Here is a 113,713-nt window from a genome sequence, read left to right as displayed (position 1 = left end):
GGGGGGGGGGGGGGGGGGGGGGGGGGGGGGGGGGGGGGGGGGGGGGGGGGGGGGGGGGGGGGCGGGGGGGGGGGGGGGGGGGGGGGGGGGGGGGGGGGGGGGGGGGGGGGGGGGGGGGGGGGGGGGGGGGGGGGGGGGGGGGGGGGGGGGGGGGGGGGGGGGGGGGGGGGGGGGGGGGGGGGGGGCGTGTCCGGGCGGGGGGGGGGGGGGGGGGGGGGGGGGGGGCGCCCCCCCCCCGCGGCCCCGTGCGCGCGGATGTAGGCGGGGCAGTCTTCCGCGCGCAGCGGCCGCGAGTAATAGTAGCCCTGGATCTGGTCGCACTCCGCCTTGCGCAAGGCCGCGACCTGGTCGGCCGTCTCCACCCCTTCGGCCACCACCACCAGGTGCAGGCGGTGGGCCATCGCCACGATGGCCTGCACGATGGCCAGCGATTCCGCGCTCTGGGTCATGTCGATGATGAAGGACTTGTCGATCTTGAGCTTGTCGATGGGCAGGCGCTTGAGATAGGAAAAGCTCGAGTAGCCGGTGCCGAAGTCGTCGATGCTGAGAGTGACGCCCAGCTCGCGCAGCCTGCGCATGATGGAGGCGCTGGCGACCGGATCGGTCATCGACACCGACTCGGTCAGCTCCAGTTCCAGCGTGCCCGGATCGACGGTGGAGGCGCCCAGCAGCTCGCCGACCAGCGCCACCACCTCGGTCTGCAGGAACTGGCGGGCCGACAGGTTCACCGCCACCGGAATCCCCGGCAGGCCTTCCTCGCGCCAGGCGGCCAGCTGGGCCACTGCGGTGCGCAGCGCCCACTCGCCGATCGGTACGATCAGGCCGGTTTCCTCGGCGATGGGAATGAATTCGTCGGGCCTGATCAGGCCGTATTCCGGATGCTGCCAGCAGACCAGGGCTTCGAAGCCGGCGATCGGGCCGCTTGCTGCGCTCGCGCCGCCGCCGTTGCGGATATCGATCTTGGGCTGGTATTGCAGGAACAGTTCGCCGTGCTCCGCCGCGCGGCGCAGGTGGCTTTCCAGGGTCAGGCGGCGGCCCAGTTCGTGCCGCAGGTCGCTGGAGAACTGGTGCACCACGCCGCCTCCGAGGGACTTCGCATGGCGCATCGCCAGCGCCGCGCTGGTGAGCAGGGCGTCGGCGTCGTCGCCGTTGTCGGGATAGCGCGCGTAGCCGATGCTGCAGGTGATCGCGATTTCGTTATCGCCGGAGACGATCTGGCGGTTGACCGCCTTGAGCAGACGGTCCAGCAAGGCGCGCGCCTCGTTGTCGTCGCCGGCGTCGCCCAGCAGCACGATGAACTCGTCGCTGCCGGCGCGCGCCAGCATGTCGCCGTCGCGCAGCTTGTCCTGCAGGCTGCGGGTGATCGCCACCAGGGCCTCGTCGCCGGCGCGGTGGCCGAGCAGCTCGTTGAGGCGCTTGAAACGGTCCAGGTTGATGGAGGCGACGATGGCGTGCTCGCCGCGTTCGCGCCAGCCGGCGATGCCGGTCTGGATCGCGCGCACCAGGGCAGGGCGGTTGGCCAGGCCGGTCAGCATGTCGTGGTTCAGCAGGTAGGCCACCTGGCCGGCGGCGGGCAGGCGCAGCGCGCCCGGCTCGACATCGAGCTCGCGCTGCAGTTCCTGGGCCGCCATCGCCAGCTGGCGGTGGTAGATCTGCTGTTCGACCAGGCGCGCCATGTCGCGCAGGTCGTCCAGCTCCTGGGAACTGAGGGTGCGCGGCCTGGTGTCCATGATGCACAGGGTGCCGAGCTTCATGCGATCCACGGAATGCAGCTGGACGCCCGCATAGAAGCGGATGCCGGGCCCGCCCGTCACCAGCGGGTTGTCGGAGAAGCGGGGATCGTTGGCGGCGTCGGGCACCACCAGCGGTTCGTCGGTGAGGATGGCGTGGCCGCAAAACGAGACGTCGCGCCCGGTCTCGCGCAGTTCGGTGCCGGTGCGCGACTTGAACCACTGGGTGTCCTTGCCGACCAGGGAAACCACGGCCATCGGCGCCATCAGGAGGCGCGCGGTCAGGCGGGTGATCCGGTCGAAGGCCTCCTCGGGGCCGGTCCCGAGCAGCTTGGTGGCGTACAGCGAAGCGATGCGGTGGGCTTCTTCCGGCGGAATACGCGGTTTTTCCATAAGGCATGTTCCAGGCCGCCCCTCATCTGGGCAATGGAACTATTACGCCAGATGTAAGCACTATTTGCAAACGGCATCCTGCCGTGCGCGCCCATGCGGCTTGCTTAAGTGGCTGCCTGCGCCGCCGCCTGCTCGCCCGCTTCCTTCTTCGGAACCTGCTTGGGCAGCACGACGCGGAAACGCGTGCCCTTGCCGACTTCGCTGCTCAGGTCGATCCGGCCGCCGTGCTTCTGCACGATGCCGTAGGACAGGGACAATCCGAGCCCGGTTCCCTGGCCCACCGGCTTGGTGGTGAAGAAGGGCTCGAAAATCCGGCTCAGGTTGTCCGGCGGGATGCCCTTGCCGGTGTCCTCGATCTCGACCCATACCCAGGTGTCGTCGTGCCCGGTGCGCAGGGTGATGTGGCCGGCGCTCTCGATCGCGTGCGCGGCATTGACCAGGAGGTTCATGAACACCTGGTTCAGCTGCTGCGGATAGCATTCGATCTGCGGAATATTCGCATATTCCTTGGTGACCTCGGCCTTGTACTTGATCTCGTTCCAGACCACATTGAGGGTGCTGTTCAAGCCGCCTTCGAGGTCGGCGAACTGCAGGTCGCCGCCGTCCACGTGCGAGAAATCCTTCATGTCCTGGACGATGCGCTTGACCCGGCCCAGGCCGTCGAGCGACTCGCTCAGCAGGCTGTCGAGGTCTTCGCGCAGGTAGTCGGCGTCGACCTCGACCTTCAGCTGCTGGATGGCGTCGCGGTCCTGCTGGCTCAGGCGCGATTCGTAGCCTTCGTAGGCGTCGAGCAGGCGCAGCAGCGAGTGGGCGTAGCGCTGCAGGCTGCCCAGGTTGGAATTGACGAAGCCGATCGGGTTGTTGATCTCGTGGGCGACGCCGGCCGCCAGCACGCCGATCGACGCCATCTTCTCAGACTGCAGCAGCTGGCTCTGGGCCACGCCGAGCTTCTTGATCAGTTCCGCCTGGCGCGCCCTTTCGGTTTCGAGGCCGGCATTGGCCTCCTGCAGGTCGCGGGTGCGTTCCTGGACCTTCGATTCGAGCAGGTCGTGCGACTCGCGCAGCGCTTCCTCGGCGCGCTGGCGGGCCGTGACGTCGGTATAGCCGAACACCCGTCCCACCACGCGCTCGCCCAGGTACTGGGGACGCGAGCGGCATTCGAAGTAGCGCCCGTCCTTCAGGCGCAGCACGTCGTCGGTCTCGTCCAGTTCCGCCACCTGCTGCAGGCGCTGGCTGCAGGCCTCGCCGTCCTCGACCTGCCCGGCGATGTGGGCGATGATCGCCGTGTCGTCGTTGGCCTGGAGGAGGGCGCCCGGGATGCCCCACATCTCGCTGAACTGGCGGTTCATGCTGGTGATCCTGCCGTGCCAGTCCAGCACCAGGATGCCGCTGCCGGTCGATTCGAGGGTGGCGCGCAACTGCGCCAAGGTGCGGTCCAGCAGCTCCTCGACCTGGCGCTCGTGGCGGGTGTCGCGCGCCTGGACCAGCAGCAGCGCCGCGCCCTCGTGCTGGATAGCGCGCACCGATTTCATGACCGTCACGATGCTCCCGTCGGCGCAGCGGTATTCGCCCTGCTGCGCCGCGATGTCCTGGCAGCTGCCGCCGCGCACGTCCTCCCAGTAGAAGACGTCCTGCAGCGAGCTTTCGATGTCGGTGATGCTCATGGCGCGCAGCTGCTCGCTGGAATAGCCGAGGGTCTGCTCGACCACGCGATTGACGAGCTCGATATGCAGGTCGCTCGGATCGACCAGCATCATCATGTGGGGGCTGTGATCCAGCATCAGTTGCTGCAGGCTGTTCATCAGAGTGCCCCGTGCTGGCCTTGCTTGCCGGCGTCAAAGTAATAGCTCACCCGCTTGCGCGGGCTCAGATAGTGGAAGATGTCCTTGGGCACCTGGGCCGGGCGGATCGACTTCACGATGTTCAGGTCGGTCTCGCGGTCCAGGTCGATCAGGATCGCGTCTTCCTCGGCCACCCCGGCCTCGTACACGGTCAGCACCGGCTTGGTCGGACGCGCCGTGTTGACGGTGGCGACCATGCCGATCACGCCATTGGACAGCTGCACGATGGTGCCCGGCGGGTAGACGCCGAGGCAGCGGATGAACACCTGCAGCAGCTTCGGGTCGAAGCGGCCGCGGATCTTGGCGAACATCAGCGACAGGGCTTCATGCGGCGTCAGCGCCTGCGCGATGTTGACCGGGTTGCACAGCTCGTCGTAGCAGTTGGCGATCGAGACGATGCGGCTCAGGACCCCGATAGCCTCGCCGGCCAGGCCGCGCGGATAGCCGCTGCCGTCGAACAGCTCGTGGTGGTCGTGGACGATGGCCATGGCCGCCGCGGGCAGGCCCAGCTTCTGCGCGATCTCGGCGCCGGACTGGCAATGGGTTTCGAACAAGGCTTGCTCGGCGCGGCTGAGCGGGTCGAGCTTGTTCAAGACCTTGTCGGGAATGTTCTTGTGGCCGACGTCGTGGAACAGGGCGCCGATGCCCAGCAGGTTGGCCAAATCCGGCGGCAGCTTGATGTCGCGCGCGATCATCATCGAAAGCAGGGTGACGTTCAGCGAGTGCACATAGACTTCTTCGCCGCCTTGCTTGTCGCCCATGATGTGGATGGCGAGCTCGGAAACGTTGAGCATGGAATCCGTGATCTGGCCGACCAGCTGGTTGGCCATGCGCATGGTTTCCTGCGGTTGCGCGAACAGGTTGCGGTCGATGTCGCGGATGGTCTTGGCTGCATTGACGAAGGCGTGCTCGACACGGGCGGCGTCGTCGCGCTGCTGGCGGATCCGCTCCATCATCGCGCGCTTGGCCGCCATGACCGGGCTTTCAGACGGATTCAAGGGCGCGGCGGGACAGGCGGCAGGCCCGGCGGACGCGGCGGAAGTAGCGGAGGCCGGCGCCGGGCCGACATCGCTGAGCGCCGGGTCGTAACGGACCGTCGTCAGGCCGAGGCTGCGCAGCGTGACGAGCTGGTCTTCCGACTTGATCTTGAATTTGCCGAAGGCAAAAGGATGCTGGAACCATTTGAGGTCGAGGTGGATGAACAGCCCGACCTGGACCTGATCGATGGAGATGGATTGCAGTTCTGCCATGGCGATACCAGTGCACTAGAGGACGATGCGGCCTGTAAGGCACAGGCCGTGTTAAAAAACGCTTCGCTTTACGTCACAATAGCGATGGCTGGAATTGCGGTCAAGAAACAATTGTTTCTCAAGGGAATCCGGTTGGGCGAACGCAACAGGCGCGTCCAGTCGCTCAGGTATAGGCGGCCAGCAGGGCGGCGGTATCGCCCGCACCCATGCGGCGCGCCGCTTCCACCAGGCCGATTCCACCGGCATCCAGCACGCGCGGATCGGCCCCGCGTTCGAGCAGGAGCCTGGCGATCTCCACCCGGTTGAACATGGCGGCGAACATCAATGCGGTCTTGCCGTTCGGGCCCGCATGGTCGGCGCGCGCGCCATGGTCGAGCAGCAGGGCGGCCACCGCCAGGTCGCCCTTGAAGGCCGCGCCATGCAAGGGCGCCTGGCCGGCGTCGTTCATCAGCTCCGGGTCGGCGCCGTGTTCGAGCAGGACCCGGGCCGCATCGACGTGGCCATGATAGCAAGCCAGCATCAGCAGGCTGTCGCCGCGCTCGTTGCGCAGGTTCGGCGGCAGGCCCTGGGCCAGCAGCGCGCCCAGGGCGCCAGCCTCGCCGCTGCGTGCGGACTGGAATACCTGGCGCACCCAGGCCAGGGTGGCTTCATCCAGCTCGGAGGGATCGGGCTTGGGCTGCATCGTGGTCTCGGCGTGCTCGCATGCCCGATTAAAGCATATCCGGCGCGCTCACGCCGCCTGGCGCGCCGCGGCCTGTTCCAGGTATTCGGCGACCCAGGCCGCCAGGCCGACCAGGGGCAGGGCCATGCCCGCCAGCAGGGCCGCATGCCAGCCGTGGCGCGCATACAGCCAGCCTCCCACGCCCGAACCGAGGGCGCCGCCCAGGAAGAACAGCGCGAAGTACAGGCCATTGAGGCGGCTGCGCAGTTCGGCGCCGAGCGTGAACAGGGCGCGCTGGCCCAGCACTAGGTTGGCGGCGACCGCGGCGTCGAGCACGATCGCCGCCACGGCCAGCAGCCCGAGGGCCAGCCAGTGCGCCTGCGGCGCCAGCAGCGGCAGCGCGAAGCTGGCGGCGCCGAGGGCCAGGGCGGCGGCGGTGGCCGGCAAGGTATGGCCGGCGTCGGCCAGGCGCCCGGCGATGGGCGAGGCCACGGCGCCCGCCATGCCGACCAGGGCGAATATGGCGATGCCGGTCTGCGACAGGCCGAAGGCCGGGCCGGCCAGGGCCAGCGGCGCCACGGTCCAGAACAGGCTGAAGGCGCCGAACAGGCCGGCGTGGTACAGGGCGCGGCGGCGCAGCAGCGGCGTGGCGCGCAGCACCGTCCACAGCGAAGCGATCAGGGCACGGTAAGGCAAGGCCGCATCGGGACGGCGCTGCGGAAGGCGCAGGCGCAGCACGGCGGCGAGCAGCCACACCAGCAGCGCGGCGAGCACGAACACCGCCTGCCAGCCGGCGCGGTCCGCCAGCAGGCTCGCCGCGGGGCGCGCGACCATGATCCCGAGCAGCAGGCCGCTGACCACCTGGCCGACGATGCGCCCGCGCCTGGCCTCGGGCGCCAGGTGGGCGGCGAAGGGCACCAGCACCTGCGCCACCACGGCGCCCAGGCCGATACCCAGTGCCGCCAGCAGGAATTGCGCGGCGCCGGAGGCCGTGGCGGCCAGCAGCAGGGCCGCGCCGGTGGCGGCCAGGCCGGTGACGATCAGGCGCCGGTTTTCCAGCAGGTCGCCCAGCGGGACGACGAACAGCAGGCCCAGGGTGTAGCCGACCTGGGTCAGGGTCACCACCAGGCCGGCGGCGGCCGGCGGCATGCCGATGGCGGCGCCGATGGGGCCGACCAGGAGCTGGGCGTAATACAGGTTGGCGACGATGATGCCGGCCGCCGCGGCCAGCAGCATGACCATGCCGCGCGAGGGATTGTTCTGCATGTTGTACTCCAGAGGGGGGGACGAGATAAGCCATTGTAGAGAGGCATGACTCAAAGATAATCTGGGCATAATGCGCTTATACATGTCACTTTTTCTGAACAATCATGGACAAGGTCAAGGCGATGCAAGCCTTCGTACGAATCGTCGAGGCGAACAGCTTTTCCAAGGCGGCGGAAACCCTGGACCTGCCGCGCGCGGCCCTGAGCGCCTCGATCAAGAACCTCGAAGCCTATCTGGGCGCCCAGCTGCTGCAGCGGACCACCCGGCGCCTGTCGCTGACGCCCGAGGGTGAACGCTACTACCAGCAGTGCGCCGGGATCCTGGCCGCCATCGAGACGGCCGAGGCCGGCTTCCTGGGCGCGTCGAGTAGGCCGCTGCACGGCAAGCTGCGCATCGATTTGCCGGGCAGCCTGGGCCGCGCCATCGTCCTGCCGCGCATCGCGCAATTCCGGGAGGCTTATCCGGACCTCGCGCTCACCATCAGCCTGAGCGACCGCCTGGTCGACCTGACCCAGGAAGGCATCGACTGCGCTGTCCGGGTCGGGGTGCTGCAGGATTCGGCGCTGGTGGCGCGGCCGCTGGGCAGCATGCGCTTCCTGGTGGCGGCTTCGCCGGCCTACCTGGCGCGCCGGGGTGTCCCGGCCAGCATCGGCGAGCTGGCCGGGCACGAGGGCATCGTGCATTTCTCGGGGCGCACCGGGCGCGCCTTTGACTGGGAGCTGGAGACGGAGCACGGCCCCGTCAAGCTCGAGCTGGGCGGCGGCCTGGCCGTCAACGACGCAGAGGCCAATCTGTGCTGCGCCCTACAGGGACTGGGGCTGGCCCAGCTCGGCCGCTACCAGGCGCGCCGCCATCTGGAGAGCGGCGAGCTGGTCGAAGTGCTGCCCGGGGTGGAACCGACGCCGATGCCGGTCTCGCTGCTGTATCCACGCGGGCGCATGGCCAGCCCCCGCCTGCAGGCCTTTGCGCAGTGGCTGGAGACGGTGTTCGCGGGCGAGCCGGACCTGGCGCTGAGAGATCATCGAAAATTTCGATGATAGGGCCGCAAATTATCCGTTTTTCAGGGCGGCTGAGGGCGCGCATAATGACTCCATCGCATCGAACAACGCAGAGCAAAGGATGGGAAAGCAAAAGTCCTGAGCATCGACGGGTTCGATGATTCCCAATCACGAAAGGAGCATCCCATGTTGAACGTACGTAAAAGCAATGAACGCGGCGCCGCAAGCTTCGGCTGGCTGAAATCCCGTCACACCTTCTCCTTCGGCCACTACTACGACCCGAAGCACATGGGCTTCGGTCCGCTGCGGGTGATCAACGAGGACAATGTGGCGCCGGGCCGCGGCTTCGACTCGCACGGCCACCGCGACATGGAAATCATCTCCTATGTGCTGGACGGCGCGCTGGAGCACAAGGACAGCATGGGCAACGGTTCGGTGCTGCGCTACGGCGACGTGCAGCGCATGAGCGCCGGCAGCGGCGTCGTGCACAGCGAGTACAACCACTCGAAGACGGAAGGCGTGCACTTCCTGCAGATCTGGATCGAGCCGAACACCGCCGGCGAAGCTCCGGGCTACGAGGAAAAGCACTTCGACGCCGCCTCCAAGACCGGCCGCCTGCGCCTGATCGCCTCGAACGACGGCCGCGAAGGCTCGGTGTCGATGCGCCAGGACGCCTCGATCTACGCCGCGATCCTCAATGGCGACGATGCGCTGACCCACCAGCTGGCGGCGGGCCGCCAGGCCTACGTCCACGTGATCCGCGGCAGCATCACCGTGAACGGCGTCGCGCTGAACGGCGGCGATGCGCTGAAGGTGACTGAAGAGTCGCAGGTGAGCCTGGAAAAGGCCGACGCCGCCGAAGTGCTGGTGTTCGACCTGCCGCAATAAAAACTTTTATGCCGCCCCGCCGGGGGCGGCCAACGACACCAGGGAGCAAGCCATGCAAGTGACAGCCGCACGCGGGACCGGAAAGATGCAGCACGTGATCCAGATCGGGAAGCACCAGCTGCTAACCGACATCCCCGAAGCCATCGGGGGCGAGGACACCGGCCCGGAACCGCACGACATCCTGGCCGCCGCGCTGGCCGCCTGTACCGCGCTGACCGTCAAGCTCTACGCCGCCCGCAAGGGCATGGCGCTGGAAGACATCCGGGTGCGCATCGACCACGGGCAGAAGGACGGCGCCTACGAGTTCAACCGCCATATCGAATACGTCGGCGCACTGGGCGAGGAAGAGAAGCAGCGCCTGACCGATATCGCCAACAAGTGCCCGGTGCACAAGACCCTCTCGGGCACGATCCGCATCAATACGGAAGCGGTGTAGGCATTCAGGCGAGACCGTTGAGCGTGGCGCCGCAAGGCTCCGCGATCATGCGGGCGAAGGGCGAGCTGGCGCGCACCCGGTCGATCCACCACCTGAGCGCGGCGCCGTCCTCGCCGCTGCGCCAGGCCAGGTAGAAAGTCTCGTCGGCCTTGGGCTCGACGACCTGCTTCTCGACCAGCAGTCCCTGGTCGATGGCGGGCCGGGCCCAGGCCTCGGGCAGGAAGCCGAAGCCGAGGCCGCGCACCTGGAATTCGTACTTGGTGATCATGTCCGGCACGGCCAGGGTGTCCTGGCCGAACAGCAGGCCGACGGTGCGGGCGCCCAGCAGGCGCGCCGAATCGGAGACGGAAATGGCGCGATGGGGCAGCAGGTCGGCCTTGTCCAGCGGGCGGTCGGCGCCGGCCAGCGGATGGCAGGGCGCAACGGCGAACACGAAGCGGCTGGTGCCGATCGGTTCGAGGGTGTAGCCGCCGCCGGACGGACCTTCGCCGGCGGCGCCGACCAGCAAGTCGACGCGGCGGTCGAGCAGGGCGTCCCAGGTGCCCGACAGCGATTCGCGGACGATGCGCAGGCGGGTCTGGTCGGCGGCCTCGTAGAAGGCGCGGATGTCGGGTTCCAGCCCGGCGGCGGAGAGCATGGAATCCATGCCCAGCGCGATCTCGGTCTCCCAGCCCGAGGCCACGCGCCGCACCCGGGATTCGAGGTCGGCGGCGGCGCGCAGCAGGTAGCGGCCTTCCTTGAGCAGTTCGCGGCCGGCCGGCGTCAGGGCCACCTTGGGGCCGAAGCGGTCGAACAGGCGCACGCCCAGGTCGTCCTCGAGCTTGGACACGGTGTAGGAGATGGTCGAGGGCACGCGGAACAGTTCCTTGGCCGCGCTGGCGAAGGAGCCCTTGCGGGCGATGGTTTCGATGATCTGGAGGGCGTCGAGGCTGAGCTTGAGCAATTGGCGGTCCGGTCGTAGGCGTGCCGCCATGGTAGCGGCTTGGGGTAGTGTTTGTATAGCAAGCCGCGAAAAGAGCAATCTGATTCTATCGGCGGACTTCGCGTCTGGCGATACTCACGGAGATCGGCGCCCGCCAGCGGCGCCGCCAACAGAAGGAGCGGACGATGTACCTGATTTCATTAGGCGCCGGCATCCTGGCCGGGATCCTGTACGGCTTTCTCAACGTGCGCTCGCCGGCGCCGCCGGCCATCGCCCTGGTGGGCCTGCTCGGGATGCTGATCGGCGAGCAGGTGGTGCCCGTGGCCAAGCGCCTGATCGACGGCGCACCGCTGAGCGCGGCCTGGTTCGCCGAGGAGTGCCAGCCCAAGATCACGGGCCTGGCGTCGAAAGAAAAAGCAGCACCGGGCGACGAGCCCGCACAACACGGTTAAGCGGTAATTTCAACGTTCACACAAGGAGAGACATCATGACCAATCCAAAACTCGAAGTCCTGACCCCGGAAAACTCGCAGCTGATCATCATCGACCACCAGCCGCAGATGGCATTCGGCGTGCAGTCGATCGACCGCCAGACCCTGAAGAACAACGTCGTCGGCCTGGCCAAGGCAGCGAAGGTCTTCGACATCCCGACCATCATCACCACCGTCGAAACCGATTCCTTCTCGGGCAAGACCTATCCGGAGATCCTGGATGTCTTCCCGAACCACCAGATCCTCGAGCGCACCTCGATGAACTCCTGGGACGACCAGAAGGTGCGCGACGCGCTGAAGGCGAACGGCCGCAAGAAGGTCATCGTGGCCGGCCTGTGGACCGAAGTCTGCAACACCACCTTCGCCCTGTGCGCCATGCTGGAAGGCGACTACGAGATCTACATGGTTGCCGACGCCTCGGGCGGCACCTCGAAGGACGCCCACGACTTCGCGATGCAGCGCATGGTGCAGGCCGGCGCGGTCCCGGTCACCTGGCAGCAGGTGCTGCTGGAGTGGCAGCGCGACTGGGCCCACCGCGACACCTATGACGCCGTGATCAAGATCGTCACCGAGCACTCGGGCGCCTACGGCATGGGCGTCGACTACGCCTACACCATGGTGCACAAGGCCGCGGCCCGCAACAAGGGCGAGAACGAAGTGCTGGCGCCGGTGCCTGCCCGATAACAGCGCGGCGAACGCCCACGGTGCGCGACATCCCGTCGCGCACCGCTCGTTTCAACCTGCCGGGCCGCCAGCGCCGGGCAACACGCAAAGGTGAAGACCATGCAAACCAATGATTCCCAGGCGCAGGCGCCGGCCCTCATTCTCTTCAACGGCCGCTTCCACACGGCCGACCGCGGCCGGCCCCAGGCCAGCGCGGTCGCCATCCGCGACGGCCGCTTCCTGGCCGTCGGCGATACGGAGGAGGTGATGCGCCACCGCAGCGAAGGCAGCCAGGTCATCGACCTGAACGGCCGCACCGTCATCCCCGGCCTGAACGATTCGCACCTGCACCTGATTCGCGGCGGCCTGAACTACAACCTGGAGCTGCGCTGGGAAGGCGTGCCCTCGCTGGCCGATGCGCTGCGCATGCTGAAAGACCAGGCCGCGCGCACCCCGCATCCGCAGTGGGTGCGCGTGGTGGGCGGCTGGAGCGAGTTCCAGTTCGCCGAGCGCCGCATGCCGACCCTGGACGAGATCAACGCCGCCGCGCCCGACACGCCGGTCTTCATCCTGCACCTCTACGACCGCGCGCTGCTCAACCGCGCGGCCCTGCGCGCCGTCGGCTATACCAAGGACACGCCGAACCCGCCGGGCGGCGAGATCCAGCGTGACGCCTCCGGCAACCCGACCGGCATGCTGATCGCGCGCCCGAACGCGATGATTCTGTACGCAACCTTGGCCAAGGGGCCGAGCCTGCCGCGCGAGCTGCAGGTGAACTCCACCCGCCAGTTCATGCGCGAGCTGAACCGCCTGGGACTGACCAGCGCGATCGATGCCGGCGGCGGCTTCCAGAATTACCCCGAGGACTACGCGGTCGTCGAGGAACTCGAGCGCGCCAACCAGCTGACCATCCGCATCGCCTACAACCTGTTTACCCAGAACAAGGGCAAGGAACTGGAAGACTTCCAGCGCTGGACGGACATGGTGAAGCCGGGGCAGGGCAGCGACTACTACCGCCACAACGGCGCCGGCGAGATGCTGGTGTTCTCAGCGGCCGACTTCGAGGACTTCCTGGAGCCGCGCCCCGACCTGGCGGCGGGCATGGAGGACGAACTGGAAAAGGTGGTGCGCCACCTGGTCGCGAACCGCTGGCCCTTCCGCCTGCACGCCACCTACGATGAATCGATCTCGCGCATGCTCGACGTGTTCGAGAAGGTCAACCGCGACCTTCCCTTCGACGGCCTGCACTGGATGTTCGACCACTGCGAGACCATCACGCCGCGCAACATCGAGCGCGTGAAAGCGCTGGGCGGCGGCATCGCGATCCAGCACCGCATGGCCTTCCAGGGCGAGTACTTCGTCGACCGTTATGGCGCAGAGGCGGCGCGCGCCACGCCGCCGGTCAAGCACATGCTGGAAACCGGCGTACCGGTCGGCGCCGGCACCGACGCCACCCGCGTGGCCAGCTACAACCCCTGGACCGCGCTGTACTGGCTGGTCTCGGGACGCACCGTCGGCGGCCTGCCGCTGTACGGCAGCGCCGGCCACCTGCCGCGCAGCGTGGCACTGGAACTCTGGACCACGGGCAGCGCCTGGTTCTCGAATGAGCAAGGCAAGAAGGGCAAGATCCAGGAAGGCATGCTGGCCGACCTGGCGGTGCTCTCGGCGGATTTCTTCAGCGTCGAGGAAGAAGCCATCAAGTCCATCGAATCGGTGCTGACCGTGGTGGGCGGCCAGATCGTCTACGGCGCGGCCGAGTTCACGTCGCTGGGGCCGCCGCCGCTGCCGGTGCTGCCGGAATGGTCGCCGGTGCAAAAGGTGCCCGGCCACTACAGGAAAGCCGCGCCGGTCGCGCAGAGCCTGGCCCACCAGTGCCGCGGGGCCTGCGGGGTGCACGCGCACGAGCATGACCGGGCCCGGCGCTCGAACATGCCGGTGTCCGACTTCGGCGGCTTCTGGGGCGCGCTGGGCTGCAGCTGCTTCGCGTTCTGAGATGAAGACGCCCACTTTCCAGCGCCTGCAGGGCGCAAGCATGGGCCTGATGGCCGGCTATGTCGACACGCTCGGCTTCATCGCCCTGTTCGGCCTGTTCACGGCCCATGTCACGGGCAACTTCGTGCTGATCGCGGTGTCGCTGGCCGAGCCTTCGCAGACGCCTTCGCTGCTCAAGCTGCTGGCCTTCCCGGCATTTATCCTGGGCGTGGCGGCGGCGCGCCTGCTGGTCGCCAACTGCGAACGGCGCGGCGTGCCCGCGGTCAAGCCCAGCTATACCTTGCAATTGGTGCTGCTGCTGGGCTTTATGGTGTGCGGCATGCTGGCCGAGCCGGTGGGCAAGAGCGCCGGGCCACTGGCGATGGCGGCCGGCCTGCTGGGCACCATGGCAATGGGCGCGCACAGCGCGGCCAGCAAGCTGCTGCTCACCAGCCTGGCGCCGACCTCGATGATGACGGGCAACGTCACCCAGCTCGTGATCGACGGCGTCGACTGGCTGCGCGGCGCGGGCGATGCCGCTACAAAAGCGCGCTGCGGCAAGTTCTTCTGGCCGGTGGCGGCCTTTGCGGTCGGCTGCGCGATGGCGGCCTTCGCCTATCTGGCGGTCGGGTTTGTAGCGCTGGCGGTGCCGGTTGCGATACTATGTTTGCATCTCTGGCTCCCCGACCATGGCGAACAATGAACAAGAACAGGCTGGAAGCCTTCAGCGACGGCGTGATCGCCATCATCATCACGATAATGGTGCTCGAACTCAAGCCGCCGCACTCGACCGACCTGAGCGACGTGGCCGAGGTGCTGCCGGGCTGGCTGCGCTATGCGCTGAGTTTCGTCTACGTCGGCATCTACTGGGTCAACCACCATGCCTTGCTGGAGCGGGTGGCGCGGGTCGACGCGGGCGCCCTGTGGGCCAACCTGCACCTGCTGTTCTGGATGTCCCTGATTCCCTTCGTCACGGCGTGGGCGGGCGAGCACCCGATGGCCTCCGGACCGGTGGCCCTCTACGGTGTGGTGCTGCTGCTGTGCTCCATCGCCTTCATGATTCTGTCGTGGACGCTCAGGGCCAGCCATGCCATGTCCTGGCAGAGCGGCAAGAACCGCGTGTCGATCGTGCTGTATGCGCTGGCGGTGCTGCTGTCGCTGGTGTACGCGCCGCTGGGCGCGGTGATCCATGTGCTGCTGGCCATCGTCTGGCTGGTGCCTGGCCGCAAGGACCGGGGCGGAGGCCATGTTGAAGCGTGACGGCGCACCGATCCGCGTCCTGATCGCGGACGACCACCCGCTGATGCGCGAAGGGATCGCCGCCGTGATCGGGAGCCAGCCCGACATGGAGGTGGCCGGGGAGGCCGGGGACGGCGAGGAGGCGGTCGCCGCATACCGCCGGCTGCGCCCCGACGTGACCCTGGTCGACCTGCAGATGCCCAAGATGAACGGCATGGAGACCATCCATGCCATCCGCGCCGAGTTTCCGACGGCCTGCCTGGCGATTCTCACCACGTTCCGCGGCGACGCTCGCGCGATGCAGGCGATCAAGGCCGGCGCCCAGGGCTACCTGCTCAAGAGCGCCCTGCGCAAGGAACTGAGCGACGCGGTGCGCCAGCTGGCGGCTGGCCACCGCTATATTCCGCCGCAGGTAGCGGCGGAGCTTGCGCAGCACCTGGGCCAGGAGCCGCTTACCGTGCGCGAGCTGCAGGTGCTGGAATTGAGCGCGCGTGGCCAGGCCAACAAGCAGATCGGCGCCGGCCTGGGCCTGTCGGAAGACACGGTCAAGGGCCATATGCGCAGCATCATGGACAAGCTGGGCGCCAGCAACCGCACCCACGCAGTAACCATCGGCATCGAACGGGGCTTTTTGGAGGTGTAGTACCCACACTTTCGTGGGGGCTGCTCCTGCCACCAACTTGTCTTTTCGCTTAGGCCGCCGCGTTGCAACATTGTGTCCTGAACACACCGTTCAGACACGATGGAGAAATGACGTGCACACTGCGTTCCCGAACCCGGCCGCCAGGCCGATTGCGCTGCCTGCCAGGCCGCGGACAGGCGGCCTGCCGGACTGGCAGCTCAGGCGGATCATCGCTTATATCGACGCCAACCTGGGCGCGACCTTGCGTACCGGCACCCTGGCCGCGACCCTGGGATTGAGCGTGAGCCACTTCACCCGCGCTTTCAAGCACAGCGTCGGTGTCCCGCCGCGGGTGTATGTGATGCGCCGGCGCCTGGCCGCGGCCTGCGCCGCGATGCTGGCTTCGCGCGAGCCGCTCACCGCGATCGCCCACGCCCATGGATTTTGCGACCAGTCGCATTTCACCCGTACCTTCCACGAAGTGATCGGCGTGTCGCCGCATGCCTGGCGCCGGCGCCAGGAATCTGCCCTGGAAGCGGCCTAGCGAACAGAGCGGTGTTGGCGCCTGGGATAAGGTGGGGCCTGTCGAGATGATCAGGAGCGCCCAGCGATGTTCGACTTCATCACCAAATTCCTCGAGACCAGCGGCTACCTGGGCGTGTTCGCCCTGATGGCCCTCGAGAACGTGTTCCCGCCGATCCCTTCCGAGCTGATCATGCCTTTCGCCGGCTTCGTGGCGGCGCGCGGCGACCTCAACGTGGTCGGGGTGCTCCTGGCCGGCACGGCCGGCTCGATCGCCGGGGCCTTGCCCTGGTATTACGCGGCCAAGATCTATGGCAAGGAAAGGCTGGAGAACTTCGCGGACAAGCACGCCCGCTGGATGACCGTCACCCACGGCGAAATCGACCATGCGCTGGAAGCCTTCGAGCGGCATGGGCGCAAGGTAGTGCTGTTCGGGCGCCTGATTCCCGCCATCCGCACCCTGATTTCGGTGCCGGCCGGCCTGGCATGCATGCCCTTGGGCCAATTCCTGCTGTTTTCGACCATCGGCTCCCTGATCTGGACCGGGATCCTCACCGGCGCCGGCTACCTCCTGGAAAGCCACTACGAGCGCGTGGCCGATTATGTCGATCCGGTCTCGAAAGCGATCCTGATCGGGCTGGTGCTCTGGTATGTGTACCGTGTTATCACCTGGAAACCCGCGAAAGCCTGAGCCGGCGCCGCGTACCCGGCGCGGGGCTTTGCGCGGATTGGCTACAATCGGCTTGTCCGTAAGCAGAAGTCAGTAGATGAAGAGCCAGTTGTTGGAAGATATCGGCGACAGCCAGCCGGCGCCGCCCCGAAAGCGCAGCAGTGCGGCGCCGCCACCGCAGGCCGCACCCGATCCCGCCGTGCGTCCGCGCGTCTGGCGCAGCAGGCATCCCGCTCCAGTCGCCGAGCCCGCGCCTGAGTTTCACCCTCCGCCTCCAGCGGAAGCCCCCACGGAGCCGCATTTCTTCGAGCCGCCGCCGGGCACCCCATCCTTTGCCAGCCAGCAACCGGATCTGAGCATCCAGTTTCCTGACGAGCCGGTCCACTGGATGGATCGCTGGGGCCGCAAATTCTTTGGCTGGACCATTGCGGCCGCCCTTGTGGCGGGCGTATTGGGGACCGGATGGTGGATCTACGGCGACACGCAGGTTGAATCGACGCTGGCGATGGTTGCGGATCAGACGCCGACGGCTGCGCCGGCAGCGCCGCCAGCGGCCGATCCGACAGCGCCTGCCGTCGAGCCCGCACCGGCCACCGCCACCACGGACCTGGCCGTACCCGAACCGGCCCCGGCAGCGCCCGCACCCATCGAAACGCGCGAGCCCTCGACACCGGACGCTGCGACGGTCGCCGCCGCCGCGGCGGCGCCGATCGTTGCCGCCGCGCCCAAGCCGAAGAAGAAAGCGGCCGCTCCGGCCGTACGGCGGAACGCCGGGAAACGCACGCCTGTCCGGACCGTCGCGCGCCGCGAACCGCCGCCGGCACGCGTTGTTCTACCGCCGCCGCCCCCGCGCCCGGAACCGGAACCGGCCGGCGACGCGCTGGCCGAAACCCTGCGCCAGTGCCGCGCGGCCGGGTATCACGCGACCCTGTGCATCAAGCGCGGCTGCACCGCCACCAAGTTCGGCCTGGCCTGCCGCGGCTGACAGAAGCGGCGTTCAGTGCCAATCTTTATCCGGTTGCATATTAAGCCGGTGCGCCGCATCGATCACGTCCTGCAGTTCCACCGGGTCGCTGAACGGATCCTCATCCAGGCTGGTGACCCGGTTCAGCTCCTTCTGCCAGCGGCGTAGTTCGGCCACGTACTCCTGGTGCGGCACGCGCTTGAGGTCGCCGTCCTCCTCGACCAGGTCGCATATGCCGTTGTGTACCCATTCGCCGGTATGCCAGTCCGGCATGTCGACCCCGGGGAACAGGCAGATTCCCTGCAGGTCCATGCCGCGGTGCACGGCCGCCAGCGATTCTCCCATGACGTCCCTGAGCCAGCTGTCGCGGCCCTGGCCGAGACCGCTGGTTTCGCCGATGATCATCGGCCGGCGATAGCGTTCCCACACGGTCTGCAGCATGTCGCACAGCGGCGCGATGCGGTCGTCGCCGGGCGGCAGCGGCGCGTGCGGCCCGTGCTCCCGGTATTCCATCTGCCCGAAGGAATAGTTGTTCACCCCGACGATGTCCAGGATCCCGGGCGAGCCGCCGAATTCGGGATGCTCGCGGCCGCAGATGATGTCCCAGGCCAGGAAGGTGTCCACATAAGTCTCGTGGCGCGCGGCTTCCTCCTGGTCCGGCCGGTCGCGCGGCGCCACCACCTGCACCAGGGGATCGACGTGCACCATGCGCGCTTCGGGATCGACTTCGCGGATCGCCTTGACGCCCGCGATCGCCGCCCGGCACAGCGCCTCCAGCAGGCGCATCCTGTCCTCGCGGGTGCAATGGTAGGGCGCGGCCCAGCCCCATTCGCCAGCGCAGTAGGAGAAGAAGGTGATCTCGTTGATCGGCGTGAAGAAGTGCGGTCCGCGCACTTTCGGAATCACGTACTCGGCCGCGGCGCGGCAGTAGGCGGCGAAGCGGGTCACGAATTCGTCCGAGAATGGGTCGAGGTCGTCCGGATAGCCGTAATGGCAGAGGTCCCAGATCGGGATGACGCGCGAGGCGTTCATGGCCTCGATGAAGCGGTCGATGGGCGAGAAGTCGTAGCCGCCGTCCTTGTCCACCATCGGCCAGGGAATGCCTTCGCGGGCCACGGCGATGCCCAGGCTGCTCAGGAACTGGTAATCCTCGGCGGCATGCCTGTCGTGCCCCGTTTCCGCCACCAGGTTGCGCCGCACCCGATTGCCCCAGAGGAAACTGGAGCATTCGAAGCCGGACAAAAAGAATGTCGGAAAAATCCCTGGACGCTGTGCCATGCCACTCTCCTTTTCGCGCTCCGCCTGTGCGGCCGAGGTCGTAGGATGCCACGACATGCCCGGGCCGAGCGCGAGATAGGAGGAAGGCGCGCGGCTAGCGCTGGCTGGGCTCCTCTTCGCGCCAGGCGATGCGGTTGCGGCCCGCCTGCTTGGCCCGGTAGAGCTGGGCGTCGGCCGCCTCGAACAGGTCCGCCTGCAACTCGCTGCTGTCCGGCGCCAGGGTGGCGCCGCCCACGCTGACCGTCAGCACCGGCGCCACGGCCGAGGCTTCGTGGGCGATGTCGAGGCCGGCGACGGCCTCGCACAGCGCTTCCACCACCTGGCGCGCCTGGACTGCGTCGGTCTCCGGCATCAGCAGCACCAGTTCCTCGCCGCCGTAGCGCGCCGCCAGGTCGGCCGGGCGGCGCATGGCCGTCCCCGCGACCCGCGCCACCGAGCGCAGCGCCCGGTCTCCGGCCGGATGGCCGTAGCGGTCGTTGAACTGCTTGAAGGCGTCGATGTCGAGCAGGGCCAGCGACAGCGGCCGCCCGGTGCGCCGCGCGCGCTGCCACTCGAGGGCGTACATCTCGTCGAAGCGGCGGCGGTTGGCCAGCTCGGTCAGGCCGTCGATATTGGCCAGCCGTTCGAGCATCCTGCGCTGGCGCACCACCTGCAGGTGCAGGGCCACGCGCGCCATCACGACGGTGGGGTTGAAGGGCTTCACGATGTAGTCCGAGGCGCCCATCTTGAGGCCGTTGGCCTCGTCCTCGGGACGGTCCAGGCCGGAGATGAAGATCACCGCGATGTGTTCGGTCTGCGGGTCCGCGCGCAGCTGGCGCAGCACCTCGTAGCCGTCCATGTCGGGCATCATCACGTCGAGCAGGATCAGGTCGGGCGCATGGCGCGCCGCCCGTTCCAGGGTCTGAGCGCCGTTCTTGGCCAGCAGCACCGTATATTCCGGCTTGAGCAGGTCGCCCAGCACCTCGCGGTTGATGGCGTCGTCGTCCGCCACCAGGACCTTTTGCGTCTCCACGATATTCACGCCACGCCCTCCAGGCTCACATCCAGATCGAGCGCCAGCGCGCCCAGGGGCGCGAGCGCGGCGCCGTACTCGATGTCCTCGACCGCGCGCCGCACCGGGGCCAGGGCGCCGGCGTGCGTGGTGCCCGCCAGCAGGCTCTCGAGCTCGGACAGCGCGTCTTCGGCGCGCGCGTCGTCGTCGGCCAGGTAGGATTGCAGGCGCTGGATCACCTGGGCCACCGCGTGCGGATCGGCCTGGCGCGGCAGCGCGGCCGCGGCCAGCTGGGCCAGGCCCGCCAGCACCGTCTCCGCGCTTGCCACCAGCGCCGGCACCTGAACCGCCAGCCGCTCGAACTGGCCGGCGCGCAGGTCTTGCTCGAGCCGGTTGGCCGCAGCCGACAGCTCGAATGCGCCCACGTAGGCCCCGCTGGACTTGAGGTTATGGGCCAGCGACTGCAGGCGCGCGTGGTCGCCGCCGCTCAGCGCTTCGCGCAGGATGCGCGGCGCGCCCGCGTACTCGCGCACAAAGCTGCCGGCGCGCTTTTCCAGGCGGCTGCGCTGGCCGCTCACGTTGTCCAGCGCCTGGCGCCAGTCGATGCCCGGCACCGGCGGCAGGGCGCCGACCGGCTCGGAAACCGCGGGATGCGCGGCCGCGGGCGGCAGGGTGCGGCCCTGCAGGCGGGCCGGGTCGATCCACTTGAGCAGGGTGCAGAACAGCAGGTCGGGATCGATCGGCTTGGTGACGTGGTCGTTCATGCCGGCCGCCAGGCTGCGCGCGCGGTCGCTCGGCAGCGCGTGGGCCGTCATCGCGACGATCGGCAGTTCGGCCAGGCGCGGGTTGCGGCGGATCTCGCGCGCCGCGCTCAGGCCGTCCAGTTCGGGCATCTGGATATCCATCAGCACCAGGTCGTAGTCGCCTTCCTCGGCCATGCGCACCGCCTGGACGCCGTCGAAGGCCACATCCACCGACATGCGCGCGGCGGCCATGAAGTCGAGCGCGACCTCGCGGTTGTTGGCGTTGTCCTCGGCCAGCAGGATGCGGGCGCCGTCCAGGCGCGGAATATCGGGCAGGGCGGGCATGCCCGGCAGCGCCGCCGGCGCGCTCAGCGCGGCCGCGTCGGTGGACGGATGCAAGACCTGCAGCAGGCTGTGGTAGAGCAAGGCCGGGCCGACCGGCTTGTGCAGGAAGCCGTCCAGCGGCAGTTCGCCTTCCTGCTGCAGCACCGACTCGCGGGTGCAGGCGCTGACCATCAGGATCGCCGGCGGCGCGGCGTCGCGCGCGCAGCGGCGGATGCGGCGGATGGTCTCCATGCCGTCCAGTTCGGGCATGAGGTAATCCATCAGCACCACCTGGTAGGGCTGGCCGTCGCTCTGGGCGCGCTCCAGCGCCACCAGGCATTGCTCGCCCGAGGGCGCGGCGTCTGCGCGCACGCCCAGGCCATGCAGCATCTCGACCAGGGCTTCGCGCGCGGTGCCGCTGTCGTCGACCACCAGGGCGCGCACGTCCTGCAAGGTGGCCTGGCGCACCGCGGCGGTGCTGGTGTGGCCGGCGGGGATCCCCAGCGGAACGGTGAAGCGGAAGCAGCTGCCCACGTTCGGGCTCGAGGTGACCGAGATCGCGCCGCCCATCAGTTCCACCAGCTGGCGCGAGATCGACAGGCCCAGGCCGGTGCCGCCGTACTTGCGGGTGATCGAGCTGTCGGCCTGGGTGAAGGACTGGAACAGCAGGCCGAGCTGCTCGGGCGTCATGCCGATGCCGGTATCGCTCACCGAGAAGGCCAGCACCACGCTGCCGTCGCGGGTCTCGTCGACATCGACGGAGACCACGATTTCGCCCCGTTCGGTGAACTTGACGGCGTTGCCGGTCAGGTTGATCAAGACCTGGCCGAGGCGCAGCGGGTCGCCCACCAGGCGGGTCGGCACCCGGGCGCCGACCCGGAAGATCAGCTCCAGGCCCTTGGCATCGGTCTTCAGCCCGGTCAGGCTGGACAGGTGGTCGAGCATCTCGTCGAGCTCGAAGGGCACCGATTCGATAGTCAGCTTGCCGGCCTCGATCTTGGAGATGTCGAGGATGTCGTTGATGATGCCCAGCAGGTGCTCGCTCGAGCCCAGGATCTTTGACAGGTAGTTGCGCAGCTTGGCGCTCGGCTCGGCCATCAGGGCCAGGCGGCTCATGCCGATGATGGCGTTCATCGGGGTGCGGATTTCGTGGCTCATGTTGGCCAGGAATTCCGATTTCATGCGCGCGCCCGCTTCGGCGCGCAGCATTGCGGTCTGCATGGCCTTGGTGCGCAGGCCGAGGATGCGCATGAATACCAGCATGTCGAAGGTGCTGCCGAATTCGAGCGCGTGCATGGTCCAGAAGTTGGCCGGCAGCTCGCCCTTGATCATCAGGGCCGAGATCAGGGCCGCCGCGAAGCTGACCGCCCAGCCGACCAGGAAGTAGGTGCCGACCGCGTCGCCGGCGCGCGCGCGCCGAAAGGCGCCCGGGAGGCCGAGCAGCATCGGCATGATGCCGAGGGTGCCGATGATGGCCACCAGGTAGTGGTGGCTGATCAGGCCCGCGCCGAAGCCGATGGCGCTGATCACGCACAGCGACGCGAAGGTCTTCATCAGGCGGCTGAAGATGCGGTCCATGCCGGGACGCGCGAGCGACTGTTCGACGAACAGGTAGGCGCCGCAGGAGGCGAGGATCGAGGCCAGCCCGGCGCCGTGCTCGCTCAGCCAGGCGTTGTCCTGCCACAGGAACTGGTCGGCGATGCCGAACCAGCAGGCCGAGTACATGGTCACGGCGCCGACCAGCAGCGCGTACTTGCCGAACAAGGGCTCGCGCAGCGTGATCCACTGGCCCACGCTGTACAGGAACAGGCACAGGCCCAGGCCCAGCATCAGGCCTTGCAGCATTTGCTCGCCGAGCGAGGCGCCGTGGAAGGCGTCCGGCTGCAGGAACTCGATCGGCAGGATGAAGGCGCCGTGGCTTTCCACCCGCACCAGCACCGTGTGCCGGGCGCCGGCGCCAAGGCGCATCACGACCGCGGGCACACGGCCTTTCAGCGCCCAGCCGTCCTGGACATCCGCGCGTCCGGCCGTACCGACCTTGCGCACCACGCCGGCGCTCTCGACGAAAACATCCACCTTGTCGAGCAGGCCGAAGTCGATCTGCATCACCCAGTTCTCGGGCGCGCCGGCGGGCACCGTCACCGGAATGCGCACCCAGGTCGCGCCCTGCTGCATGCCAAGCGTGGCGTAGGCGGTAAGCGGACGCGCGAAGCGTTCGTGGGCGCTGCTCGCAGCGACCGGGTCCATATCGCCGTCCGGGTCGTTCATCACCGTGACGGCGGACCAGGCTTCCACGCGCTTGACGCCGGCGCCGAGTTCGAGCGGCGCGGCCAGGGCGGCCAGCGAGCAGAAGGCCAGGAACAGGAACACGAGGATGGCGCGCAGCCGAGCCAGGGGGGCGAAGGGTGATGCAAAGGTGGTGCTCATGCCTGGCGTGTCTCCGGGGGCGGTGCGGGACGCGCCAGGCGCGCCTCGAGTCGTTTCATGAAGGCCGGGGCCTTGTGGTCCTCGCACCAGCACTGCATCGCCTCGTCGACCTGGCCGAGCAGGGCCTCGGGCAGCTTGAGCGGGCGGGTCTGGTCCATCAGGAAGCGGGTGGTGAGGCGGTAGCCGGCGACCCGGGTCAGCAGGCGCGAGATCGAAAAGCCGGGCACGAAGATGCGCACCAGCGCGTCGATCAGGCGCACCGTGCCCAGGCCGAGGGCGAACAGGGCGCGCGACAGCAGCGAGACGCGCTTGGTCAGCCCCAGGTCGCGGCTGGCCTGCTTGCCGCACAGGTAACGGGTCAGCAGGATCGGGAAGGGCTTCAGGATCCGCAGCGGCAGTTCGTTGGCCATGGCCTGCATCAGGGCGGCGGCCAGCGGCGGGCGCGGGTCGGCTTCGTGCGGATCGGCGGCCAGTCGCGCATCCCAGGCCGCGCGGCCGCGCGCCTGCAGGACCTGGAAGCGGGCGGAGGCGTCCTCCATGGTCCAGGCCATCAGCTCGCGCTCGATGCCGATCAGGTGGCCCAGCACGTTCCAGGCGTGCAAGTAGGCTTCCTCGTCTTCGCGCGGCAGGCCCAGGCCCAGGCGGCGCAGGCCGCGCAGGAAGGCGTAGTGGAAGGTCAGCAGGGTATAGGCCAGTTCTTCCTGGTTGCAGGGCAGGCCGTCGCGCCGGCTGTCCCAGCCATGCGCGTACAGCACATGGTGCAGGCCGTGGCCGGCGGGCGCCAGCGGCGCGACCGGGCAAGCGGCGGGCGAATCGCCCGGCGCCCCGCGCAGGATCAGGTGGCGGATGGTGGCGTGGATCAGGCGCACCTTGAGCGCCTGGGCGACGCCGCCGCCGCCCGGGTCGGTCAGGCCGCCGCGCATCATGACCGGGAAGATCATCGCGGCGGTGGAGCGCACCCGGTAGTCGGTATGCAGTTCCAGCTGGCCGGCCGCCTGCAGCACCGCCGACAGGTCCGGCAGGATGTAGCATTCGGGCAGGCTGGAACAGAACAGCAGGGTGCAGGACAGCATGCTCATGTCCATGAACAGCTTTTCCGCGCGCGCGATGCAGGCCTTGTCGGCCCATTCGGGCAACTGGCTGCAGCTGCGCACATAGTCTTCCAGCGCCGCCGCGATCGCCGGGTCCGCGCCCGGCGAGGCGCGCCAGCCCTGCAGGCTGCCGTTGGTGTCCCAGCGCGCCAGCTCGGCGTTGATCCGGTTAATGCGCGGGAACAGCCGCGCCGGGTCGGCCGCGCTGTCGCCCAGCATGCGCGCCACGGCATGGTCGGCCGCGGGGTCGGCGCGCAGTGCGGGGTTCAGCAGCTGCGGGGCATCCGGCTTCATGCGGCCTCCGCGCGCAGCGATGCGACGCCGTTCCAGCGCTGCAGGCCGAGGAGGGCGCAGAACAGGGGGATGCCCATCACGAAGGTGGCGATGGTGCGGGTCTCGACCGGGAAGCCCTGGGTGATCTGGAAAACCATCAGGCCGCCGTAGATGGCGAGCGGCACCTGAACGTCGCGCAGGCGCAGCGCCTGGGAAGCGCGCGGCGGCCACTTGCGCAGGCTCAGGCGGAACAGGAACACGATCACGAAGGCCACCAGCATCCAGCCGACGAAGCCTTGCAGGGTCTCGCCGAACCACCAGCCGTCCTTCTTCTCCATCTCCCAGGCCTTGAGCTTGTAGACCATGTAGGGGTCGACCCCGAGGTCATAGGCGGTGATGACGAGGGCCGCCAGGAAGGACATCGTCAAGGTCTGGCCGACCGGGGTGACGCCGTCCGACGGGGTCTGCCAGGCGATCAGGTTGGCGATCACGTAGCCGCAATAGCCCAGGGCGAACCACATCAGGGGAATCACCATCGGCACGTCGCCCACGCGCGGACCGAGGACGTCGGTATAGGTGTACTTGCCGAAGAACCAGCCGTGCGAAGAACCCATCTGTTCCGCGAACCAGCCGATCGGCAGCGCGATCAGCGCAAAGCGCAGGGCCGCCTGCAAACCCAGCAGGTGCGCGGCGCTGGCGAAGCAGCAGCCGAACATCAGGAAGGAGCTCAGGACCAGCAACTGGGTCTGGCCGCTCCAGCCGCGCAGCAGCAGGACGGTGAGAAAAGAACCCAGCAGGGCGAGCGTGAACCAGGACAAACGGTGGTGATGCGTAGACGTCATTTATTGTGATCCTCTTGATGGGCGTGCGCGTCGGCGCGGGTTGGCGTTGGTGATCCCTTTGTTGGTCAGAAGCGGTAGTCGAGGCGCAGGTCGACCGTGCGCGGGTTGCTCGGCACGGTCATGCCAAAGCTGTCGATCGCGACCGGCTGCACCTTGTTCTCCAGGTTGCGGGCCCGCAGCAGCAGGCTCCAGCGCGCGCCGTGCGGCTGGAAGCCGACCGTAGCGTCGGTGGCGGTACGCGACGGAATGCGGTATTCGAGCAGCTGGCTGGGCACGCCGATCACGTAGGCGCCGCTGGCGCGCGCGAACAGGCCGGCCGTGAGCTGGCCCGCCGCCAGGTCGAAGCGGTGGTCGTAGCCGAGGGTAAGCACATGGCTGGGTGCGCGGTCCAGCTTGTGGCCATTCCAGGACACGACGCCGTTCGGCGAGTAGGCATCATAGTGGGCGTCGAGCAGGGTCAGGCCGTAGTTCAGGCGCCCGGCCTGGCCCACGCGCAGCTGGCCGTCGAGTTCCAGGCCGGTGACGCCGGCTTCGCCCGCGTTGCTGGTGATGAAGCGCGGTGCGCCTTGCAGGACGGCGACGCCGGACAGCTGCAGGTTGGCGTAGTCGTAGCGGAAGGCGGCGGCATTGAGCGTGGCGCGGCCGTCCCAGAAGCGGCTCTTGAGGCCCGCCTCCACCGAGCGCAGTGTCTCCGGCTGGTAGTACAGCAGGTTCGACGGCACGGCCGCCGCCGCCGGGCAGGTGATGCCGAGCGCGCTGGTGCCGGCGGTGCAGCCGTCGTTGAAGCCGCCCGCCTTGTAGCCGGTGGCCAGGGTGGCATAGGCCAGCGTGGACGGCAGCACGTCCCATTCCGCGCCGAGGCGCCAGGTGGTCTTGTGGGTCGCCATGCTGGCCGCGTTCAGCAGGCGCAGGTCGGTGGCGGGATTGAACACCGGCCCTTGCTGGAAGTTGGTCGAGCCGATGCGCGACTTGTCGTCGTTGGTCCTGCGCGCCCCTGCGCTCAAGCGCAGGTCCGGGCGCAGGCTGTAGGTCAGCTGCCCGAACACCGCCTTGCTGGTGGCCTTGGTGGGGCCGATCGGGAACACGTAATACGGGGGCAGGCGCAGCATCTCGAGGCCGCGGAAGCCGTACACCGAATTCGTCTCTTCGCTGAAGTAATACAGGCCGGCCTGGGCCTGCCATGGACCCTTGCCCTTGGTTGCCACGCGCAGCTCGTGCGAGTCCTGGGTGTTGTGGCTGTCGTAGTCGTTCAGCACGCCCAGCGCGAAAGGCGGGTTGATGCTGACGCGGTAGTAGTAGTTCAGCAGCATGGCCTGGTCGAGCTTGCGGCGCGCGCCCAGGTAGTGCACCGTGGCCGCCCCCAGGTCCCAGCCCAGGTCGGCCGACAGGCCGCGCGCACGCTTCTCGTGGCGGCCTTGCTCGGGCGTCCGGTTGAGCGGGCGGAAGGCGTTGGTCAGGCGCTGGTCGGTGCTGCCGGCGCGCCAGGTGGGCGTGCGGGTCTCGATGCCGCTGAAGAAGTTGGTGTCGGGGACGAAGCGGTCATTGTTGTCGTGGGCTTCGCTATGGTCGTAGCGCAGCAGCAGCGAGGCGTCGCGCCCGAGCGCGAGCCTGGCCGACAGGCGCGCGTCGCGGTCGTCGCGGTCCAGGCCCAGGCTGTGCGGCGTGCCCTGGCCGTTCTTCAAGTAGGGATCGTGGCGGCGCACGGCGACTGCCGCGCGCAGGGCCAGCGCTTCGCTGACCGGGACATTCAGCATGCCGTCGATCTTCCGGCTTCCGTGGGTGCCGGCTTCCAGGCCGAAGGCGCCTTCATGGCGGTTCACCGGCGCGTTCGAGATCACGTTGATGGCGCCGGCGGTGGTGTTGCGGCCGTACAGGGTGCCCTGCGGGCCGCGCAGCACTTCGATGCGGTCGACGTCGAGGAAGCTCAGGGTCTGGCCGGGCGGGCGCGCGATATACACGCCGTCCAGCATGAAGGCGGCCGAGGGATCGCCCTTGTCGGTCGCATCGGCGTTGCTGACGCCGCGGATGGTGACGCGCAGGCCATCGGCGGCCTGGTCCAGGTGCACATTGGGCAGGCGTGCGCCCAGCTCCGCGGGGCTGTCGGTCCCGGCCCGGGCCAGCTGCTCGCCGGTCAGGACGCTCATGGCCACCGGAGTGCGGGAGGCCAGCGAAGGCGTGCGCTGGGCGGTCACCATGACTTCCGGGATCTCGCCCGTTGCCGCCGCCTGCGCCCCACCAGCTTGCCCACCGGGTTCCTGGGCATGGACAGCCCCGACAACCATGCCCGAGACAGCCGCCGCCAATAGCGACAGGTTCGGACGACCCCGCATTCCGTTCATTTCAGACTACTCCCTTGTTTCTCTTCTTATGTTTTGGCGCGGCACCGGGATGCCGCCGTTCCCCATATGTATGTTCTTGTTGGCAATTTTTCTTGTGCCAAGGGATACAAAATCCTGCCAGTCTAGCAGGTCATTTATGCTGGAAATAGTGTTTGAGTGCATATTGAACAAAAAAATGCGTTAGTGCAACGAATCATTTTTACAATGTTCACAATTGACCGGCATTCGTGCGACGCGGGCGCGCGGCTTCGCTTATTTTCCGGGGACAAACAGCAACTCGAGGAGAACGTCTTGAGCAGACCTGGAATCCGGCTGTGCGCCGCGCTGTCGATGCACCTGCTGCTGTGTCTCCCCGCGCTCGCCGCGCCTCAGGCGCCCGCACCGGCCAAGACCTTCACCAATCCCTTGCCCCTGCGCCTGGCCGACGGCAGCCTGGCCGAAAGCTGCGCCGACCCATCCCTGCTGCGCGACCGCACGACGGACAATCCGGTCTGGTACCTGTACTGCACCACCGACCCGATCAGCCGCAAGGAGCGCGACGGCGACGGCTGGCGCTTCCGCCTGATGCCGATCTTCCGTTCGATCGACCTGGTCAACTGGTACCACGTGGGCGACGCTTTCTCCGAGCGCCCGCGCGGCCTGGCCGCGCCCAAGGCCGGCCTGTGGGCGCCGGAAGCGGTCTACATGAACGGCAGCTACTTCCTTTACTTCACCATCACCGACGTCGACGACGCCCATAGCCCGGAGCCGGGCTGCGCTTCCGACAGCGCGATCGGCGTAGCGACCAGCGCCTCGCCGGCCGGTCCGTGGAAGGCGGTCGCGCGGCCGGTGGTGCCGCCGCGCCGCGCCGGCAGCGGCTGCAAGTTCCACTGGACCTTCGACCCGGACATCGCCGTGGACGACCAGGGCGACCGCTGGATCTATTACGGCAGCTACGGCGGCGGCATCTTCGTGCAGCGCCTGTCCTCCGACGGCATGGGCCTGGTGGGCGACCCGGTGCGCATCGGCGCCGACGACCGCTACGAGGGGGCGGAAGTGGTGCGCCATGGCGGCTGGTGGTATTTGTTCGCGTCGGCGACCGACTGCTGCAATGGGCCGCTGACCGGCTACGGCCTGTACGTTGGCCGCGCCAGGGGGCCGGAAGGCCCCTTCCTCGACCGCGAAGGCAACGATATGGCGGCCGCGCGGGCGGGCGGCACGCCGGTGCTGGCCCAGAACGGCAACCGCTGGATCGGCGCGGGCCACAACACGGTGTTCAAGGACGATGACGGCCAGTGGTGGACGATGTACCACGCGGTCGACCGCAGGCAGGCTTTCTTCAGCGCGCGCGACAAGCTGACGCGGCGGCCCGTGCTGCTGGACCGGATCGAGTGGGTGGATGGCTGGCCGGTGATCGCGGGCGGGCGCGGGCCCACGGACGGTCCGCAAGTCATGCCCGGCAGGCGGGCGGCGGCCGTCGCCGCGCCAAGCCCGGCCGTGGCGGCGCCGATTTGGCAAGACAATTTCGACCAGCCGCAGCTGGCCCGGCGCTGGAGCTGGGTGCGCCCGGGCGCCGCGGGCAGCTGGGCGGCGGCCCAGCCGGGCCTGCGCATTGCCACGACGGACTCCGACCTGTACGTGGACACCGATACCGCCCCGGTGCTGGCGACGGCGCTGCCGGCCGGCGACCTGCGCATCGAAGCCCGCCTGCGCCTGGACGCGCCGCTCGACTGCTGCGCGAAGCCGGTGCAGGCCGGCCTGGTGCTGATGCGTGACGACGACAACTACGTCAAGCTGGTGGAGCTGGCCAGGGGCGGGCTGCGCCAGGTGGAGTTCGGGAAGGAGCTGGCGCCGGTCGAGGCGCACCATCCGCGCTACGGCAATACCGTGGTCGGCACGCCGGGCGAATGGACCTGGCTGCGGCTGGACGTGCGCAGGAGCCGCGGCGAGGAGCGCTACACCGCCTGGTCCAGCCAGGACGGCCGCAACTGGGTGGTCGGCGGAACCTGGACCCACCGCCTGGGGACAGGCGCGAAACTAGGCCTGGTGGCGATGGGCGGCGCCGGCCACGCCGTCACCTTCAGCCAGGTCTCCGTGGCCCAGCTCCGCCGGTGAGGACGCGTGCGCGCGGACCGACCAGGTCACGCCGCACACCAGCAGCGCGATCGCGGCCAGCTCCAGCGGGCGCGGGCCGTGGCCGCGATAGACGAAGCCGTAGGCCAGCGCGAACAGGGTCTCGAACAGGATCAGCTGGCCGGACAGCGTGACCGGCACGCGGCGGCTGGCCACGTTCCAGAGCTGGTTGCCGATCATGGAGGCGCCGAGGGCGAGCAGGGCGTTGCAGGTCCAGAACAGGCCCCAGTCGCGCGCCGCGCCGGTAGCGGGGCCGGCGACGCCGAAGGCGACGGCGGCCGCTCCCAATACCAAGGCCAGGATGCCGGTCGACAGGCCGTACAGGGCGGACCATTCGGCGCTGCCGAAGTGCGGATTGCGCTTGAGGTAGCGGGAATTGTCGAGGGCGTACCAGCTCCAGCACAGCAGGGCGCCGGTGGCGCAGGCGATGCCGATGGCGGTGCGTACCGGATCGCTGCTGGCCGGGTGGGCGAAGGCGTCGACATTGATGCAGGCGATGCCGGCGGCGACCAGCAGAAGCGGCAAGGCCAGGCGGCGCAGCGGCACGGCGCCGTGGTCGTTGCGGCCGAGGAGGGTGACGACGACCGGCAGCATGCCGACGATCAGGGAGGTGGGGCCGACGCCGGCGTACTGGACGCCGACCGACAAGAGCATGTAGTAGACAAGGTTGCCGGCGAGGGCGTGGCGCACCAGGGCGGCGCAGTCGGCGCGGGTCAGGCGCTGCTGCAGAGCGCGCAGCCTGGGCAGCAGGATGACGAAGGCCATCGCGCCATAGGCGAGGTAGCGGCCGACGGCCAGCTCCAGCGGGCTGAACGAGGACAGCAGCTCGGGGACGATGAACACCAGGCCCCACAGAGCGCCGGCCAGGAGGCCGCAGAGTACGCCGATTCCCATTATTACTGCCTGCAAAAAGGGATGATTTTAGCAGTGCGGGTGGTTTTACGTTCGTTGAACTTGGGTTCCGGCGAAGGCCGGAACAATGCCACCGGCATTGTTCCGCCCAAGTTTGCATGCGGACCACCCTCATTTGTACATGCCCAAGCAAGAAATATTTGCTAGTATTAATTCATAAACTTCAACAAACATTGCAGGAGACAAGCTTGGCGCGCACACTCATGCGCCTGGCTGGCGCCGTGCTGGCGGCCGCATTGGCGGGCGTCAGCCTGCCCGCGCTGGCCCAGGTCGAAGTCAAGATGTGGACCCTGCTGTCCGGCGGCGACGGCGCGCGCATGCGCGACCTGGTCGAGCGCTTCAATGCCAGCCAGCGCGAGGTGAGGGTGGTCAGCACCACGCTGAAGTGGGGCGAGCCGTTCTACACCAAGCTGATCACCTCGACCGTGGTCGGCGCGGGTCCCGACATCGCCACCGTCCACCTGTCGCGCATGGTCAACCTGGCCGGCGGCGGCGTCCTGCGTCCCATCGCCCCGTTTGAACTGAGCGGCGCCGACCTGAGCGACACGGACTTCTACCCGCGCCAGTGGCAGAAGGCGGTCTACCAGGGCAAGATCTACGCCGTCCCGATCGACCTGCATCCCCTGGTCCTGTACTACAACAAGACCCTCACCGGCCGCGCGGGCCTGCTCGACGCCGAGGGCCGGCTCCAGCCCATCGAAGGCATCGACGCCCTGACCGACGCCTTCCGCGCCGTGCGCCAGGCGACCGGCCGCCCCGGCATGACGATGGAAAGCAGCCAGAGCTCCTACGCCGTCTGGCGCCTGTGGGTGTCGATGCTGGCGCAGCGCAGCGTCCCGCTGATCAAGGACGGGCGCTTCGCCTACGGCCGTGCAGGCGAGGATTCGCTGGCGCGCATCGCCGGCTGGTTCCAGAAGGGCTATGCGCAGGCCGGGCTGGACTACGCGGCCTCCACCAGCCAGTTCATGGGCGGCAACGCCGGCTTCATGATCAACGGCGTATGGGAGGTGCCCGAACTGGTGCGTGCAAGCACACAGGGCACGCTCGGCTTCGACTACGGTATCGTGCCGCTGCCCCGGATGTACGGCAATGCCAGCGTGTGGGCCGATTCGCATGCCTTCGCGATTCCGGCCAACGAAAAGAACCCGATGGAGCCGGCCAAGGTCAAGGCCGTGATGCGCTTCATCGCTTTCGTCAGCAAGAACTCGCTGGGCTGGGCCCAGGGCGGCCATGTGCTCGCCTACCGTCCGGTGGCCGAATCGCCGCAAGCCATGGCGCTGACGCCGAACGCTTCGTATGCCGGCATCGCCGATCACGTGGTCTACGATCCGGACGCCTGGTATATGGGCGCGGCCGGGCCGCTGGAGGCGATGGCCTCCAAATTCATGCCGGCCGCGCTGTCTTCCCAGCTGACGCCGGCGCAGGCCCTGCGCATGTTCGAAACCGAGGCGGCGCGCCTGGTGCGCAAACGCCCGCCGCGTTACTAGGAGCCCGGATGCGTTTCCTCTCGACCCCGCAGCCGCGGCGCCAGACCCTGCCCGCGATCCTGCTGCTGGCGCCTTTCGGCGTCGTCTTCATCCTGTTCTTCTTCCTGCCGGCGCTCGAAACCTTCTGGCTGAGCCTGACCGAGAGCAGCCTGACGCGCACCAACGCCTTCGTCGGCCTGGATAACTACGCGACCCTGGTGCAGGATCCGAACTTCTGGGCCGCGCTCGGCCACACCTTCTACTTTGCCCTGCTCACCGTCGTGCCGCTGACCGCGCTTGGACTGGTGATGGCGCTGCTGGTCGACCGCTTCGTCCGGGCGCGCTCCTGGCTGCAGGGCGCCTTCTTCCTGCCCTACGTGCTGCCGATCTCGGTGATGACCCTGATCGCCGACTGGATGCTCCAGCCGTCGTCCGGCGTGGTGAACTACGTGCTCGGGATGCAGCGCGCCTGGTTCGGCGACCTGACCTGGGCCATGCCCATGGTGGCCATCGCCACCATCTGGTGGACCGTGGGCTTCAACATGCTGATGTTCCTGGCCGGCTTGCGCAACATCCCCGCCGACCTGTACGAGGCGGCCGCGCTGGACGGCGCGCGCGGCTTCACCCTGTTCCGCACCATCACCTGGCCGGCGCTGCGGCCGGTGGCGGGCATGGCCATGGTCCTGCAGCTGATCGCCTCGATGAAGATCTTCGGCCAGACCTACATCATGACCACCGGCGGCCCCTTCAACACCACCCGCGTGACCCTGCACTACATGTACGAGACCGCCTTCACCCAGAGCGACGCCGGCTACGCCGCCGCGATCGCCGTCGCCTTCGTCCTGATCGTGATCCTGCTGTCGCTGGCCCAGGCCGCCTTCGTGCGCTGGCTGGACGGGAGGAGCGCATGACGCACCGTTCCGGCATCGGCTGGACCCTGCTCGGCGCAGCAAGCGCGCTGCTGCTGGCCGCCATGTGGGTGGCGCCGCTGCTGTGGGCCGTCAGCACGGCCCTGCGCCCGGAGCACGAGACCGTGTCCGCCGTGTTCCACTGGCTGCCGCAGGACTGGACCCTGGACGCCTTCCGCAAGGTCCTCGCCGCCGGCAATGTCGGGCGCTGGCTGTTCAACAGCGCCCTGGTGGCCCTCCTGGTCACCGTGATCACCATGACCCTGAGCCTGATGGCCGCCTACGCCTTCTCGCAGCTGCGCTTCCGCGGCCGCCAGCTGCTGTTCGCCGCCGCCATGCTGGCCTTCCTGGTGCCTTTCGAGGCCTTGCTGGTGCCGCTGTTCCGCATGATGAACGAACTGGGGCTGATCAACAGCTACGCCGGCATCGTGCTGCCCCAGGTGGTGGCGCCGGTGGTGATCTATGTCTTCAAGGGCTTCTTCGACGCCATTCCGGCCGATTTCCGCGAGGCGGCGGTGATGGACGGCGCGGGGCCGCTGCGCATCCTGTGGAGCGTCTACCTGCCGGTGTCCGGCAACATCGTGTGGGCGATGGCGATCGTCACCTTCATCGCGGCCTGGAACAACTTCCTGTGGCCCTTCATCATCGTCACCTCGACCGACATGATGACCATTCCGCTGGGCCTGACCCAGACCTACGACGCCTTCGGCGTGCGCTACGCCCAGCTGATGGCGGCGGCCCTGGTCGGCGCGCTGCCCGTGGCGCTGGCCTATGTGCTGTTCCAGCGCCGCGTCACCCACGGCTTCCTGGCCGCCACCGGCCTGAAAGGATAATTCATGGCGAATGTGCGCCTGCTCGACATCACCAAGCAGTTCGAGAACAACAGCGTCCTCAAGGGCATCGACCTGGACATCGCGGACGGCGAGTTCGTGGTGCTGGTCGGTCCGTCCGGCTGCGGCAAGTCGACCCTGCTGCGCATCATCGCCGGGCTGGAGGAGGCCAGCGGCGGAACGGTGGAGATCGGCGGCCAGGTCTGCAACGATGTCGAGCCTTCGCGGCGCGGCATCGCCATGGTGTTCCAGAGCTATGCGCTGTATCCGCACATGACGGTGGCCGAGAACATGGGCTTCGCCCTCAAGCTGGCGAAAATGCCGCGCGAGGAGATCGCGGAGCGGGTGGTGCGCGCCGCCGAGATCCTGCAGATCGGGCACCTGCTGGAGCGCCGCCCGAAGGCGCTGTCCGGCGGCCAGCGGCAGCGCGTGGCGATCGGGCGCGCCATCGTGCGCAAGCCCCAGGTCTTCCTGTTCGACGAGCCGCTCTCGAACCTGGACGCCGCGCTGCGCGGCCAGACCCGGATCGAGCTGGCCCGGCTGCACCGCGACCTGAACACCACCATGATCTACGTGACCCACGACCAGGTCGAGGCCATGACCCTGGGCCAGAAGATCGTGGTCCTGAACGGCGGACGCATCGAGCAGGCGGGCACGCCGCTGGAGCTCTACGAGCACCCGGTCAACCTGTTCGTGGCGGGCTTCCTCGGTTCGCCGCGCATGAACTTCCTGCCGGGGATGCTGGCGGGCGAAGAAGAACGCGAGGTGCTGGTGCGGCTGCCTGGCGCCGCCACGGCCCGGGTGGCGGCCGATGCCGGCAGGGCGCCGCCCGGCGCACCGGTCACGCTCGGTGTGCGCCCGGAGCACCTGCGGGTAGCGGACAAGGGGGACGAACACGCCGTGCCCGCGGAAGTCACCTTGGTCGAGTACCTGGGCGACTCCACCATCGTCTATGCCCAGGTGCCCGGCGTGCAGGACATCGTGGCCATCAAGTGTTGCCCGGACGAGGCCTGCCCCGAGCGCGGGGCGCGCATCGGCCTGGTCTTCGACGCCGCGCGCGGCCACCTGTTCGACCAGGAAGGGGTGGCCTTCGCGCGCACGCCAGGGCGGCATGGCTGACACGCCCCGGCCGCGCCGGCCGACCATGACCGACATCGCCAAGCTGGCCGGCGTGTCGCAGTCGACCGTGTCGCTGGTGATCAACCACATGAGCGGCGCCAAGGTATCGAAGGCCACTCGCGACGCGGTGCTGCGCATCGCCCGCGAGATCGGTTATCCGCTCGAACGCCACGCGCTGCCGGCCGCGCCGCAGGAACGCAACCTGATCGTCTACCTGAGCGACGAGCTGGCCACCAGTCCGCATGCGATGCAGACCATCGAGGGCGCCCGCGACGGCGCCTGGGAGCATGGCTGCCTGCTGGCGGTGTTCGCGACCCGCGGCGACCCGGCGCTGGAAGGCGCGGTGCTGGCGCGCATGCTGGCCGATCCCGGCCTGCTGGGCGTGGTCTACGCCACCATCTTCACCCGCGCGGTCAGCTTGCCGCCGGCCCTGGCCGGGGTGCCGGCCGTGCTGCTCAACTGCCATACGCGCGACCGCCAGTACTCGTCGGTGGTGCCGAGCGAGGTGCTGGGCGGCTTCGCGGCCACCATGCACCTGGCGCAGGCCGGCCACCGGCGCATCGGGCTGATCAACGGGGAAGGCTGGATCGAGGCCGCCGCCGAGCGCCTCAAGGGCTACCGGCAAGCCCTGTCGACCTGCGAGCTTCCTTTCGACCCGATACTGGTGCGCGAGGGCGACTGGCAGGTCGGCGCCGGCTACCGGCATGGGCTCGACCTGTTGAGCCTGCCGGAACCGCCCACGGCCTTGTTCTGCGCCAACGACCTGATGGCGCTCGGGGCCATCGAGGCGGCCCGCAAGCTGGGCCGCGAGGTGCCGGAACAGGTCTCGATCGTCGGCTACGACGACCAGGACCTGGCGCGCTACACCATGCCTCCCTTGACCACAGTGTTGTTACCAAACTACGAAATGGGACGCTGGGCGGCCCAGGCCTTGATCGACCAGACCCGTGGCGCGGTCGCCCGCCGCACCAGCATCAAGATGGATTGCCCTCTGGTGGAGCGTGATTCGGTGGCTCCGCCGGCCTGATTTTCATCCTGTTTTTCTGCATCGTCGGGTGCGCCGCCCCGCTGAAATTTCGGTTAGCTTTTTGTCCAGTTAGTCATATTTATGACTAATAAAAATTTTCAGATCGGCAACCGGCGTCGGTCCAGGCGCCGGTCGTGCCCGGAGAGAAACCAGGAGACATGATGACGACCCTGAAACTCAGGCCGGTGTGCGCGGCCATCACGCTGCTTGCGGCCCATGGCGCCTTCGCCCAATCCCAGACCACCGAACCCGCGGGCGCGGCGCCCGCGCCCGGCGCTTCGACGCCCATGCAGACCGTCCAGGTCACCGGCATCCGCGCCAGCATCCGCTCGGCCGAGGAGATCAAGCGCGACGCCGAGCAGGTGGTGGATTCGATCAATGCCGACGACATCGGCAAGTTCCCCGACCGCGCCGCCGGCGACGCCCTGCAGCGCATCGCCGGGGTGCAGGTGGGGCGCGACCGCGGCGAGACCAGCACCGTGATCATCCGCGGCTTGCCGGACGTCGCCACCACCATCGACGGCAACGAGATTTTCACCGGCACCGGGCGCCGCCTGTCCTACCAGGACTTGCCGGTGCAGTCGATCGGGGGCCTGGACGTGTACAAGTCGGCCACCGCCAACCAGTTCGAGGGCGGCATCGCCGGCGCGGTCAACGTGCGCCTGCGCGCGCCCTTCGATTTCAAGGGCTATACGGTGACCGGCTATGCCGAGGCGCGCCGCCAGGACGTGGAAGGCTCGAGCGCGCACAAGTCCAAGACCAATCCCGGCGTGGGCGTCCTGGCCAGCAACCGCTGGCAGACCGGCATGGGCGAAATGGGCTTCCTGTTCGATGTGGCCTGGAATAAGGAGCGCTGGGGCTATCCGGTCCAGTGGGTCGACCGGCCCGACCGCATCTTCTCGGTGAGCCCGGACGGCACCGCGACGCGTCTCAACGACGACCAGCCGATCGCGCCGCTGCGTCCGGGTGACCGCCTCGGCGAGCTGCCCAACATCGGCGGCATCTACAATGCGGGCGACCGCGAGCGCGGCAGCATCCACGCCGCCTTCCAGTGGAAGATCAATCCTGCCCTCGAATTCTCGACTCAGTACCTGGGCACCAGCTATCGCGGGCGCAGCGAGGTGGACTACATCCTCAACATCGCCACCTGGACGCCGCGCTTGAGCAATGTGGTGATGGCGCCCGAGGGCGCCTACTGCACCACGCGGGACGGCATCATCTGCCCGATCCAGTCGGCATCCGCGGCGGCGGCCCAGTTCGGCGGGCCCTACGACTGGGATCCCTACACGGCCACCAGCACCTGGGGCGTGAAGGAGCGCACCGACACCCACTACCTGAACTTCGGCCTGCGCTACCGTCAGGGCGCGCTGTCGGTGGATTCGGGCCTGGCCTTCACCCGCTCGGACTTCATCAACGACACCGTGATCGTCGATCAGCAGATCCCGGGCGCCAGCTCCGACGTTTACACCTACGGCCGCGACGGGCACGGCGGCTACAACGCCATCACCACCCCGACCAGCGCCAACCCGCTGCGCGACCCCAACCAGTTCGTGCTGCGCGGGATGGTGCAGAACTGGGGCGAATCGAAGGGCGAACAGGCCCAGTTCCGCAGCGACGCCGTATGGCGCCTGGACGGCGGCTTCGTCAACGCGCTGACCGGCGGCATCCGCCTGTCGACGCGCGAGGTGTCCTTCCACGGCGCCGAAGGGCACAGCGACGTGCAGGGTGCGGTGCGGCCATCGCCGATCGAGGCCTTCGGCCCGTCCTTCCAGAAGCTGGTGCCGGGCCTGGACCGGCTCGGCGGGCCCTGGGTCACGCCGTCGCGCGACTTCCTGATCGACCAGGCGGATGTGGTGCGCGGCTTCTACGGCGCCGATCCCGGCCGCGTCCCCGACGATCCGATGCGCCTGTTCGAGCAGCGCGAGCGCAGCGCCACCCTGCACCTGGGGGCGCGCTTCAAGAGCGAGCTGGCGGGCGTGGGCGTATCCGGCAACCTGGGCGCGCGCGTGGTCAAGGTCAAGCGCAAGCTGGAGGGGAATATCCGTATCGGCGACACCGTCAGCCCGGTGAACCTGTCGACTTCCGAGACCAATGTGCTGCCCAATCTGTCCCTGCTCGCCAACTGGACGAACAGGCTGCAGTCGCACTTCAGCATCGGCAAGACCATCACGCGGCCCGAGTTCGCCTCGCTGAACCCGGCGCTGTCCCTGATCCCGCCGACCGTCAACGCGCCGGGCACCGGCTCGGGCGGCAACCCGAACCTGGACCCGACCGAGTCGATCAACAGCGACGCGACCCTCGAGTACTACTTCGAGAACAACGGCTATGCCCAGATCGCGCTGTTCCACCGCGACATCGACGGCTACCTGCAGAACTTCGAGCAGTCCGAGGTGATCAATGGCCAGACCTACCGCGTGACGCGTCCGCAGAACTCGGGCAAGGGCAAGCTGAAGGGAGCGGAATTCGGCGTCCAGAAATTCTTCGACTTCCTGCCGGGCGTGTGGAGCGGATTCGGGGCGCAATTCAACTTCACCTGGATCGATGGCGAGAACCAGACGCGGACGGCCCTCGACACGGGAGACTTCGCCACCACGCCGCTGGTGGGCGTCGCCCGCCAGAGCTACAACTTCGCGCTGCTGTACGAACGCGGGGGCTGGACCGGCCGCCTGGCCGCCACGCGGCGCGGCAAATACGTGGAGCAGATCGCCGAGCCGCGCTTCGGCCAGGACCGCATCGTCAAGGCCTCGACCTACGTCGACCTGAGCCTCGGGTATGAGCTGAGCAAGAACCTCAGCCTGCACTTCGACGCCATCAACCTGACCAAGGAGCGCTACGAGAGCTACCTGGGCGACCCGATCCGTCCGCGCGACATTCGCTACTCGCCGACCACCTACGGGCTGAGCCTGCGCTACCGCATGTAGGGAAGGGACCATGACGACCACCTACACGAATCCGGTGTACCCGGAGATCATGGCCGATCCCTTCGTGCTGCGGCACGAAGGGCGCTACTATGCCTACGGTACGGCGCCCGGCAGCGCGGCGGGCGGGCGCTTTCCCGTGCTTGGTTCCGATGACCTGGTGCACTGGGAGCATCTGGGCTACGCCATCGACCAGCCGGGCGAGGATCATTTCTGGGCGCCGGAGGTGGCTTATGCGGACGGCAGGTTCTACCTGTATTACTCGTCGGGAGACGAGGAGGGCAAGGACCACCAGCTGCGCGTGGCCATCGCCGGCCAGCCGGCCGGGCCCTTCGTGGACAGCGGCGTGCTGCTGGTGCCTTCTGAACCGTTTTCGATCGACGCGCATCCCTTCCGCGACGCCGATGGACAGTGGTATCTGTTCTATTGCGTCGACTTCCTGGAAGAGGAGGGCGATCACCGCATCGGCACGGGGATCGTGGTCGACCGCCTGCTGAGCATGACCCGGCTGGAAGGCAAGCCGGCGCTGGTGGCGCGGCCGCATGCGGACTGGCATCTGTTCAAGCGCGGGCGGGCGATGTATGACGCGGTGTACGACTGGCACACGGTGGAAGGGGCGAGCGTGCTGCGGCACAACGGCCGCTATTACTGCTTCTACAGCGGCGGGGCCTGGGAGCGGGAGAACTATGGGGTCAGTTATATGGTGGCCGATCATCCGCTCGGGCCCTGGGGGCGGCCGCCGGAAGGGGAGCAGCCCCTGATGAGTTCCCGGGAAGGGCATGTGATCGGGCCGGGGCACAATTCGTTTACCGTGTCGCCGGACGGCAGCCAGACCTGGATCGTGTATCACGCCTGGGACCTGGGCATGACGGGGAGGCGGATGTGCATCGATCCGCTGGTGTGGGACGGGGACAGGCCGACGACGCCGGGGCCGACGTGGACCCCGCAGCCAAGCCCTAAGTGATAGCTCGCCGGAACGACGGGTTTGGGCAGCAGGCCGGAACCTAACCGGCGAGCCGCGGCGCGTTCGGCGTCAGCAGATCGCGCACTGCGTCAAGTGGAGCAGGGCGCGCCAGATAGTAGCCCTGGGCCTCGTCGCACTCCGCCGCGCACAGGAAATCCAGCACCTCCGCCGTCTCCACCCCCTCGGCTACTACCGCCATGTTGAGCGCGTGCGCCATGCCCACGAAAGCCTTCACGAATTCGAAGGCCGTGATCGTGTCGTCCTGCTGCAGCACGAAGGAGCGGTCCAGCTTGAGCACGTCGATCGGGAAACGGCGCAGGTAGGCGAGACTTGAGTAACCGGTCCCGAAATCGTCCACCGCCAGCACCAGCCCCAGTTTCTTCAGCTCGCGCAGCATCGAGGCGGTATGCTCGATGTCCTCGATCAGCGCGCTCTCGGTCAGCTCCAGCTCCAGGCAGGAGGGCGGCAGGCCGGTGCGCGCCAGCACGTCGCGCACTTCGGCGCCGAAACCCGGCTGGGCCAGCTGGCGCGCCGAAACGTTGACCGACACCCGGATCGGGCGGCCGTATTCGTCGATCAGGCGCCGGGTCTGGGCACAGGCTTCGAGCAGTACCCAGTGGCCGATGGCGGCGATCAGGCCGGTCTCCTCGGCGATGGCGATGAACTGCTGGGGCGGAACGCGGCCGCGTTCCGGGTGGTTCCAGCGGATCAGCGCCTCCATGCCCACCGGTTCCATGCTGCGCAGGTCGATGCGCGGCTGGTAGTGCAGCTCGAACTCGCGCCGCGCCAGCGCCGGGCGCAGCGATACTTCGAGGGCCATGCGCACCTGGGCCGCCACCGTCATCTCCGGCTCGAAGAAGCGGTAGCGGTTGCGGCCGGAGGACTTGGCGCGGTACATCGCGGTGTCGGCCGTCTGGAACAGGGTCTCGCGGGTGCGCGCGTCGCGCGGATACATGCTGATGCCGATCGAGGCGCCGACCACCATGTCGTGGCCGCCCACGACGACCGGAGCCGCCATGGCTTCCAGCAGCTTGTCGGCGACACGCGCCGCGCCCGCCGTACCGGTGGTGCAGTGCGCGGCCACGACGAACTCATCGCCGCCCAGGCGCGCCACCAGGTCGTCGGCGCGCACGGCGCCGGTCAGGCGGCGCGCCACTTCGCACAGCAGCACGTCGCCCATCTCGTGGCCGAAGGAATCGTTGACCTCCTTGAAGCGGTCCAGGTCGAGGAACATCACCGCCACGGTGTCGCCTTCTGAGCAGCGGTCCAGCATGTCCTGGATGCGCTCGCCGAGCAGGGCGCGGTTGGGCAGGCCGGTCAGGGTGTCGTGGGTGGCAAGCTCGCGCAGGCGGCTTTCGGCCAGCTTGCGCCCGGTGATGTCGGTCATCAGGCCGGTCAGGCTGCTCAGGCGGCCGTCCGCACCACGTTCGATGCTGCCGTTGAACAGCACGTGCAGATGGCGGCCGTCGCGGTGGCGGATCACCGCTTCCATTCCCTGCACGGCCGCGGCACCTGTGGCGCCGTCGGCCAGGGCCTGCCACGGGAAGGCAACGAACAATTCGGTCAGCGGCTGGCCGATCAGCGCCTCGCGGGCACGCCCGGTAAGCGCGCACAGCGCCGGATTCACGTCACGCAGGACGCCGTCCGCGCCGGCCAGCAGGTAGCCGGCCGGCGTCATTTCGATCACTTCGCGGAAGCGCCGCTCGCTGTCGCGAAGCTGGCGCTCGGCTTCCTCGCGGTCGCTCAGGTCGCGGATGATGGCCAGGTAGAGCGCTTCGCCGCCGTCCTCGAAGCGCGAAATGTGCACTTCGGCCGGGAAGCTGGTCCCGTCCTTGCGCGTCTTGCGGGTGCGCAGCAGCTGCGGGCGGCCGGCGCGCAGGGCCCGCCCCAGCTGCGGCAGGCTGATGTCCGGGTTGAGGTCGGTGACCGCCATGCCGGCGAATTCGGCCTCCGTGTAGCCGAAACGGGCGCAGGCCTGGCCGTTGGCGGCCACGATGGAGAGGCTGCGGTCGACGAGCATGATGCTGTCGCCGGCCTGGTGGAACAGGCTGCGGAAGCGCTGCTCGTTGGCGCGCACGGCGCCCTCGGCATCGCGCTTGGCGGTGATGTCGTGGAAGTAGACCGATAGCCCGTCTTCGTTCGGATACGCGCGGATTTCGATCCAGATGTCGCGCGGCTTCCAGTACAACTCGGTGGTGCGCGGTTCGCGGCTCGCCATCGCCTCCCGGTAGAAAGCCAGGGCCTCCGATTCTTCCAGCTCCGGTGCGACATCGAGCAGCTTGCGGCCGATGCCCGAGCTCAGTTCAATGCCGACAAAGTCGCTTGCCTTGCGGTTGGCGTAGGTGACGCGCCACTCCGCGTCGATCGCGAAAAAGGCGTCGCCAATGCTTTCCAGCATGGCGTCGAGGCGGTCCTTGGACTGGCGCAGGGCCACGCGGTCGCTCTCCTGCCGGGTGATGTCGCGCGCGGTGATGAACATGCACTGCAGGGCCGGGGACCAGCGCACCGCGATCGACATCAGAATCACCGCGCCGTCCTTGCGCACGTACCGCAGCTGCACGTCGCGGCGGGCCGGCCTGCCCTCGCGCAGGCTAGCCTCGATCGCGGCCGCATGGGCGTGGTCGTCCACGTGGACGAACTCGGTGTAATGACGGCCAGCCATCTCCTCCGGCGCATAGCCAAGCAGTTCGCGGGCCGCCGCGTTCACGCGCAGCAAGCGCCCCGTGTGATCGCCGAGCGCCAGCAGGTCCAGCGAATTGTCGATCAATGCGGCATTTTCTTCGGCCAGGTTCGCCGGCCAAGGAAGCGGGTGAGGGGTGGTATCCAAGATAAGACTAGCGCGGTGGCGGTTGGAAGGCGTCGCGAGGCCGCTGGGCGGTCAGAAAACGTGCTGTCGAGTATATATCAGTGCCGCATAGAAACGTTCGGCAGCGACGCGTTTACGCGACAGTGGGCGTCCTCAAGGACGGTCATCCGGGAGTATCATGCCTGAAGTGCAAGAACGACGAGAGCAATTCTGTTCCGAACTGCCGGGTCTGACATCATCGATAGCGACGCCGTGCTCCAGGTTCAGCTATCTGGAACGCTCGATCCGCACAAAGGATAAGCGGGGTGCCGTCATGACCCATGCGGCTTTGCATGGTGAATCCTTGATGTCTGCTGAGGTGCAGAGAATCGGCTTTGGTGGAGGCTGCCATTGGTGCACGGAAGCCGTGTTCGCTGCTCTTCGCGGCATTATCCGCGTGGAGCAGGGATTCATTCGGGCCGACGCGCCCGACGACAATTTCTCCGAAGGCGTGCTGCTCACCTTTCAACCAGACACAATCTCGCTTGGGTCTTTGATCGAGATCCATTTACGGACGCATTCAAGCACGTCGAACCACTTCATGCGGCGCAAGTATCGCAGCGCGGTTTATGTGAAGGACGAGGTCCAGGCCGAGGTTGCACGGCGCGTTCTGATGGAAGTCGGGCCAGGATTCGATGCGCCTCTTGTCACTCGAATCCTGCCCTTTCGAGCCTTCAAAGCTTCCGATGAGCGCTTTCAGCGCTATGCTGAAAAGAATGCCGGCGGCCCGTTTTGCACCACCTATATCGACCCGAAACTGGCGCTGCTTAGAAAGGAATTCGGCGGTTTACTGAGGTAGGTGGGTAGCTGCGGAATCCTGACGCGTGCGAACTTCCGGAATCGGCGAGAAGGAGGTGTCCGGCTCACGCAGGGGCAGCGCGCATAGGCCGAATGCAGGAAGCAAGCCCTGGACAAGTCCGCTGCGGCGCGCATGCTGCAGGACTGAGCGGGCACGCCCTTACTCGTCGCCATCCTCGCGGTCGCGCTTCATCGCCACGAAGTCGCGCTCGAACATCGCATGCAGCTCTTCATTGGCGCGCTTGGCCAGCGAGACGTATTGTTCGCGGTCCTTGTAGTAGGGGTAGACCGCGTTCACGCTTTGCAGGTTGTGCTCGCGGAAGCGCATCGCCGCCTGGCGCGCCAGGTAGGCGCCGAAGCCCAGCTGCTCCATGACCCTCCTGCCCATCATCAGCGCCGACTCGAAGGTCTCGCGCTCGATGATGGTCACGCCCAGGTCCATCAGCTGGTAGTAATGCGTGATGTTGCGCGCCCGCGCCAGGATCATCAGGTCGGGGTATTCGTGGCGGATGGCGGCGGCCAGCTTGAGGCTGTCGTCGATGCCGTCGATCGCGATCACCAGCGCGCGCGCCTTGGCCGCGCCGGCGGCGCGCAGCAGGTCGGTGCGGGTGGCGTCGCCGTAGAACACGTTGAAGCCGAAGTCGCGCAGGGTGTCGATGTGGTCCGGATCGTGGTCCAGCATGGTCAGCGGCACCTGGTTGGCGTGCAGCAGGCGGCCGACAATCTGGCCGAAGCGGCCGAAGCCGGCGATGATCACGTGGCCTTCGTTGTCGGCGATCTCGTCGTCCTTGCGCTTCTTCTTGCGGCCGTTCCAGAAGGGTTCCAGCACGCGGTCGTAGACGATCAGGAGCAGCGGCGTGGCCATCATCGACAGCGCCACCACCACCACCAGGATCGAGGCCGTCTCGGCGGAGAAGGCGCGCGCGGTGGCGGCGGCCCCGAACACCACGAACGCGAATTCGCCGCCCTGCGAGAGCAGGAAGGCGAACAGGGTGCGCTGGCGCCCCGCCATCCCGAAGGCGCGCGCCAGCAGGTAGAGCACCAGCAGCTTGAGCACCAGGAAGGCGGCGGCCATGGCGACGATGCGCCAGGGCTGGGCGAAGAACACGCCGAAGTCCACCGACATGCCGACCGCGATGAAGAACAGCCCGAGCAGCAAGCCCTTGAAGGGTTCCAGGTCGGTCTCGAGCGCGTGGCGGTACTCGGAGTTCGCCAGCAGCACCCCGGCCAGGAAGGCGCCCAGCGCCATCGACATCTCGACCCATTGCATCAGCAGCGACACCGAGATCACCAGCAGCAGCGCGAAGGCGGTGAAGATCTCGCGCATGCGGGTGCGCGCGATCACGCGCAGTACCGGGCGCACCAGGTAGTGGCCCACCACCAGCAGGCCCAGGATCACGGCCGCCGGCTTCAGCACGCCGGCCCAGCCGCCGTGCGGATCGGCGTCGCCCGCACCCAGCACCGGCACCAGGGCGATCATCGGGATCGCCGCGATGTCCTGGAACAGCAAAATCGAGAACCCCGCCTGTCCGGCCGGCGTGGGCAGGAGATTACGCTCCTGCATGGTGGTCAGGGCGATGGCCGTGGACGAGAGCGACAGGCCGAGGGCGGCGATCAGGGCCACCTGCCAGGCCACGCCGGCCAGCCAGGCGGCGCCGAACAGCACCGCCGCCACGCCGCCCACCTGGGCCAGGCCCCAGCCGAAGATCGAGCGCCGCAGCGACCACAGGCGCTGGGGTTCGAGCTCCAGGCCGATCACGAACAGCAGCAGCACCACGCCGAACTCGGAGAAGTGCAGGATGGTCTCGACTTCGCTGATCAGGCCCAGGCCCCAGGGGCCGATGGCGATCCCCGCCAGCAGGTAGCCGAGCACCGCACCCAGTCCCAGGGCGCGGGCGATCGGCACCGCGATGACGGCCGCGGCCAGGTAGACCATGGCCACGGTCAAGACGCTATGTTCCATGAGGGGCTCCTTCCAGGGCCAGGCGCTCCAGGTGCCCGGCCAGCAGCGTGCGCAGGCGCGCCGCGTAGGCGTCGACGGCCTGCGGATCGGCGTGCTCGGCGCCGTAGAAGATTTCGGGCTCGATCCAGCGCATGCCGAGGCTGCGCGCGGTCTGTTCCAGCGGCGCCAGGTATTCGCCCAGCGGATGGCCGTGGCGGGCGCCGGGCCGGTAGTCGCCGGGCAGGCTGTTGCAGCCGACCGCGGCCCAGCAGGCCTTGCCGCGCAGGCGAGGACTGGGGCCGACCGCCGCCCACTCGGGCTTGAGCACGGCGTCGAACCATTCCTTGAGCAGCGACGGCATCGCGTACCAGCTGAGCTGGAAAGCGAAGATCACCAGGTCGGCTTGCTTGAGCAGGGCGCGTTCGCGCCGCACGTCGACGTAGAAGTCCGGGTACAGCTCGTACAGGTCCTGCACGGCGACATTCGGCAGGCTGCGGGCGGCGTCGGCGACGCCGCGGCTGATGCGCGAGCGGTGCAGGGCGGGGTCGGCGAAGACCACCAGGGCATGCGGTGACGAAGTCATGGCTGCGTGCTTGATCGTTCAGTGTTGCCCAATTGTACATGGCGTCCCGCGCCGCCCTCAAAAGACCCCCGCACGATACGGCTGGAGCGTTTCTGAAATTGACTGTGAGATATTACAATTGCGTCTTTTACATATTCATTCTTCCAGCATGATGCATCAGGCAGCGGCACAGGCAGTGGCGTCCCAGCGGTCCTTCGCCCACGGCGGCGGACTTCTCGGCACGATCATCGACGCATACGACTGGGAGGCCACCAGCCTCGGCGCCATGGCCGGCTGGGCGCCGGTGCTGCGCACGACGGTCGACCTGATCCTGCGCTCGCCGGTGCCGATCGTCACCCTGTGGGGCGAGGAGGGCGTCATGATCTACAACGACGCCTATTCCGGCTTCGCCGGCGGCCGCCACCCGCGCCTGCTGGGCTCGCGCGTGCGCGAAGGCTGGCCCGAGGTGGCCGACTTCAACGCCCATGTGATGAAGACCGTGCTGGCCGGCGGCACCCTGTCGTATGCCGACCAGGAGCTGACCCTGCACCGCCACGGCCAGCCGGAACAGGTGTGGATGAACCTGGACTACTCGCCCATCGTCGACGAACACGGCGCCATCGTCGGCGTGATCGCCATCGTGGTCGAGACCAGCGACAAGGTGCGCGCGCGCCGCTACCTGAACGGCGAACGCGGCCGCCTGCGCACCATGTTCGAGCAGGCGCCCGGCTTCATGGCCGTGCTGGGCGGTCCCGAACACGTGTTCGAGCTCGCCAACGACGCCTTCCTGGAGCTGCTCGGCCGCGGCGACCTGCTGGGGCGCCCGCTGCGCGAGGCGATTCCCGAGCTGGCCGGTCAGGGCCTGGACGTCCTGCTGGGCCAGGTCTACCGCAGCGGCAAGCCGTACAGCGGCCAGGACAGCGGCATCCGCCTCGGCGAGCGCCTGCGCTACCTCGACTTCGTGCTGTAGCCGCTGCGCGGCGAGGATGGCAAGGTGTTCGGCATCTTCGTGCAGGGCAACGATGTGACCGGGCGCGTCGAGGGCGCCCGCGCCCTGCGCGACAGCGAGGCGCGCTTCCGCAGTTTCGCCCAGGCGATGCCGAACCAGGTCTGGGCCGCCGGCCCGGACGGCCGGCTGAACTGGTTCAACGAACACGTCTACGCCTACAGTGGTCTCGGCTTCGAGGACCTGGAGGGCGAAGGCTGGACGGCCGTCGTGCACGAGGCCGACCGCGCCGCCACCCAGACCCGCTGGGCGATCGCGGTCGCCTCGGGCGCGGATTTCGAAGCCGAGATGCGCCTGCGGCGCGCCGACGGCAGCTACCGCTGGCACCTGTCGCGCGCCGTGCCGCTGCGCAGCGACGCGGGTGGCGACGCGGGCGGCTGGATCGGCACCGCCACCGACATCGAGGACCAGAAGCGCGTGGCCGAGCACTACGCGGCCCTGAGCGCCGACCTCGAAGGCCGGGTGGCGCTGCGCACCGCGGAGCGCGACCGCATGTGGCGCTTGTCCAAGGACATCCTGCTGGTGGCGGGTTTCGACGGCACGGTGGAAGCGGTCAGCCCCGCCTTCGGCGCGCTGCTCGGCTGGAACGAATCGGATTTCGTCGGCAGGAACTTCCTTGACCTGGTGCACCCGGACGACCGCGCGCCGACCATGGCGCAGATGGCCTCGCTCGGCCAGGGCAACTACGTCTACAAGTTCGAGAACCGCTACCGCCGCAAGGACGGCAGCTACTGCCTGCTGTCCTGGACCGCGGCGCCGGACGCGCACCACATCCACGCGATCGGGCGCGACATCACGGCCGACCGCGAACAGCTCGATACCATCCGGCGCACCGAACTCGCGCTGCAGCAGTCGCAGAAGATGGAAACCATCGGCAAGCTGACCGGCGGCGTTGCCCACGACTTCAACAACCTGCTGCAGATTATTTCCGGCAACCTGCAACTGCTCGACATGGCCGCGCCGGGCCACGCGGACCGCGCGCGCTGGATCGACAATGCGCGCCAGGCGGTCGACAAGGGCGCCAAGCTGGCCAGCTATCTGCTGGCCTTCGGCCGCCGCCAGCCGCTCGAGCCCAAGGTGATCAAGATCGGGCGCCTGGTGGTGGGCATGGAAGACATGCTGCGCCGCGCGCTTGGCGAGGAGATCGAGATCGAACTGGTGATCTCGGGCGGACTGTGGAACACCGCGGTCGATGTGGCCCAGGTCGAGAACGCGCTGCTGAACCTGGCGATCAACGCGCGCGACGCCATGGGCGGCACGGGCCGGATGACCATCGAAGCCACCAACGCCGTGCTCGACGACCTGTATTGCCGCAGCCACGGCGACGTGCTGCCGGGGCAGTACGTGATGCTGGCCGTGACCGACACCGGACCGGGCATGCCGCCGGAGGTCCTGAACCGCGCCTTCGAGCCCTTCTTCTCGACCAAGGAAGAAGGCAAGGGCACGGGCCTCGGCCTGTCGATGGTGTACGGCTTCGTGAAGCAGTCGGGCGGCCACGTCAAGATCTACAGCGAAGTCGGCCAGGGCACGACGGTCAAGATTTACCTGCCGCGCAGCACCGCCGCCGAGGAGCCGCTGGGTCCGATCGAAGCGCCCCAGCCGGCGGTCGGCGGCACCGAGACCATCCTGGTGGCCGAGGACGACGAAGCCGTGCGCACCACCGTGGTCGAGATGCTCGGCCAGCTCGGCTACCGCGTGCTGAAGGCGGCCGACGCGGCCCAAGCGCTGGTGGTGGTCGAGAGCGGCGTGCCGATCGACGTGCTGTTCACCGACGTGGTGATGCCGGGTACCCTGCGCAGCGTCGACCTGGCGCGCATGGCGCGCGAGCGCCTGCCCAACCTGGCGGTGCTGTTCACTTCGGGCTATACCGAGAACTCGATCGTGCATGGCGGCCGCCTCGATCCGGGCGTGGAGCTGCTCGGCAAGCCCTACACCCGCGAAAGCCTGGCGCGCCGCATCCGCCAGGTGATCGCCAACCAGAAGAAGACCGGGCGCGAGCCGGGGCCGGCACCCGCGCCGGCGCCGCTGCCGGCAAGCGGCCGCTGCCGCATCGTCCTGGTCGAGGACGAAGAGAACATCCGCATGAATACCCAGGCATTGCTGGAACACCTGGGCCACGAAGTCTGCTCGGCGGGCGACGCGGAAACGGCGCTGGGCATGATCGGCCAGGAAACCGACATCCTGATCACGGATGTCATGCTGCCTGGCATGTCGGGCGATGCGCTGGCGGCCCATGCGCGTTCGACCGCGCCGGCGATCCGGATCATCTTTGCCACCGGAAATGGCGAGGTCAACAACTGGCCGGACGCCGTGGTCTTGCGCAAGCCGTATAACCTGGAAAGCCTGATGCGGATACTGGATCTGCAGGGGCTTGCGGCCTGACCCGGAACTGTCCTACAGCGTCAGCGGCAGCAGGCCTATTGCACCGGCTGACGGCCTGCTTATGATGGAAAGATCAACAAGTCCATCAAGGAGGCCATGATGTCGATGCAAAGCGAAGGCAAGGACGCCAAAGGGCGCAACTACGACCAGATCACGCGCAGCGGCACCAGCAGCGCAGGCAGCATGGGGACCGGCGGCACGGGAGATACCGGCAAAGGCGGTTCGCAACAGAACGAGCAACCCGGCAACATGCAGGCCGGCCGCACCGACGACTTGCTGGCCGGCGGCTCGGATGCCGAGTGCGAGGACAAGGGTTTCATGACCGACGGCAAGCAAGGCCAGCTCGGCACGGGCATGGGCGGTAAGGGCAGCCTGGGCAGCGGCAGTGCGGGCAACCGGCAGTCCGGCGAACTCAACCAGCAAGGCTCGGGCGGCCAGCGCACGACCGAAACCGATCGCGACCAGGATACCTCGGCCCGCGAGCGCTAAGCCGGCGCGAACTCCCCGCGCCGGAGGCGGTACAAGACATGCCCCGACAGCCGGTGACCGGCCGGCAGGGCCGGGTGGGCAAAGTCCCCGGCCTCGTCGCGGCGCATGCCCAGGCGTTCCATCAATGCCCGCGAGCGCAGGTTCTGCGGTACCGTGAAGGACACGATCTCGTCCAGTCCAAGGCGCTCGAAGCCGTGGTGCAGGCAGGCCGCGGCGGCCTCGCGCGCATAGCTGTTGCCCCAGTAGTCGGCGCCAAGGCGCCAGCCGATGTCGGTACAGGGCGCGAACGGCAGGCCCCCGGCATGGCGCTTGAGTCCCACGAATCCGATCAGCGCGCCACCCGCAGCCAGCGTGGCCGCCAGGTAGCAGCTTCCGCTTCGTTCATACAGCGCATTTTGCATGGCCATGAAGTCGGCGACCTGCTGCATGCTCATCGGCCCGGGCAGGTGCTCGATCACGCGCGGGTCCTGGTTCATCGCGTGGAAGGCCTCGGCGTCGGCGGGGCGCCAGGTGCGCAGGGCCAGGCGCGGGGTGTGGATCACAAGCATGCGCGCACCTCAGGCAGCCAGGCGGCGTGCGGCCGCCGCTTCCATGATGAAGCTGGCGGTCAGCTCCGGGCGGGTGACGGGCAGCATGTGGCCTCCTTCGATCACCTCGAGGCGCGCGCCGGGCACCTTGTCCAGCATGGACTGGCCGTTGGCGCGCCAGCACAGCACGCGGTCCTCGCGCCCGAACAGGATGGACACCGGCACCTCCAGCTCGCCGTAGCGCTGTTCCAGCCGCGCCATGTGTTCCGGCACCACGGCCAGGTCGGCGGCGCTGGCCAGGAAGTGCTTTGGCCTGAGGCTGAGCAGGCCGCCGCCGCGGGTCGGGAAGTCGCGCGCGACCGGCTCGGGACCGAACACCTGTTCCAGCACGCGGCGGCTGGTGGCGATCGAGGCCGGCACGGCCAGGGTATGGGCGAACAGGCTGCGCAGCCAGCGCGGGCGGATCAGCAGCGCGCGGAATACCGCCGGCACTTCCTTGGGTGCGTGGGTCAGCGGGGCCACCAGGGCCAGCGCGCCGACCAGGTGCGGATGCTCGATGGCGAGCGTGAGGGCGGTGGCGCCGCCCAGCGAATGGCCGACCACGGTCGGGCGCTCCAGCCCCAGTTCCCCGATCAGCCGGGCCAGCACGCGGGCCTGGGCCGACAGGTCCGCCGGCGCGTCCGCCGCGCGCGGCGAGTGGCCCGAGCCCGGCCGGTCGACGGCGACCACGCGGAAATGCTGCGACAGCGCGGCGCAGGCGCCGAAGTTAAAGTGGCACAGGTTGCCGCCCAGGCCGTGGAGCAGCAGCAGCGGCGCGCCGCTGCCCTGGTCGGTCACGTGCAGGCGCTGTCCGTCCACCTCCACGAAGCGGCCGCTGGGCGGGAGGAAGGCTTCGATGCGGCGCGTGGTCCGGTACGAGAACAAGAAGAGGCTGGCGGCCACGAGACCGGCTGTGAGAATTGTGAACAAGATCATTTTGCGCTTTCCCGCATGACGAGATGTTTCAGGTAGTTCCAGTAGTTGACGGGGCTCAGGCGTTCGAGCAGGGCGACGAGTTTCGCGTCGCCGCCGGCCAGTACCCGCGCCCGGCGCCGTTCGATGCCGCGAACGATGGTCTCGCCGGCCAGCGCCGGGTCCATGCGCAGCAGGCGCTGGGCCTGTTCCCGGCCGAGTGCGACCTCGTGCGCCGGGGCGTCCTTCGGCACGCGCGCTGCTTTCGCGATATTGGTGGCCACGCCGCCCGGATGGACCACCGTGACGCCGACCTTGCTGCCCGCCAGTTCGTGGCGCAGGGCGTTGGAAAAGCCGCGCACCGCGAACTTGCTGGCCGCATAGGCGCTCTGGCCCGGCGGTGCGATGATGCCGTAGATGCTCGACAGGTTGACGATGCGTGCTTCGTCGCTCTCGCGCAGCAGCGGCAGGAAGACCCGGGTCAGGCGCACCACGGCGTGGAAATTGACCTCCATTAGCCAGTCGAAATCGTCCTCGGCCACCTGCTCGAAGGTACCGCCCAGGGCCACGCCCGCGTTGTTGACCAGCAGGTCGACGCGGCCGTGGATCACGCCGACGGCGGCGGGCAGGGCGCGCACCGCGGCGCGGTTGGCGACGTCGATCTGGTGCACGCTGGTGCGCACGCCCAGGGCGCGTGCTTCCCTGGCGGTGGCCTCGGCCGCCGCCCCGTCGATGTCGCACAGGGCCAGGTGGCAGGAACGCCGCGCCAGCGAGAGCGCGATGGCGCGCCCGATGCCGCCGCCGGCGCCGGTCACCACGGCCACGCGGTTGCCGAGCCTCATGGCATGACTCCTTTCGGACCGAAGTGCATCACGCCGTCGTCCAGGCGGCCGAAGCGGATGGTGAGCAGGTCCATCACATAGTTCTGGTAGACCTGCCAGGGCTTGCGCGCGCCCTGGCTGGGCAGCACATCCCTGGCGCGCTGGACGTAGCCCGAGGTGAAGCTGAGGAAGGGTTCGCTCGCCACCGTGGGATCGCGGCGCGGCACGGCGATGGCCACGCCGTGCCGGTCCATCCAGGACAGCAGGCGGCAGACGTAGGCGGCGGTCAGGTCGGCCTTCAGGGTCCAGGATGCGTTGGTGTAGCCGAAGGTCATGGCGCAGTTGGGCACGTCGCTGAGCATCATGCCCTTGTAGGCCATGGCCTGGCTGGGGTCGAGCGCGCGGCCGTCGACCTCGATGGCCGCGCCCCCGAACAGCTTGAGCGAAAGGCCAGTGGCCAGCACCACCAGGTCGGCCTCGAGCTCGCGGCCGGATGCGAGCAGGACGCCGCGTTCCGTGAAGCGGACGATGCGGTCGGTGAGGATCTCGGCGCCGCCTTGGCGCAGCACGCGGAACAGGTCGCCGTCCGGGACCAGGCAGACCCGCTGGTCCCAGGGCTTGTAGCTGGGCGAGAAGTGGGTGCCCGCGTCGACGCCGGGACCGGCCTGGCGCTGGGCCTGGGCCAGCAGGTGGCGCTTGACCAGCTCCGGCTTGCCGCGCGCCAGGCGGTAGAGAACAATCGATTCGGCGATCAGGCGCCAGCGCGTGAGGGCGTAGGCCAGGCGCGGCGGCAGCCAGCGCTGCGTGCGCCGTGCAAAGCGGTCCTGGGCGGGGCGCGCGACCACATAGGATGGCGAACGCTGGAGCATGGTGACATGGGCGGCGCGCGCCGCCATGGCCGGCACCAGGGTCACCGCGGTGGCGCCGCTGCCGACCACCAGCACGCGCTTGCCGCTGTAGTCGAGGTCCTCGGGCCAGAACTGCGGATGGACGATGCGACCGCGATAATCCGTCTCGCCTTCGAAGCTGGGGCGATAGGCTTCGTCGTAGCTGTAGTAGCCGCTGCACAGGTAGAGGAAGCGCGCGCGCAGGACGGCTTCGCCGCCGTCGGCCAGCGCGGCGGTCACGGTCCACACGGCCTGCGCGCTCGACCAGCTGGCCTTGACCACCTTGTGGCCGTAGCGGATGTGCGGATCGATGCCGTAGGCGCGCGCGGTATCGGCGACGTAGGCGCGGATCGCGGGACCGTCGGCGATGGCCTGCGGATCGGTCCAGGGACGGAAGGCATAGCCGAGCGTGTACATGTCGGAATCGGAGCGGATGCCGGGATAGCGGAACAGGTCCCAGGTGCCGCCGATGGCCGAGCGCGCTTCCAGGATCATGTAAGACTTGTCCTTGCAGCGCTGGCTCAGCATGGCGGCGGCGCCGATGCCGGACAGGCCGGCGCCGACGATCAGTACGTCCAGCACGCCACTCTCGTCGAGGCTGATGCTCATGGTGTCCCTGTTTTGGTTTAATGCTGACACTGTACATTGTCAGAATGTCAGTTGCAAGAATGTGTCAGAATAGCTGGATGACAGCAGAGCTCTCCCTATCTACCCGATCCTACCGTGGACAATCGCAGGAACAAAGACGCGCCGAGCGGCGCAGCCGCCTGATCGCCGCCGCCATCGACGTGTACGGCGAACGGGGCTACCACCAGGCTACGGTCAAGGCGGTGTGCGAAGCCGCCGGCCTGACCGAACGCTACTTCTACGAATCCTTCGCCAACAGCGAGGCGCTGCTGATCGACTCCTTCAATGCGGTGACCTATTCGGTGCTGGGCGAAGTGCTGCGCGCGGCCGAAGCGGCGGGACGCGGCGGCCTGGCCCGCTCGCGCGCCATGCTGCACGCCTACTTTTCGGCGCTGCAGCGCGGCCCGAAGGCGGCGCGCGTGTTCCTGGTCGAGATCCGCGGCGTGAGCCCGGCGGTGGACCGGGCCTTCGACGACGCGCTGCGCGCCATCGGACGCGAAGTGGCGCGCATGGTGGCGCCGGCCAGCGCGGAGCACGACGAGCTGCTGCAGTGCGGCGTCGTGGGCGGCGTGATCAGCATTGCGCTGCGCTGGATCGCCAACGGCTACCAGCCGCCGATCGACAGCGCGGTGGATTCGGCGCTGCGTCTCGGCGCGGTGCTGGCGGCGGGCGCGCGGACGGCGCGCGCATCCTGAACCTGCGCCAATGAAAAGAGCCCGGCTGAACCGGGCTCTTTTCATTGCGCCATGGCGCGCGATGCGCCATGTTCCGTCAACGCGATCAGAACTTGAAGACCACGCCTGCGCTCAGATTGGTGACGTCGCTCATCGGCTTCTGCACTTCGATGCGGCCCGAGATGGCCGGGGTGAAGGCATAGCCCAGGCCGACGCCGTAGACGGCGCGCGAGGTCGAGTCGGTGCCGGTGAACCCGCCTTGCTCGACGTCGACTTCGATGCGGTTGTAGCCCAGACGGCCGTAGACGCTGAAGTTGTTCGCCAGCGGGATCGAACCGATCAGGGACACGCCGAACTGGTCGCCCTTCACGTTGAAATCTTCGACGTCGGCATCGGCCAGGCGGCGGTAGTTCAGTTCGGCTGCGAAGTTCGGGTGGAACTTGTAGCCGCCGAAGACGCCGACGCTGGTTTCACGGTGCGACCAGCCTTCCAGCTTGGTCTTGCCGGCGTCGACGCCAGCGTACAGGGCGCCCGGCTCGACGGCGAAGGCGGAGGAGGAAGCGACGATCAGGGCCGCGACAGCTGCGATTTTCTTGAACATGTTTTTCTTACCTTAGTTTATTGCCACAGGGAAACCTCGTGGGCCGCGCATATTACACCGCAACATTGCAAATTGCAAATTTGGCCTCTGGTGTGCATATACAAACGTTCTTTGCATACGAGCTGGAATATGCATAGGACATACGGGTAAATGCAAGTTCACTCGAATGAATGCCGGTGTCCGATTCGGCTGGGGCAGTGAACGGGCGACAGATTGGGCGAGAGGAATGGCGCCCGTGGGAGTGATCCGCATCCTCGCCTGGAAAGAAGATGCCGCCCGGCCGGGCGGCACCGGCACCGGTCAGATATGCAGCGCGTGGCCGAGCGCGCGCAGGGCGGCTTCCTGGACCGCCTCGCCCAGGGTCGGGTGGGCATGGATGGTGCGGCCCACGTCCTCCAGCAGCGCGCCCATCTCGAGCGACTGCGAGAAGGCCGCAGCCAGTTCCGACACGCCGGCGCCGACCGCCTGCCAGCCCAGGATCAGGTGGTTGTCCTTGCGCGCGACCACGCGCACGAAGCCCTCCGTGCCCTCGATGGTCATGGCGCGGCCATTGGCGCTGAAGGGGAACACGGCGCTGACGAATTCGACGCCTTCGCGGTCGCAGTCCAGCGGCGACATGCCGGCCACCACGATCTCGGGATCGGTGTAGCAGACCGCCGGGATCGCGGCCGGGACGAACTCGCGGAACTTGCCCGCGATGATCTCGGCCACCATCTCGCCCTGGGCCATGGCGCGGTGCGCCAGCATCGGCTCGCCGGTCAGGTCGCCGATCGCCCACACATTGCGCATCGAGGTGCGGCACTGGCCGTCGACCTTCACGGCGCGTCCCTCCATGTCGAGCATCAGGCTTTCCAGCCCCCAGCCCTTGGTGCGCGGCTTGCGGCCGACCGCCACCAGCACGCGGTCCGCTTCCAGCTGCGCTTCCACATTCGACGCGTCGCGCACGCGCACCAGGCCCTGCTCGAAGCCCAGCACCGTCGTCCCCAGGCGCAGCTCGACGCCGAGGCGCGCCAGGGACGCCGCCACCGGCTTGACCAGGTCGGCGTCGTAGGAAGGCAGGATGCGTTCCGCCGCCTCGACCACCGTTACCTGGCTGCCCAGCTTGCGGTAGGCCGTGCCCAGCTCCAGGCCGATGTAGCCGCCGCCCACCACCACCAGGCGGCGCGGGATCGATTCCGGCGACAAGGCCTCGGTCGAGGACACCACGTCGCCGCCGAAAGGCATGAAGGGCAGCTCGACCGGTTCCGAGCCGCTGGCCAGCAGCAGGTGCTCGCAGCGGATGCGCAGCGGCGCGCCGTCGCCGTCCTGGGGCTGCACCTCGACCGTCTTGCCGTCGACGATGCGCGCCCAGCCGTTCACCAAGCGCACGCCGTGCTTCTTGAGCAGGCTGCCGACGCCGCCGGTCAGGCGCTTGACGATGCCGTCCTTCCAGGCCACGGTGCGCGCCAGGTCGATGCGCGGGTTCTCGACCGTGATGCCGAGCGCGGATTCCCGGGCCGCATAGGTGTTGGCCTTGCTGAATTCCTCGGCCGCATGGATCAGGGCCTTGGACGGAATGCAGCCGATGTTCAGGCAGGTGCCGCCCGGCTGCGCGCCCTCGACCACGATGGTCGGAATCTTCAGCTGGCCGGCGCGGATGCCGGCCACGTAGCCGCCCGGACCGCCGCCGATGATCAGGAGGGTGGTAGTGATCGTCTCCATCGGCTCACTCCACGAACAGGGTTGCCGGGCACTCGAGGTAGCCGCGGATGGTCTGCACGAACTGCGCCGCCACCATGCCGTCGATCACCCGGTGGTCGAAGGACGAGGACAGGTTCATCATCTTGCGCGCCACCATGGCGCCGTTCAGCACCACGGGACGGTCGACGATGCGGTTCACGCCCACGATCGCCACTTCCGGACGGTTGATCACCGGGGTGGTGACGATGCCGCCCAGCGGTCCCAGGCTGGTGATGGTGATCGTCGAACCGGTCAGCTCCTCGCGCGTGGCCTTGGCGCTGCGCGCCGCTTCCGCCAGGCGCAACAGCTCGGCGGCGCACGACCACGGATCGCGCGCTTCGGCATGGCGCACCACGGGAACCATCAGGCCGGTATCGGTCTGGGTGGCGATGCCGAGGTGAACCGGGTCGTACTGGGTCAGCACGTTCGCATCGTCGTCGAAGCGCGCGTTCATCTGCGGGAAGCTGCGGATCGCCAGCACCACGGCGCGCATCAGCAGCGGCAGCAAGGTCAGCTTGCCGCGCTCGGCGCCGTAGCGGGTATTGAGCTGCGCGCGCAGCAGTTCGAGCTCGGTGACGTCGATTTCCTCGACATAGGTGAAGTGCGGGATATGGCGCTTGGCCTCCTGCATCTTCTCGGCGATCTTGCGGCGCAGGCCGATGATCGGGGTCGCATGCTCGCCGTGCAGCTGGGCATAGCGGTTGTCGCCGCGTCCTACTGGCAGCCCGGTACGGCGGCCGGCGATGTAGGCGTCCAGGTCGGCATGGGAGATGCGGCCGGCGGGGCCGCTGCCGCTCACGAACTGCAGTTCGATCCCCATGTCCCAGGCGCGCTGGCGTACGGCCGGCGGCGCGAGCGGTTTGTCGCCTTCGGCGCGCAGCGCGGGCGCTGAGGCCGGCATCTGCCGTGGGGGAGCGGGGTGTGCCTTCGGAGGCGCCTTGGGCGAAGCTTTCTGCGCCGGCGCGCTGGCGGCAGCAACGGCTTCCAGCTGCGGTTCGGCCACTTCCTCGGCCGGCGCTTCCGGCGCCGCCGACTTCACCGGCTCCTGCCTGGCCTTCTCGGCGGAGATATTGCCGGCGCCTTCCACCTCCAGGCGGATCAGCTCCGCGCCCACGGCCAGCGATTGCCCGACCGCGCCGCCCAGGCTGGTCACCTTGCCGTGCACCGGCGAAGGGATTTCGACGGTGGCCTTGTCGGTCATGACGTCGGCCAGCACCTGGTCTTCCTTCACCTCGTCGCCCGGCTGCACATGCCAGGCGACCACTTCCACTTCCGCGATGCCTTCGCCGAGGTCCGGCATCTTAATCACATGAATGCCCATCTCAACCCTCCATCGCACGTTTGAGGGCCGCGCCGACGCGGTCCGGCCCCGGGAAATACGCCCATTCCTGCGCGTGCGGATACGGGGTGTCCCACCCGGCCACGCGCCCGATCGGCGCTTCCAGGTGGTAGAAGCAGTGTTCCTGCACCAGGGCCGCCAGTTCGGCGCCGAAGCCGCTGGTCTTGGTCGCCTCGTGCACGATCACGCAGCGGCCGGTCTTCTGGACCGAGCGCACGATGGTGTCGAGGTCCAGCGGCCACAGGCTGCGCAGGTCGATGATCTCGGCGTCCACGCCGGTCTCGCGCGCGGCGGCTTCCGAGACCCAGACCATGGTGCCGTAGGCGAGCACGGTCACGTCGTTGCCGGGTCGGACGATGGCCGCCGAATCCAGCGGCACCGTGTAGTAGCCGGTCGGAACGTCGCCCATCGGATGGCCCGACCAGGGCACGACGGGTTTGTCGTGGTGGCCGTCAAAGGGGCCGTTGTACAGGCGCTTGGGTTCCAGGAAGATCACCGGGTCGTCGTTCTCGATCGCCGCGATCAGGAGGCCCTTGGCGTCGTAGGGATTGGACGGCATCACCGTGCGCAGGCCGCAGACATGGGTGAAGAAGGCTTCCGGGCTCTGGCTGTGGGTCTGGCCGCCGTAGATGCCGCCGCCGCAAGGCATGCGGATCACCATCGACGAGGTGAACTCGCCGGCCGAGCGGTAGCGCAGGCGCGCCGCTTCCGACACGATCTGGTCGGTGGCCGGATAAAAATAGTCGGCGAACTGGATCTCGACCACGGGGCGCAGGCCGTAAGCGGCCATGCCGACCGCCGTGCCCACGATACCGCCTTCCGAGATCGGCGCGTCGAACACGCGCGACTTGCCGTACTTGGCCTGCAGGCCGTCGGTGACGCGGAACACGCCGCCGAAATAGCCGACGTCCTGGCCGTACACCACCACGTTGTTGTCGCGCTCCATCATGACATCCATGGCCGAGCGCAGGGCCTGGATCATGGTCATCGGCGTCGTCGCCGTTTCCTTCGGTTGATCGTCGCGTGCCATCCTCATACCCCTAGTTCCTGACGCTGACGGCGCAGATGCTCCGGCATGTCCTTGTACACGTCCTCGAACATGGTCGCGGCGCTCCACGAGCGGCCGTCGCCCAGTGTGCCGAACTGTTCGGCTTCCTTTTGCGCGGCCAGCACTTCGGCCTCCAGCTCCGCCTGCACGGCCTCGTGCTCGGCATCCGACCACCAGCCCTGGTTGGTCAGGTACTGGCGCAGGCGTGCGATCGGGTCGCCCAGCGGGAAGCGGCTCCAGTCGTCGGCCGGCCGGTAGCGGTTCGGGTCGTCGGAGGTGGAGTGCGGGCCGGCGCGGTAGGTGACCCATTCGATCAGGGCCGGGCCCAGGTTGCTGCGCGCGCGTTCGGCGGCCCAGCGCGAGGCGGCCAGCACGGCCAGGAAGTCGTTGCCGTCCACGCGCAGCGAGGCGATGCCGCTGCCGATTCCGCGGGTGGCGAAGGTGACGGCCTCGCCCCCGGCGATGGCCTGGAAGGTCGAGATCGCCCACTGGTTGTTGACCACGTTGAGGATCACCGGCGCGCGGTAGACGTGGGCAAAGGTGAGGGCGGTCGAGAAATCCGATTCGGCGGTGGCGCCGTCGCCGATCCAGGCCGAGGCGATTTTCGTGTCGCCCTTGATGGCGCAAGCCATGGCCCAGCCCACGGCCTGCGGGTACTGGGTGGCGAGGTTGCCGGAAATGGTGAAGAAGCCGGCGCGGCGCACCGAGTACATCACCGGCAGCTGGCGGCCCTTGATCGGGTCCTTTTCGTTCGACAGCAGCTGGCAGATCATCTCCACCAGCGGCACCTCGCGCGCCATCAAGAGGCTTTGCTGGCGGTAGGTGGGGAAATTCATGTCGCCGTCCTGCAGGGCGAGTGCGTGGGCGGTGCCGATCGCTTCCTCGCCGAGCGAGGTCATGTAGAAGGACATTTTCTTCTGGCGCTGGGCAATGACCATGCGGGCGTCGAAGATGCGGGTCTTCATCATGGTGCGCAGGCCGAAGCGCAGCAGTTCGCGGTCGGGCTCCTCGGCCCAGGGGCCGACGGCATTGCCCTGCTCGTCGAGCACCCGGATCAGGCCCGATGCGATGTCGCTCGTGTCGAGCGGCGCCACGTCGATGGGCGGACGCCGGACGGAACCGGCGGGACTTACTTGCAGATACGTAAAATCGGTCTTGCAGCCCGGGCGGCCGGTAGGCTCCGGTACGTGCAGCGACAGAGGTTGACTCTGGCTCATAATTCGCGTTCCCTTTTGAGGTGATGTGCGGCAACGGTATGATAAATCCGTCAGCGCATCGCGCGTTTGCGTTGGCGAACTATTTGCGTTGTGCTGCGCAGCATCCGGCCGCGCCGCGCGGGCCCGAAGCTGCCATGCTGGCATGGCGCGGCGGCCCTGATCCTGCGGTGCAGCAAGCCGGGGGCGAGACGTTTATGCAGCCTGGCTGGCGCGCCGCTTCAGGCTGCCCGCAAAGGCGCCGCACCCACGTCGCCGGCCGCCTGCCGGGCGATCTCGGCGAAAGCCTGGACCGCCGGCGAAGCCTGCGCCAGGTTGCGCAAGACCAGCCCCACGCGGCGCCGCGCCATCGGCCGCAGCGGCCGCACGGCGATGCGCGGATGGGTTTCATGCATCGCCGCCGGCAGGGCCAGCTCGGGCATTACGGTAATGCCGTCGCCCGCGTCCACCAGGCCCAGCACCGTGATCATCTGCGACATCCGGTAGCGCACCTTGGGCGCCAGGCCGGCCTGGGCGAACAGCGGTTCCACCAGCGCCGAGCAGCCCTGTTCCGGCATGATGAAGGGCTGGTCCACCAGTTCCTGCAGGGTCACCGAGCGCTTCGCGGCCAGCGGATGGTCGTGCTGCAGCAGGGCGACCAGCTGGTCCTCGACCAGCGGGACGGTGTCGAAGCGTTCGTCGGGCAGGACGGCGAAGCCGACGTCCACCCGGCGGTCGGCCACCCACTGGATGACGGCGGCGTCCGGGCCTTCGTCGATCTGGACTTCGATGCCGGGATAGCGCTCGCGGTAGGCGCGCAGGATCGCCGGCAGCAGCTTGAGCGAGGCGGTGGGGCCGAAGGAGCCGATGCGGATCAGGCCCTGGTTCAGGCCGCGCGCCACCGCCGCATCCTGACGCATCGCCTCTGCCAGGCCGAGGATTTCGCGCGCTCGCACCAGCAGCCGCCGTCCCAGCTCGGTCACCTCGACCGAGGATTGCTGGCGCTCGACCAGCTGGGCGCTCAGCTCGCCCTCCAGGGCGCGGATGGCGTGCGAGACGGCCGACTGGCTGATGCCCAGGCGCAGCGCGGCCAGGGTGAAGCCGCGCATCTCGGCCACCATCACGAAGATTTCCAGTTGGGTGAAGGTCATGAGTAATTCCTCATTTGCGCATGAACTGGGATAAGCATTAATGTATGGCCTCCGCGACCTCGATTGCAAGTCCATCATGAAAAACCAGCTCGTCTACGCCAAACTCGTCCTCGTCACCCTGTTCTGGGGCGGCACCTTCATCGCCGGCCGCATCGCCGCGCATGCGCTGCCCGTGATGACGGCGGCCACCCTGCGCTTCGCCGTGGCGGCGGTATTGCTCCTGCTGGTCGCCTGGAAGATGGAGGGCGGCTTGCCGCGCCTGTCCGGCAAGCAGATCGGCGCCACCGCGGCGCTCGGCCTGACCGGGATCTTCCTCTACAACCTGTGCTTCTTCGGCGCCCTCGGCACCATGCCGGCGGGCCGCGCGGCCCTGTTCATCGCGCTCAATCCCATCGTCACGGCGCTGGCCGCTGCGGCGCTGCTGCGCGAACGCCTGCACGCCGCCAAGTGGATAGGCATCGCCGTCGCCTTCGCTGGCGCCGCCATCGTGATCACGCGCGGCGATCCCTGGACGGCCGTGCACGACCTGCGCGCCTCGCTCGGCACCGGCGAACTGCTGATGCTGTGCGCCATCAGCAGCTGGGCCGCCTACACCCTGATCGGCCGCGCCGCGCTCAAGGGCCTGAGCCCGATCGCCGCGACGACCTATGCCGCGCTGTGGGGCCTGCTGTTCCTGGCCCTGGGCGCGGGGCGCGACCTGGCCAGCCTGGACTGGAGCGCGATCGGCTGGCGAGTCTGGGCCAGCCTGCTCTACCTGGGCGCCTTCGGGACCGTGCTCGGCTTCATCTGGTACTACGAGGGCGTAAAGGCCATCGGCGCCTCGCGCACGGCCGTGTTCAACAACCTGGTGCCCGTGTTCGGCGTCTCGCTGGCAGCCTTGCTGCTGGGCGAACAGGTGCTGGCGTCGATGGTGGCGGGTGGTGTCCTGGTCGCGGCCGGCGTTACCTTGACCAATCGTTGAACCGCCCAGTCCGCCGCACGCAGCGGTGCGCGTTTGCGGGCCGGGCGCGGCGCAGCTAGTATGGAGGCTCGGGTCCGGCCATCGCTCGGCGGACAGAATCGGGCAAAGGGACTCCATGCGCAAGTCGGTCGTAGTGCTGTTGACCTTGCTGATCGCGTGCACTGCCGTCGGCGTGCCGATCTGGCTTGCCATTGCCCAGTCCCAGCGCCAGGGCCTGGACGCCGCTGAGTCCCAGGCCCTGGGCTATGCGCGCGACGTGGTGTTCCGCTCCGACGACACCGGCCGCCAGATCGAGGCTGGCATCGCGCGCCTCAAGGCGCAGCACGGGCATGCGCCGTGCACGGCGCAAAGCATCGACCTGATGCGCCAGATCGACCTGAGTTCGAGCTACATCCAGGCGGTCGGCTACGTGGAGGGCGAGGACATGGTGTGTTCGTCGATCAGCGACGGCACCCCCTTTGCGCTGGGACCGGTCGACTTCCAGTCCGACCAAAATTTCAAGATCCGCCGCAGCGTGCGCTTCCCCTTCACGCCCGAACAGGCTTTCGTGGTGGTCGAATCCGAGCATTTCGCCGCCATCATCCACAAGGATTTGCCGATCGACACGGCGAACAGCGAGCCGGATGTGTCCCTGGCCGTGTTCTCGCTGCTCGACCCGAGGCCGGCGAGCACGCGCGGCCCGGTCGACCCGAACTGGGTGCTGCGCCTGGGGGATGAGCGCGAAGTCGTGTTCTCGGACGGCAGCTATATCGTCGCGGTGGTGCGCTCGGCCCAGTTCCACACCGCGGCCGTCGCCGCCGTGCCCCTGCACTACGTACGCGACCGCTCGCAGCACGTCGCGAACCTGCTGGTGCCGATCGGGCTGGTGGCGGGCGTGGCCCTGGCGCTGGCGATTTCCTACCTGGCCAGCCAGCAGCTGGCGCTGCCGGCGGCGGTCAAGGCGGCGCTGCGCCGTGGCGAGCTGTTCCTGGAATACCAGCCGATCATCGACTTGCGCAGCGGACGCTGGATCGGCGTCGAAGCCCTGGTCCGGTGGCGCCGCTCGACCGGCGAACTGGTGTATCCGGACCTGTTCATCCCCATCGCCGAGCAGCACGGCCTGATCGTCAAGCTGACCCGGCGCGTGCTCGAGCTGGTGCGCAGCGATGTGGGCGACTTCCTGGAGAACCGGCCAGACTTCCATGTCGGCATCAACGTGGCGCCGGCCGATTTCCATGCGGGCGACTTCCTCGACTGCCTGGCGGGATGCCTGCGGCAGATGAGGGCCGCCCCCGGCAACCTGATCCTGGAGGTCACGGAACGGGGCCTGCTCGACCCGGTGGTGGCGCGCAAGACCACCGGCGCCTTGCGCGCCAGCGGCTTCGCTGTCGCCATCGACGATTTCGGCACCGGCTATTCGAGCCTGTCCTACCTGGAATCGCTGGAACTCGACTATCTCAAGATCGACCGCAGCTTCATCGAAGCGATCGGCACCGGGGCGCCCACCAGCCAGGTGGTCCAGCACATCATCGCCATGGCGCGCGACCTGAAGCTGTGCATGATCGCGGAAGGCGTCGAAAGCCAGGAACAGGCAGATTTCCTGCGCGCACGTGGCGTGCAGTATGCGCAGGGCTGGCTGTTCGGAAAGTCGATGCCCTTCGCCGAAGTCAGGGAGCACCTGCGCCGGATGGAGGCCCCGGCCGCGGTGGCCGCCGGAGCCGGCTAGGGCGGCGGCTTCCCGGGCCGCCGATTGCGAAGCGGTCCCGGCGGCGATAGTATGGAGCCGGATGTCTAGCCCGGTCCGGGGCGGACCGGGAGTTCATGGATGAGCAAAACGGCGGTGGTCGTGCTGAGCTTGCTGCTGGCGATGGCGGGCATCGGCGCTCCGATCTGGTTCGCCATCGCCCAGTCCGAGCGCCAGGGTTTCGAGGCGGTGTCGCGGCAGGCGCTGGCCTATGCGCGCGATATCCTGCTGCGTTCCGACGAAACCGGCGCCCAGATCGCGGTGGGCGTGGACCGCCTCGCCCGGGATCATGCGGCGGCGCCCTGTTCGCCGGCCAGCATCGACGCCATGCGCGAAATCGATGTCGGCTCGAGCTATATCCAGGCCGTCGGCTACCTGCGCGGCGATATGCTGGTCTGCTCGTCGTTCGCAGGCCAGTCGAGCCAGTTCTCGCTCGGCCCGGCCGATTACCGTACCGCGAACGCCGCCTCGTTCCGGCGCAACGTACGCTTCCCGTTCGCGCCGCAGCGGTCTTTTATCGTCATCGAGCGGAACGGTTTCGCGGCCGTCATCCACAAGGATCTGCCGATCGACACGGCCAAGAGCGAACCGGATGTGTCGCTGGCGGTGTTCTCCAGGCAGAGCACGACGCCGCTAAGTGTGCGCGGCCACATCGAGCCGGCCTGGCTCGGCCGGCTCGGCAAGGCGCGCGAGGCGGCTTTCGTCGATGGGGAGCATCTTGTCGCGGTGGTGCGCTCGGAGCACTATCTGACCGCGGCCATCGCCGCCGTGCCGCTGCGCTACCTGCGCGAGCGCACGAGCGACGTGGCGCGGCGCCTGGTCCCGGTCGGACTGGCGGCCGGCGCGCTGCTGACCCTGGCGATCCTCTACCTGGCGCGCGAACAGATGGCGCTGCCGGCGGCGGTGCGGAGCGCGTTGCGCCGCGAGGAATTGTTCCTGCTGTACCAGCCCGTGGTCGACCTGCAAAGCGGGCGCTGGGTCGGCGTCGAGGCGCTGCTGCGCTGGCGGCGCCCGAACGGCGAGATCGTGAGTCCGGAGCTGTTCATCCCGATCGCCGAACAGCACGGCATGATCGTCCGGATCACCGAGCGGGTGCTCGAACTGCTGTGCAAGGAGGCAGCGGGCCTGCTGGCCGCCCATCCCGGCTTCCATATCGCCATCAATGTATCGCCGGCCGATTTCCACGATCCAGGCTTCCTCGACGGACTGCACGCGGCCTTGCGCGGGATGGGCGCGGCGCCCGGCAACCTGATCCTCGAAGTGACCGAGCGGGGCCTGATGGATCCGGACGTGGCGCGCACCACGACCGGCGTCTTGCGCCGCAATGGCTTCGCGCTGGCGATCGACGACTTCGGCACCGGCTACTCCAGCCTCGCCTATCTGGAATCGCTCGAACTCGACTACCTGAAGATCGATCGCAGCTTCATCGAGGCGATCGGCACCGAGGCGCCGACCAGCCAGGTGGTTCAGCACATCATTGCCATTGCGCGCGACCTGGACCTGAGCATGGTCGCCGAGGGTATCGAGAGCGAGGCGCAGGCCGAGTTCCTGCGCGCACGGGGAGTCCAGTATGGACAGGGCTGGCTGTTCGGCAAGCCCATGCCCTTCGCGGAGGTGGTGGCCCACATGCGCGGCCAGGCTGCCGTGCAGGCGATGGCCGCGAACGACGCCTGATCTAGGCGGCTTCGACCGCAGCCGCCGCGCGGCGCTCGCGCACCAGGTAGCCGATGCACAAGGCGCCCAGCCACACCGGGATCAGGTAGACCGCGATGTTCAGGCCGGGGCTCAGCAGCATGATCACCAGCAGCAGCGCCACGAAACCCAGGCACAGGTAGTTCGACAGCGGATAGAAGGGGCTGCGGAACAAGGTAGCCTGGCCTAGCTTGTCCTTCTCGCGGCGGAAGCGCAGGTGGCTCCACGAAATCATCGCCCAGTTGATCACCAGGGCGGCCACGGCCAGCAGCATCAGCATGCCCAGCGCCTGCTCGGGCAGGAAATAGTTGACGGCGATGGCGGCGAAGGTGGCCAGGGCCGAGACGCCCAGCGCCGCCAGCGGCACGCCGCGCGAAGAGATGCGCAGCAGGAAGCGGGGCGCGTTGCCTTGCTGGGCCAGGCCGTAGAGCATGCGGCTGTTGGCGTAGACGCAGCCGTTGTAGACCGACAGGGCGGCCGTCAGCACCACGAAGTTGAGCACATTGGCGACCAGGCCGCTGTCGAGTTCCTTGAAGATCAGCACGAAGGGGCTGCCGCCGGTGACGACCTTCTGCCACGGGTAGAGCGACAGCAGCACCGCCAGCGCGCCGATGTAGAAGATCAATATGCGGTACAGGGCGTTGTTGGTGGCGCGCGGGATGGTGCGGCTCGGGTCGTCCGCCTCGGCGGCGGTCATGCCGATGAATTCCAGGCCGCCGAAGGAGAACATGATGACGGCCATCGACATCGCCAGCCCGGCCGCGCCGTTCGGGAAGAAGCCGCCGTGCCGCCACAGGTTCGATACGCCTGCCTCGGGACCGGCGCCGCCGCTGGCCAGCAGCCAGACGCCGAACACGATCATGCCGACCACGGCCACCACCTTGATCAGCGCGAACCAGAATTCCATCTCGCCGAAAGCCTTCACGTTCATCAGGTTCAGGCCGTTGACCAGGAAGAAGAAGGCCAGCGCCGTGACCCAGGTCGGGATCTCGGGGAACCAGTATTGCATGTAGATGCCCAGGGCAGAGAGCTCGGCCAGGCTGACCAGGATGTACATGACCCAGTAGTTCCAGCCCGAGACGAAACCGGCCATCCGGCCCAGGTATTTGTTCGGGAAATGGCTGAAGGAGCCGGCGACGGGTTCGGCGACGATCATCTCGCCCAGCTGGCGGATGATCAGGAAGGCGACCGCGCCGGCGATGGCGTAGCCGAGCAGGACCGAGGGGCCCGCCATCTGGATGGTCTGGGCGATGCCGAGGAAGAGTCCGGTGCCGATGGCGCCGCCCAGGGCGATCAGCTGGATGTGGCGGTTCTTCAGTCCGCGTTTGAGTTCGTGCTTCGCGTCTTGCATCGTCGGCCCCGGCCTTATGAATTGTATGATTGCCTGAAAGACAGGAATTCTACTGCATCCTTACGGCCGGGTAGAATTCGCGATAAGGTAAGTAGCAACAATTCACCGGAATGATCCCATGAGCGTTTTACAGCCGCCCGCCATCCGGGCGCTTTTGACCGAGATGTTCCAGGCGGCCATCGATTCGGCGGCGCCACGCTGCTCCATTGCGCGCTTCCTGCCGCCGCCGCCCAAGGGCCGCACCCTGGTGGTCGGCGCGGGCAAGGCGGCAGCCAGCATGGCCCAGGCGCTGGAAGACAACTGGAGCGCGCCGCTGGAAGGCATGGTCGTCACCCGCTACGGCTATGCCGTCCCCACCCGCGCCATCGAGGTAGTCGAGGCCGCCCATCCGGTTCCCGACGCCGCCGGCCTCGCCGCGGCGCAGCGCATGCTGGCCATGGTCCAGGGCTTGAATGAAGACGACCTGGTGATCTGCCTGATCTCGGGAGGCGGATCGTCCCTGCTGCCGCTGCCCGCGCCCGGCATCGGCATCGGGGACAAGCAGGCCATCAACCAGGCGCTGCTCGCTTCCGGCGCCACGATCTCGGAAATGAATTGCGTGCGCCGCCACCTCTCGAGCATCAAGGGCGGGCGCCTGGCGGCGGCCTGCCACCCGGCGCGGGTGCTGACGCTGCTCATTTCCGACGTGCCGGGCGACGATCCGATCGACATCGCCTCCGGGCCGACCGTGGCCGATCCGAGCACCTGCGCGGACGCGCTGGAAGTCGTCGGGCGCTACGGCATCGCGCTGCCGCCGGCGGCGCGCAGGCTGCTCGAAAGCGGCGAAGGAGAAAGCCTCAAGCCGGGCGACAAGCGGCTGGCGCGCATCGAGACGCACTTGATCGCCACGCCCCAGATGGCGCTGGAAGCGGCGGCCAGGGTGGCCGAACGCGCCGGGATTCCGGTCCACCTGCTGGGCGACAGCCTCGAAGGGGAGGCACGCAGCGCCGGAACGCTGCTGGCTGGCATCGCGCGCCAGGTCGCGGACAAGGGCCAGCCCTTCCGCCCGCCCTGCATCCTGCTCTCGGGCGGCGAAACCACGGTGACGGTGCGGGGAAAAGGACGCGGCGGGCGCAATGTGGAATTCCTGCTGGCCCTGGCCCTGGCCCTGCGCGGCCACCCGGGGATCCATGCGCTGGCGGGCGACACCGACGGCGTCGACGGCATCGAGGAAATCGCCGGCGCCGTCGTCACGCCGGACACCCTGGCGCGTGCCTGGGCGCAAGGCATCAACCCGGCCGCCAGCCTGGACGGCAACGACGGGCACGGCTTCTTCGGCGCCCTGGGCGACGCCGTCCTCACCGGCCCGACGCTGACCAACGTCAACGACTTCCGGGCGATTTACATTGGTTAGGATTTGCTCAGAAATAGCGCCGGGTCGGCTTCACCGAATAGGTCTGCTTGAACACCCGGCGCTGGATCTGGCGCCACACGAAGCCGGCCACGGCCATCATGATCATTTTCCGCATGAGAAACTCCTGGACAAGGGTGGACTAATCAGCCGTCACCTTACCCCGCCTCGGTGGACGACGGCGCATGCTAGCGGCCGGTGCGCGAAGTCGCGATCTGGTCCAGCACGTGCTTCGGCACTGGCGAGTACTGCTTGAACTCCATGGTGTAGGTCGCGCGCCCCTGGGTCAGCGAGCGCAGGGTGGTCGAGTAGCCGAACATCTCGGCCAGCGGCACCAGGGCCTTGACCAGCTTGCCGCCGCCGCCCGGTATCTCGTCCATGCCCTGGACCATGCCGCGCCGCGTCGACAGGTCGCCCATCACGTTGCCGGTGAATTCCTCGGGCGTCTCCACCTCGACCTGCATCATCGGCTCCAGCAGCTCGGGCGCGGCGCGGCGCATGCCGTCCTTGAAGGCCATCGAGGCAGCCACGCGGAAGGCGTTCTCGTTGGAGTCGACGTCGTGGTAGGACCCGAAGGTGAGGGTGGCGCGCACGTCGACCACCGGGTAGCCGGCCAGCACGCCGCTCTGCAGGGTCTCGCGGATGCCTTTGTCCACCGCCGGGATGTATTCGCGCGGCACCACGCCGCCCTTGATGGCATCGACGAATTCGTAGCCCTTGCCGGGGTCCATCGGCTCCAGCTTGAGCACCACGTGGCCGTATTGGCCCTTGCCGCCGGATTGCTTGACGAACTTGCCTTCGACGTCCTCGACCGGCTTGCGGATGGTCTCGCGGTAGGCCACCTGGGGCTTGCCGACCGTGGCCTCGACGCCGAACTCGCGCTTCATGCGGTCCACCAGGATCTCCAGGTGCAGCTCGCCCATGCCGGACATGATGGTCTGGCCCGATTCCTCGTCCGTGTGGACGCGGAAGGACGGGTCTTCCTGGGCCAGCCGATTCAGGGCGACGCCCATCTTTTCCTGGTCGGCCTTGGTTTTCGGTTCCACCGCCTGCGAGATCACCGGTTCCGGGAACACCATCTTCTCCAGCACGATCACGTGGTCCGGGCTGCACAGGGTGTCGCCGGTCGTGACCGCCTTGAGGCCGACGGCGGCGGCGATGTCGCCGGCGAAGACTTCCTTGATTTCCTTGCGCTCGTTGGCGTGCATCTGCAGGATGCGGCCCAGGCGCTCCTTCTGCGCCTTGGTCGGGTTGTACACGGTGTCGCCGGAATTGACCACGCCCGAATACACGCGGAAGAAGGTCAGCTGGCCGACGAAAGGATCGGACATGATCTTGAAGGCCAGGGCCGAGAAGGGTTCGTCGTCGGAAGGATGGCGCTCGATCTCCCGGTCGTGCTCGTCGTGTCCGGCGATGGCCGGGACGTCCACCGGCGAGGGCAGGTACTCGATGACCGCGTCGAGCATGGCCTGCACGCCCTTGTTCTTGAACGCGCTGCCGGCCAGCATGGGCACGATCTCGTTGCGGATGGTGCGCTGGCGCAGGGCGGACTTGATCTCGTCCTCGCTGAAGGTGTCGCCGCCCAGGTATTTCTCCAGCAGCTCGGGGGTGGCGTCGGCCGCCGCCTCGACCAGGTGCTCGTGCCATTCACGCGCCAGCTCCTTGAGGCTGTCGGGGATGTCCTCGTAGCTGAACTTGACGCCCTGGCTGGCGTCGTCCCACTTGATGGCGCACATCTTGACCAGGTCGATCACGCCCTCGAAGTGGTCTTCGGCCCCCAGCGGAATCTGGATCGGCACCGGCACGCCCTTCAGGCGCTCCTTGATCTGGCGGTGCACGCGGAAGAAGTCGGCGCCCACGCGGTCCATCTTGTTCACGAAAGCGATGCGCGGCACCTTGTACTTGTTCGCCTGGCGCCAGACGGTCTCGGACTGCGGCTGTACGCCGCCAACCGAATCGTAGACCATCACCGCGCCGTCCAGCACGCGCATGGAGCGCTCGACCTCGATGGTGAAATCGACGTGGCCGGGGGTGTCGATGATGTTGATGCGGTGCTCGGGGAAGGTGTTGCCCATGCCGCGCCAGAAAGCCGTGGTCGCGGCCGAGGTGATCGTGATGCCGCGCTCCTGCTCCTGCTCCATCCAGTCCATGGTCGCCGCGCCATTGTGCACTTCGCCGATCTTGTGATTGACACCAGTGTAGAACAGGATGCGCTCGGTCGTGGTGGTCTTGCCGGCATCGATGTGGGCGCTGATGCCGATGTTGCGGTAGCGCTCAATGGGGGTCTTGCGGCTCATCACAATCTCCTAGAAGAGAAAATCGGATCTGGCCGTTCAATGTAACTGAAGTGGGGCCGTCTTGCAGGCGCCGGCATCGATTTCTCTCTCTTGCGAAGGAGCATGCGCAGGGTGACGCCGGAACTCATCAAGCAGACTCATCTGTGCGAGAATCGTCGGTTCCGTCCATTCACGCTCGCCCTGATGCCAACGTATGACCATGCCGCACCGCACCGCTTCTGTCCCGATCTCGACACTGGGCCGCGCCGTGCTCGCGCTGTGCGCCGCCACCGCTTCCGTCCAGGCCCAGCAGGCGCAGGAGCCACCCGCACAGGAGCAGGCGAAAGCGGCGCCCGCCGTGCCGGCGCCGGCGGTCGAAGCCACGGTCTCGGTCAGCGCCGCGCGCCCGACCAACCGCATCGACCGCCAGGTCTACGACGTCAAGGCCGACCCGGCGACCTCGGTCGACTCGGTGGCCGACACCCTGAACAAGGTGCCCTCGGTGGCGGTTGATCCGGACGGCAATGTCTCGCTGCGCGGACGCAACAATGTGCAGATCCTGGTGGACGGCAAGCAGTCGGCCATGATGCAGGGCGAGAACCGGGCCGCGGCGCTGAACGCGCTGCCGGCGGCGGACCTGGAATCGGTCGAGGTGATCAACAATCCGGGCGCTCAGTTCGGCAACGAGGGCGGCGGCGGGCCGATCATCAACCTGGTGATGCGGCGCGAGCGGCGCCCCGGCGGTTTCGCTTCGCTCAACGCCAACGCCGGCACCGGGGGACGCTTCCACGCGAATGCCTTCGGCAGCTACACCACCGGCCGCATGAGCCTGCAGGGCAGCGTCTTCGGCCGCCACGACCGTCGCGCTTCGACCGGCGAAACCTTGCGCGAGCGCATCGATCCGGCCAGCGGCGCCGTGTCGCGCAGCGCGCAGCATAGCCGCGGCGAGAACCGCAACGACGTCGGCGGCTTCAACGGATCGCTCAGCTACAACCTGGGCGACAAGGATGTGCTCGGCGTGAACGCGAACTACCAGGCTGCAAACAGCGACGGCGATTCAAGCGAAGACTACCGGGGCCTGCGGCCGGACGGCAGCGTCGAGAGCGAGTACACCCGCGGCACGGAACGCGAGGGCCGCAACCGCAGCTACAGCCTGGGCACGCGACTGGACCACAAGGGCGACCAGGACGGCGAGGCGCTCAAGCTCGACCTGCGCCTGTCAGGCTCGGACAACGACAACGGCGCGCGCTATGCCAGCCTGTATACGCTGCGGCCGCCGGCCGCGGCGAATCCCTTCAACCGCCAGGAGGGCGTCAACGACAGCCGCGTGGCCGACTTCACCGCCGACTACGAGCTGCCGGTGGCGGAGGGGCTGCTCAAGCTGGGCGCCAAGGCGGCGCGCACCAGCAGCAGCTTCGACAACCTGTTCCTCGACATCGACCCGGCCACCATGGCCGAGCGCGTCAATACCACGCGCACCAACCGCTTCGAGCTGGACGACTCCACCTTGGCCGTCTACGGCTCCTACGAGCGCCGCCTGGACAGCAAGTGGAAGGCGCAGGGCGGCCTGCGGGCGGAGTACAACGAACTCGACATGCACCAGGTGACGACCGGGATCCGGGCCAGGAACGATTCGACCGACCTGATCCCGAGCGCCTTCGTCACCTACGCGCTGTCCGAGGATGGCACGCTGCGCCTGAGCTACGCCCACCGCATCCGCCGTCCCGGCGCGGGCGACCTGAATCCCTTCGTGGTCTACCGCGACGAGCTGAACATCGCATCCGGCAACCCGGCGCTCAAGCCCAGCGAGTCGGATTCGCTGGAGCTGGGCTACGAGACCCGCTTCGGGAAGGTAGACACCAACCTGCGCCTGTACGCGCGGCGCGATACCGACCTGATTTCCGAGCGGCGCCTGCTGCTGGCCAACGACGTGCTGCTCACCACGCGCGAGAACGCGGGCAGCAAGCGCTCGGGCGGGCTGGAATTCTCGTTCAGCGGACGCGCCACGCCGGCCCTGCAGCTGAACCTGAGCGGCAATATCGGCTATGCGGAGCAGACCGTGCTGGGCGGGCAGGCCGGGGCAAACCGCAGTGCGGCCTCGCTCAGCGTGCGCGGCCGTATCGGCTGGCAGCCGGACAAGGAGAACCAGTTCCAGCTGGTGCTCAATGCCCAGGGCAAGGAATTGTTCGGAGAGGGCTACCGCCAGCCCGTGCGGACGGCCAACCTCAGTTATCGCCGGACCTTGAGCCCGGCCCTGAGCCTGGTGCTCAATGTCAACGACGTGTTCGATTCGCAGAAGACGGAGATGGTCACCGAGACCGCGCGCCTGCGCGAACGCAGCGTGCGCCGCGGCGACGGACGGGTCGTGTTCCTGGGCCTGTCCTACCGCTTCGGCTCCTTTGGCGGCGGCAACCGGGGTCCCGGCATGCGTCCGATGGGGCCGCCTGGACGCTGATTAGAGCACGCCGAAGAACAAGAGCACCAGCAGGGTCAGGACCACCGACACCAGGATCGATCCCAGGCAGCCGAGCTTGTTCGAGAAAAAGAGAAACATGGTCATCCTTCATGACGGGGATGCGCCGAGTATAGCGGCCTGCGCCGTAGACGGGCGCACGCAGGCCGCTAGGCAAGCAGCCGGGTATCGCAGCGGATCATGTCTTCCAGCTGGTCCGAAGGCACGGCCGGGCTGAAGTAATAGCCCTGCATCTGGTCGCAGTCGTGGTCGCGCAGGAAGGCCAGCTGTTCCTGGGTCTCGACGCCTTCGGCCACCACTTGCAGCTTGAGGCTGTGCCCGAGCGCGATGATGGCGCGCGGGATGACGGCGTGGTCGTCGGCCTGCAGGTCGGTCAGGAAGGAGCGGTCGATCTTGATGTAGTCGACCGGGAACTTGCGCAGGTGACTCAAGCTCGAGTAGCCGGTACCGAAATCGTCGATCGACAGGTGCACCCCGAGTTCCTTGAGCTGGACCAGGGCGTCCTTGGCGTCGGCCGGATTGTCCATCAGCTGGCTTTCGGTCACCTCCAGTTCGAGCTGGCCCGCCGGCACCTGGTAGCGCGCCAGGGTGGCCGCCAGGCGCTTGGCGAACTGGCGCTGGCGCAGCTGGCGCGCCGACAGGTTGACCGAGATGACGAAATCCTTGGCGCCCGCCGCGTTGAGCGAGCGCAAGGTGCGGCAGGCTTCCTGGATCACCCATTCGCCCAGCGGCACGATCAGGCCGGTTTCCTCGGCCACCGGGATGAAGTTGTCGGGCTGGATCAGGCCGTGCTCGGGGCGCTGCCAGCGCACCAGGGCCTCGGCCCCGATCACCTTGCCGCTGCGCAGGTCGACCTTGGGCTGGAAGCCCAGCACCATCTCGTCGTTGCGGATCGCCCGGCTCAGGCTCGCTTGGAGCATCAGGTGCTGGTGCATGGCCTGGGCCATCTCGGCCGAATAGAACTGGATATTGTTCTTGCCCAGGGCCTTGGCGTGGTACATGGCTGCATCAGCGGCGCGCATCACCCGGTCGACGGTGTTGCCGTCGTTCGGGAACAGGCTCACGCCGATGCTGGTGCCGGGGACGATCTCGCGTCCGCCCACCAGCACCGGCGTGCCGACGCTGCGGCGCACCCGTTCGAGCAGGTCGGTCACGTGGGCCACGCTGGGCTGGTCGTGGATCAGCAGGACGAACTCGTCGCCGCCGATGCGCGCCACCAGGTCGTCCTCGCGCATGTTGACGCGCAGGCGCTCGGCGATCTCGCGCAGCACCGCGTCGCCGGCGTCGTGGCCGAAGTTGTCGTTGATGTGCTTGAAGTTGTCGAGGTCCAGGAAGGCGAGGGCGCCCAGCACGCGGTGGCGCAGCGAGAAATCGACCGCGAACTTGAGCCGGTCCAGGAGCAGGGTGCGGTTGGCCAGGCCGGTCAGCGGGTCGTGGTGGGCCAGGTGGTGCAGGCGGCGCTCGTAGTGGCGGGCCTCGGTGATGTCGCTGATGACGGCCACGAAATGGGTCACGGCGCCGTCGACCGTGGTCACCGGATCGATGCGCAGGTCGTTCCAGAAGATCTCGCCGTTCTTGCGGGCGTTGCGCAGGATGGAGCGCACGCTTTCCTTGCGCTTGATGGCGTCGTGGATGCGCTTGTGTTCGTGCTCGTCGCAGCCCTCCACGCGCATGAAGCGCGGGTCCCGTCCCTTGATCTCGGCCAGCGTGTAGCCGGTGATCTGTTCGAAGGCGGGGTTCACGTACTCGATCAGGTTTTCGCCGTCCTCGCAGATGGTGATGACGATCGCGTTGACGCTCGAATACAGGGCCCGCTCGCGCACCCGCAGGCCGTGCTCGACCTGCTTGCGTGCGGAGATGTCGAGGCCGGTGCCGAACACGCAGGGCTTGCCGGCCAGGTGGGTGCGGCAGCAATGGAACATGTAGGTGGCGCGCCGTCCGTATTTGCCCACCAGGTCCGCTTCGTGGGTGGATTCGCCCTGTTCGAAGGCGGCGGTCAGGTACTGGCCGATTTCGTCGCGCACTTCTTCGGGGTAGAAATACTTCACTTCGGTGGTGCGCAGTTCCTCAGGCGTGCGCTGGAGCGCTTCCTCCAGCTGGTGGTTCCAGAACACCAGGCAACCGGATTCGTCGATCACGTAGAACACGCAGGGAAGGTCTTCGATGATGTCGCCGATGGGCAGCTCGCGGATCACCGCCGGGTGCTGCGGCAAAGGCTCGACCGGCAGCATGACCATGCTGTAGGTCGGGCCGCCCGCCTGGTCGAGGGCTTCGGGCGAGACGGTGACCCGCACTGGCAGCGTGCCGCCGTCCGCGCGCGCCAGCTTGGCCAGCGAAGCGGTATCGGCGCGCGAGAGTATGGACAGCGCTTCGTGGCGCGGAGACTCGAAGGCGAGCAGGCGCTCCACGGTCCAGCCGCGCACCTGCTCCGCGGTGTAGCCGGTGACCTGTTCGCAGGCACGGCTCCAGCGGAGAATGGTGCCGTCCGGATCGACGACGAAGGCCGCCAGCGGAATGGGTGCGCGCTTCACAACTCCTCCTGTCCGTCTGCGCAATGCACGTGGGAAGGCTACGCGGCCATGATAGCGCGCTCGCGGCAAGACGGCAGGAATGTACGCAGCGTAACGAACGGGGCGCCGGGCTCAGCCGGGCGACGCCGCTCAGACGCTGTGGGGCAGGCCCAGGTTCTGGTTGGCGGGCACGGCGATGTCCATCAGCCTGGGGCGCGGCAGGTTGAGCGCTGCCATCAGCGCGACGAAGTCCTCGCGCGAACGGTTGGCGAGGCGCGCGTTGTGGCGGCGTTCCCAGCCGATGGTCGAGACCGACTGGCCCTTGTAGTCGTGGCCGGGCCAGACGCGGGTGGCGTCGTCCAGCGCGAACAGCTTGCGCGTGACGCTGTCGTAGAGCGCGTCCGCGCTGCCGCTCTGGAAGTCGGTGCGGCCGCAGCCGTCGATCAGGAGGGTGTCGCCGGTGAACAGGTTGCCGCGCCACAGGTAGCACACGCTGCCCGCCGTGTGGCCAGGCGTGTGGATCACGTCGATCTGCTCGTGCCCGGCGAAGGAGATGCGGTCGCCGTCGTTGAGCTGGACTTCGGCCGGCGGAATCCCGCAGCCGCTGGGCACGCAGGCCTTGGCGCCGGTCATGGCGCGCAGCTTGCCGGCCGAGGTCACGTGGTCGGCATGGGCATGGGTTTCCAGCACATGGGTCAGCTGCAGGCCGAGGCGCGCGATGTGGGCCAGGTCGCGCTCCACATGGCGGTCGACCGGATCGATGATGACGGCCTCGCGGCTGCCGGGCGGCACCAGGATGTAGGTGAAGGTGGACGACTCGGCGTCGAACAGCTGGATCGGGTTGACTTGCATACGGCTCTCCTCGGTACGCCCGCTGTTGTACCACATGTGGCGTCGCGGGGAAAGCTTGGGCCCGCTTCAGCGCGCCTCGCGCAGGCTGTCGAGCTTGTCGCGCAGGCTTGCTTCGGATAGCTCGCCCGAGTGGCGCAAGCGCAATGTGCCGGATGCATCGTAAAACAGGGTGGTCGGGTAGCCGGGCGAGTTGGTGCGGGACGCCAGGCGGCCGGTGGGATCGGCCACCACCCCCTTGGTGTCCAGGCCCTGCTCGGCCATGAAGCGCTTCACCGTATCCAGCGATTCGCCCTGGTTCACGTAGACGAAGCCGATCTCGGGATAGCTGCGCTGCGCCTCGATCAGGACCGGCATCTCGCGGCGGCAGGGCGGGCACCAGGTGGCCCACAGGTTGACCACCAGCGGACGGCCGCCGAAGCTGTGCAGCGGCACCTCGGCGCCGTCGAGGCGGCGCACCTGGACGTCGGGCATGGGCGGCTGTGCCGGCGCCATGAGGTGTCCAAGCAGCGTGCCGCCCAGCCAGATCGCCGCGCCGGCCAGGCTCGAGACCAGCAAGGGGCGGCGCAGGGCGCTGTCGCGGCGGGTGAGCTCGGCGCCGGTCACGCAGGCGGCGAACAGGCCGGCGGTCGCCTGGAAGCCGCCGTCGCGGATGTCCAGCGCGCTCAGGGGCGAGGCGGCGTAGATGTCGTGGTGGCGCAGTACGAAGACGGCGCGGGCGGTGACGAAACCGGCCAGTATCATCTTCCACAGCACCGGGCCGGCGTCCACGCCCCGCCTGTTGCGCAGCCAGTCGGCGAGGCCGGTGGCGGCCAGGACCGCCGCCAGGACCAGGACGGTTTGCAGGGGAAGGATGAAGGGGCCAAGCCGGATGGTGTCCAAACAGGTGCTCCGGGTTCGTGTGACCGGCGTCTCGGACGCCCGGTCAGGACTTCTTGCGCGGCGCCTGCTCGCGGCGGCACACCAGGATGCGGTCGATGCGGTTGCCGTCCATGTCGACGATCTCGATCCGGTAATCCTCCCAGTCGAAGAACTCGGACACCTTCGGGATATACCCCAGCTGGTACAGCACGAAGCCCGCCAGCGTGTGGTAGGCGCCGGTCTCCTCGTCCGGGAACGCGATCGCCGTGTTCATCAGGTCGCGGAAGCGGTCGAGCGGCATGCCGCCGTCCAGCAGCCAGCTGCCGTCCTGGCGCTGGACGGCGTCGGGATCGTGCTCTTCGCCGATCACGGTCACGTCGCCGACCAGTGCGCTCATCACGTCGCTCAGGGTCACCATGCCCTGGATGTCGCCGTATTCGTCGACGATCAGGGCCAGCTCCGCGCGGTTCTTCTTGAACAGCTCCAGCAGGGCCATCGCGCTTACCGTCTCCGGCACGTACAGCAGCGGCTGGATCGCGGCGTCGAGGTTGATGGCGTCGAGCGAGCCGTGGCGCACCGATTGCGCGAACAGGTCGCGCGCCATCACATAGCCGAGGATGTGCGCGCGGTCACCACGGTACACGGGGTAGCGGCTGTAGGGATTGTCCGCGATCAAATCGAGATTGGCCTTGCGGTCCGCTTCCAGGTCCAGGATCACCAGGTCGACGCGCGGCGTCATCAGGGCCTTCAGGTGGCGGTCGTCCAGCCGCAGGGCGCGCGAGACGATGTCGTACTCGGTCTTTTCGAAGACGCCGGCGTCGGTGCCTTCCTTGATCATGCCGGTGATGTCTTCCTCGGTCGGCGCTTCGTCCTTGCCGTCGCGAATGCCGAGCACGCGCACGATCGCTTCGGTGGTCAGGGACAGCACCTTGACAAAGGGCGCCATCAGCCTGGACAGGATGCGCAGCGGCTGCGCGATCAGGGTCGCCATCGCTTCCGGGTACTGCATGGCGATGCGCTTGGGGACCAGCTCGCCCAGGATGATGGAGGCGAAGGTGATGCACACCACGACGATGCCGAGCGCGATCTCGCGCGCGTAGAGCGCAAGGGTGGGAATGGTCTCGATTTCCGGGGCGAGGCGCGTGACCAAGGAGGCTTCGCCGAAGGCGCCGTTGAAGATGCCGATCAGCGTGATGCCGACCTGCACCGTGGAGAGGAAGTGGCTGGGATTATCGGAGAGGTCGAGGGCGGCGCGCGCACCGCGGCTGCCTTCTTCCGCGCGCCTTTCCAGGCGCATGCGTTTTGCCGAGACAAGCGCGAGCTCGCTCATGGCGAACACCCCGTTCATCAAAATCAGAACGAGGATGATCAATATGTCTGTCATAAGGGGGAGAGAGGGGGCGATAGCCCTTGTCCGGACTTCTTCCGGGCCGTTGCCGGGCACGCCACGCCAGCGTACGGCGCATCATCGCATGCCCGGCAATTCAAAGGAACACAAATGGCCTACTGTTCCGGTCGGAAATATTTACGGATGCCGGCCCAGCACTGCTGGTAATCGCCCTGGCGCTGCGGCGAATTCAGCGCGTGTTCGGTCGGAACGATGACGTTGCGGGTCTCGAACATGAAGGCCATGGTGTCCGCCACCTTGTGCGGCTGGCTGGTGTCGGATCCGCTGGCCTTGTCGAAGGTGGCGGCATCCGGGCCGTGGCCGCTCATGCAGTTGTGCAGGCTGGCACCGCCCGGCACGAAGCCCTCGGCCTTGGCGTCGTAGGCGCCGTGGATCAGGCCCATGAACTCGCTCGCCACGTTGCGGTGGAACCAGGGCGGGCGGAAGGTGTCTTCGCCGACCAGCCAGCGCGGCGGGAAGATCACGAAGTCCAGGGTGTCCACGCCGGGGGTGTCGCTCGGGGCCTGCAGCACCAGGAAGATCGAAGGGTCCGGGTGGTCGTAGCTGATCGAACCGATGGTGTTGAAGTGGCGCAGGTCGTATTTATACGGCGCGTAGTTGCCGTGCCAGGCCACCACGTCCAGCGGCGAGTGCTTGATCTCGGCGCGCCACAGGCGGCCGCAGAACTTGGTGACCAGTTCGAAGTCGCCTTCGAGGTCTTCGTATTTCGCGACCGGGGTCAGGAAGTCGCGTGGGTTCGCCAGGCCGTTGGAACCGATCGGGCCCATGTCCGGCAGCTGGAGCAGGGCGCCGAAGTTCTCGCAGATGTAGCCGCGCGCCTCGCCGTCCGGCAAAGCGACCGCGAAGCGCACGCCGCGCGGAATCACCGCGATTTCCTGCGGCTCGACCTCGACCAGGCCCATCTCGGTGGCGATGGACAGGCGGCCCTGCTGCGGCACGATCAGCAGCTCGCCGTCGGCGTTACAGAAGTAGCGGCCTCCCATCGAGCGGTTGGCGGCGTACAGGTGGATGGCGCAGCCGGTCATGGCTTCCGGCGAGCCGTTGCCGGCCATGGTCACCCAGCCTTCGATGAAATCGGTGGGCCTGTCCGGCATGGGCAGCGGGCTCCAGCGCATCTGGTCGGGCGGGGCCGGGGTGTCGAAGCGGCCCACGATGCGCCCGGCGTCCATCGGCGCGAAGCGGCCATGCACGGCGGCCGGGCGGATCCGGTACAGCCAGGAGCGGCGGTTGTGGCTGCGCGGCGCCGTGAAGGCGGTGCCGGAAATCTGCTCGGCGTACAGCCCATGGGCCACGCGCTGGGGCGAATTGCGGTGCAGCGGCAGGGCGCCGGGCAGGGCCTCGGTGGCGAACTCGTTGCCGAAGCCGGACTGGTAGCCAAGGGGCTGGCTCATGCTGGATTCTCCTGGGACGTAAGCTGGGACGATGTCTATTGGCGCTCACTCTAGAAGAATTCGCCGTGTTTTACGAGATGAATAGAAAAATGTAGACTATTTATCCCATCAATATTGCTGTTCCCATGCCGGGACGGGGCCGACAATGCGCAATGTCCAGGCCAGCGTCGTGCGGCCGGCCAGCGAACGCCCATGATAGAACCGCACACCATCGACCTGAATCTGCTGTCCGTGTTCCAGGAAGTCTACCGGGAGCGCCAGATCTCCTCCGCCGCCAAGCGGCTGGGACTGAGCCAGTCGGCGGTGAGCAATGCGCTGGCGCGCCTGCGGCGCAGCTTCGGCGACGAGCTGTTCGTGCGCACGGCCAGCGGCATGCAGCCGACCCCGCTCGCGACCCAGATGGCGGAGCCGATCGGGGTGGCGATGGCCCAGGTGGCGCTGGCGCTGAACCAGCGCAGCCGCTTCGAGCCGGGCACCAGCAGCCGCCGCTTCACCCTGGCGATGACGGACGTGGGCGAGATCTACTTCATGCCCACCCTGATCGAGCGCTGCCGGCAGCTGGCCCCTGGCGTGGAGATTTCCTCGCTGCGGGCGGGCGCGGTGAACCTGAAGGAAGAGATGGAAGGCGGGCGGGTGGACCTGGCGATCGGACCCTTCGAGGATGTGTCCGAAGCCCTGTACCAGCGCCAGCTGTTCCGCCAGCCCTATGTCAGCATGTTCCGCAAGGGCCACCCGCTGGGGCGGGGAGAAATGACGCTGGAGCGCTTCGTGCGCGCCGAGCACTTGCTGGTGGATGCGAGCGACAGTCCTTACGACCGCATCAACCAGCTGCTGGCGCGCGCGGGCGTGGGCCCCTCGGTGCGCTTCCGGGTGCCGCACTTTACGGCGGTGCCCTATATCGTGAGCACGAGCGACCTGGTCGTGACGGTGCCGCAGAAGCTGGCCGAGCGCGCCGGAGCGCCTTTCGGCCTGGAGTGGGTCACGCCGCCGCTGGAGCTGCCGCCGCTGCAGACCAATGTGTTCTGGCACCGGCGCTACAACCAGGATCCGGGCAACCAGTGGCTGCGCGGGCTGCTGGCGGAAGTCTTCGCGGAGTAGCAGGAAAAAATTCGGCTGCGCATGGGCATCATGCGCGGCCAGTGGATGACACTAACCCAAGTCAACAAAGGAAGAGAAAATGGCAGACCTGTTTGAGAACCCCATGGGCCTGATGGGCTTCGAATTCGTCGAGTTCGCATCGCCGACGCCGGGCGTGCTGGAACCCGTGTTCGAGAAGCTGGGCTTCACCAAGGTCGCGGTGCACCGTTCGAAGGACGTCACCCTGTACCGCCAGGGCGACATCAACTTCATCATCAACAACGAGCCGAAGAGCTACGCCGCCTACTTCGCCGCCGAGCACGGCGCGTCGGCCTGCGGCATGGCCTTCCGCGTGAAGGATTCGCACAAGGCCTACAAGCGCGCGCTGGAACTGGGCGCACAGGCGGTCGAGATCCCGACCGGCCCGATGGAACTGCGCCTGCCGGCGATCAAGGGCATCGGCGGCGCGCCGCTCTACCTGATCGACCGTTTCGAAGACGGCAAGTCGATCTATGACATCGATTTCGAGTTCCTCGACGGCGTCGAGCGCCACCCGGTCGGCCACGGCCTGAAGATCATCGACCACCTGACCCACAACGTCTACCGCGGCCGCATGAGCTACTGGGCCGGCTTCTACGAGAAGCTGTTCAACTTCAAGGAAATCCGCTACTTCGACATCAAGGGCGAGTACACCGGTCTGACCTCGCGCGCGATGACCGCGCCGGACGGCAAGATCCGCATTCCGCTGAACGAGGAAGGCAAGGCGGGCGGCGGCCAGATCGAGGAATTCCTGATGCAGTTCAACGGCGAAGGCATCCAGCATATCGCCATGCTGTCGGACGACCTGATCACCACCGTCGATGCGCTGCGCGCCGCCGGCGTTCCGCTGATGGGCGCGCCCCCGGCGACCTATTACGAGATGCTGGAAGGCCGCCTGCCGAACCACGGCGAGAATGTCGACGCGCTCAAGGCCCGCGGCCTGCTGATGGACGGCAGCACCGAAGGCGGCCAGCCGCGCCTGCTGCTGCAGATCTTCTCGGAGACCCAGCTGGGCCCGGTGTTCTTCGAGTTCATCCAGCGCAAGGGCGACGACGGCTTCGGCGAAGGCAACTTCAAGGCGCTGTTCGAGTCGATCGAGCGTGACCAGCTCAAGCGCGGCGCCATTCCGGGCGCAACTGAGGGCGCAGCGGCGACCGCCGAGGCGTAAAGACACCGGCGCCCTGCGCGCCGCTGCTTGAGCTGCTATCCTGCATGCTCTGGCGGCCCCATGCGTGGGGCCGCTCTTGCATTCGGGAGGTCGTATGTTGGCTGCGTTCGCGGTCCTGTTGGTGTTCCAGTGCCTTGGCGAAGGCATCGTTTTCCTGTTCGGCCTGCCGGTTCCCGGTCCCGTGGCCGGCATGCTGCTGCTGATGGCGGCCCTGATCCTGTTCCCCACGCTCCAGACCCTGGTCGAACAGGGCGCCAATACCTTGCTCTCCCATCTGTCGCTGCTGTTCGTGCCGGCCGGGGTCGGCATCGTCGCGGCGGCCGCGAGCGGCAGCGGGCACTGGATCGCGATCATCGCCTCGGTCGGCGTCAGCACCATCCTGACCCTGGCGGTCACCGGCCTGATGCTGCGCAAGCTCGGCAAGGAGGACCAGCGCGATGCCTGATTTCGCCGGCCTCAGCCATTTCTGGGTCTATCTTTCCGCTTCACCCCTGCTGGGACTGACCATGACGCTGTGCGCCTATTTGGCGGCGCAGTGGATTTTCCGCCGCAGCAAAGGCTCGCCGCTGGCGAATCCGGTCGCCATTTCGATCGCCCTGATCGCGGCCGTGCTGTGGCTGTCCGGCATGTCCTACCAGCGCTATTTCTCGGGCGCGCAGTTCGTGCACTTCCTGCTCGGCCCCGCCACCGTGGCTTTGGCCGTGCCGCTGGTGCGCCAGCTGCCGCGGCTGCGCAAGGCTTTCCTGCCCTTGGCGGCCGCGCTGGCGGCGGGCTGCGTGACCGCCATCGTGTCGGCGGTCGGCGTGGCGCTGCTGCTCGGCGCCACGCCAGAACTTGCTTACACCCTGGGCCCGAAATCGGCCACCTCGCCGATCGCCATGGCGGTGTCCGAGCGGCTGGGCGGTATTCCTGCGCTGACCGCCGCCATGGTGATCGGCACCGGCATCTTTGGCGCCATCGTGGGCAAGTATGTGTTCCAGATCGTGGGCATCCGCTCGGACGCGGCGCGCGGCGTGGCGCTGGGGCTGGCCTCGCACGGTATCGGCACGGCGCGCGCCTTCCAGCTCAGCGCGGAGATGGGCGCATTCGCCGGCCTTGCCATGGGCCTGAACGGCGCGCTCACCGCCCTGATCGCGCCATGGCTGGTGCCGCTCGTGGTCCGATGGATGGCTTAAGGCGAACTGAGCATAACAAGCGGCAATGCTGCGCCGCACAATTCAAGATCGCACTAGACTCGCGCCAACTATCAAACGGAGTCGATTGTGACGATCTATAAAACCATCAGCCTCGGCCTGCAGGGCGGCGGCACCTACGGCGCCTTCGGCTGGGGCGTGCTCGACCGGCTGCTGCAGGAAGAGTGGCTCGAACTCGACGCCATCAGCGGCACCAGCGCCGGGGCGATCAACGCCGTGGTGCTGGCCGACGGCTATGCGCACGGCGGCGGACGTGCGGGCGCGCGCCGGGCCCTCGACCGCTTCTGGCGCACCCTCGGCCAGACCGCCATCCTCAGTCCCTTGCAGCGCACGCCGCTCGACCACATGGCGGGTGGCTTCACCATGGAGCATTCGCCGGCCTACCAGCCGCTGGAAATGGCCGGCGCGCTGGCGGGACCCGTGTTCGAAACGCCGGTGACGCTCAACCCCTTGCGCAACTTCCTGTCGGCGACGGTGAATTTCGCGCGCGTGCGCGAATGCGAGGAACTCGAACTGTTCATCACCGCCACCAATGTGCGCACCGGCACCGGCAAGCTGTGGGAACGCAAGGAACTGGACGTGCAGAAGGTGCTGGCCTCGGCCTGCCTGCCGACCGTGTTCGCGGCCGTCGAAGTCGATGGCGAGACCTACTGGGACGGCAGCTATGTCGCCAATCCGCCGCTCGCGCCCCTGATCGAGCGCGGGACGGCGCGCGACCTGGTGATCGTGCAAAACAATCCGATCGCGCGCCAGGAGCTGCCGCGCAACATGGCCGACATCAGCAACCGCGCCAACGAGATCGCCTTCAACATCAGCTTCGTGCGCGAGATCAGCGCCTTGCAGCACCTGCATGGGGTGCCGGACGAGTTGCGCGGCGCCGGCGCTGCCCTGGACCCGGTACGCCTCCACCTCATTACTGGCAACGACCGGCTGTCCGAGTACAAGATCTCGGCCAAGTTCAATGCGGAGCTGGGCTTCCTGCAGCTCCTGCACGACCTGGGTGTCCAGACCGCCGAGACCTGGCTGCGCGAGCACGCCCAGCACCTGGGCCTGCGCTCGACGCTCGATCCGATGCCGGTCTATTTCCCCGACCGGCTCTAGACCTCAGACCGGATTCGATTTCCAGGTCTTCTTCGGTCCCAGCGCCTTGGCGGCGAACAGCGCGCTGGCCAGGCCCACGACCATGGCGGCGGTGCTGCCCGAGAAGCCCACGACATGCTCCTTGGCCAGCTTGCCGGCCTTGGGGCCCACCAGCTGCATGCGGCGGCTGGTCATGCGCGCGCCCATTTCGGACAGCGCCTGGCGGCTGAAGATGGCTTCGGCCTGCGGCAGCAGCTTGGTTTCCTCGTCCGCCACGTGGTGGATCACGTCGCGCATCAGTTCCATCACCAGGTCGTCGTGGCGCGGGTCGGAGCCGCTGGTGCGGCGCAGCTCGGCGATGAGGCGGCGCATCTCCATGTGCTCGGGCTCGGCCTTGTGGATGAAGGGCTCTTTCGCATCGCGCTGGCGCATGGCCGGGTAGAAGATCTCTTCCTCGAGCGTCGCGTGGATCTCCAGCGCGTCGCAGATGGTGTCGGCCAGGGCCTTCTTGACGGTCGGGCGCTTGTCGCGCGAATACTGGTGGAAGGTCACCATCGTGTGCGAATGGTCGAAGCGGATCATGTCGGTAATCGTCGGGCTCAACTGTTTGAGAGAAAACATCGTCTTTCTCCTTCGTGGTGGTTGGACCAGCAGCTTGTGCCGGCGAGGTCTTGCAAGTTCGATCAGGCTTCATGCTAGGTCGTTTCTCATGCGGGGCGCGCACGATTACCTTGCCGCGAACATGGGAATTTCCTTTTTACATCAAAGACTTGATTCCCCTGATCCATGTTCTTTACCTGGCTTTACAGCTTGTCACACTAGTCCTACAACCAGACAAGCGCGTACCTGATGACGTCTCGACAGCGGGGCTGAGAACATGAAGGTGTTCGGTTGCCGACCCCGGCGGCAGCCTCGGGGCCGGCTGCATGCGCGGGATGCGCGGCGGCTGGTGTCAACATTCATCGGAGGAACACGCTTATGTTTGCACATAACAAACGCTTGCAATACACGGTGCGCGTCAACGAGCCCAACCCGGCGCTGGCCAACCTGATGCTCGAGCAGTTCGGCGGCCCGCAGGGCGAGCTGGCCGCTGCGATGCGCTACTTCACGCAGGCGGTATCGGAAGACGATGCGGGCCGCAAGGACATGCTGTTCGATATCGCGACCGAGGAGCTGAGCCACCTCGAGGTGATCGGCCACATCGTCGCCATGCTGAACAAGGGCGCCAAGGGCCGCCTGGCCGAAGCCGTCGACAGCGAAGCCGACATGTACAAGAGCATCACCGGCCCAGGCAACGACAGCCACATCACCCAGGTGCTGTACGGCGGCGGCACGCCGCTGGTGAACTCGGCCGGCGTGCCGTGGACGGCGGCGTATATCGACTCGATCAGCGAGCCGACCGCCGACCTGCGCTCGAACATCGCCGCCGAGGCGCGCGCCAAGATCGTCTACGAGCGCCTGATCGCGCTGACCGACGACCCGGGCGTGAAGGAAGCGCTGGGCTTCCTGATGACGCGCGAAGTGGCGCACCAGAAGTCCTTCGAGAAGGCCTTGTACGCGATCGAGCCGAACTTCCCGCCGGGGAAAATGGCGGCCGATCCGCGCTTCGCGAGCGTGTACTACAACATGTCGCAGGGCCCGGGCGAAGTGCGCGGCCCGTGGAACCAGGGTGCGGACTGGGATTTCGTCAGCGACCGCGAGAAGCAGTGCGCCGTCGACGGCGGCTCGGGCGAGGCGGAAGTGGCGCTGCCGGCCGACGACATCGACGTGCTCAAGCAGATGGCCATGCGCACCCAGTCCAACCCGGCCTCGTCGCCGCGCACGGGGGCGGAACTGGGCATGAGCATGCAATCGGCATCCGGTGGTACGATGGGTGGATCGTCGGGTAACGCCATGGGCAAGGCCAATGTGGCCAGCAAAGGCGGCGAGCTGGACGATACCGGCCTGAGCAATCCGAAAGGCAGCAAAAAGTCGCTGAAGAAGTAAACCGCAAGACAGGTCCCGTGCGGCCCTGCCGCGCGGGGCCTGAACAGGACATTGCATGAATTTCAGAACCGAAAAAGCGGATGGAACGCGCGCGGACGGTGCCTTGCCGCGCTGGCTCACCTTGCGGCGCCTGGTCGGCTTCACGATCTGCGCCGTCGGCTGCCTGGTCCTGCTCGGCAGCCTGGTCGAGCAGATCATGATCGCCAATCCCAAGATGCATGCGGCCCTGCTGGGCGGCGGCACGGCGGCGGCCGCGACCGCGCTCGGGACCTTGCCGGTCCTGATGGCGCAAAATTTCTCCAAGCGTACTTACGACTGCTTCCTCGGCTTCGGCGCCGGCGTGATGCTGGGCGCCACCGCGTTCTCGCTCGTGATTCCCGCCCTGGCCGCGGCCAAGGCCGCCGGCGCGGGCAGCTGGGAAGCCAGCCTGATGGCGGGCGCGGGCATCATGGCCGGCGCCGGCGGCATCATGCTGCTGGGCCGCGCGGTCCAGCCCGAGGGCATCCTGGGCAGCGACATCGACGGCACCTCGCTGCGGCGCGCCTGGCTGTTCATCTGGGCGGTGGCCCTGCATAACCTGCCCGAAGGCCTGGCGATCGGCGTGGCCTACGCCGGAATCGACATCGAGAAAGCGAATTCCCTGACCACCGGCATTTCCATCCAGGACGTGCCGGAAGGGCTGGTGGTCGCACTGGCCCTGCGCACGGTCGGCTATGGACGGCTGATGTCGGTGAGCGGAGGCGTGGTGTCCGGCCTGATCGAGCCGGTGGCGGCCGCCCTGGGCGTGGCCCTGATCGGGATTTCGGCGGGGATGCTGCCTTTCGTCCTGGCCGCGGCCGGGGGAGCGATGCTGCTCGTCATCGTGCACGACGTGATTCCCGAATCCCATCGCGGCGGCAACGCGACCGCCGCCAGTATCGCCCTGGTGGGCGGCTTCATCCTGATGACGGTGCTCGATACGGCACTGTCCTGAGCGGCGTTTCCCGCCTCCACGCGAAGGGAAAATTCGCTTGACTGCAAAATATGACGGGAATAATATGAGCTCTATCATATTTCGAGGTGCCGCCATGCCAGCTTCGTCCAAACGCGAACAGACCCACGCCCGGATCGTCGAGGCTGCCGCGCGCGCCTTGCGCCGCGAAGGCTTCGCTGGCGTCGGCGTGGCCGATGTGATGAAGCAGGCCGGGCTCACCCATGGCGGCTTCTACGCCCACTTCCCGTCGCGCGAGGCCTTGCTGCTGGAGGCGGTCGAGCGCGCGGCGTCCGAGGGCGCGACCGTGCTGGCCGAACGCATCGGCGCACGCACCGCCAAGGGCATGTCCCCGCTGCAGGCCCTGATCGACGCCTATCTGTCGCTGGAACACCTCGAGGCCACCGAAGAGGGCTGCCTGGTGGGCGCCCTCGGTTCCGAGATGGCGCGCCAGGACGAGATCCTGCTCAACGCCTCGCGCGCCCGGGTCGAGCGCCTGATCGAGCGGGTGGGCGAGGCCTTGCCGGAAGGCGCGGCGCCGGGGCAGGCGGTCGCCCTCGCCGGCGCGCTGGTGGGCACGCTGCAGGTGGCGCGCACCATGGGCCGCCAGGGCCCGGGACGCGAACTGCTGGAGCAGGGCAAGGCCGCACTGATCGCACAATACGCAGCATCCTGAAATCAGGCGAGCCGCCTGCGGGCGGCAATTTTTCACAGTTGAATATGATGACCATCATATTCAAGGCGCCGACGGGGCACAGGGCCGACCGGACGCCATCACACACGAAAGGGAATGCCATGAAACTCGACAACGCTACCGTCCTCGTCACCGGCGCCAACCGCGGCCTGGGCCGTGAATTCGCCCGCCAGGCACTGGCCCGGGGCGCCCGCAAGGTCTATGCGGCGGCGCGCAACCCGGCCTCGGTCGACCTGGAAGGCGTGGTGCCCGTGGCGCTCGACGTCACCGACGCCTTCCAGGCGGCCGCGCTGGCACGCGAGCTGGGCGACGTCGACCTGGTGATCAACAACGCGGGCATCGCCGAGATGACCGGGGTGCTCGATCCGGAAAGCCCGGCGGCGCTGCGTCGCATGTTTGAAACCAATGTGTTCGGCATCCTGAACGTGAGCCGTGCCTTCGCGCCCGTGCTGGGCAGGAATGGCGGCGGCGCCTTCCTGAACGTGCTGTCGGTGGCAAGCTGGATCAGCAGCCCGGCACTGGCTGCCTATGGGGTCACCAAGGCGGCGGCCTGGAGCCTGACCAACGGCCTGCGCAACGAACTGGCGGCGCAGCAGACCCAGGTGATGGGCCTGCACGTGGGCTTCATCGACACCGACCTGACCCAGGGCATCGATGCGCCGAAGCTGACCGTCGATGTGGTGGTCGACCGCGGCTACGCGGCGCTCGAGGCGGGTGCGCCGGAAGTCGCCATCGACGAGCTGACGCAGGCCGTCAAGCGCGGCCTCTCGGCCGAGCCAGGCCTGTACACCTTGCCGCGCTAAGCAGGGGCTGGACATGGACATGCGCGCCGACGCGGCCATCGCCGCCACCGCCGCCACCCGCCGCCTGCCGGGCTGGGGCGCGTTCGCGATCGCCAGCACGGCGGTCCTGCTGGTTGCGAACGACAGCACCATGCTGTTCGCCGCCTTCGGCTCGCTGCGCCATGCTTTTCCGGGCGCCACCGCGGCCGAGCTGTCCTGGGTGCTGAACGCCTACACGGTCGTGTTCGCTACGCTGCTGGTGCCGGCCGGCGGCCTGGCCGACCGCTTTGGTACCCGCCGCAGCTTCCTGGCGGGGCTCGCGCTCTTCCTCGGCGGCTCGGCAGCGGCGGGAATGTCGCCCAGCATGGGGCTGCTGGTCGCCAGCCGCGTGACGCAGGGCGTCGGCGCGGCGCTGGTGACGCCCAGTTCGCTGGCGATCATCCTGGCCGCATTTCCACCGGCGCGGCGGGCGGTGGTGGTCGGGCTGTGGGGAGCGGCATCCGCTCTGGGCGCCGCCATCGGGCCGATCGCGGGCAGCTTCGCGGCAGAACTGCATGGCTGGGCCGGCGTCTTCTTCGTGAACCTGCTGCCGGGCGCGGCTGCGCTGTACCTCGGCTGGCGGTATCTGGCGCCGGCGCCGGGTGGCGGCCGCACGGCCTCCGTCGACCTGGTCGGCATGCTCTTGCTGGGCCTGGCGGCGGGCGCCCTTGCGATGGCGATCACCCAGTCCGGCTCGCCGGCCTGGAGCCGGGCGGACCTGGCGCTGCTGGCCGGCGGCGGCGCGCTGGCCTTGCTCGGCTTCGTGCTGTGGGCGGGCCGCAGTGCGGCGCCGCTGGTGGACCTGTCCCTGTTCCGCTCGCGCACCTACAGCGCGGTGAACCTGGCGACCCTGGTGTTCAATGTCGCCTTCATCATGATGTTCTTCTCGCTGTTTTCCTTCCTGACCAAGGTCTGGCACTACAGCCTGCCACTGGCCGGGATGGCGATCGCGGCGGGACCGCTGACGGTGGTGCCGGTGGCCTTCCTGGCCGGGCGCTTCGCGGCGCGCTCGGGCCATCGCGTGCTGCTGGTGGCGGGATCGCTGGTGTTCGCGGCCGCCGGGACCTGGCTGCTGCTGGTGCCGGGGACGCAGCCCGCCTACCTGAGCCAGTGGCTGCCGGCGATGCTGTTGAGCGGAATCGGGATCGGCATGGTGCTGCCTTCGCTGTCCGGGGCGGCGGTGGCGGGGCTGGCGCCGGCGCGCTTCGCGGTCGGCGGGGCGGTCAACCAGGCGGTCCGGCAGTTCGGCGCGGTGCTGGGGGTGGCGCTGACGGTGCGCTGGCTGGGCGGCGCGCATCTGGCGCCGGCCGACTTCGAGCCGGTGTTCGGGATGCAGATCGGACTTGCCCTGCTGACCGGATTGCTGTGCCTGGTGGTGCATACCCGGCCGGGAATGGCGCCCGGCCGCTGAGTCGGATTTCAGGGGCCGGGGCCGCCGAGTTTCCCGGCAAGGAAGTTCGTCAAGCGCAGCTCGTAGGCGGCGGGGGCGTAGTCGTACAGGTCCTGGTGGGCGGCGCCGCCGACTTCCCACAGCTGCGCGCTGGCGCCGAGCGCCGCGTGGATGCGGCGCGTCTCGGCGAGCGTGGTATGCAGGTCTTCGGTACCGGAGGCGACCAGGACCGGCATGTCGAGCGCTCCCAGGCGGTCGATGGGCCGCAACTGCGCGGGTTCGATGGCAAGGCGCAGCGGCAGCTGCCACAGCAGCAGCCTGGAGAGCGGCGCGGCCAGCGCCCCGAGCCGCATGCGCAGGCGGTTCTCGACAGCTTCCTCGATGGTCGGATACATGGATTCGAGCACCACGGCGTCGGGCCGTGGGCAGCCGCGGCACAGGACCAGCGAGGCCGCGCCCAGCGAGACGCCGATCACGCCCAGGCGCGCTTCCGGCTGGCGCCGGCGCAGCCATTCCAGGCTGGACCGTACCGCCTCGGATTCGCTCAGGCCGAAGGTGATCGCGGGCGCGGGGCTGGCGCCATGTCCCGGCAGGTCGATCAGCAGCACCGCATGGCCTTGCCGGTTCAGGAAGCGGGCGCGCGCCAGCATCTGGCGCCGGTCGGAACGGATGCCGTGCAGGAGCAGCAGGGCGCTCTTGCCGCGCCCTTCCAGGAACCAGCCGGCGACCGGCATGTCGGTATCGGTCTTGATGGTGACGGCCGTCGTGCCGGGCGCGGCGGGGAAGGGCGCCGCACCCTGCTGGGCGCGCATCAACTCGCTGCCAACCTGCCAGACCAGGACGGCGCCGATCACGGCCCCGGCCGCCATCGCTTTCATCCACAGTGGCACAGCGAACTTTCTCACGGACAAATCCATTTCCTTGCTGTCAATTTGTTAAGGATAGCAAAGCTGGCCCGGGGAAAATGCGCGGATCGTCACGATGTAAGGACAAAAAAAGACGGCCCCGCAGGGCCGTCCTTGTCCGGGTGCGAAGCCTCCGCTTAGTCGCGGATCTCCAGCGCCCGGTTCAGGCTCAGCGCCGCCAGCGAGCCAACCGCACCCGACAGCAGGTAGAGGCTGACATAGCCCAGGCCGAAGTGCGCCGACAGGCCCAGGGCGACCAGCGGAGCGAAGGCCGCGCCGACCAGCCAGGCCAGGTCCGAGGTCAGGGCCGCGCCGGTATAGCGGTACTGCTGCTTGAAGTTGGCGGTCACGGCGCCGGCAGCCTGGCCGTAGGACAGGCCCAGCAGGGTGAAGCCCACCAGGATGAAGGTGTTCTGGCCGGCCACGCCGCCGTCCATCAGGGTCGGCACGAAGGCCGAGAAGATGGCGATCAGCGCCGCCAGCGTGCCCAGGGTGGTGCGGCGGCCGACGCGGTCGGCGATGTAGCCCGAGGCCAGGATCGCCACGGCCGCCAGGCCCGCGCCCCACATCTGGATCTGCAGGAACTCATCCATCGGACGGGTATCGTAGAGCTGGATCCAGGAGAGCGGGAACACGGTCACCAGGTGGAACAGCGCATAGCTGGCCAGTGCGGCGAGGGCGCCGATGGCGATGTTGCTGCCCTGGCTCTTCACCAGTTCACCGACCGGGGCCGGATCGAGTTCGTGGGCGTCCAGCAGGCGCGAATACTCGCTGGTCGAGACCAGGCGCAGGCGGGCGAACAGGGCCACGACGTTGATGGTGAAGGCGCAGAAGAACGGATAGCGCCAGCCCCAGACCAGGAAGTCGTCCGAGGACAGGTTGGTCAGCAGGTAGGAGAACAGGCCGGCCGCGATCAGGAAGCCGATCGGCGCCGCCAGCTGGCCCAGCATCGCGTACCAGCCGCGCTTGTTCTCCGGCGCGCTCAGCGCCAGCAGCGAGGGCAGGCCATCCCAGGAACCGCCCTGGGCGACGCCCTGGCCGATGCGCATCAGCGACAGGATCACGATCGAGGTCATGCCGATCTGGCCATAGGTTGGCAAGAAAGAAATCACGACGGTGCAAGTACCCATCAGGAATAGCGCGATGGTGAGCTTGATTTCGCGGCTGAACCGCTTCTGGATCTCCATGAAGATCACCGTGCCCAGCGGGCGCGCCAGGAATGCGAAGGCAAAAACGGTAAAGGAGTAGAGTGTCGCCTCAAGCCGGTCGGCCCATGGGAAAAAGACCGCGGGAAAGACCAGGACGGAAGCGATCGCGTAGACGAAGAAGTCGAAATATTCCGAGGCACGGCCGATGACCACGCCGACGGCTATTTCTCCCGGGTGGATTTCGCCATCCCGGGCGTTGATGTTGCGGGCCCCACTATGAGGGTGGGTGATCGGGGCGGCACCTGCGCCGCCGTACGTCGTCGTGCTTTGCATATTCTTCGTCTCCCTAAAGTACCCGGCCGCCGGCATTTAATCTTTCCTTGTCAAAATGATACTTTTTGGCAAGGGTGGGACAAAACGTCCAATGTTCGCGGACGACCGTTGGCATTACAGTAGCATGTTCTTATTCCCATGTAACGTTAGATACCTAGCATGATTCCTAAAATTGTCCGCCGCGGACTGCCATTGCTCCCGTTAGCCGCCCTCGCAGGCTGCAATACGGTGGTGATGAACCCCACCGGCGATATTGCAAAACAGCAGGCCGACCTGATCACCATCTCGGTCGTGCTGATGCTGATCATCATCGTCCCGGTGATGATCCTGACGGTCCTGTTCGCCTGGCGCTACCGCAAGGGCGCCAACGCCAAGTACACCCCGGACTGGGACCACTCGACCAAGCTCGAGCTCGTGATCTGGGGCGCGCCGCTCCTGATCATCATCGTCCTCGGCCTGATTACCTGGGTCTCGACCCACAAGCTGGATCCCTACCGCCCGCTCGACCGCATCGACGAACACCGTCCGATCCCGGCCTCGACCAAGCCGCTCGAGGTGCAGGTCGTGGCGCTGGACTGGAAATGGCTGTTCATCTACCCGGAGCAGGGCATTGCGTCGGTCAACGAGCTGGTGACCCCGGTCGACGTGCCGGTGCGCTTCAAGATCACCTCGTCGACCGTGATGAACACCTTCTACATCCCGACCCTGGCCGGCATGATCTACGCGATGCCGGGCATGGAGACCACCCTGAACGCGGTGCTGAACAAGCCGGGCGACTACCAGGGCCTGTCGGCCAACTTCAGCGGCGAAGGTTTCTCGCACATGAAGTTCGGCTACAAGGGCGTGAGCGCGGGCGAATTCGACGCCTGGGTCCAGAAGATGAAGGCCAATCCGGGCGTGCTGAACCGCGCGGACTACCTGGCGCTGGAGAAGCCGTCGGTGCGTGAGCCGGTGCGCTACTACGGCCAGGTGGAGCCGGCCCTGTTCAACCGCGTCCTGAACCGTTGCGTGGCCGAAGGCAGCGTCTGCATGAACCAGCAGATGGCCGACGACCACAAGCGCAACCAGGTCGCCGCCGCGATCAAGGCGCTGCCGAAAGCCGCAGCGGCCCAGGTGGCCAACGCCGAAGTCTGCGAGACGCCGGCGGCCGGCAATCCTAACAATCCTGTGAAGAAGTAACCATGCAAGACTCTCTCGACTTGACGAAGCTTATCTTCGGTCGGCTCAGCTGGGACGCGATTCCCTTCCATGAGCCGATCCTGATCGCTACCTTCGCCGGCGTCATCGTGGGCGGTCTGGCCCTGCTCGGCCTGATCTCCTACTTCCGCCTGTGGGGCACCTTGTGGCGCGACTGGATCACCAGTATCGACCACAAGAAAATCGGCATCATGTACATGATCCTCGGCGTGGTGATGCTGCTGCGCGGCTTTGCCGACGCGTTGATGATGCGCGCCCAGCAGGCGTTCGCCTTCGGCTCCAACCACGGCTTCCTGCCGCCGGACCACTACGACCAGATCTTCACCGCCCACGGCGTGATCATGATCTTCTTCGTGGCGATGCCGCTGGTGACGGGCCTGATGAACTACGTAGTGCCGCTGCAGATCGGCGCGCGCGACGTGGCCTTCCCGTTCCTGAACAACTTCTCGTTCTGGATGACCACCATGGGCGCCGTCCTCGTGATGGCTTCGCTGTTCGTGGGTGAATTCGCACGTACCGGCTGGCTGGCCTATCCGCCGCTGTCGGGCATCCTCGCCAGCCCCGGCGTCGGCGTCGACTACTACATCTGGTCGCTGCAGATCGCGGGTGTCGGCACCTTGCTGTCCGGCGTCAACCTGATCGTCACCATCGTCAAGATGCGCGCACCGGGCATGGGCCTGATGAAGATGCCTGTCTTCGTCTGGACCTCGCTGTGCACCAACATCCTGATCGTGATCACCTTCCCGATCCTGACCGCCGTGCTGGCCATGCTGGGCATGGACCGCCTGTTCGACACCGCCTTCTTCACCAACGATCGCGGCGGCAACGCCATGATGTACGTGAACCTGATCTGGATCTGGGGCCACCCGGAGGTGTACATCCTGATCCTGCCGGCCTTCGGCATCTTCTCGGAAGTCGTCTCGACCTTCTGCGGCAAGCGCCTGTTCGGCTACACCTCGATGGTGTATGCGACCTGCGTCATCATGGTGCTGTCCTACCTGGTGTGGCTGCACCACTTCTTCACCATGGGCAGCGGCGCGAGCGTCAATTCGTTCTTCGGCATCACCACGATGATCATCTCGATCCCGACGGGCGCGAAGATCTTCAACTGGCTGTTCACGATGTACCGCGGCCGTATCCGCTTCGAACTGCCGATGATGTGGACCGTGTCCTTCATGCTGACCTTCGTCATCGGCGGCATGACCGGCGTGATGCTGGCGATCCCGGCGGCCGACTTCGTGCTGCACAACTCGCTGTTCCTGATCGCGCACTTCCACAACGTCATCATCGGCGGCGTGGTGTTCGGCCTGTTCGCCGGCTTCAACTACTGGGCGCCGAAGATGTTCGGCGTGAAGCTGAACCAGTTCTGGGGCAAGGTCTCGTTCTGGCTGTGGTCGATCGGCTTCTGGGTCGCCTTCACCCCGCCGTACATCCTGGGCTTCATGGGCTACACCCGCCGCGTGAGCCACTTCGAGGACACCTCGGTGCAGTGGCTGTTCCAGGTCTCGCTGTTCGGCACCCTGATGATCGCCGGCGGTATCGGCGCGCTGCTGCTGCAGATCTTCTTCACCTGGAAGGACCGCAAGTCGCTGCGCGACGTGACCGGCGACCCGTGGGATGGCCGTACGCTGGAGTGGGCGACCTCGTCGCCGCCGCCGGACTACAACTTCGCCTTCACCCCGGTGGTGCATGACAACGACACCTTCGCCGACATGAAGAAGAACGGCTACCAGCGTCCGCTGAAGGACTTCGTGGCGATCCACATGCCCAAGAACACCTGGGCCGGCTTCGGCATCTCGGCGCTGTCGATGGTGGTGGGCTTCGGCATCATCTGGCACATGTGGCTGCTGGTGGGCGCGTCCTTCCTCGTCATGATGGCCGCGATCATCATCCACACGTTTAACTACAAGCGCGACTACTACATCCCGGCGGAAGAAGTGACCCGTACCGAGGAAGCGCACACCCGTTTGTTGGAAAGCCATGTCTGAAATTAAAACCATGACCGGCGCCCTGAGCGCCGACGAGGTGACCGCGCGCTACCTGGTGCGCGAGCACCATCCGGAACAGGGCACCTTGCTCGGCTTCTGGATTTACCTGATGAGCGACTGCCTCATCTTCGCGTCCCTGTTCGCCACCTATGCGGTGCTGGGCCGTAACTACGCCGGCGGTCCGACCGGCGCCGAGCTGTTCGACCTGTCGCTGATCGCCATTAACACCGGCTTCCTGCTGCTGTCGTCGATCACCTTCGGTTTCGCGATGATCTCGGCCCAGGCCAAGAAAGCCGGCGCGACCATCGGCTGGATGGCCGTCACCGGCCTGCTGGGCGCGGCCTTCCTGTCGCTGGAACTGTACGAGTTCTACCACCTGATCCACGAAGGCGCAGGTCCGCAGCGCAGCGGCTTCCTGACCGCGTTCTTCTCGCTGGTCGGCACCCACGGCCTGCACGTGCTGTTCGGCGCGGTGTGGCTGGTGACCCTGATCGTCCAGATCACGAAGCACGGCCTGACCACCGAGAACTTCCGCCGCCTGCAGTGCCTGTCGCTGTTCTGGCACTTCCTGGACGTCGTCTGGATCTTCGTGTTTACCTTTGTCTACCTGATGGGAGTGCTGCCATGAGCGACCACCACCACGATCATGGCCACGGCGATCATGGCCATCATGACGTCTACGTGACGCACTACAGCGCCAAGGACTACGCGATCGGCTTCGTGCTGTCGCTGATCCTGACCGCGATCCCGTTCTGGCTGGTGATGGGCAACGTCCTGCCGCCGGATACGACCAAGTACGTGATCCTCGGCTTCGCCGCCGTGCAGCTGGTCGTGCAGATGATCTACTTCCTGCACATGAACGCCAAGTCGGAAGGCGGCTGGAACCTGATGGCGCTGATCCTGACCGTCGTCCTGCTGGTCATCGTGCTGGCCGGCTCGATCTGGGTCATGCATCACATGAACGCCAACATGATGCCGGCGATGGGTGGCGCGAGCGACACCCTCCACGGCACCCACGACATGCCGTAATGCAGGTCGGGCACGATCAGGCGGCATCCCACCCACAGCCACGCTCCGCGTTCGCGCGGCGTGTGCTGGCGGTGCTGGCCGTGCTCCTGATCGTGCTGTTCGCAGGCCTGGGGACCTGGCAGGTGCTGCGCCTGCAATGGAAACTGGGCCTGATCGCACGGGTGAATGCGCGCGTGCACGCTGCCCCCGTTGCGGCGCCCCCGGCGGCGCAGTGGGCGCAGGTCACCAAAGACTCCCACGAATACCGGCGCGTCCAGCTGTCCGGGCACTACCTCTACGAATTCACCACTCCGGTCCAGGCGCTCTCCAGCCTCGGCGCGGGGTTCTGGCTGCTCACGCCCATGTGCACGGCGGAGGGCCAACTTGTCTTCATCAACCGCGGTTTCATTCCCGCAGCCGAGAACCGGGCAGGGCGCTATCCTGCGCGCCGCGCCGGCCCGAATCCCTGCGCCGCGCCGGGCCAGACCGTGAATGTCACCGGGCTGCTGCGCATCAATGAGCCGGGCGGCGGCTTCCTGCGCGATAACGACCCGGCGGGCAACCGCTGGTACTCGCGCGATGTGGCGGCCATCGGCGCCGCGCGCCGCCTGGCGAACGTCGCCCCGTACTTCGTCGACGCCGCCAAGGACCAGGACCCGAAAGGCGCCCCCGAGCGCGCCGTCGGCGGCCTGACCGTCATTTCCTTCCAAAATAACCACCTCGTTTATGCGCTCACTTGGTATGCTCTGGCCCTGATGGTGGCCGGCGCCTTGTGGTGGGCCGGCCGTTACGGTTCAACCACCACCGACGACTGATCGAACGGGACCAGGCTTGATGCAATCACCGCTGGATTTCTTCGCCAAGGCGGGCAAGAGCTCGCCCTCGGCGGCCGCCGCGAACGTGGAGTTCGCCGCCGGCCATAAAAACATGCTGCAGCTGATCGAGCTGCGCTGGATCGCCGTCATCGGCCAGATCACGACCATCGCCGCCGCGATCCTGATTTTCCGCATCGAGCTGCCGCTGGTGCACATGCTGCAGGTGCTGGCCTGCCTGATCGCCTTCAACATCGCCAGCCATTTGCGCTGGCACGAGCACCGGCCGGTGTCGAACGGCGAGATGTTCATGGCCCTGCTGGTCGACGTGGCCAGCCTCACGGTGCTGCTGTACCTCTCGGGCGGCACCACCAATCCCTTCGCCTTCCTCTACCTGCTGCAGGTGATCATCTCGGCGGTGCTGCTGGAAGTGGCCTGGACCTGGTCGATCGTGGTCATCACCATCCTGTGCATGGCCGGCCTGGCCATGTACGCCGAGCCCCTCGCGCTGCCTTTCGACCATGCGCGCGGCATCGCCAGCATCTATGTGCAAGGCCTGCTGGTGTGCTTCGCGCTGAATGCGGCGCTGCTGGTGATGTTCATCTCGCGCATCTCCGACAACCTGCGCGAGAAGGCGGCCCAGCTGGCCGGTCTGCGCCAGCGCGCCGCCGAGGAAGAACACATCGTGCGCATGGGCCTGCTGGCCTCGGGCGCGGCCCACGAGCTGGGCACGCCGCTGGCCACCGTCTCCGTGATCCTGGGCGACTGGAAGCGCATGCCCGAGTTCAAGAAGAACCCGGAACTGCTGGAAGAGATCACCGAGATGCAGATCCAGCTCAAGCGCTGCAAGTCCATCGTCAGCGGCATCCTGCTGTCGGCGGGCGAGGCGCGCGGCGAGTCGGCGGTGCGCACCACCATGCGCGGCTTCCTCGACGGCCTGGTGGCCCAATGGCAGGAAAGCCGTCCCGTGCGGGCCTTCGCATACAATAACCGCATCCGCGAGGACCTGCCGGTGGCGTCCGACTCGGCGCTCAAGCAGACCATCGACAACCTGCTCGACAACGCCCTCGAAGCCTCGCCCGACTGGGTCGGGATGGACGCCCGCATCGAGGACGGCAACCTGACCCTGTCCGTGGTCGACCGCGGCCCCGGCTTCGCGCCCGGCATGCTGGCCCAGCTGGGCAAGCCCTACCAGTCGACCAAGGGCAAGCCCGGCGGCGGGCTGGGCCTGTTCCTCGCGGTGAACGTGGTGCGCAAGCTGGGCGGCACCGTCACCGCGCGCAACCGGCCGGAGGGCGGGGCGGAGGTGGTCCTGTGCCTGCCGCTGTCGGCAATCGAACTGGAAGAGGAAAAGAACAATGTCCAATCCTGAGCCCTTGTTGCTCATCATCGAAGACGACGAAGCCTTCGCCCGTACGCTGAGCCGCTCCTTCGAGCGGCGCGGGTACCGGGTGCTGGTGGCAAGCGGCTACGAGGAAGCGGCGGCCGTGCTGCAGGAACATACCCCGGGCTACGCCGTGGTCGACCTCAAGCTCAAGGGCAATACCTCCGGCCTGTCCTGCGTGCAGCTGCTGCACGAGCACGAGCCGGACATGCTGATCGTGGTGCTCACCGGTTTCGCCAGCATCGCCACGGCGGTGGAAGCGATCAAGCTGGGCGCGGTCCAGTACCTGGCCAAGCCTTCGGACGCCGACGACATCGAGGCCGCCTTCGGCCACGTGGCCGGCAGCACCGACATCGAAGTCACCAACCGCTCCACCTCGATCAAGACCCTGGAGTGGGAAAAGATCCACGCCGTGCTGGCCGAGACCGATTTCAACATCTCGGAAGCCGCGCGCCGCCTCGGCATGCACCGGCGCACCCTGGCGCGCAAGCTCGAGAAGCAGCGGGTCAAATGATCGGTGCGGCGACGCGCGCCGCTGCGGCCGCGCTGGCCCTGGTGCTGGCGGCGTGCGGCCGCGAGCAGCCCGTGGACCAGGTCGAGGCAGGCCGCAAGGTGTTCGCCCGCTGCGCCAACTGCCACCAGGTGGGACCGGGCGCCCGCAACCTGTTCGGCCCCGAGCTCAACGGCATCATCGGCCGCCGCGCCGGCGGCTTGCCCGGCTACGCCTATTCGCCCGCCCTGAAGCAGGCGGGTTTCACCTGGGACGAAGCGAAACTCGCCGCCTTCGTCCGCGATCCCGAGCAGGTCGTGCCGGGCAATGCGATGCGCTTCTGGGGCCTGAGCGACGAGCGCCAGGTCGCGAACCTGCTCGCCTACCTGCGCTCCCATCCGGCACAATAAGCCTTCATAAGTTGTTGACACAGGATCATTCCCTGCTACTATATCGAGACTCGCTATGTCGGTTGACGATATACTGAGACACGATATAAGAACAGGAGCCCGAGTGGACCTCAACTACGCCAAATACCTGCCGTTGTCGGAAGCCACGTACTACGTGCTGGCCGCCTTGGACGAGCCCTTGCACGGCTATGCGCTGATGCAGAAAGTCGAGGCGATGAGCGAAGGAAACGTGGTCATCGGCCCCGGTACGCTCTACGGCGCTTTCTCAGCCCTGGAGAAGCAGGGCCTGATCGAAAAGCTCAGCGAGGTCGAGCGGCGCAAGACCTACGGATTGACGGACAAGGGCCGGCTGGTGCTGGCCGAGCAGGTGCGCCGGCTTTCCGTCATGGTGCGCAACGGACAGTTTGCTCTTTCACATAACCATCAAGGAGACGCGGCGTGAACGGAACGGAGACGAAGTTCAAGTTTTTCTTTGCCCATGAGGACGAGCAGCAAGAGGCCTGGCTGCGCGCCATGGCGCGCCAGGGCCTGCACCTGGAATCGGTGCATCCGCTCTGCTTCTGGTCCTTCCGCCGCGCAGAGCCGGCCGACGTCGTCTACCGCATCGATTCGCCCGACGCCGGCCGGGATCCCGGCTTCCAGCAGCTCATGGAGGACGCCGGGTGGACGCTTGCGGCCAGGACGGTTGGCTGGCATTACTGGCGCACCGAGGCCGTGCGCGGAAAAGCGCCCGAACTGTTCAGCGACAACGCCTCGAAGGCAAGGAAGTTCAAGCAGCGGCTCGGCGTGCTGGTGGCCAGTGCGGTGCCGCTGTTCGTGGTGCTCGTCGTGACCGACATCCTCAGCCGGCTGCACGAGCTGTCGATGCCTTTCCTGCTGTCCTATGGGGGCGGTCTGGTCCTATACGTCCTGTTCCTGCAGTACTCGGTCGCGAAGCTGCTGCAGCGCATCCGCAGGCTGAACGGGCCTTTGCCGGCCTGAGGCGCCGGGCCAAGCTGTCTAGAGACCGCTCTTGCTGAGCGCGAAGGCTGCCAGGAAGCCCAGGACGGTGATGAGTCCCGCGAAATCGTGGGTCTCTTCGAAGGCTTCGGGAATCATGGTATCGACCAGCATGGCCAGCACCGCGCCCGCCGCCACGGCCATGGTGGCGGCCACCACTTCCGGCGGCGACTCGCTGAACACGCTGTATCCGGCCAGGGCCGCGATGCCCGACAGCAGGGCGATGCCGCCCCAGATGCCGAAGATGTAGTGCGGCGAGCGGCCCGCGCGCTTCATGCCGGCGGCGCTCGACAAGCCCTCCGGGATGTTCGACATGAAGATCGCTCCCACCGCGACCAGGCTCACGCCGTTCCCGCCCAACATCGACAGGCCGATCACGATCGACTCCGGAATCCCGTCGAGCAGGGCGCCGATCGCGATTGCCAGCCCGCTGCCGCTGTCCTGGGCTTCGCTCGGCTGGCGGCCGCCGGAGCGCTTGCGGTGGCGCGCACCCTGGCGCGCCAGCAGCCAGTTGGCCAGGGTGAACACGGCGGCGCCGGACAGGAAGCCCACCGCGCACGAGCCCAGGCCGTCGGTGTCATAGGCTTCGTCCATCAATTCGAAGGACAGCGCCGAGATCAGGACCCCGCTGCCGAAGGCCATGATGGCGGCGTTCAGGCGCTGCGGTATGGCGAATCGGTAGCCGGCCACGGCGCCCAGCAGCAGGGCGCCGCCCGCCAGCAGCCCCCAGAAACCCGCCTGCAGCCATGCCGGTATGCTGTCCATCGACTTCCTCCTTGTGCGCCATCATAGCGAAAGGCAAGATACTCGGCCGTACGCCTCATTCCCGTATCCCGGGGGATCAGGCACAATGGCGACATGAGTGAACCCGAAGCAGACAGCATCCGCATCCGCTGGTCCGAACCACAGGAAGCGGCCCGGCTGGCCGATATCTGGCGCCGCAGCGTGCGCGCCACCCACGACTTCCTGCGCGAGGAAGACTTCCGCGACATCGACATACTCGTGCGCGAGCATTACCTGCCGCAGACGCGGGTCTGGGTCATCGATGTGGATGACGCGCCGGCGGGTTTCATGGGCCTGTCCGGCGCCCACGTGGACGCGTTGTTCATCGATCCCGGGCGGCGTGCGCGCGGCCTGGGCCGGGCCTTGCTCGACCACGCCGCGCGCCTGGCCGGACCGCTGACGGTCGACGTCAACGAACAGAATGCTCTCGCGGTCGGCTTCTACGAGCGCATGGGTTTTCGCCGCAGCGGGCGCTCGCCGCACGACGATGCCGGCCGTCCCTATCCGCTGCTGCACCTGCGCCAGGACTAGGCCGCGCCACGATCCGGAGTCTTCCATGGATGTTCATCTTTTTGTCCGCGCGGCCGCCTTGCTGGCCTGCGCGCTGGCTGCGGGCTGCGGCAGCCTGGCCCGGGGGCCGGCGCCCGCGGACGAGCCGGCCTTCGTGGTCCTGGGCCCGGACGGCGAGGCGCGGGCGCGGCTGGTCACGCGCGAGCGCGGCTGCCCTGAGATCAGCCTGGACGGACGCGCTGTGCCGATGGCGGTGCGCGTGCCTTATGGCGCGATTCCGCCCCGCCCGGGCGCGGATCCGGTGCTGGCCGGGGCGCCGGGCAGCGCGGTCCTGACCTGCGAGCAGGTCTTGCCGGCCAGCGTGCGTACGGCCAGCGTGCGCGGCCAGCCGCTCGCGCTGCCTGTGCCGGCGCCGCGCCGTATCGTCGTCCTCGGCGACACCGGCTGCCGCCTCAAGAAGAGCAGTCTCCAGGATTGCAACGACCCGGACAGCTATCCCTTCGTCCAGGTGGCCGCCGCGGCCGCGGCCTGGAAGCCGGACCTGGTGATCCACGTGGGCGACTACCACTACCGCGAAGATCCGTGTCCGCCAGGGCGCGCCGGCTGCGCCGGCAGCCCCTGGGGCTATGGCTGGGACGCGTGGCGCGCCGACTTCTTCGCGCCCGGCGCCGCGCTGCTGCGCGCCGCGCCCTGGGTCATGACGCGCGGGAACCACGAGTCCTGCGCCCGCGCGGGCCAGGGCTGGTGGCGCTATCTCGACCCGCGGCCCTTCAAGCCCGGGCGCGACTGCGACCTGCCTGCCGGCGACGCGCGCGCCGACCACGCCGAACCCTATGCGGTGCCGCTTGGCGGCGGCGCCCAATTGATCGTGTTCGATACCTCCAATACCAGCTGGCGCGGCCTGCCCGAGAGCGACCCGCGGCGCGCGCGCTACCGCGACACCTGGCGCGAGATCGCCCGGCTGGCGCAGGGCGCCGCCTACAACATCGGCGTCGACCACCATCCGCTGTTCGCCTTCGGCGCCAGCCAGGATGCGAAGACGGGGAAGGTCAGCCTGTTCGGCGGCGACAAGGGCTTGCTGGACGCCTTTGGCGACATGGACCCCGGCTACCTGCCGGCGTCGGTCTCCATGCTGCTGTCGGGGCATGTGCACCTGTGGGAACAGCTCAGCTTCGCCAGCCGCCATCCGACCCAGCTGGTCAGCGGCTTCTCCGGCACCGCCGAGGACACCGTGCCGCTGCCGGCGGCGATCCCGCCGGGGACCGAGCCGGCGCCGGGCGCGGTCGTCGAGCACTTCAGTTCCTGGGTCGACGGCTTCGGTTTCATGACCCTGGAGCGCAGCGGCGCGGCGAGCTGGGAAGTCGGGGTGTGGGACCGCCATGGGCGGCAGCGCAACCGCTGCACGGTCGAGGGCAGCAAGTCGCGCTGCGAGCTGGGCCAGGTGACAGGGAATTAGCAGAAACGCACGGCAGTGCATTCGCACAAATGGGATTGCCTAAGCTTCACTTTTCAGGCAGACTAGCAGGGTGATACCGGCCTGTACAGCCGGCATCCGGTCAGCTACGGAGCGGATTCGTCCGCTTCTTTTGCGCCCCCGCATTGCCGGGGGCGTTTTTTCGGCGTCTTTCCTACGCCGCGTCCAGGATTGAGTGACAGCCAGCTCTACAGCTGAGCCAGCGGAATCTTGCCGGTATCGTCCGTATCCAGCTGTTCGATCAAGGTCTCCAGGTCGCGTTCCATGCGCAGCAGGGTGGTTTCGTCGAGGCTTGCCAGCGCATCCGGCAGGACGCCGGCGAAGGGCATGGGCGCGCGCGCCAGGATCTCGGCGCCGGCCGGCAGCACCCGCAGCGCCACGTTGCGGCGGTCGGCGCTTTCGCGGCTGGCGGCCACGAAGCCGCGCTCGACCAGGCTGCGCACCAGGTTGCTGGCGGTGGACTGATGGATGTCGAGCTCGCGCGCGAGGCTGGTGGCGCCGATGCCGGGCTGGCGTTCGATGACCGACAGGGCCCACAGTTGGGCTCCGCCGACGCCGGTGTCGCGTTCGACCTGGCGGAAGTGGGTCTTGACCGCATTGAACACGATGCGGAACTGGCGCAATACCCGCTGGGGCGGGGTTTCGGGAGGAAGGGAAGGGGTTTCTGGTCGCATGCCGCGATGATACCCGATGCGGCCTTCCACGGGGTTGACGCGGGCGTGCCGGTGCACGCCCGTTTGCCGGGTGTGGCGCCCTTGCTGCGGCGTAACGTCCCGCCAGCCCCTCCGCTTCTTTGCTAGCATCGGGCAATGCGAAGCACGCCTTTGAACCCCACTTCCCTGCGGATGGGCGCGCTCTCGCGCGCGGCGGTGGCCACGTTCTTCCTCGGCCTCGCCTTGACCGTGGTCCTGTGCGCCGGCCTGCGGCAGGCCGAGACCGAGCGGACGCAGGCCGAGTTTGCCCAGCGCGCGGCGGTGCGCGCCGCCGCCGTCACACGCGCCTTTGACGAGGCGACGGATGCCTTGCGCGCCACCAATCTGTTCTTCCAAGTCTCGGGGCAGCAGTCAGGGGCGCAGTCTGGCGCGCAGTCGGGTGATGTGGGCCGCGCCCAGTTCGACGCTTTCGCCCAGCCGCTGATCCGGCGCCACGGCTATCTCCAGGCGCTGGAGTTCCAGCGCTTCGTCAGCGCGGCGGAGCGCGCCGCCTTCGAGGCCGAGCGCGCCCGCCTGTGGCCGGGCTTCGCCATCAGCGAACGCGGGCCCGCCGGGCTGGAGCGCGCCGGCCCGCGCGCGCGCTACCTGGTCAACGATTACGTGGCGCCGATCGTCGGCAACGAAGCGGTGTATGGCTACGATGCGCTGTCCAATCCGGCCCAGCGCGCATTCAGCGCGCGCGCGGTCGACAGCGGCGAGCCGATCGCCAGTCCCTTGCTCGACCTGGTGCAGGGAGGCTGGGAGCGGCGCGGCATCCTGATCGCGATGCCGGTCTACCGGCCCGGCGCGCGCCTGGAAAGCCTGGCCGAGCGGCGCGCCGCCGCGCTCGGGCTGACCGTGGTCGTGATCGACGTCGCCCTGCTGGTCGACGGGAGCCTCGACGCCGCGCACCTGCTGGGCGACCGCGACTTTTCGCTGAGCCTGAGCGCGGCGGGCGCCGACGGCGCCATGCTGCAGGTGTTCCGGCACGGCCAAGCGCCCGGTCCGCTGCCCTGGTGGCAGGTGCTGGCCGGGGAGTCGCAACTACGCCTGAAGCGCGGCTTCGACGTCGCCGGCTCGCGCTGGGAACTGGAAGTCGAGCAGCGCCCTCCGGGGCTGGTCCACCGCCTGGCCGAGCTGGCCGCCCTGGTGTTCGGCATGGTCCTGAGCCTGGCGGTCGCCAGCCTGGTGCACCAGCGCAGCGCGCGCATCCGGCGCACCGAGGCCCTGGTCGAGCAGCGCACCGCCGCGCTCGAGATCGCAACCGGCTCGCTGCGCCTGTACCAGCGCGCCATCGAAGCGAGCGCCAATCCCATCCTGCTGGCCAGCGCGCTGCGGCCGGGTTTCCCCATCGAGTACGCCAATCCGGCGACCACCCGCGTCTACGGCTATGCGGCCGAGGAGCTGGCCGGCCGCCCGCTGGCCATGCTGGCGGGTGATGCCGCAGACCAGCCGGCCCTGGAGGAGCTGCGCCAGGCGCTGCGCGAGCGGCGCGAAGGCCATGCCCTGGTGCGCCAGCAGACCCGCGACGGCACCGAGCTGTTCGGCGATGTCTACATCGCCCCGGTGCGCCGGCCCGGCGGCGTCACCGAGCACTTCGTGATCACCGTGTACGACGTGACCAAGGCCAAGCGCTACGAAGCGGAGCTGGAGCACCACGCCCAGTACGACACCCTGACCGGCCTGGCCAACCGCGCGCTGCTGGCCGACCGCATCGAGCGCGCCATCGGCACCTCGGGCGGCAAGCCGGTGTGGGCGGTGGCGCTCGACATCGACCACTTCAAGCTGATCAACGACACCCTGGGCCGCAGGACCGGCGACGAGGCGCTGCGCGCGGTCGCGGCGCGCATCCAGGCGGCGGTGCGGCCGGCCGACACCGCGGCCCGGGTCGGCGGCGACGACTTCATGCTGGTCCTGTGCGGCTGCGCGGACGAGCGCCAGGCCGCGGCGCGCCTGCAGCTGGTGCGCGAGGCGGTCTCCGAACCGCTCGAACTGGACGGCCAGGCCCTGGTGCTGGGCTGCACCGCCGGCGTGGCGGGCTATCCGGCCGATGGCGAGGATGCCGAGACCCTGGTCAAGCATGCCGAGATCGCGATGTACCGGGCCAAGGAGACCGGCCGCAACGCAGTGCAGTTCTACGAGCCGCACATGAACGCGCGCGCGATCGATCGCTTGGTGCTGGAGGGCGCGCTGCGCGCGGCCATCCAGGACGACCAGTTCGAGCTGCACTTCCAGCCGCAGGTGGACCTGGCGAGCGGCTTCGTGGTGGGCACCGAGGCCCTGATCCGCTGGCGCCACCCGCAACTGGGGACCGTGCGCCCAGACCGCTTCATCGCCCTGGCCGAGGAGACCGGGCTGATCGTCCCGATCGGGGCCTGGGTGCTGCGCACCGCCTGCCGCCAGAACCAGCGCTGGCGGCGCGCGGGCCTGGGTCCGCTGCGGGTGGCGGTGAACCTGTCGGCGCGCCAGTTCGCCGAACCGGACCTGGTGGAGACCGTGGCGCGCGCGCTCGAGGAATCCGGCCTGCCGCCCGACTCGCTCGAGATCGAGCTGACCGAGAGCATGATGATGAGCGACGTCGAGGCGGCCATCGAGACCATGCGCTGCCTGAAGCGCATGGGGGTCAAGCTCTCGATCGACGATTTCGGCACCGGCTATTCGAGCCTGTCCTACCTGAAGCGCCTGCCGGTGGACGTGCTCAAGATCGACCGCTCCTTCGTGCAGGATATCGTCTCCAGCGCCGACAGCGCGGCGATGGTGGTCGCCATCGTCTCGCTGGCCCACGGGCTGCGCATGAACGTGATCGCCGAAGGAGTCGAGACCCTGGAGCAGCTCGACTACCTGCGCAACTGCGGCTGCGACGAGGTGCAGGGCTATGTCTATTGCCAGCCCCAGCCCGTGCAGGAAGTCGAGCCCCTGCTGCGCGCCGGACGGGTCCAGCCGGCGCCGGTGGACGCCTGAGCCCCCGAGAGAGCGCTGGCGCACCGTCGGCGCAGTCGCGGTCGGCTATACTTGATCCATTGCGCATCATTGCGCGCGGATCAGTAATTGGCGGGACAATCAGTGAACCAGGACGACACGACAAGCAAGCGAGTAACACGCCATGGCAAGCGCCTGGTGGCGGGCGCCGCCCGGCATGCCCAGGCCGGGGTGACGCGGGCCAGGGAGCGCCTGCGCGACCGACCCCTGTGGGAGCAGGCGGCCCTGGTCGGCCTGTGGTCAGCGGCCGCGCTCCTGTCCATCTTCTTCGTCTACCTGCTGATCCTGATTCCGCTCACGCCCGGCATCGAGGACCTGAACCAGGCGCGCACCGCGCGCCCGACCCGCATCCTGTCGGCCGACGGCAAGGAACTCGGCACCTTCGAGCAGGGCCTGCAGGAGCGGGTCAAGCTGTCGCAGATCTCGCCCGAGGTGATCAAGGCCCTGATCGCCACCGAGGACCACCGCTTCTACGAGCACCACGGCGTCGACTTCACCCGCATCGCCGGCGCCATGTGGGCGACGCTCAAGGGCGACCCGCAGGGCGGCTCCACCATCACGCAGCAGCTCGCGCGCAACATGTTCCCCGAGGAGATCGGGCGCGCGCGCAGCATCAACCGCAAGATGAAGGAGCTGATCACCGCGATCAAGATCGAGAACACCTACAGCAAGACCGAGATCCTCGAGGCCTACCTGAACACGGTGCCCTTCCTGTACAACGCCTACGGCATCGAAATGGCGGCGCGCACCTATTTCAACAAGCCGGCCGCGCGCCTGGACGTGCTGGAAGCGGCGACCCTGGTCGGCATGCTCAAGGGGACGCATTACTACAATCCGGTCACCAATCCCGAACGCTCGCTCCAGCGCCGCAACGTGGTGCTGAACCAGATGCGCAAGCACGGCGCCTTCACCGAGCAGCGCTACCGCCAGCTGTCCAAGCGCCCGCTGCGGGTGCGCTTCGCGCGCCTGCCGGACCGCAGCGGCCGCGACAGCCACTTCACCGCCGCCGTGCGCAAGTGGCTGCTCGAATGGGCCGACGAGAACGACTATAACCTCCAGCTCGACGGCCTGGTGGTCGAAACCACCCTCGACCTGGCCCTGCAGGAGGCGGCCCAGCGCGCGGTGGAGCGCCAGTCGAATGCGCTGCAGGCGATCGCCGACGTCGAGTGGTCCCAGCCCAGCCTGGTGCGCTCGACCTCGACCGGCATGTACCAGTCGATGCGCGGCGACGTGAATCCCTTCGCCTATTACTGGAGTTCGCGCGCGCGCACCCTGGACGCCTTCGTGCGCGAGAGCGCCGAGTACCGCCGCGCGGTCGAGGAGGGCGAGGCCCCGGCCGCGGCCCTCAAGCGCCTGAAGGGCGACCGCCAGTTCATGAACGCGCTCAAGACGGCCAAGTCGCGCCTGGAAGCGGGCTTCGTGGCGATCGACCCGACCAATGGCGAAGTGCGGGCCTGGGTCGGCAGCCGCGACTTCGAGCGCGACCAGTTCGACCACGTCGCCCAGGCCCTGCGCCAGCCCGGCTCCACCTTCAAGCCCTTCGTCTACGCGGCGGCCCTGGAGCGCGGCATTCCGCCCGACCAGACCTACCGCGACGTGGTGCAGGACATCCGCGCCGCCGACGGCAGCGTCTGGCGTCCGACCGACATGTCGGGCAACACCGGCCGCAGCATGACCATGCGCGACGGCCTGGTCTACTCCAAGAACACGATCACCGCCCAGGTGATGCAGGAAGTCGGGCTGCCGCCGATCGTGCGCCTGGCCCAGGGCATGGGCATCCGCCAGAGCAAGCTGTCGGCCGTGCCCTCGCTCGCGCTGGGCACCAGCCCCGTGACCCTGCTCGAGATGGTGAGCTCCTACGCCACCATCGCGGCCGAAGGCGAGTACCGCAAGCCGGTCCTGGTGCGCCGCATCCTGGACCGCGACGGCAGGGTGGTGGCCGATTTCGGCGCCGCCGTGCCGGAACGCGCGATGTCGCAGGAGTCGGCCGTGACCCTGATCGACATGCTGCGCGGCGTGGTCACGCGCGGCACCGGCGGCGGGGTGCGCTACCGCTTCGGCATCGCCGGCGACGTGGCGGGCAAGACCGGCACCACCCAGAACAACACCGACGGCTGGTTCATCCTGATGCACCCGAACCTGGTGGCGGGCGCCTGGGTCGGCTTCAACGACAACCGGGTGACCATCCGCAGTACCTACTGGGGCCAGGGCGGCCACAATGCGGCGCTGCTGGTGGGCGATTTCTTCCGCGCCGCGCTCGACAGCGGCAAGATCGACCCGAAGGCCGCCTTCCCGGGCGCGCCGGCGCCGGCCGCGCCGCGCTACGAAGACGAGGGCGAGGAAGAGTTCGAAGAACTGCCGGGCGATGCGCCGGTCGAGGTGATGGTGCCGGAAGAAGAGTCCGAGCCCGCCCCGCAACCGACCGAGGAAGAGATCCAGGAGGCCGTCGAGGAACAGGCGCCTCCGGTCCCGGAGCCGGCGCCGCCGCCGGCCCAGATCCAGGGCGCGCCCGATCCGGCGGCCGACATTCCGTGATCAGGGCGCGCCGGGCGTCGTACTCAGCAAGGGATAGGGGTTGAGCGCGCCGCCCGCTTCATACACGCCGTAGTGCAAGTGCGGCGGCGTGCCCTTGGCGTTGCCGCTGTCGCCCACGTAGCCGAGCACGCGCCCCGGCGCCACCCGCATCCCCGCATGCACATCCGCGTAGCCGTCCAGGTGGGCGTAGTAATGACGCTGCCCGGCCGGCCCCAGCACCCACACCACCAGTCCGCCCAGCCGGTTGGATCCGACCCGCAGCACGATGCCTTCGGTGGCCGACAGCACCGGCGTGCCGCGCCTGGCGAAGATGTCGATGCCCTCGTGCCGGCGGCCTTCGCCGCGCGCCGCATGCCAGGTGTCGCGCAGGCCCTTGGGCCGCACGCCCTGGACCGGCATGGCGAGCGAGGTGGGAGCCGGCATCCCGGCCAGGCGGATCGCGTACAGCGCGTGCCTGAGCCAGGGTTCGAGCAGGGCATAGCCCAGGATCAGGACGGCGGCAAGCAGGAGACTGCGCAGGAAGACTCGCATGGGTGCTCCAACGGTGGCGGATCCTGAACAGGTATGGGCGCGCCTTCGGATTTACAGGGCGGACTCGATCAGGCGGCGCTGGCCGCCGCTTCGCCGCCGGCGTCGGCGGCGGGCGCGCTCACTTCCGGCGCCGGGCAGGCGGGAAAGCTCACGGTGAAGGTGCTGCCGCGGCCCTGGCCTTCGCTCTGGACGTGCACGGTGCCGCCGTGCAGCGAGGCGAGCTGCTTGACCAGGGCCAGGCCCAGGCCCAGGCCGCCCTGGGCGCGGTCGATGCTGGTCGGGCCCTGCACCAGCACGTCGAAGATCACCGGCAGCAGCTCCGGCGCGATGCCCACGCCGGTGTCGCTGACCTCGACCACGGCGCGGCCCGCCACGCGGTAGCCGCGCACGGCGATGCGCCCGCCCGCCGGGGTGTACTTGATGGCGTTGTGCAGCAGGTTGTCGATGATCTGCTCCAGGCGGGTGCGGTCGCCCTCGACCCATACTTCCTCGACTTCCACGCTCCACTGGTGGTTGCCGGCATCCACCAGCGCCTTGGCCGCGCAGCAGGAGCGCAGGATGTCGGCCAGGTCGACCCGCGTGTGCTGGAGCACGATCTTGCCGGACAGGATGCGCTGGACGTCGAGCAGGTCGTCGACGATGCGGGTCAGGTGGCGCATCTGGCGCCGGCTGATCTCGCGCGCGTTGGCGGCGACTTCCGGTTTGATGGCCGGCATGTCGAGGACCGCCATGGCGCCCGAGATGGCGGCCAGCGGATTACGCAGCTCGTGGCCCAGCATGGCCAGGAAATTGTCTTTCGCGCGGCTCTGGCCTTCGGCCAGCTTGCGGGCGTGCTGCTCGCTCAGCAGCAGCTGTTCGCGTTCGTTCTGCAGGGCCTGGCGCACGGAGCTTTCGCGGGCCAGGGCCTCGCTGGTGTGATGCAGGCCGGAGAGCAGGGCGTCGACTTCCTCGACCCGGGTCGGGGCCGGGCGCGGCAGGGCGCGCTGGCCCAGCGAGCGCGCCGCGGCGGCCGCGTGGCGCAGCGCCGCTTCCAGCTTGTTGCCGAGGAAGGCCGCCACCGCGAGCGCCAGGCCCATCAGGAGCATCAGGGCCAGCGCCGCGTACAGGGTGGCGGTGCGCGCCGCGGCCTCGATTTCCGCCACCGGCACGCCGATCACGACCGTCCAGTTGCTGGTCTGGGAACGGGTGAACACGCCATAGACTTCGGCGCCGTCATGGGTGGTGTGGCGGAACACGCCGCTGCTGGTGGCGCGGGTAGCGGCCAGGAAATCCGGGCGCATGGGTTTGCCCACCGTGCTGCCGGCGTGGCGGTTGCGCACCAGGGTGGTGCCGGCGGCGTCGAAGATGCCGACCACCCAGTCGCGGCCGAGCGCGTCGTGGTTGAGGATGCGCGCGAAATGGCGCACGTCGAAGACCCGGCTGACGATGTAGTGCTTGCCGGGGCCGACCACGGCCGGAACGTCGACCGACACCGTCGGCCGCTGGGCCATGGTGCCGACGAAGTAGCCGGACACGCGCGTGCCGCGCTCGGGCGTGACCTCGGCCGCCCAGGCGCCGGTGGTGGAGGGAAGCGGGGTGCCGAAGGGCACCAGGGTATTGAACAGGCCGCGGCCTTCCTGGTCGGCCAGCACGGTCCAGGACCACAGGTTGCCTTCGTTGATCGAGCTGGCCCAGCGGTGCAGGCGCGCGTAGTCGCTGCTGCGCAGGCTCTCGGAATGGGCAATGCCGCGCAGCGAGGATTCGGCGGCGGCGATCTCGCGGTCGATCTGGAAGGCGGTGGCGCGCGCCATCTCCTTGACGCTGCTGATGCGCGACTCGCGTTCCCAGTCGAGCAGCATGGACAGCCCGATCCAGAAGGCGAGCGCCACTGGGATCAGGATGGCCGCCGCCATCAGGAACAGGTAGGTACGAGTCTTCATCCGCCGTAAGTCTTGCCGAAAACAGGAAAACGGCATGCTCCGGCCGCGTCGCCGGACCATGCCCATCAGCAATCATTGTAACGGGATAAAGTTTTTCTTGTTAGATATTTGTCGTGCAAGCAACTTTAGCGGGCAGGCGCTGTGTTGCGCCAGCCACGCTGGCGGGCGGCTTCCTCGCCGGCGGCATCCAGCGGCGCGCCTTCGATGCGGGCGTCGATGGCGTCCAGCACGGCCGGGGGCAGGGCGCTGCCGGCCTGGCGGTAGCTGCCTGCCAGCTGGGGCGAGGTCTCGGACAGCACCGGAATGCGCCACTCCTGGCCTTCGCGGCAAGCCAGGCCGGCCGAGGCGCCGTAGACGAAGCCGCGGCAATAGTTGCCGTCGCGGGAGGCGAAGCTGACGCCGACCCGGGCGGCGCCGCCTTTGGCGCCGCCAACTTGCCGGTCGAGCGCATCGGCCAGTTCGCCCTGGGCCACCAGTTGGCCGCCGTTGCCGGCGATGGCGGGCTCGCCGCCCCCCGGGCCGGCCTTGCCGACCAGGATGCCGAGCACCAGGGTCGCGGCCAGTGCGCCCCATTCGGGCCAGGACCAGCGCCGGCGCGCGGGCGGCTCGGCCTGCGGCTTGATGCGCGCCGCGGGGGGCGGCGGGCGCGGCCCCCCCCCCC

General features: G+C 68.0%; 95 protein-coding genes. 54 read left to right on the top strand and 41 right to left on the bottom strand.

Going from position 1 to position 113,713, the window contains the following annotated elements; genetic code table 11:
* The 5 genes from J8847_RS11310 to J8847_RS11290 form a co-directional block, all read right to left on the bottom strand.
* Positions 1-2,123 (bottom strand): bifunctional diguanylate cyclase/phosphodiesterase (locus J8847_RS11310; RefSeq protein WP_211524798.1); only part of this gene is annotated, 2,123 nt, incomplete at its 3' end.
* Positions 2,124-2,227: 104 nt separating this feature from the next.
* Complete coding sequence (locus J8847_RS11305) at positions 2,228-3,925, bottom strand: ATP-binding protein (RefSeq protein WP_211524797.1); 1,698 nt, start codon at positions 3,923-3,925, stop codon at positions 2,228-2,230.
* Positions 3,925-5,214 carry an HD-GYP domain-containing protein gene (locus J8847_RS11300; RefSeq protein WP_211524796.1) on the bottom strand — a complete coding sequence of 430 codons (1,290 nt, stop codon included), beginning with the start codon at positions 5,212-5,214 and terminating at the stop codon, positions 3,925-3,927. The genes J8847_RS11305 and J8847_RS11300 overlap by 1 nt, the downstream gene beginning before the upstream one ends.
* Positions 5,215-5,377: 163 nt before the next feature.
* Complete coding sequence (locus tag J8847_RS11295) at positions 5,378-5,896, bottom strand: ankyrin repeat domain-containing protein (RefSeq protein WP_211524795.1); 519 nt, start codon at positions 5,894-5,896, stop codon at positions 5,378-5,380.
* Between the two features lie 48 nt (positions 5,897-5,944).
* Positions 5,945-7,141, bottom strand: coding sequence for an MFS transporter (locus J8847_RS11290; protein ID WP_229429837.1), 1,197 nt, complete (start codon positions 7,139-7,141; stop codon positions 5,945-5,947).
* A 104-nt stretch (positions 7,142-7,245) separates the two neighbouring features.
* Here J8847_RS11290 and J8847_RS11285 point away from each other — a divergent pair, with 104 nt between their 5' ends.
* From J8847_RS11285 to J8847_RS11275, 3 genes are all read left to right on the top strand, one after another.
* Entirely contained in the window at positions 7,246-8,178 is a 933-nt protein-coding gene (locus J8847_RS11285; RefSeq protein ID WP_211524794.1) for a LysR family transcriptional regulator, read from the top strand.
* Between the two features lie 147 nt (positions 8,179-8,325).
* A complete protein-coding gene (locus J8847_RS11280; RefSeq protein WP_211524793.1) occupies positions 8,326-9,027 on the top strand; it encodes a pirin family protein in 702 nt (233 codons plus the stop codon).
* Positions 9,028-9,079: 52 nt separating this feature from the next.
* Positions 9,080-9,463: an OsmC family protein gene (locus J8847_RS11275; RefSeq protein ID WP_211524792.1), complete on the top strand. Its 384-nt coding sequence runs from the start codon at positions 9,080-9,082 to the stop codon at positions 9,461-9,463.
* A gap of 4 nt (positions 9,464-9,467) precedes the next feature.
* Here the strand turns inward: J8847_RS11275 and J8847_RS11270 are convergent, their stop codons facing one another.
* The gene (locus J8847_RS11270; protein ID WP_211524791.1) at positions 9,468-10,406 is read right to left on the bottom strand and encodes a LysR substrate-binding domain-containing protein; all 939 of its coding nucleotides are present in this window, start codon (positions 10,404-10,406) and stop codon (positions 9,468-9,470) included.
* A gap of 164 nt (positions 10,407-10,570) precedes the next feature.
* Here J8847_RS11270 and J8847_RS11265 point away from each other — a divergent pair, with 164 nt between their 5' ends.
* The 9 genes from J8847_RS11265 to J8847_RS11225 all read left to right on the top strand — a co-directional run bounded on the left by J8847_RS11265 (position 10,571) and on the right by J8847_RS11225 (position 17,547).
* Positions 10,571-10,837: a XapX domain-containing protein gene (locus tag J8847_RS11265; protein WP_211524790.1), complete on the top strand. Its 267-nt coding sequence runs from the start codon at positions 10,571-10,573 to the stop codon at positions 10,835-10,837.
* Between the two features lie 35 nt (positions 10,838-10,872).
* Positions 10,873-11,559 (top strand): hydrolase, encoded by a 687-nt coding sequence (locus J8847_RS11260; RefSeq protein WP_211524789.1) that lies wholly within the window; start codon positions 10,873-10,875, stop codon positions 11,557-11,559.
* Positions 11,560-11,658: 99 nt separating this feature from the next.
* Entirely contained in the window at positions 11,659-13,530 is a 1,872-nt protein-coding gene (locus J8847_RS11255; protein WP_211524788.1) for an amidohydrolase, read from the top strand.
* Between the two features lies 1 nt (position 13,531).
* Complete coding sequence (locus J8847_RS11250; RefSeq protein WP_229429836.1) at positions 13,532-14,212, top strand: YoaK family protein; 681 nt, start codon at positions 13,532-13,534, stop codon at positions 14,210-14,212.
* Positions 14,209-14,769, top strand: coding sequence for a TMEM175 family protein (locus J8847_RS11245; protein ID WP_211524787.1), 561 nt, complete (start codon positions 14,209-14,211; stop codon positions 14,767-14,769). The genes J8847_RS11250 and J8847_RS11245 overlap by 4 nt, the downstream gene beginning before the upstream one ends.
* A complete protein-coding gene (locus J8847_RS11240; RefSeq protein WP_211524786.1) occupies positions 14,756-15,391 on the top strand; it encodes a response regulator transcription factor in 636 nt (211 codons plus the stop codon). Before J8847_RS11245 ends, J8847_RS11240 begins: the two co-directional genes overlap by 14 nt.
* A 112-nt stretch (positions 15,392-15,503) precedes the next feature.
* Positions 15,504-15,914: an AraC family transcriptional regulator gene (locus J8847_RS24430; protein WP_211524785.1), complete on the top strand. Its 411-nt coding sequence runs from the start codon at positions 15,504-15,506 to the stop codon at positions 15,912-15,914.
* A 66-nt stretch (positions 15,915-15,980) separates the two neighbouring features.
* Positions 15,981-16,583 carry a DedA family protein gene (locus tag J8847_RS11230; RefSeq protein ID WP_211524784.1) on the top strand — a complete coding sequence of 201 codons (603 nt, stop codon included), beginning with the start codon at positions 15,981-15,983 and terminating at the stop codon, positions 16,581-16,583.
* Between the two features lie 76 nt (positions 16,584-16,659).
* Complete coding sequence (locus J8847_RS11225) at positions 16,660-17,547, top strand: hypothetical protein (protein WP_211524783.1); 888 nt, start codon at positions 16,660-16,662, stop codon at positions 17,545-17,547.
* 12 nt (positions 17,548-17,559) lie between these two features.
* On the opposite strand, the gene J8847_RS11220 is transcribed toward J8847_RS11225, so the two are convergent.
* The 6 genes from J8847_RS11220 to J8847_RS11195 form a co-directional block, all read right to left on the bottom strand.
* Positions 17,560-18,804 (bottom strand): b-glycosidase, encoded by a 1,245-nt coding sequence (locus J8847_RS11220; protein WP_229429835.1) that lies wholly within the window; start codon positions 18,802-18,804, stop codon positions 17,560-17,562.
* A gap of 94 nt (positions 18,805-18,898) precedes the next feature.
* Positions 18,899-19,825: a diguanylate cyclase gene (locus J8847_RS11215; RefSeq protein WP_211524782.1), complete on the bottom strand. Its 927-nt coding sequence runs from the start codon at positions 19,823-19,825 to the stop codon at positions 18,899-18,901.
* Positions 19,822-23,289: a hybrid sensor histidine kinase/response regulator gene (locus J8847_RS11210; RefSeq protein WP_211524781.1), complete on the bottom strand. Its 3,468-nt coding sequence runs from the start codon at positions 23,287-23,289 to the stop codon at positions 19,822-19,824. The genes J8847_RS11215 and J8847_RS11210 overlap by 4 nt, the downstream gene beginning before the upstream one ends.
* Positions 23,286-24,674 (bottom strand): oxygenase MpaB family protein, encoded by a 1,389-nt coding sequence (locus tag J8847_RS11205; protein WP_211524780.1) that lies wholly within the window; start codon positions 24,672-24,674, stop codon positions 23,286-23,288. The genes J8847_RS11210 and J8847_RS11205 overlap by 4 nt, the downstream gene beginning before the upstream one ends.
* Positions 24,671-25,495 (bottom strand): carotenoid biosynthesis protein, encoded by an 825-nt coding sequence (locus J8847_RS11200; protein WP_211524779.1) that lies wholly within the window; start codon positions 25,493-25,495, stop codon positions 24,671-24,673. Before J8847_RS11200 ends, J8847_RS11205 begins: the two co-directional genes overlap by 4 nt.
* A 65-nt stretch (positions 25,496-25,560) precedes the next feature.
* Positions 25,561-27,834 (bottom strand): TonB-dependent receptor, encoded by a 2,274-nt coding sequence (locus J8847_RS11195; protein ID WP_229512713.1) that lies wholly within the window; start codon positions 27,832-27,834, stop codon positions 25,561-25,563.
* A 291-nt stretch (positions 27,835-28,125) separates the two neighbouring features.
* On the opposite strand from J8847_RS11195, the gene J8847_RS11190 reads away from it, so the two are divergent.
* Positions 28,126-29,928 (top strand): family 43 glycosylhydrolase, encoded by a 1,803-nt coding sequence (locus tag J8847_RS11190; protein WP_211524778.1) that lies wholly within the window; start codon positions 28,126-28,128, stop codon positions 29,926-29,928.
* Here J8847_RS11190 and J8847_RS11185 read toward each other — a convergent pair.
* Positions 29,851-30,840 carry a DMT family transporter gene (locus J8847_RS11185; protein WP_211524777.1) on the bottom strand — a complete coding sequence of 330 codons (990 nt, stop codon included), beginning with the start codon at positions 30,838-30,840 and terminating at the stop codon, positions 29,851-29,853. The two genes, J8847_RS11190 and J8847_RS11185, sit on opposite strands and share 78 nt — an antisense overlap.
* A gap of 206 nt (positions 30,841-31,046) precedes the next feature.
* On the opposite strand from J8847_RS11185, the gene J8847_RS11180 reads away from it, so the two are divergent.
* The 7 genes from J8847_RS11180 (at position 31,047) to J8847_RS11150 (ending at position 40,090) form a co-directional block, all read left to right on the top strand.
* Positions 31,047-32,345, top strand: coding sequence for an extracellular solute-binding protein (locus J8847_RS11180; protein ID WP_229512711.1), 1,299 nt, complete (start codon positions 31,047-31,049; stop codon positions 32,343-32,345).
* A gap of 8 nt (positions 32,346-32,353) precedes the next feature.
* Positions 32,354-33,235 carry a carbohydrate ABC transporter permease gene (locus J8847_RS11175; protein WP_211524776.1) on the top strand — a complete coding sequence of 294 codons (882 nt, stop codon included), beginning with the start codon at positions 32,354-32,356 and terminating at the stop codon, positions 33,233-33,235.
* Positions 33,232-34,065, top strand: a complete 834-nt coding sequence (locus tag J8847_RS11170; protein ID WP_211524775.1) for a carbohydrate ABC transporter permease — start codon at positions 33,232-33,234, stop codon at positions 34,063-34,065. The genes J8847_RS11175 and J8847_RS11170 overlap by 4 nt, the downstream gene beginning before the upstream one ends.
* Positions 34,066-34,068: 3 nt before the next feature.
* Entirely contained in the window at positions 34,069-35,181 is a 1,113-nt protein-coding gene (locus J8847_RS11165; RefSeq protein ID WP_211524774.1) for an ABC transporter ATP-binding protein, read from the top strand.
* Positions 35,174-36,208, top strand: coding sequence for a LacI family DNA-binding transcriptional regulator (locus J8847_RS11160; protein WP_229512709.1), 1,035 nt, complete (start codon positions 35,174-35,176; stop codon positions 36,206-36,208). Before J8847_RS11165 ends, J8847_RS11160 begins: the two co-directional genes overlap by 8 nt.
* 161 nt (positions 36,209-36,369) lie before the next feature.
* Positions 36,370-39,129: a TonB-dependent receptor gene (locus J8847_RS11155; RefSeq protein WP_211524773.1), complete on the top strand. Its 2,760-nt coding sequence runs from the start codon at positions 36,370-36,372 to the stop codon at positions 39,127-39,129.
* Between the two features lie 10 nt (positions 39,130-39,139).
* Entirely contained in the window at positions 39,140-40,090 is a 951-nt protein-coding gene (locus tag J8847_RS11150) for a glycoside hydrolase family 43 protein (protein WP_211524772.1), read from the top strand.
* Between the two features lie 40 nt (positions 40,091-40,130).
* Here the strand turns inward: J8847_RS11150 and J8847_RS11145 are convergent, their stop codons facing one another.
* Positions 40,131-42,857, bottom strand: a complete 2,727-nt coding sequence (locus tag J8847_RS11145; RefSeq protein WP_211524771.1) for an EAL domain-containing protein — start codon at positions 42,855-42,857, stop codon at positions 40,131-40,133.
* 217 nt (positions 42,858-43,074) lie between these two features.
* Between J8847_RS11145 and J8847_RS11140 the strand changes: the two genes are divergently transcribed.
* Positions 43,075-43,734 (top strand): peptide-methionine (S)-S-oxide reductase, encoded by a 660-nt coding sequence (locus J8847_RS11140; RefSeq protein WP_211524770.1) that lies wholly within the window; start codon positions 43,075-43,077, stop codon positions 43,732-43,734.
* A gap of 159 nt (positions 43,735-43,893) precedes the next feature.
* Here the strand turns inward: J8847_RS11140 and kefC are convergent, their stop codons facing one another.
* Positions 43,894-45,696 carry a glutathione-regulated potassium-efflux system protein KefC gene (kefC, locus tag J8847_RS11135; RefSeq protein WP_211524769.1) on the bottom strand — a complete coding sequence of 601 codons (1,803 nt, stop codon included), beginning with the start codon at positions 45,694-45,696 and terminating at the stop codon, positions 43,894-43,896.
* A complete protein-coding gene (locus J8847_RS11130) occupies positions 45,686-46,258 on the bottom strand; it encodes an NAD(P)H-dependent oxidoreductase (RefSeq protein WP_211524768.1) in 573 nt (190 codons plus the stop codon). The genes kefC and J8847_RS11130 overlap by 11 nt, the downstream gene beginning before the upstream one ends.
* Before the next feature lie 148 nt (positions 46,259-46,406).
* Here J8847_RS11130 and J8847_RS24425 point away from each other — a divergent pair, with 148 nt between their 5' ends.
* The 3 genes from J8847_RS24425 to J8847_RS11120 all read left to right on the top strand — a co-directional run bounded on the left by J8847_RS24425 (position 46,407) and on the right by J8847_RS11120 (position 50,114).
* Positions 46,407-47,207 (top strand): PAS domain-containing protein, encoded by an 801-nt coding sequence (locus J8847_RS24425; protein ID WP_307727510.1) that lies wholly within the window; start codon positions 46,407-46,409, stop codon positions 47,205-47,207.
* Positions 47,208-47,231: 24 nt separating this feature from the next.
* A complete protein-coding gene (locus J8847_RS11125; RefSeq protein ID WP_373999887.1) occupies positions 47,232-49,625 on the top strand; it encodes a PAS domain-containing protein in 2,394 nt (797 codons plus the stop codon).
* A gap of 96 nt (positions 49,626-49,721) precedes the next feature.
* On the top strand, positions 49,722-50,114 hold the full coding sequence (locus J8847_RS11120) for a hypothetical protein (RefSeq protein WP_211524767.1): 393 nt from the start codon (positions 49,722-49,724) through the stop codon (positions 50,112-50,114).
* Here the strand turns inward: J8847_RS11120 and J8847_RS11115 are convergent.
* The 4 genes from J8847_RS11115 to J8847_RS11100 are packed head-to-tail and all read right to left on the bottom strand — an operon-like array spanning position 50,111 to position 53,909.
* The gene (locus J8847_RS11115) at positions 50,111-50,662 is read right to left on the bottom strand and encodes a GNAT family N-acetyltransferase (protein ID WP_211524766.1); all 552 of its coding nucleotides are present in this window, start codon (positions 50,660-50,662) and stop codon (positions 50,111-50,113) included. The two genes, J8847_RS11120 and J8847_RS11115, sit on opposite strands and share 4 nt — an antisense overlap.
* Positions 50,663-50,671: 9 nt before the next feature.
* Complete coding sequence (locus J8847_RS11110) at positions 50,672-51,583, bottom strand: alpha/beta fold hydrolase (RefSeq protein WP_373999885.1); 912 nt, start codon at positions 51,581-51,583, stop codon at positions 50,672-50,674.
* Positions 51,584-51,612: 29 nt separating this feature from the next.
* The gene (locus tag J8847_RS11105) at positions 51,613-52,434 is read right to left on the bottom strand and encodes an SDR family oxidoreductase (protein WP_211524764.1); all 822 of its coding nucleotides are present in this window, start codon (positions 52,432-52,434) and stop codon (positions 51,613-51,615) included.
* Positions 52,431-53,909: an NAD(P)/FAD-dependent oxidoreductase gene (locus J8847_RS11100; protein ID WP_211524763.1), complete on the bottom strand. Its 1,479-nt coding sequence runs from the start codon at positions 53,907-53,909 to the stop codon at positions 52,431-52,433. The genes J8847_RS11105 and J8847_RS11100 overlap by 4 nt, the downstream gene beginning before the upstream one ends.
* 77 nt (positions 53,910-53,986) lie before the next feature.
* Here J8847_RS11100 and J8847_RS11095 point away from each other — a divergent pair, with 77 nt between their 5' ends.
* Entirely contained in the window at positions 53,987-54,622 is a 636-nt protein-coding gene (locus J8847_RS11095) for a TetR/AcrR family transcriptional regulator (RefSeq protein ID WP_211524762.1), read from the top strand.
* Between the two features lie 85 nt (positions 54,623-54,707).
* Here the strand turns inward: J8847_RS11095 and J8847_RS11090 are convergent, their stop codons facing one another.
* The 6 genes from J8847_RS11090 to J8847_RS11065 all read right to left on the bottom strand — a co-directional run bounded on the left by J8847_RS11090 (position 54,708) and on the right by J8847_RS11065 (position 61,652).
* Positions 54,708-55,202 carry an outer membrane beta-barrel protein gene (locus tag J8847_RS11090; protein ID WP_211524761.1) on the bottom strand — a complete coding sequence of 165 codons (495 nt, stop codon included), beginning with the start codon at positions 55,200-55,202 and terminating at the stop codon, positions 54,708-54,710.
* Between the two features lie 300 nt (positions 55,203-55,502).
* A complete protein-coding gene (gene lpdA, locus J8847_RS11085; RefSeq protein ID WP_211524760.1) occupies positions 55,503-56,903 on the bottom strand; it encodes a dihydrolipoyl dehydrogenase in 1,401 nt (466 codons plus the stop codon).
* A 4-nt stretch (positions 56,904-56,907) separates the two neighbouring features.
* Positions 56,908-58,242 carry a dihydrolipoamide acetyltransferase family protein gene (locus J8847_RS11080; protein ID WP_211524759.1) on the bottom strand — a complete coding sequence of 445 codons (1,335 nt, stop codon included), beginning with the start codon at positions 58,240-58,242 and terminating at the stop codon, positions 56,908-56,910.
* Between the two features lies 1 nt (position 58,243).
* Entirely contained in the window at positions 58,244-59,296 is a 1,053-nt protein-coding gene (locus tag J8847_RS11075) for an alpha-ketoacid dehydrogenase subunit beta (RefSeq protein WP_229429881.1), read from the bottom strand.
* Positions 59,293-60,525, bottom strand: a complete 1,233-nt coding sequence (locus tag J8847_RS11070; protein WP_211524758.1) for a 3-methyl-2-oxobutanoate dehydrogenase (2-methylpropanoyl-transferring) subunit alpha — start codon at positions 60,523-60,525, stop codon at positions 59,293-59,295. The genes J8847_RS11075 and J8847_RS11070 overlap by 4 nt, the downstream gene beginning before the upstream one ends.
* 218 nt (positions 60,526-60,743) lie before the next feature.
* A complete protein-coding gene (locus tag J8847_RS11065) occupies positions 60,744-61,652 on the bottom strand; it encodes a LysR family transcriptional regulator (protein WP_211524757.1) in 909 nt (302 codons plus the stop codon).
* Positions 61,653-61,728: 76 nt separating this feature from the next.
* On the opposite strand from J8847_RS11065, the gene J8847_RS11060 reads away from it, so the two are divergent.
* The 3 genes from J8847_RS11060 to J8847_RS11050 all read left to right on the top strand — a co-directional run bounded on the left by J8847_RS11060 (position 61,729) and on the right by J8847_RS11050 (position 66,010).
* Entirely contained in the window at positions 61,729-62,613 is an 885-nt protein-coding gene (locus tag J8847_RS11060; RefSeq protein ID WP_229429882.1) for a DMT family transporter, read from the top strand.
* A gap of 115 nt (positions 62,614-62,728) precedes the next feature.
* The gene (locus J8847_RS11055) at positions 62,729-64,318 is read left to right on the top strand and encodes an EAL domain-containing protein (RefSeq protein WP_211524755.1); all 1,590 of its coding nucleotides are present in this window, start codon (positions 62,729-62,731) and stop codon (positions 64,316-64,318) included.
* Positions 64,319-64,417: 99 nt separating this feature from the next.
* A complete protein-coding gene (locus tag J8847_RS11050) occupies positions 64,418-66,010 on the top strand; it encodes an EAL domain-containing protein (protein WP_211524754.1) in 1,593 nt (530 codons plus the stop codon).
* A gap of 1 nt (position 66,011) precedes the next feature.
* On the opposite strand, the gene J8847_RS11045 is transcribed toward J8847_RS11050, so the two are convergent.
* The gene (locus tag J8847_RS11045; RefSeq protein WP_211524753.1) at positions 66,012-67,379 is read right to left on the bottom strand and encodes an amino acid permease; all 1,368 of its coding nucleotides are present in this window, start codon (positions 67,377-67,379) and stop codon (positions 66,012-66,014) included.
* 118 nt (positions 67,380-67,497) lie between these two features.
* Between J8847_RS11045 and J8847_RS11040 the strand changes: the two genes are divergently transcribed.
* A complete protein-coding gene (locus tag J8847_RS11040; RefSeq protein ID WP_211524752.1) occupies positions 67,498-68,772 on the top strand; it encodes a glycerate kinase in 1,275 nt (424 codons plus the stop codon).
* Positions 68,773-68,957: 185 nt separating this feature from the next.
* On the opposite strand, the gene fusA is transcribed toward J8847_RS11040, so the two are convergent.
* Complete coding sequence (gene fusA / locus J8847_RS11035; protein ID WP_211524751.1) at positions 68,958-71,066, bottom strand: elongation factor G; 2,109 nt, start codon at positions 71,064-71,066, stop codon at positions 68,958-68,960.
* A gap of 193 nt (positions 71,067-71,259) precedes the next feature.
* On the opposite strand from fusA, the gene J8847_RS11030 reads away from it, so the two are divergent.
* A complete protein-coding gene (locus tag J8847_RS11030; RefSeq protein ID WP_229512707.1) occupies positions 71,260-73,500 on the top strand; it encodes a TonB-dependent receptor domain-containing protein in 2,241 nt (746 codons plus the stop codon).
* 167 nt (positions 73,501-73,667) lie between these two features.
* On the opposite strand, the gene J8847_RS11025 is transcribed toward J8847_RS11030, so the two are convergent.
* The 5 genes from J8847_RS11025 to hmgA form a co-directional block, all read right to left on the bottom strand.
* Complete coding sequence (locus J8847_RS11025) at positions 73,668-76,049, bottom strand: bifunctional diguanylate cyclase/phosphodiesterase (RefSeq protein WP_211524750.1); 2,382 nt, start codon at positions 76,047-76,049, stop codon at positions 73,668-73,670.
* Positions 76,050-76,178: 129 nt separating this feature from the next.
* On the bottom strand, positions 76,179-76,880 hold the full coding sequence (locus J8847_RS11020) for an MBL fold metallo-hydrolase (protein WP_211524749.1): 702 nt from the start codon (positions 76,878-76,880) through the stop codon (positions 76,179-76,181).
* A gap of 66 nt (positions 76,881-76,946) precedes the next feature.
* Positions 76,947-77,759, bottom strand: coding sequence for a TlpA disulfide reductase family protein (locus J8847_RS11015; protein WP_211524748.1), 813 nt, complete (start codon positions 77,757-77,759; stop codon positions 76,947-76,949).
* 43 nt (positions 77,760-77,802) lie between these two features.
* On the bottom strand, positions 77,803-79,110 hold the full coding sequence (locus J8847_RS11010; protein WP_307727509.1) for a hemolysin family protein: 1,308 nt from the start codon (positions 79,108-79,110) through the stop codon (positions 77,803-77,805).
* Positions 79,111-79,241: 131 nt separating this feature from the next.
* Positions 79,242-80,537 carry a homogentisate 1,2-dioxygenase gene (gene hmgA, locus J8847_RS11005; RefSeq protein ID WP_211524746.1) on the bottom strand — a complete coding sequence of 432 codons (1,296 nt, stop codon included), beginning with the start codon at positions 80,535-80,537 and terminating at the stop codon, positions 79,242-79,244.
* A gap of 192 nt (positions 80,538-80,729) precedes the next feature.
* Here hmgA and J8847_RS11000 point away from each other — a divergent pair, with 192 nt between their 5' ends.
* The 5 genes from J8847_RS11000 to J8847_RS10980 all read left to right on the top strand — a co-directional run bounded on the left by J8847_RS11000 (position 80,730) and on the right by J8847_RS10980 (position 85,115).
* Complete coding sequence (locus tag J8847_RS11000; RefSeq protein WP_211524745.1) at positions 80,730-81,635, top strand: LysR family transcriptional regulator; 906 nt, start codon at positions 80,730-80,732, stop codon at positions 81,633-81,635.
* A gap of 79 nt (positions 81,636-81,714) precedes the next feature.
* Entirely contained in the window at positions 81,715-82,821 is a 1,107-nt protein-coding gene (hppD, locus tag J8847_RS10995) for a 4-hydroxyphenylpyruvate dioxygenase (RefSeq protein ID WP_211524744.1), read from the top strand.
* A gap of 94 nt (positions 82,822-82,915) precedes the next feature.
* Positions 82,916-83,266, top strand: a complete 351-nt coding sequence (locus J8847_RS10990; protein WP_211524743.1) for a CidA/LrgA family protein — start codon at positions 82,916-82,918, stop codon at positions 83,264-83,266.
* Positions 83,259-83,996, top strand: a complete 738-nt coding sequence (locus tag J8847_RS10985; RefSeq protein WP_211524742.1) for an LrgB family protein — start codon at positions 83,259-83,261, stop codon at positions 83,994-83,996. The genes J8847_RS10990 and J8847_RS10985 overlap by 8 nt, the downstream gene beginning before the upstream one ends.
* An 87-nt stretch (positions 83,997-84,083) precedes the next feature.
* Complete coding sequence (locus J8847_RS10980) at positions 84,084-85,115, top strand: patatin-like phospholipase family protein (protein ID WP_211524741.1); 1,032 nt, start codon at positions 84,084-84,086, stop codon at positions 85,113-85,115.
* 3 nt (positions 85,116-85,118) lie between these two features.
* On the opposite strand, the gene J8847_RS10975 is transcribed toward J8847_RS10980, so the two are convergent.
* Positions 85,119-85,715 (bottom strand): hemerythrin domain-containing protein, encoded by a 597-nt coding sequence (locus J8847_RS10975; RefSeq protein ID WP_211524740.1) that lies wholly within the window; start codon positions 85,713-85,715, stop codon positions 85,119-85,121.
* 357 nt (positions 85,716-86,072) lie between these two features.
* On the opposite strand from J8847_RS10975, the gene J8847_RS10970 reads away from it, so the two are divergent.
* From J8847_RS10970 to J8847_RS10950, 5 genes are all read left to right on the top strand, one after another.
* Entirely contained in the window at positions 86,073-87,080 is a 1,008-nt protein-coding gene (locus J8847_RS10970) for a manganese catalase family protein (protein ID WP_211524739.1), read from the top strand.
* Between the two features lie 55 nt (positions 87,081-87,135).
* On the top strand, positions 87,136-88,053 hold the full coding sequence (locus J8847_RS10965; RefSeq protein WP_211524738.1) for a ZIP family metal transporter: 918 nt from the start codon (positions 87,136-87,138) through the stop codon (positions 88,051-88,053).
* Between the two features lie 94 nt (positions 88,054-88,147).
* On the top strand, positions 88,148-88,726 hold the full coding sequence (locus J8847_RS10960; RefSeq protein WP_211524737.1) for a TetR/AcrR family transcriptional regulator: 579 nt from the start codon (positions 88,148-88,150) through the stop codon (positions 88,724-88,726).
* 119 nt (positions 88,727-88,845) lie between these two features.
* The gene (locus J8847_RS10955; protein ID WP_211524736.1) at positions 88,846-89,547 is read left to right on the top strand and encodes an SDR family oxidoreductase; all 702 of its coding nucleotides are present in this window, start codon (positions 88,846-88,848) and stop codon (positions 89,545-89,547) included.
* A gap of 13 nt (positions 89,548-89,560) precedes the next feature.
* A complete protein-coding gene (locus tag J8847_RS10950; RefSeq protein ID WP_211524735.1) occupies positions 89,561-90,976 on the top strand; it encodes an MFS transporter in 1,416 nt (471 codons plus the stop codon).
* Between the two features lie 8 nt (positions 90,977-90,984).
* Here the strand turns inward: J8847_RS10950 and J8847_RS10945 are convergent, their stop codons facing one another.
* Both J8847_RS10945 and J8847_RS10940 read right to left on the bottom strand, forming a co-directional pair.
* Positions 90,985-91,860, bottom strand: a complete 876-nt coding sequence (locus J8847_RS10945; RefSeq protein ID WP_211524734.1) for an alpha/beta fold hydrolase — start codon at positions 91,858-91,860, stop codon at positions 90,985-90,987.
* Between the two features lie 137 nt (positions 91,861-91,997).
* Positions 91,998-93,341 (bottom strand): MFS transporter, encoded by a 1,344-nt coding sequence (locus J8847_RS10940; protein WP_211524733.1) that lies wholly within the window; start codon positions 93,339-93,341, stop codon positions 91,998-92,000.
* 159 nt (positions 93,342-93,500) lie between these two features.
* Here J8847_RS10940 and cyoA point away from each other — a divergent pair, with 159 nt between their 5' ends.
* The 10 genes from cyoA (at position 93,501) to J8847_RS10890 (ending at position 101,611) form a co-directional block, all read left to right on the top strand.
* Positions 93,501-94,520, top strand: coding sequence for a ubiquinol oxidase subunit II (cyoA, locus tag J8847_RS10935; protein WP_211524732.1), 1,020 nt, complete (start codon positions 93,501-93,503; stop codon positions 94,518-94,520).
* Between the two features lie 2 nt (positions 94,521-94,522).
* On the top strand, positions 94,523-96,526 hold the full coding sequence (gene cyoB / locus J8847_RS10930; protein WP_211524731.1) for a cytochrome o ubiquinol oxidase subunit I: 2,004 nt from the start codon (positions 94,523-94,525) through the stop codon (positions 96,524-96,526).
* Positions 96,519-97,154, top strand: coding sequence for a cytochrome o ubiquinol oxidase subunit III (gene cyoC / locus J8847_RS10925; protein ID WP_211524730.1), 636 nt, complete (start codon positions 96,519-96,521; stop codon positions 97,152-97,154). Before cyoB ends, cyoC begins: the two co-directional genes overlap by 8 nt.
* The gene (gene cyoD, locus J8847_RS10920; protein ID WP_211524729.1) at positions 97,151-97,555 is read left to right on the top strand and encodes a cytochrome o ubiquinol oxidase subunit IV; all 405 of its coding nucleotides are present in this window, start codon (positions 97,151-97,153) and stop codon (positions 97,553-97,555) included. Before cyoC ends, cyoD begins: the two co-directional genes overlap by 4 nt.
* Positions 97,555-98,349 (top strand): SURF1 family protein, encoded by a 795-nt coding sequence (locus tag J8847_RS10915; RefSeq protein ID WP_211524728.1) that lies wholly within the window; start codon positions 97,555-97,557, stop codon positions 98,347-98,349. Before cyoD ends, J8847_RS10915 begins: the two co-directional genes overlap by 1 nt.
* A 19-nt stretch (positions 98,350-98,368) precedes the next feature.
* Entirely contained in the window at positions 98,369-99,718 is a 1,350-nt protein-coding gene (locus tag J8847_RS10910) for an ATP-binding protein (RefSeq protein ID WP_211524727.1), read from the top strand.
* Positions 99,705-100,244 (top strand): response regulator transcription factor, encoded by a 540-nt coding sequence (locus tag J8847_RS10905; protein ID WP_211524726.1) that lies wholly within the window; start codon positions 99,705-99,707, stop codon positions 100,242-100,244. The genes J8847_RS10910 and J8847_RS10905 overlap by 14 nt, the downstream gene beginning before the upstream one ends.
* Positions 100,241-100,630 (top strand): cytochrome c family protein, encoded by a 390-nt coding sequence (locus J8847_RS10900; RefSeq protein ID WP_211524725.1) that lies wholly within the window; start codon positions 100,241-100,243, stop codon positions 100,628-100,630. Before J8847_RS10905 ends, J8847_RS10900 begins: the two co-directional genes overlap by 4 nt.
* A gap of 103 nt (positions 100,631-100,733) precedes the next feature.
* Positions 100,734-101,072: a PadR family transcriptional regulator gene (locus J8847_RS10895; RefSeq protein WP_373888825.1), complete on the top strand. Its 339-nt coding sequence runs from the start codon at positions 100,734-100,736 to the stop codon at positions 101,070-101,072.
* The gene (locus J8847_RS10890; protein ID WP_211524723.1) at positions 101,069-101,611 is read left to right on the top strand and encodes a DUF2812 domain-containing protein; all 543 of its coding nucleotides are present in this window, start codon (positions 101,069-101,071) and stop codon (positions 101,609-101,611) included. The genes J8847_RS10895 and J8847_RS10890 overlap by 4 nt, the downstream gene beginning before the upstream one ends.
* Positions 101,612-101,629: 18 nt before the next feature.
* Here J8847_RS10890 and J8847_RS10885 read toward each other — a convergent pair whose 3' ends face one another.
* The gene (locus tag J8847_RS10885) at positions 101,630-102,394 is read right to left on the bottom strand and encodes a ZIP family metal transporter (RefSeq protein ID WP_211524722.1); all 765 of its coding nucleotides are present in this window, start codon (positions 102,392-102,394) and stop codon (positions 101,630-101,632) included.
* 93 nt (positions 102,395-102,487) lie between these two features.
* Here J8847_RS10885 and J8847_RS10880 point away from each other — a divergent pair, with 93 nt between their 5' ends.
* Positions 102,488-102,943 (top strand): acetyltransferase, encoded by a 456-nt coding sequence (locus J8847_RS10880; RefSeq protein ID WP_211524721.1) that lies wholly within the window; start codon positions 102,488-102,490, stop codon positions 102,941-102,943.
* 25 nt (positions 102,944-102,968) lie between these two features.
* Positions 102,969-104,378, top strand: coding sequence for a metallophosphoesterase (locus tag J8847_RS10875; RefSeq protein ID WP_211524720.1), 1,410 nt, complete (start codon positions 102,969-102,971; stop codon positions 104,376-104,378).
* 206 nt (positions 104,379-104,584) lie between these two features.
* Here J8847_RS10875 and J8847_RS10870 read toward each other — a convergent pair whose 3' ends face one another.
* Positions 104,585-105,070 carry a MarR family winged helix-turn-helix transcriptional regulator gene (locus J8847_RS10870; RefSeq protein WP_211524719.1) on the bottom strand — a complete coding sequence of 162 codons (486 nt, stop codon included), beginning with the start codon at positions 105,068-105,070 and terminating at the stop codon, positions 104,585-104,587.
* A gap of 150 nt (positions 105,071-105,220) precedes the next feature.
* Here J8847_RS10870 and J8847_RS10865 point away from each other — a divergent pair, with 150 nt between their 5' ends.
* Complete coding sequence (locus J8847_RS10865) at positions 105,221-108,049, top strand: EAL domain-containing protein (RefSeq protein WP_229512705.1); 2,829 nt, start codon at positions 105,221-105,223, stop codon at positions 108,047-108,049.
* Between the two features lie 102 nt (positions 108,050-108,151).
* A complete protein-coding gene (locus J8847_RS10860) occupies positions 108,152-110,602 on the top strand; it encodes a transglycosylase domain-containing protein (RefSeq protein ID WP_211524718.1) in 2,451 nt (816 codons plus the stop codon).
* On the opposite strand, the gene J8847_RS10855 is transcribed toward J8847_RS10860, so the two are convergent.
* The 3 genes from J8847_RS10855 to J8847_RS10845 all read right to left on the bottom strand — a co-directional run.
* On the bottom strand, positions 110,603-111,133 hold the full coding sequence (locus tag J8847_RS10855) for a M23 family metallopeptidase (protein WP_211524717.1): 531 nt from the start codon (positions 111,131-111,133) through the stop codon (positions 110,603-110,605). It lies immediately after the preceding gene.
* A gap of 68 nt (positions 111,134-111,201) precedes the next feature.
* Positions 111,202-113,052, bottom strand: a complete 1,851-nt coding sequence (locus J8847_RS10850) for a sensor histidine kinase (protein ID WP_211524716.1) — start codon at positions 113,050-113,052, stop codon at positions 111,202-111,204.
* A gap of 125 nt (positions 113,053-113,177) precedes the next feature.
* Positions 113,178-113,713, bottom strand: a 536-nt coding sequence (locus J8847_RS10845; protein ID WP_211524715.1) for a hypothetical protein, incomplete at its 5' end; no start/stop codon positions are given.

The sequence above is a fragment of the Massilia sp. AB1 genome (assembly GCF_018119385.1).
Taxonomy (GTDB): domain Bacteria; phylum Pseudomonadota; class Gammaproteobacteria; order Burkholderiales; family Burkholderiaceae_D; genus Telluria.
Note: the sequence above shows the minus strand (reverse complement) of the source record. Positions and strands in the feature narration are given on the sequence as shown.

Bases quoted from the DNA above. Each gene is read 5' to 3' on its own strand.
- J8847_RS11295 (WP_211524795.1), bottom strand. From the start codon at position 5,896: ATGCAGCCCAAGCCCGATCCCTCCGAGCTGGATGAAGCCACCCTGGCC.
- J8847_RS10910 (WP_211524727.1), top strand. From the start codon at position 98,369: ATGCAATCACCGCTGGATTTCTTCGCCAAGGCGGGCAAGAGCTCGCCC.
- J8847_RS11305 (WP_211524797.1), bottom strand. From the start codon at position 3,925: ATGAACAGCCTGCAGCAACTGATGCTGGATCACAGCCCCCACATGATG.
- J8847_RS11220 (WP_229429835.1), bottom strand. From the start codon at position 18,804: ATGGCACAGCGTCCAGGGATTTTTCCGACATTCTTTTTGTCCGGCTTC.
- J8847_RS10985 (WP_211524742.1), top strand. From the start codon at position 83,259: ATGCCTGATTTCGCCGGCCTCAGCCATTTCTGGGTCTATCTTTCCGCT.
- J8847_RS11080 (WP_211524759.1), bottom strand. From the start codon at position 58,242: ATGGGCATTCATGTGATTAAGATGCCGGACCTCGGCGAAGGCATCGCG.
- J8847_RS24425 (WP_307727510.1), top strand. From the start codon at position 46,407: ATGATGCATCAGGCAGCGGCACAGGCAGTGGCGTCCCAGCGGTCCTTC.
- J8847_RS10875 (WP_211524720.1), top strand. From the start codon at position 102,969: ATGGATGTTCATCTTTTTGTCCGCGCGGCCGCCTTGCTGGCCTGCGCG.
- J8847_RS11250 (WP_229429836.1), top strand. From the start codon at position 13,532: ATGAAGACGCCCACTTTCCAGCGCCTGCAGGGCGCAAGCATGGGCCTG.
- cyoA (WP_211524732.1), top strand. From the start codon at position 93,501: ATGATTCCTAAAATTGTCCGCCGCGGACTGCCATTGCTCCCGTTAGCC.
- J8847_RS11275 (WP_211524792.1), top strand. From the start codon at position 9,080: ATGCAAGTGACAGCCGCACGCGGGACCGGAAAGATGCAGCACGTGATC.
- cyoD (WP_211524729.1), top strand. From the start codon at position 97,151: ATGAGCGACCACCACCACGATCATGGCCACGGCGATCATGGCCATCAT.
- J8847_RS10885 (WP_211524722.1), bottom strand. From the start codon at position 102,394: ATGGACAGCATACCGGCATGGCTGCAGGCGGGTTTCTGGGGGCTGCTG.
- J8847_RS11230 (WP_211524784.1), top strand. From the start codon at position 15,981: ATGTTCGACTTCATCACCAAATTCCTCGAGACCAGCGGCTACCTGGGC.
- J8847_RS11060 (WP_229429882.1), top strand. From the start codon at position 61,729: ATGAAAAACCAGCTCGTCTACGCCAAACTCGTCCTCGTCACCCTGTTC.
- J8847_RS11090 (WP_211524761.1), bottom strand. From the start codon at position 55,202: ATGTTCAAGAAAATCGCAGCTGTCGCGGCCCTGATCGTCGCTTCCTCC.
- J8847_RS11255 (WP_211524788.1), top strand. From the start codon at position 11,659: ATGCAAACCAATGATTCCCAGGCGCAGGCGCCGGCCCTCATTCTCTTC.
- J8847_RS11020 (WP_211524749.1), bottom strand. From the start codon at position 76,880: ATGCAAGTCAACCCGATCCAGCTGTTCGACGCCGAGTCGTCCACCTTC.
- J8847_RS10965 (WP_211524738.1), top strand. From the start codon at position 87,136: ATGAATTTCAGAACCGAAAAAGCGGATGGAACGCGCGCGGACGGTGCC.
- J8847_RS11065 (WP_211524757.1), bottom strand. From the start codon at position 61,652: ATGACCTTCACCCAACTGGAAATCTTCGTGATGGTGGCCGAGATGCGC.
- J8847_RS11265 (WP_211524790.1), top strand. From the start codon at position 10,571: ATGTACCTGATTTCATTAGGCGCCGGCATCCTGGCCGGGATCCTGTAC.
- J8847_RS10855 (WP_211524717.1), bottom strand. From the start codon at position 111,133: ATGCGAGTCTTCCTGCGCAGTCTCCTGCTTGCCGCCGTCCTGATCCTG.
- J8847_RS11075 (WP_229429881.1), bottom strand. From the start codon at position 59,296: ATGAGGATGGCACGCGACGATCAACCGAAGGAAACGGCGACGACGCCG.
- J8847_RS11170 (WP_211524775.1), top strand. From the start codon at position 33,232: ATGACGCACCGTTCCGGCATCGGCTGGACCCTGCTCGGCGCAGCAAGC.
- J8847_RS11040 (WP_211524752.1), top strand. From the start codon at position 67,498: ATGAGCGTTTTACAGCCGCCCGCCATCCGGGCGCTTTTGACCGAGATG.
- J8847_RS11115 (WP_211524766.1), bottom strand. From the start codon at position 50,662: ATGCTTGTGATCCACACCCCGCGCCTGGCCCTGCGCACCTGGCGCCCC.
- J8847_RS10990 (WP_211524743.1), top strand. From the start codon at position 82,916: ATGTTGGCTGCGTTCGCGGTCCTGTTGGTGTTCCAGTGCCTTGGCGAA.
- J8847_RS11045 (WP_211524753.1), bottom strand. From the start codon at position 67,379: ATGCAAGACGCGAAGCACGAACTCAAACGCGGACTGAAGAACCGCCAC.
- J8847_RS11105 (WP_211524764.1), bottom strand. From the start codon at position 52,434: ATGAGGCTCGGCAACCGCGTGGCCGTGGTGACCGGCGCCGGCGGCGGC.
- J8847_RS11140 (WP_211524770.1), top strand. From the start codon at position 43,075: ATGCCTGAAGTGCAAGAACGACGAGAGCAATTCTGTTCCGAACTGCCG.
- hppD (WP_211524744.1), top strand. From the start codon at position 81,715: ATGGCAGACCTGTTTGAGAACCCCATGGGCCTGATGGGCTTCGAATTC.
- J8847_RS11300 (WP_211524796.1), bottom strand. From the start codon at position 5,214: ATGGCAGAACTGCAATCCATCTCCATCGATCAGGTCCAGGTCGGGCTG.
- J8847_RS10975 (WP_211524740.1), bottom strand. From the start codon at position 85,715: ATGTTTTCTCTCAAACAGTTGAGCCCGACGATTACCGACATGATCCGC.
- J8847_RS11195 (WP_229512713.1), bottom strand. From the start codon at position 27,834: ATGAACGGAATGCGGGGTCGTCCGAACCTGTCGCTATTGGCGGCGGCT.
- J8847_RS10955 (WP_211524736.1), top strand. From the start codon at position 88,846: ATGAAACTCGACAACGCTACCGTCCTCGTCACCGGCGCCAACCGCGGC.
- J8847_RS10900 (WP_211524725.1), top strand. From the start codon at position 100,241: ATGATCGGTGCGGCGACGCGCGCCGCTGCGGCCGCGCTGGCCCTGGTG.
- J8847_RS10940 (WP_211524733.1), bottom strand. From the start codon at position 93,341: ATGCAAAGCACGACGACGTACGGCGGCGCAGGTGCCGCCCCGATCACC.
- J8847_RS11285 (WP_211524794.1), top strand. From the start codon at position 7,246: ATGGACAAGGTCAAGGCGATGCAAGCCTTCGTACGAATCGTCGAGGCG.
- J8847_RS11245 (WP_211524787.1), top strand. From the start codon at position 14,209: ATGAACAAGAACAGGCTGGAAGCCTTCAGCGACGGCGTGATCGCCATC.
- J8847_RS10950 (WP_211524735.1), top strand. From the start codon at position 89,561: ATGGACATGCGCGCCGACGCGGCCATCGCCGCCACCGCCGCCACCCGC.
- J8847_RS11050 (WP_211524754.1), top strand. From the start codon at position 64,418: ATGAGCAAAACGGCGGTGGTCGTGCTGAGCTTGCTGCTGGCGATGGCG.
- J8847_RS10880 (WP_211524721.1), top strand. From the start codon at position 102,488: ATGAGTGAACCCGAAGCAGACAGCATCCGCATCCGCTGGTCCGAACCA.
- J8847_RS11240 (WP_211524786.1), top strand. From the start codon at position 14,756: ATGTTGAAGCGTGACGGCGCACCGATCCGCGTCCTGATCGCGGACGAC.
- J8847_RS11290 (WP_229429837.1), bottom strand. From the start codon at position 7,141: ATGCAGAACAATCCCTCGCGCGGCATGGTCATGCTGCTGGCCGCGGCG.
- J8847_RS11165 (WP_211524774.1), top strand. From the start codon at position 34,069: ATGGCGAATGTGCGCCTGCTCGACATCACCAAGCAGTTCGAGAACAAC.
- J8847_RS11260 (WP_211524789.1), top strand. From the start codon at position 10,873: ATGACCAATCCAAAACTCGAAGTCCTGACCCCGGAAAACTCGCAGCTG.
- J8847_RS11280 (WP_211524793.1), top strand. From the start codon at position 8,326: ATGTTGAACGTACGTAAAAGCAATGAACGCGGCGCCGCAAGCTTCGGC.
- J8847_RS11200 (WP_211524779.1), bottom strand. From the start codon at position 25,495: ATGACGTCTACGCATCACCACCGTTTGTCCTGGTTCACGCTCGCCCTG.
- J8847_RS11210 (WP_211524781.1), bottom strand. From the start codon at position 23,289: ATGAGCACCACCTTTGCATCACCCTTCGCCCCCCTGGCTCGGCTGCGC.
- fusA (WP_211524751.1), bottom strand. From the start codon at position 71,066: ATGAGCCGCAAGACCCCCATTGAGCGCTACCGCAACATCGGCATCAGC.
- J8847_RS10970 (WP_211524739.1), top strand. From the start codon at position 86,073: ATGTTTGCACATAACAAACGCTTGCAATACACGGTGCGCGTCAACGAG.
- J8847_RS11095 (WP_211524762.1), top strand. From the start codon at position 53,987: ATGACAGCAGAGCTCTCCCTATCTACCCGATCCTACCGTGGACAATCG.
- J8847_RS11120 (WP_211524767.1), top strand. From the start codon at position 49,722: ATGATGTCGATGCAAAGCGAAGGCAAGGACGCCAAAGGGCGCAACTAC.
- J8847_RS10915 (WP_211524728.1), top strand. From the start codon at position 97,555: ATGCAGGTCGGGCACGATCAGGCGGCATCCCACCCACAGCCACGCTCC.
- J8847_RS10850 (WP_211524716.1), bottom strand. From the start codon at position 113,052: ATGAAGACTCGTACCTACCTGTTCCTGATGGCGGCGGCCATCCTGATC.
- cyoB (WP_211524731.1), top strand. From the start codon at position 94,523: ATGCAAGACTCTCTCGACTTGACGAAGCTTATCTTCGGTCGGCTCAGC.
- J8847_RS10870 (WP_211524719.1), bottom strand. From the start codon at position 105,070: ATGCGACCAGAAACCCCTTCCCTTCCTCCCGAAACCCCGCCCCAGCGG.
- J8847_RS11155 (WP_211524773.1), top strand. From the start codon at position 36,370: ATGACGACCCTGAAACTCAGGCCGGTGTGCGCGGCCATCACGCTGCTT.
- J8847_RS11000 (WP_211524745.1), top strand. From the start codon at position 80,730: ATGATAGAACCGCACACCATCGACCTGAATCTGCTGTCCGTGTTCCAG.
- J8847_RS11130 (WP_211524768.1), bottom strand. From the start codon at position 46,258: ATGACTTCGTCACCGCATGCCCTGGTGGTCTTCGCCGACCCCGCCCTG.
- cyoC (WP_211524730.1), top strand. From the start codon at position 96,519: ATGTCTGAAATTAAAACCATGACCGGCGCCCTGAGCGCCGACGAGGTG.
- hmgA (WP_211524746.1), bottom strand. From the start codon at position 80,537: ATGAGCCAGCCCCTTGGCTACCAGTCCGGCTTCGGCAACGAGTTCGCC.
- J8847_RS11160 (WP_229512709.1), top strand. From the start codon at position 35,174: ATGGCTGACACGCCCCGGCCGCGCCGGCCGACCATGACCGACATCGCC.
- J8847_RS11185 (WP_211524777.1), bottom strand. From the start codon at position 30,840: ATGGGAATCGGCGTACTCTGCGGCCTCCTGGCCGGCGCTCTGTGGGGC.
- lpdA (WP_211524760.1), bottom strand. From the start codon at position 56,903: ATGGAGACGATCACTACCACCCTCCTGATCATCGGCGGCGGTCCGGGC.
- J8847_RS10960 (WP_211524737.1), top strand. From the start codon at position 88,148: ATGCCAGCTTCGTCCAAACGCGAACAGACCCACGCCCGGATCGTCGAG.
- kefC (WP_211524769.1), bottom strand. From the start codon at position 45,696: ATGGAACATAGCGTCTTGACCGTGGCCATGGTCTACCTGGCCGCGGCC.
- J8847_RS11175 (WP_211524776.1), top strand. From the start codon at position 32,354: ATGCGTTTCCTCTCGACCCCGCAGCCGCGGCGCCAGACCCTGCCCGCG.
- J8847_RS10905 (WP_211524726.1), top strand. From the start codon at position 99,705: ATGTCCAATCCTGAGCCCTTGTTGCTCATCATCGAAGACGACGAAGCC.
- J8847_RS11030 (WP_229512707.1), top strand. From the start codon at position 71,260: ATGACCATGCCGCACCGCACCGCTTCTGTCCCGATCTCGACACTGGGC.
- J8847_RS11205 (WP_211524780.1), bottom strand. From the start codon at position 24,674: ATGAAGCCGGATGCCCCGCAGCTGCTGAACCCCGCACTGCGCGCCGAC.
- J8847_RS11100 (WP_211524763.1), bottom strand. From the start codon at position 53,909: ATGAGCATCAGCCTCGACGAGAGTGGCGTGCTGGACGTACTGATCGTC.
- J8847_RS11150 (WP_211524772.1), top strand. From the start codon at position 39,140: ATGACGACCACCTACACGAATCCGGTGTACCCGGAGATCATGGCCGAT.
- J8847_RS11070 (WP_211524758.1), bottom strand. From the start codon at position 60,525: ATGAGCCAGAGTCAACCTCTGTCGCTGCACGTACCGGAGCCTACCGGC.
- J8847_RS11055 (WP_211524755.1), top strand. From the start codon at position 62,729: ATGCGCAAGTCGGTCGTAGTGCTGTTGACCTTGCTGATCGCGTGCACT.
- J8847_RS11225 (WP_211524783.1), top strand. From the start codon at position 16,660: ATGAAGAGCCAGTTGTTGGAAGATATCGGCGACAGCCAGCCGGCGCCG.